Annotated in this window: 113 protein-coding genes, 2 pseudogenes and 3 other annotated features (2 of these 118 cut by a window edge); of the genes and pseudogenes, 30 read left to right on the top strand and 85 right to left on the bottom strand. The window is 41.2% G+C overall.

Translation table 11 applies throughout. From position 1 onward, the window contains the following. The 3 genes from BW986_RS01080 to BW986_RS01070 all read right to left on the bottom strand — a co-directional run. Positions 1-422: the 5' end (the start) of an ATP-binding protein gene (locus BW986_RS01080; protein ID WP_260320503.1), read on the bottom strand. The gene continues 1,168 nt to the left of window position 1, outside the view; 422 of the gene's 1,590 nt are visible here — the first part of the coding sequence; the start codon lies at positions 420-422; its stop codon lies off the left edge, out of view. A gap of 205 nt (positions 423-627) precedes the next feature. Beyond that, positions 628-1,086, bottom strand: coding sequence for a VOC family protein (locus tag BW986_RS01075; protein ID WP_076364335.1), 459 nt, complete (start codon positions 1,084-1,086; stop codon positions 628-630). Between the two features lie 123 nt (positions 1,087-1,209). Next, on the bottom strand, positions 1,210-1,722 hold the full coding sequence (locus tag BW986_RS01070) for a GNAT family N-acetyltransferase (RefSeq protein WP_260320501.1): 513 nt from the start codon (positions 1,720-1,722) through the stop codon (positions 1,210-1,212). Between the two features lie 344 nt (positions 1,723-2,066). On the opposite strand from BW986_RS01070, the gene BW986_RS01065 reads away from it, so the two are divergent. Then, entirely contained in the window at positions 2,067-3,455 is a 1,389-nt protein-coding gene (locus BW986_RS01065; protein WP_076364331.1) for an L-cystine transporter, read from the top strand. A gap of 109 nt (positions 3,456-3,564) precedes the next feature. On the opposite strand, the gene BW986_RS01060 is transcribed toward BW986_RS01065, so the two are convergent. The 3 genes from BW986_RS01060 to BW986_RS01050 all read right to left on the bottom strand — a co-directional run bounded on the left by BW986_RS01060 (position 3,565) and on the right by BW986_RS01050 (position 7,146). Further along, complete coding sequence (locus tag BW986_RS01060) at positions 3,565-4,566, bottom strand: hypothetical protein (protein WP_260320499.1); 1,002 nt, start codon at positions 4,564-4,566, stop codon at positions 3,565-3,567. A gap of 345 nt (positions 4,567-4,911) precedes the next feature. Next, entirely contained in the window at positions 4,912-5,568 is a 657-nt protein-coding gene (locus BW986_RS01055; RefSeq protein WP_076364327.1) for a phosphatase PAP2 family protein, read from the bottom strand. 228 nt (positions 5,569-5,796) lie between these two features. Continuing rightward, complete coding sequence (locus tag BW986_RS01050; protein WP_076364325.1) at positions 5,797-7,146, bottom strand: amino acid permease; 1,350 nt, start codon at positions 7,144-7,146, stop codon at positions 5,797-5,799. A 60-nt stretch (positions 7,147-7,206) separates the two neighbouring features. Further along, positions 7,207-7,444, bottom strand: a binding site (T-box leader). Between the two features lie 258 nt (positions 7,445-7,702). Here BW986_RS01050 and BW986_RS01045 point away from each other — a divergent pair. Continuing rightward, complete coding sequence (locus tag BW986_RS01045; RefSeq protein WP_076364323.1) at positions 7,703-8,113, top strand: HTH domain-containing protein; 411 nt, start codon at positions 7,703-7,705, stop codon at positions 8,111-8,113. Positions 8,114-8,586: 473 nt separating this feature from the next. Here the strand turns inward: BW986_RS01045 and BW986_RS01040 are convergent, their stop codons facing one another. After that, positions 8,587-8,814, bottom strand: a complete 228-nt coding sequence (locus BW986_RS01040; RefSeq protein ID WP_076364321.1) for a hypothetical protein — start codon at positions 8,812-8,814, stop codon at positions 8,587-8,589. A 203-nt stretch (positions 8,815-9,017) separates the two neighbouring features. On the opposite strand from BW986_RS01040, the gene BW986_RS01035 reads away from it, so the two are divergent. Beyond that, entirely contained in the window at positions 9,018-10,181 is a 1,164-nt protein-coding gene (locus BW986_RS01035) for an MFS transporter (RefSeq protein WP_076364319.1), read from the top strand. A gap of 59 nt (positions 10,182-10,240) precedes the next feature. On the opposite strand, the gene BW986_RS01030 is transcribed toward BW986_RS01035, so the two are convergent. The 7 genes from BW986_RS01030 to BW986_RS01000 all read right to left on the bottom strand — a co-directional run bounded on the left by BW986_RS01030 (position 10,241) and on the right by BW986_RS01000 (position 15,346). Next, entirely contained in the window at positions 10,241-10,636 is a 396-nt protein-coding gene (locus BW986_RS01030) for a hypothetical protein (RefSeq protein ID WP_260320492.1), read from the bottom strand. Positions 10,637-10,665: 29 nt separating this feature from the next. Further along, the gene (locus BW986_RS01025) at positions 10,666-11,307 is read right to left on the bottom strand and encodes a response regulator transcription factor (RefSeq protein ID WP_076364317.1); all 642 of its coding nucleotides are present in this window, start codon (positions 11,305-11,307) and stop codon (positions 10,666-10,668) included. Then, positions 11,300-12,346 (bottom strand): sensor histidine kinase, encoded by a 1,047-nt coding sequence (locus BW986_RS01020; protein ID WP_076364315.1) that lies wholly within the window; start codon positions 12,344-12,346, stop codon positions 11,300-11,302. The genes BW986_RS01025 and BW986_RS01020 overlap by 8 nt, the downstream gene beginning before the upstream one ends. Next, positions 12,343-13,089 (bottom strand): cell wall-active antibiotics response protein LiaF, encoded by a 747-nt coding sequence (gene liaF, locus BW986_RS01015; RefSeq protein ID WP_076364313.1) that lies wholly within the window; start codon positions 13,087-13,089, stop codon positions 12,343-12,345. Before liaF ends, BW986_RS01020 begins: the two co-directional genes overlap by 4 nt. A gap of 157 nt (positions 13,090-13,246) precedes the next feature. Continuing rightward, the gene (locus tag BW986_RS01010) at positions 13,247-13,882 is read right to left on the bottom strand and encodes a PspA/IM30 family protein (protein ID WP_076364311.1); all 636 of its coding nucleotides are present in this window, start codon (positions 13,880-13,882) and stop codon (positions 13,247-13,249) included. A 19-nt stretch (positions 13,883-13,901) separates the two neighbouring features. Beyond that, positions 13,902-14,249: a lmo0954 family membrane protein gene (locus BW986_RS01005; protein ID WP_063232490.1), complete on the bottom strand. Its 348-nt coding sequence runs from the start codon at positions 14,247-14,249 to the stop codon at positions 13,902-13,904. A 482-nt stretch (positions 14,250-14,731) separates the two neighbouring features. Next, a complete protein-coding gene (locus tag BW986_RS01000; RefSeq protein ID WP_076364309.1) occupies positions 14,732-15,346 on the bottom strand; it encodes a TetR/AcrR family transcriptional regulator in 615 nt (204 codons plus the stop codon). A 173-nt stretch (positions 15,347-15,519) separates the two neighbouring features. Here BW986_RS01000 and kynU point away from each other — a divergent pair, with 173 nt between their 5' ends. The 5 genes from kynU to BW986_RS00970 all read left to right on the top strand — a co-directional run bounded on the left by kynU (position 15,520) and on the right by BW986_RS00970 (position 20,949). After that, entirely contained in the window at positions 15,520-16,797 is a 1,278-nt protein-coding gene (gene kynU, locus BW986_RS00995) for a kynureninase (RefSeq protein ID WP_076364307.1), read from the top strand. Between the two features lie 87 nt (positions 16,798-16,884). Further along, positions 16,885-18,306 carry an amino acid permease gene (locus tag BW986_RS00990; protein ID WP_076364305.1) on the top strand — a complete coding sequence of 474 codons (1,422 nt, stop codon included), beginning with the start codon at positions 16,885-16,887 and terminating at the stop codon, positions 18,304-18,306. 58 nt (positions 18,307-18,364) lie between these two features. After that, positions 18,365-19,210, top strand: a complete 846-nt coding sequence (gene kynA / locus BW986_RS00985; protein ID WP_141994559.1) for a tryptophan 2,3-dioxygenase — start codon at positions 18,365-18,367, stop codon at positions 19,208-19,210. 40 nt (positions 19,211-19,250) lie between these two features. Continuing rightward, positions 19,251-19,877: an arylformamidase gene (kynB, locus tag BW986_RS00980; RefSeq protein ID WP_076364301.1), complete on the top strand. Its 627-nt coding sequence runs from the start codon at positions 19,251-19,253 to the stop codon at positions 19,875-19,877. Between the two features lie 439 nt (positions 19,878-20,316). Further along, entirely contained in the window at positions 20,317-20,949 is a 633-nt protein-coding gene (locus BW986_RS00970) for a LysE family translocator (protein WP_076364297.1), read from the top strand. 207 nt (positions 20,950-21,156) lie between these two features. Here BW986_RS00970 and BW986_RS00965 read toward each other — a convergent pair whose 3' ends face one another. Next, entirely contained in the window at positions 21,157-22,008 is an 852-nt protein-coding gene (locus BW986_RS00965) for an MBL fold metallo-hydrolase (protein WP_076364295.1), read from the bottom strand. Positions 22,009-22,140: 132 nt separating this feature from the next. After that, positions 22,141-23,568: a phospholipase D-like domain-containing protein gene (locus BW986_RS00960; protein ID WP_076364293.1), complete on the bottom strand. Its 1,428-nt coding sequence runs from the start codon at positions 23,566-23,568 to the stop codon at positions 22,141-22,143. Between the two features lie 227 nt (positions 23,569-23,795). Here BW986_RS00960 and BW986_RS00955 point away from each other — a divergent pair, with 227 nt between their 5' ends. Then, positions 23,796-24,242 carry a hypothetical protein gene (locus BW986_RS00955; RefSeq protein WP_076364291.1) on the top strand — a complete coding sequence of 149 codons (447 nt, stop codon included), beginning with the start codon at positions 23,796-23,798 and terminating at the stop codon, positions 24,240-24,242. 562 nt (positions 24,243-24,804) lie between these two features. Here BW986_RS00955 and BW986_RS00950 read toward each other — a convergent pair. Next, entirely contained in the window at positions 24,805-25,350 is a 546-nt protein-coding gene (locus tag BW986_RS00950) for a peptidoglycan-binding domain-containing protein (protein ID WP_260320484.1), read from the bottom strand. Positions 25,351-25,576: 226 nt separating this feature from the next. After that, positions 25,577-25,783 carry a hypothetical protein gene (locus BW986_RS00945; RefSeq protein WP_076364289.1) on the bottom strand — a complete coding sequence of 69 codons (207 nt, stop codon included), beginning with the start codon at positions 25,781-25,783 and terminating at the stop codon, positions 25,577-25,579. A gap of 147 nt (positions 25,784-25,930) precedes the next feature. Here BW986_RS00945 and BW986_RS00940 point away from each other — a divergent pair, with 147 nt between their 5' ends. Continuing rightward, on the top strand, positions 25,931-26,704 hold the full coding sequence (locus BW986_RS00940; protein ID WP_076364287.1) for an alpha/beta fold hydrolase: 774 nt from the start codon (positions 25,931-25,933) through the stop codon (positions 26,702-26,704). A gap of 36 nt (positions 26,705-26,740) precedes the next feature. Beyond that, positions 26,741-27,364, top strand: coding sequence for a DUF2238 domain-containing protein (locus BW986_RS00935; protein WP_076364285.1), 624 nt, complete (start codon positions 26,741-26,743; stop codon positions 27,362-27,364). 50 nt (positions 27,365-27,414) lie between these two features. Here BW986_RS00935 and BW986_RS29455 read toward each other — a convergent pair whose 3' ends face one another. The 15 genes from BW986_RS29455 to kdgD all read right to left on the bottom strand — a co-directional run bounded on the left by BW986_RS29455 (position 27,415) and on the right by kdgD (position 43,443). Next, a complete protein-coding gene (locus tag BW986_RS29455) occupies positions 27,415-27,564 on the bottom strand; it encodes an FbpB family small basic protein (protein WP_098372439.1) in 150 nt (49 codons plus the stop codon). Continuing rightward, positions 27,557-27,724, bottom strand: a complete 168-nt coding sequence (locus BW986_RS31170; RefSeq protein ID WP_081395464.1) for a Fur-regulated basic protein FbpA — start codon at positions 27,722-27,724, stop codon at positions 27,557-27,559. The genes BW986_RS29455 and BW986_RS31170 overlap by 8 nt, the downstream gene beginning before the upstream one ends. Continuing rightward, positions 27,645-28,256 carry a flavodoxin domain-containing protein gene (locus BW986_RS00925; RefSeq protein WP_076364283.1) on the bottom strand — a complete coding sequence of 204 codons (612 nt, stop codon included), beginning with the start codon at positions 28,254-28,256 and terminating at the stop codon, positions 27,645-27,647. The genes BW986_RS31170 and BW986_RS00925 overlap by 80 nt, the downstream gene beginning before the upstream one ends. Positions 28,257-28,504: 248 nt before the next feature. Further along, positions 28,505-29,107, bottom strand: coding sequence for a nitroreductase family protein (locus BW986_RS00920; protein WP_076364281.1), 603 nt, complete (start codon positions 29,105-29,107; stop codon positions 28,505-28,507). Positions 29,108-29,387: 280 nt separating this feature from the next. Continuing rightward, the gene (locus BW986_RS00910; RefSeq protein WP_076364277.1) at positions 29,388-30,038 is read right to left on the bottom strand and encodes a DsbA family oxidoreductase; all 651 of its coding nucleotides are present in this window, start codon (positions 30,036-30,038) and stop codon (positions 29,388-29,390) included. A gap of 217 nt (positions 30,039-30,255) precedes the next feature. Continuing rightward, a complete protein-coding gene (locus tag BW986_RS00905) occupies positions 30,256-33,294 on the bottom strand; it encodes an efflux RND transporter permease subunit (protein WP_076364275.1) in 3,039 nt (1,012 codons plus the stop codon). 722 nt (positions 33,295-34,016) lie between these two features. Next, entirely contained in the window at positions 34,017-34,715 is a 699-nt protein-coding gene (locus BW986_RS00895; protein WP_076364271.1) for a polysaccharide deacetylase family protein, read from the bottom strand. Between the two features lie 86 nt (positions 34,716-34,801). After that, positions 34,802-35,251: an ASCH domain-containing protein gene (locus BW986_RS00890; protein WP_076364269.1), complete on the bottom strand. Its 450-nt coding sequence runs from the start codon at positions 35,249-35,251 to the stop codon at positions 34,802-34,804. Positions 35,252-35,356: 105 nt separating this feature from the next. Beyond that, on the bottom strand, positions 35,357-35,677 hold the full coding sequence (locus tag BW986_RS00885) for a hypothetical protein (protein ID WP_076364267.1): 321 nt from the start codon (positions 35,675-35,677) through the stop codon (positions 35,357-35,359). Between the two features lie 111 nt (positions 35,678-35,788). Continuing rightward, positions 35,789-36,241, bottom strand: coding sequence for a GNAT family N-acetyltransferase (locus BW986_RS00880; protein ID WP_076364265.1), 453 nt, complete (start codon positions 36,239-36,241; stop codon positions 35,789-35,791). 182 nt (positions 36,242-36,423) lie between these two features. Next, positions 36,424-37,977 (bottom strand): galactarate dehydratase, encoded by a 1,554-nt coding sequence (garD, locus tag BW986_RS00875; RefSeq protein WP_076364263.1) that lies wholly within the window; start codon positions 37,975-37,977, stop codon positions 36,424-36,426. Positions 37,978-38,071: 94 nt separating this feature from the next. After that, a complete protein-coding gene (locus BW986_RS00870) occupies positions 38,072-39,391 on the bottom strand; it encodes an MFS transporter (protein ID WP_179085982.1) in 1,320 nt (439 codons plus the stop codon). A gap of 200 nt (positions 39,392-39,591) precedes the next feature. After that, positions 39,592-40,941, bottom strand: a complete 1,350-nt coding sequence (locus BW986_RS00865) for a glucarate dehydratase family protein (protein ID WP_076364261.1) — start codon at positions 40,939-40,941, stop codon at positions 39,592-39,594. A gap of 88 nt (positions 40,942-41,029) precedes the next feature. Then, complete coding sequence (gucD, locus tag BW986_RS00860; protein WP_076364259.1) at positions 41,030-42,493, bottom strand: alpha-ketoglutaric semialdehyde dehydrogenase GucD; 1,464 nt, start codon at positions 42,491-42,493, stop codon at positions 41,030-41,032. A gap of 17 nt (positions 42,494-42,510) precedes the next feature. Further along, a complete protein-coding gene (gene kdgD, locus BW986_RS00855; RefSeq protein WP_076364257.1) occupies positions 42,511-43,443 on the bottom strand; it encodes a 5-dehydro-4-deoxyglucarate dehydratase in 933 nt (310 codons plus the stop codon). A 321-nt stretch (positions 43,444-43,764) separates the two neighbouring features. On the opposite strand from kdgD, the gene BW986_RS00850 reads away from it, so the two are divergent. The 3 genes from BW986_RS00850 to BW986_RS00840 all read left to right on the top strand — a co-directional run bounded on the left by BW986_RS00850 (position 43,765) and on the right by BW986_RS00840 (position 47,378). After that, complete coding sequence (locus BW986_RS00850; RefSeq protein WP_076364255.1) at positions 43,765-45,126, top strand: MFS transporter; 1,362 nt, start codon at positions 43,765-43,767, stop codon at positions 45,124-45,126. 31 nt (positions 45,127-45,157) lie between these two features. After that, positions 45,158-46,516, top strand: a complete 1,359-nt coding sequence (gene gudD, locus BW986_RS00845; protein WP_076364253.1) for a glucarate dehydratase — start codon at positions 45,158-45,160, stop codon at positions 46,514-46,516. Between the two features lie 160 nt (positions 46,517-46,676). Continuing rightward, a complete protein-coding gene (locus BW986_RS00840) occupies positions 46,677-47,378 on the top strand; it encodes a FadR/GntR family transcriptional regulator (RefSeq protein WP_076364251.1) in 702 nt (233 codons plus the stop codon). Between the two features lie 378 nt (positions 47,379-47,756). Here BW986_RS00840 and BW986_RS00835 read toward each other — a convergent pair whose 3' ends face one another. Next, the gene (locus BW986_RS00835) at positions 47,757-48,515 is read right to left on the bottom strand and encodes an SDR family oxidoreductase (RefSeq protein WP_076364249.1); all 759 of its coding nucleotides are present in this window, start codon (positions 48,513-48,515) and stop codon (positions 47,757-47,759) included. Between the two features lie 190 nt (positions 48,516-48,705). On the opposite strand from BW986_RS00835, the gene BW986_RS00830 reads away from it, so the two are divergent. Continuing rightward, positions 48,706-49,323: a TetR/AcrR family transcriptional regulator gene (locus BW986_RS00830; RefSeq protein WP_076364247.1), complete on the top strand. Its 618-nt coding sequence runs from the start codon at positions 48,706-48,708 to the stop codon at positions 49,321-49,323. 30 nt (positions 49,324-49,353) lie between these two features. Here the strand turns inward: BW986_RS00830 and BW986_RS00825 are convergent, their stop codons facing one another. Beyond that, positions 49,354-50,055 (bottom strand): alpha/beta fold hydrolase, encoded by a 702-nt coding sequence (locus BW986_RS00825; protein ID WP_076364244.1) that lies wholly within the window; start codon positions 50,053-50,055, stop codon positions 49,354-49,356. A 172-nt stretch (positions 50,056-50,227) separates the two neighbouring features. Then, positions 50,228-51,130 carry a LysR family transcriptional regulator gene (locus BW986_RS00820; protein ID WP_076364242.1) on the bottom strand — a complete coding sequence of 301 codons (903 nt, stop codon included), beginning with the start codon at positions 51,128-51,130 and terminating at the stop codon, positions 50,228-50,230. Between the two features lie 121 nt (positions 51,131-51,251). On the opposite strand from BW986_RS00820, the gene BW986_RS00815 reads away from it, so the two are divergent. Further along, positions 51,252-53,255: a YhgE/Pip domain-containing protein gene (locus BW986_RS00815; RefSeq protein WP_076364240.1), complete on the top strand. Its 2,004-nt coding sequence runs from the start codon at positions 51,252-51,254 to the stop codon at positions 53,253-53,255. Positions 53,256-53,631: 376 nt separating this feature from the next. Here BW986_RS00815 and BW986_RS00810 read toward each other — a convergent pair whose 3' ends face one another. After that, positions 53,632-55,137: a DHA2 family efflux MFS transporter permease subunit gene (locus BW986_RS00810; RefSeq protein WP_397221249.1), complete on the bottom strand. Its 1,506-nt coding sequence runs from the start codon at positions 55,135-55,137 to the stop codon at positions 53,632-53,634. A 141-nt stretch (positions 55,138-55,278) separates the two neighbouring features. On the opposite strand from BW986_RS00810, the gene BW986_RS00805 reads away from it, so the two are divergent. Both BW986_RS00805 and BW986_RS00800 read left to right on the top strand, forming a co-directional pair. Further along, on the top strand, positions 55,279-56,235 hold the full coding sequence (locus tag BW986_RS00805; protein ID WP_081395463.1) for a TetR/AcrR family transcriptional regulator: 957 nt from the start codon (positions 55,279-55,281) through the stop codon (positions 56,233-56,235). 147 nt (positions 56,236-56,382) lie between these two features. Then, a complete protein-coding gene (locus BW986_RS00800; RefSeq protein WP_076364236.1) occupies positions 56,383-58,056 on the top strand; it encodes a ribonuclease J in 1,674 nt (557 codons plus the stop codon). A 46-nt stretch (positions 58,057-58,102) separates the two neighbouring features. On the opposite strand, the gene BW986_RS00795 is transcribed toward BW986_RS00800, so the two are convergent. The 3 genes and pseudogenes from BW986_RS00795 to BW986_RS00785 all read right to left on the bottom strand — a co-directional run bounded on the left by BW986_RS00795 (position 58,103) and on the right by BW986_RS00785 (position 61,645). Continuing rightward, positions 58,103-59,440: an amino acid permease gene (locus tag BW986_RS00795; protein WP_076366193.1), complete on the bottom strand. Its 1,338-nt coding sequence runs from the start codon at positions 59,438-59,440 to the stop codon at positions 58,103-58,105. A gap of 189 nt (positions 59,441-59,629) precedes the next feature. Next, positions 59,630-60,262, bottom strand: a pseudogene (locus tag BW986_RS00790) (LysE family transporter). Positions 60,263-60,412: 150 nt separating this feature from the next. Then, positions 60,413-61,645, bottom strand: a complete 1,233-nt coding sequence (locus BW986_RS00785; RefSeq protein WP_076364234.1) for an MFS transporter — start codon at positions 61,643-61,645, stop codon at positions 60,413-60,415. 373 nt (positions 61,646-62,018) lie between these two features. Here BW986_RS00785 and BW986_RS00780 point away from each other — a divergent pair, with 373 nt between their 5' ends. Next, complete coding sequence (locus BW986_RS00780) at positions 62,019-62,645, top strand: LysE family transporter (protein WP_076364232.1); 627 nt, start codon at positions 62,019-62,021, stop codon at positions 62,643-62,645. Between the two features lie 160 nt (positions 62,646-62,805). Here BW986_RS00780 and thrS read toward each other — a convergent pair whose 3' ends face one another. Further along, a complete protein-coding gene (gene thrS / locus BW986_RS00775; RefSeq protein WP_397221246.1) occupies positions 62,806-64,713 on the bottom strand; it encodes a threonine--tRNA ligase in 1,908 nt (635 codons plus the stop codon). 59 nt (positions 64,714-64,772) lie between these two features. After that, positions 64,773-64,993 (bottom strand) — a binding site (T-box leader). Positions 64,994-65,024: 31 nt separating this feature from the next. Beyond that, positions 65,025-65,245 (bottom strand) — a binding site (T-box leader). Between the two features lie 121 nt (positions 65,246-65,366). Between thrS and BW986_RS00770 the strand changes: the two genes are divergently transcribed. Continuing rightward, the gene (locus BW986_RS00770; protein ID WP_076364228.1) at positions 65,367-65,642 is read left to right on the top strand and encodes a hypothetical protein; all 276 of its coding nucleotides are present in this window, start codon (positions 65,367-65,369) and stop codon (positions 65,640-65,642) included. Positions 65,643-65,686: 44 nt separating this feature from the next. Here the strand turns inward: BW986_RS00770 and BW986_RS00765 are convergent, their stop codons facing one another. From BW986_RS00765 to BW986_RS00710, 12 genes are all read right to left on the bottom strand, one after another. Further along, a complete protein-coding gene (locus BW986_RS00765; protein WP_076364226.1) occupies positions 65,687-66,286 on the bottom strand; it encodes a DUF7010 family protein in 600 nt (199 codons plus the stop codon). 309 nt (positions 66,287-66,595) lie between these two features. Further along, positions 66,596-68,059, bottom strand: coding sequence for an amino acid permease (locus tag BW986_RS00760; protein WP_076364224.1), 1,464 nt, complete (start codon positions 68,057-68,059; stop codon positions 66,596-66,598). A 115-nt stretch (positions 68,060-68,174) separates the two neighbouring features. Continuing rightward, positions 68,175-69,500 (bottom strand): peptidase, encoded by a 1,326-nt coding sequence (locus BW986_RS00755; RefSeq protein ID WP_076364222.1) that lies wholly within the window; start codon positions 69,498-69,500, stop codon positions 68,175-68,177. An 11-nt stretch (positions 69,501-69,511) separates the two neighbouring features. Then, a complete protein-coding gene (locus BW986_RS00750; protein ID WP_076364220.1) occupies positions 69,512-70,693 on the bottom strand; it encodes a thiolase family protein in 1,182 nt (393 codons plus the stop codon). 18 nt (positions 70,694-70,711) lie between these two features. Beyond that, positions 70,712-71,374 carry a 3-oxoacid CoA-transferase subunit B gene (locus BW986_RS00745; protein WP_076364218.1) on the bottom strand — a complete coding sequence of 221 codons (663 nt, stop codon included), beginning with the start codon at positions 71,372-71,374 and terminating at the stop codon, positions 70,712-70,714. Beyond that, positions 71,359-72,057 carry a CoA transferase subunit A gene (locus BW986_RS00740; protein ID WP_076364216.1) on the bottom strand — a complete coding sequence of 233 codons (699 nt, stop codon included), beginning with the start codon at positions 72,055-72,057 and terminating at the stop codon, positions 71,359-71,361. Before BW986_RS00740 ends, BW986_RS00745 begins: the two co-directional genes overlap by 16 nt. Positions 72,058-72,067: 10 nt before the next feature. Beyond that, positions 72,068-73,435 (bottom strand): aspartate aminotransferase family protein, encoded by a 1,368-nt coding sequence (locus BW986_RS00735; protein ID WP_076364214.1) that lies wholly within the window; start codon positions 73,433-73,435, stop codon positions 72,068-72,070. 75 nt (positions 73,436-73,510) lie between these two features. Further along, positions 73,511-73,741 carry a ferredoxin gene (locus tag BW986_RS00730; RefSeq protein WP_076364212.1) on the bottom strand — a complete coding sequence of 77 codons (231 nt, stop codon included), beginning with the start codon at positions 73,739-73,741 and terminating at the stop codon, positions 73,511-73,513. Between the two features lie 13 nt (positions 73,742-73,754). Beyond that, a complete protein-coding gene (ablB, locus tag BW986_RS00725; RefSeq protein WP_076364210.1) occupies positions 73,755-74,618 on the bottom strand; it encodes a putative beta-lysine N-acetyltransferase in 864 nt (287 codons plus the stop codon). Positions 74,619-74,683: 65 nt separating this feature from the next. Beyond that, positions 74,684-74,950 (bottom strand): YokU family protein, encoded by a 267-nt coding sequence (locus BW986_RS00720; protein WP_076364208.1) that lies wholly within the window; start codon positions 74,948-74,950, stop codon positions 74,684-74,686. Positions 74,951-74,952: 2 nt separating this feature from the next. Beyond that, positions 74,953-76,389 carry a lysine 2,3-aminomutase gene (gene kamA, locus BW986_RS00715; RefSeq protein WP_076366191.1) on the bottom strand — a complete coding sequence of 479 codons (1,437 nt, stop codon included), beginning with the start codon at positions 76,387-76,389 and terminating at the stop codon, positions 74,953-74,955. A 252-nt stretch (positions 76,390-76,641) separates the two neighbouring features. Next, positions 76,642-78,123, bottom strand: coding sequence for a sigma-54 interaction domain-containing protein (locus BW986_RS00710; RefSeq protein ID WP_260320482.1), 1,482 nt, complete (start codon positions 78,121-78,123; stop codon positions 76,642-76,644). A 171-nt stretch (positions 78,124-78,294) separates the two neighbouring features. On the opposite strand from BW986_RS00710, the gene BW986_RS00705 reads away from it, so the two are divergent. Then, positions 78,295-78,807, top strand: coding sequence for a GNAT family N-acetyltransferase (locus BW986_RS00705; RefSeq protein WP_076366187.1), 513 nt, complete (start codon positions 78,295-78,297; stop codon positions 78,805-78,807). Positions 78,808-78,975: 168 nt separating this feature from the next. Here BW986_RS00705 and BW986_RS00700 read toward each other — a convergent pair whose 3' ends face one another. From BW986_RS00700 to BW986_RS00660, 7 genes are all read right to left on the bottom strand, one after another. Next, a complete protein-coding gene (locus BW986_RS00700; protein ID WP_076364206.1) occupies positions 78,976-79,899 on the bottom strand; it encodes a peptidoglycan-binding protein in 924 nt (307 codons plus the stop codon). 555 nt (positions 79,900-80,454) lie between these two features. Then, the gene (locus BW986_RS00690; RefSeq protein WP_179085981.1) at positions 80,455-81,102 is read right to left on the bottom strand and encodes a 3-oxoacid CoA-transferase subunit B; all 648 of its coding nucleotides are present in this window, start codon (positions 81,100-81,102) and stop codon (positions 80,455-80,457) included. 17 nt (positions 81,103-81,119) lie between these two features. Beyond that, positions 81,120-81,815, bottom strand: a complete 696-nt coding sequence (locus BW986_RS00685) for a CoA transferase subunit A (RefSeq protein WP_034309718.1) — start codon at positions 81,813-81,815, stop codon at positions 81,120-81,122. A gap of 32 nt (positions 81,816-81,847) precedes the next feature. Continuing rightward, positions 81,848-83,233 carry a GntP family permease gene (locus tag BW986_RS00680; protein WP_076364200.1) on the bottom strand — a complete coding sequence of 462 codons (1,386 nt, stop codon included), beginning with the start codon at positions 83,231-83,233 and terminating at the stop codon, positions 81,848-81,850. A gap of 896 nt (positions 83,234-84,129) precedes the next feature. Further along, positions 84,130-85,800 carry a sigma-54 interaction domain-containing protein gene (locus BW986_RS00670; RefSeq protein WP_076364196.1) on the bottom strand — a complete coding sequence of 557 codons (1,671 nt, stop codon included), beginning with the start codon at positions 85,798-85,800 and terminating at the stop codon, positions 84,130-84,132. Between the two features lie 64 nt (positions 85,801-85,864). After that, positions 85,865-87,040: an acetyl-CoA C-acetyltransferase gene (locus BW986_RS00665; protein WP_076364194.1), complete on the bottom strand. Its 1,176-nt coding sequence runs from the start codon at positions 87,038-87,040 to the stop codon at positions 85,865-85,867. After that, entirely contained in the window at positions 87,037-87,984 is a 948-nt protein-coding gene (locus BW986_RS00660) for a 3-hydroxyacyl-CoA dehydrogenase family protein (RefSeq protein WP_076364192.1), read from the bottom strand. The genes BW986_RS00665 and BW986_RS00660 overlap by 4 nt, the downstream gene beginning before the upstream one ends. Positions 87,985-88,241: 257 nt before the next feature. Here BW986_RS00660 and BW986_RS00655 point away from each other — a divergent pair, with 257 nt between their 5' ends. Further along, positions 88,242-89,018 carry a 3-hydroxybutyrate dehydrogenase gene (locus BW986_RS00655; RefSeq protein ID WP_076364190.1) on the top strand — a complete coding sequence of 259 codons (777 nt, stop codon included), beginning with the start codon at positions 88,242-88,244 and terminating at the stop codon, positions 89,016-89,018. A gap of 302 nt (positions 89,019-89,320) precedes the next feature. Continuing rightward, complete coding sequence (mle, locus tag BW986_RS00650; RefSeq protein WP_076364188.1) at positions 89,321-90,163, top strand: CBF family alpha/beta fold macrolide esterase; 843 nt, start codon at positions 89,321-89,323, stop codon at positions 90,161-90,163. A gap of 70 nt (positions 90,164-90,233) precedes the next feature. Here the strand turns inward: mle and BW986_RS31080 are convergent, their stop codons facing one another. After that, complete coding sequence (locus BW986_RS31080; protein WP_076364186.1) at positions 90,234-90,413, bottom strand: YjcZ family sporulation protein; 180 nt, start codon at positions 90,411-90,413, stop codon at positions 90,234-90,236. A gap of 578 nt (positions 90,414-90,991) precedes the next feature. On the opposite strand from BW986_RS31080, the gene BW986_RS00640 reads away from it, so the two are divergent. Next, positions 90,992-91,744 (top strand): hypothetical protein, encoded by a 753-nt coding sequence (locus BW986_RS00640; protein ID WP_142244507.1) that lies wholly within the window; start codon positions 90,992-90,994, stop codon positions 91,742-91,744. A gap of 143 nt (positions 91,745-91,887) precedes the next feature. Continuing rightward, positions 91,888-92,760: a hypothetical protein gene (locus BW986_RS00635; protein ID WP_076364182.1), complete on the top strand. Its 873-nt coding sequence runs from the start codon at positions 91,888-91,890 to the stop codon at positions 92,758-92,760. Between the two features lie 537 nt (positions 92,761-93,297). On the opposite strand, the gene BW986_RS00630 is transcribed toward BW986_RS00635, so the two are convergent. The 3 genes from BW986_RS00630 to BW986_RS00620 form a co-directional block, all read right to left on the bottom strand. Further along, the gene (locus tag BW986_RS00630; RefSeq protein ID WP_076364180.1) at positions 93,298-93,753 is read right to left on the bottom strand and encodes an SRPBCC family protein; all 456 of its coding nucleotides are present in this window, start codon (positions 93,751-93,753) and stop codon (positions 93,298-93,300) included. Positions 93,754-93,902: 149 nt separating this feature from the next. Continuing rightward, complete coding sequence (locus tag BW986_RS00625; protein ID WP_076364178.1) at positions 93,903-94,775, bottom strand: AraC family transcriptional regulator; 873 nt, start codon at positions 94,773-94,775, stop codon at positions 93,903-93,905. 117 nt (positions 94,776-94,892) lie between these two features. Beyond that, positions 94,893-95,339 carry a GNAT family N-acetyltransferase gene (locus BW986_RS00620; protein ID WP_076364176.1) on the bottom strand — a complete coding sequence of 149 codons (447 nt, stop codon included), beginning with the start codon at positions 95,337-95,339 and terminating at the stop codon, positions 94,893-94,895. Positions 95,340-95,593: 254 nt separating this feature from the next. On the opposite strand from BW986_RS00620, the gene BW986_RS00615 reads away from it, so the two are divergent. After that, positions 95,594-95,773 (top strand): small acid-soluble spore protein H, encoded by a 180-nt coding sequence (locus tag BW986_RS00615; protein WP_076364174.1) that lies wholly within the window; start codon positions 95,594-95,596, stop codon positions 95,771-95,773. A gap of 251 nt (positions 95,774-96,024) precedes the next feature. Here the strand turns inward: BW986_RS00615 and BW986_RS00610 are convergent, their stop codons facing one another. From BW986_RS00610 to BW986_RS00565, 10 genes are all read right to left on the bottom strand, one after another. Further along, the gene (locus BW986_RS00610; RefSeq protein ID WP_076364172.1) at positions 96,025-96,549 is read right to left on the bottom strand and encodes a hypothetical protein; all 525 of its coding nucleotides are present in this window, start codon (positions 96,547-96,549) and stop codon (positions 96,025-96,027) included. A gap of 60 nt (positions 96,550-96,609) precedes the next feature. Continuing rightward, positions 96,610-97,239: a type 1 glutamine amidotransferase family protein gene (locus tag BW986_RS00605; RefSeq protein WP_076364170.1), complete on the bottom strand. Its 630-nt coding sequence runs from the start codon at positions 97,237-97,239 to the stop codon at positions 96,610-96,612. Then, positions 97,239-97,853, bottom strand: coding sequence for a phosphate starvation-inducible protein PhoH (locus BW986_RS00600; RefSeq protein WP_076364168.1), 615 nt, complete (start codon positions 97,851-97,853; stop codon positions 97,239-97,241). The genes BW986_RS00605 and BW986_RS00600 overlap by 1 nt, the downstream gene beginning before the upstream one ends. Positions 97,854-97,865: 12 nt before the next feature. Beyond that, the gene (locus BW986_RS00595) at positions 97,866-98,594 is read right to left on the bottom strand and encodes an ABC transporter ATP-binding protein (RefSeq protein ID WP_076364166.1); all 729 of its coding nucleotides are present in this window, start codon (positions 98,592-98,594) and stop codon (positions 97,866-97,868) included. Continuing rightward, positions 98,569-100,083, bottom strand: a complete 1,515-nt coding sequence (locus tag BW986_RS00590) for an ATP-binding cassette domain-containing protein (protein WP_076364165.1) — start codon at positions 100,081-100,083, stop codon at positions 98,569-98,571. Before BW986_RS00590 ends, BW986_RS00595 begins: the two co-directional genes overlap by 26 nt. Next, positions 100,076-101,056 (bottom strand): ABC transporter permease, encoded by a 981-nt coding sequence (locus tag BW986_RS00585; RefSeq protein ID WP_076364163.1) that lies wholly within the window; start codon positions 101,054-101,056, stop codon positions 100,076-100,078. The genes BW986_RS00590 and BW986_RS00585 overlap by 8 nt, the downstream gene beginning before the upstream one ends. Then, positions 101,053-102,639: an ABC transporter substrate-binding protein gene (locus BW986_RS00580; protein WP_081395459.1), complete on the bottom strand. Its 1,587-nt coding sequence runs from the start codon at positions 102,637-102,639 to the stop codon at positions 101,053-101,055. Before BW986_RS00580 ends, BW986_RS00585 begins: the two co-directional genes overlap by 4 nt. Before the next feature lie 325 nt (positions 102,640-102,964). Continuing rightward, positions 102,965-103,477: a DUF3189 family protein gene (locus BW986_RS00575; RefSeq protein ID WP_076366183.1), complete on the bottom strand. Its 513-nt coding sequence runs from the start codon at positions 103,475-103,477 to the stop codon at positions 102,965-102,967. Between the two features lie 233 nt (positions 103,478-103,710). Beyond that, positions 103,711-104,820, bottom strand: a complete 1,110-nt coding sequence (locus BW986_RS00570; protein ID WP_076364161.1) for a D-alanyl-D-alanine carboxypeptidase family protein — start codon at positions 104,818-104,820, stop codon at positions 103,711-103,713. Between the two features lie 424 nt (positions 104,821-105,244). Continuing rightward, complete coding sequence (locus BW986_RS00565; protein ID WP_076364159.1) at positions 105,245-106,216, bottom strand: acyltransferase family protein; 972 nt, start codon at positions 106,214-106,216, stop codon at positions 105,245-105,247. A 385-nt stretch (positions 106,217-106,601) separates the two neighbouring features. Between BW986_RS00565 and BW986_RS00560 the strand changes: the two genes are divergently transcribed. After that, positions 106,602-106,994: a thiol-disulfide oxidoreductase DCC family protein gene (locus BW986_RS00560; RefSeq protein WP_076364157.1), complete on the top strand. Its 393-nt coding sequence runs from the start codon at positions 106,602-106,604 to the stop codon at positions 106,992-106,994. An 82-nt stretch (positions 106,995-107,076) separates the two neighbouring features. Here the strand turns inward: BW986_RS00560 and BW986_RS00555 are convergent, their stop codons facing one another. The 7 genes and pseudogenes from BW986_RS00555 to BW986_RS00525 form a co-directional block, all read right to left on the bottom strand. Continuing rightward, on the bottom strand, positions 107,077-108,423 hold the full coding sequence (locus BW986_RS00555) for a DUF3238 domain-containing protein (protein WP_081395458.1): 1,347 nt from the start codon (positions 108,421-108,423) through the stop codon (positions 107,077-107,079). Between the two features lie 160 nt (positions 108,424-108,583). Further along, positions 108,584-109,030 carry a glucose starvation-inducible protein GsiB gene (gsiB, locus tag BW986_RS00550; RefSeq protein WP_076364152.1) on the bottom strand — a complete coding sequence of 149 codons (447 nt, stop codon included), beginning with the start codon at positions 109,028-109,030 and terminating at the stop codon, positions 108,584-108,586. Positions 109,031-109,204: 174 nt separating this feature from the next. After that, positions 109,205-109,402 (bottom strand): annotated as a pseudogene (locus BW986_RS00545) (KGG domain-containing protein); the annotation flags it as partial. Between the two features lie 155 nt (positions 109,403-109,557). Continuing rightward, entirely contained in the window at positions 109,558-109,713 is a 156-nt protein-coding gene (locus BW986_RS00540; protein ID WP_076364148.1) for a YvrJ family protein, read from the bottom strand. A gap of 51 nt (positions 109,714-109,764) precedes the next feature. Then, positions 109,765-109,983, bottom strand: coding sequence for a DUF2922 domain-containing protein (locus BW986_RS00535; RefSeq protein WP_053536155.1), 219 nt, complete (start codon positions 109,981-109,983; stop codon positions 109,765-109,767). 37 nt (positions 109,984-110,020) lie between these two features. Further along, complete coding sequence (locus tag BW986_RS00530; RefSeq protein ID WP_076364146.1) at positions 110,021-110,239, bottom strand: DUF1659 domain-containing protein; 219 nt, start codon at positions 110,237-110,239, stop codon at positions 110,021-110,023. A gap of 199 nt (positions 110,240-110,438) precedes the next feature. After that, positions 110,439-110,720 (bottom strand): DUF2798 domain-containing protein, encoded by a 282-nt coding sequence (locus tag BW986_RS00525; RefSeq protein WP_076364144.1) that lies wholly within the window; start codon positions 110,718-110,720, stop codon positions 110,439-110,441. 128 nt (positions 110,721-110,848) lie between these two features. On the opposite strand from BW986_RS00525, the gene BW986_RS00520 reads away from it, so the two are divergent. Then, positions 110,849-111,712: a LysR family transcriptional regulator gene (locus BW986_RS00520; RefSeq protein ID WP_076364142.1), complete on the top strand. Its 864-nt coding sequence runs from the start codon at positions 110,849-110,851 to the stop codon at positions 111,710-111,712. Between the two features lie 219 nt (positions 111,713-111,931). After that, positions 111,932-112,579 carry a hypothetical protein gene (locus BW986_RS00515; RefSeq protein WP_076364140.1) on the top strand — a complete coding sequence of 216 codons (648 nt, stop codon included), beginning with the start codon at positions 111,932-111,934 and terminating at the stop codon, positions 112,577-112,579. 44 nt (positions 112,580-112,623) lie between these two features. Here BW986_RS00515 and BW986_RS00510 read toward each other — a convergent pair whose 3' ends face one another. The 4 genes from BW986_RS00510 to BW986_RS00490 form a co-directional block, all read right to left on the bottom strand. Further along, on the bottom strand, positions 112,624-112,923 hold the full coding sequence (locus BW986_RS00510) for a sigma-G-dependent sporulation-specific acid-soluble spore protein CsgA (protein WP_260320481.1): 300 nt from the start codon (positions 112,921-112,923) through the stop codon (positions 112,624-112,626). 71 nt (positions 112,924-112,994) lie between these two features. After that, positions 112,995-113,192 carry a helix-turn-helix transcriptional regulator gene (locus tag BW986_RS00505; RefSeq protein ID WP_076364138.1) on the bottom strand — a complete coding sequence of 66 codons (198 nt, stop codon included), beginning with the start codon at positions 113,190-113,192 and terminating at the stop codon, positions 112,995-112,997. 10 nt (positions 113,193-113,202) lie between these two features. Beyond that, positions 113,203-113,715: a DUF6773 family protein gene (locus BW986_RS00500; RefSeq protein ID WP_081395457.1), complete on the bottom strand. Its 513-nt coding sequence runs from the start codon at positions 113,713-113,715 to the stop codon at positions 113,203-113,205. Positions 113,716-114,185: 470 nt separating this feature from the next. Continuing rightward, a complete protein-coding gene (locus tag BW986_RS00490) occupies positions 114,186-114,755 on the bottom strand; it encodes a dihydrofolate reductase family protein (protein ID WP_076364134.1) in 570 nt (189 codons plus the stop codon). Between the two features lie 195 nt (positions 114,756-114,950). Between BW986_RS00490 and BW986_RS00485 the strand changes: the two genes are divergently transcribed. Beyond that, positions 114,951-115,343 carry the start of an NAD(P)-dependent alcohol dehydrogenase gene (locus BW986_RS00485; protein ID WP_076364132.1) on the top strand. It continues 534 nt past the right edge of the window, so only the first 393 of its 927 coding nucleotides appear in the window; it begins with the start codon at positions 114,951-114,953; its stop codon lies beyond the right edge, outside the window.

Genomic DNA, 115,343 nt, shown 5'->3' with positions numbered 1-115,343 from the left:
TCATTCCAGATAGGCGCCTTAGCTTTAATCGCTGGACCCGAAATCCCATTTCCTTGATAAATAATTGATTTGTGTTCAATAAGTACTGCATCATTACTAGTAGCAGTAGGCTTCCCAATATATTCTGGATTAGGATGGGAGTATCGAAGTCCTTTATGGTTCGCAATGGTTACATAATCGGCACCTGTTGTTTGACGAATCATTTCTGATGCGGGTTGAATCACCTCTGAGGGCCTATTATCGTTAAATGCCCTGATGATCGTTGGATTTTGGGCTGCTAATTTAGCCACCGTCATTGCTTGCTTACCCATCTGGTTTTCGACGATGTCTTCCAGCAGTGTAGAGAATAGAAGGCTCACAAGCAAGGTACTGATAAAAACAACGAATATGATAAGTAATGTCATCTGAGTTAATAAGTTCACTCTAATTTTAAACTCCACATTTATGCCCTTAACCTTTCTGTAATAATTGCTCATACTCGCAGAGTATAAAAATACAATGATGTTTCGTATCACATATGGAATTGAAATAAAAATTCCACATTTTTTAATTCTAAATTTCTATGTAAGAAAACAGTTTATTTATACCATGATTGAGACTAGACGGGAAACGTTTCCTTTACAGTGTTCACTTAGTTAATAGATCTTCCCATTCTTCAAGTGAAAGTTTTTCAGTCATATGCTTATATGCATCGGGGACTTTTATCGAACACATAAGTTCCAGACTATTGCCATCAGGATCACTGAAGTAGACGGAAGCGTTTCCTTGGTTCGGACGCACAAAAGGTTCAATCGATGTCCTTTTTCCAAAAGGGACGACTTCAATTTTTAGGGATTGGAGCCAGGTTAATGCATTTTTCATATTTTCATAGGATACCCGAAATGCGATATGCCTTAGTGAAGGGTGGTATGGAGTTTGATATTCTTTCCCTTCCCATAATCCGACCCAGCTTTTGTTTTCCTCTATCCAAAAGAAGGCAGTCTCTTCATCCCTCCAAGCTAGCTTCAAGCCTATTTTCTTATAAAAATCCATAGAGATGGCCAGGTTCTTTACGGGCAGATGGGCTTCATATAAACCTTCTATCATATTATATTATCCTTTCTCCTTTTAAGTAATGAAATCTTTTGCCGCGAAAATATCTCGGGATTATTTCTTCTTCTCTTAAATCGTTTACAATTTTATGCGGTTTATTAATAGAAGAAAATAGATTTAAAGGTTCCTTATATAATGGTAGAATATTAGCTTTTGACCCGTATCCGCACTAATTTCCTCATTAATCGAAATCCGTTCAAAACCGTTTTTCACTAAAACCTTTTGGGAGGCAAAATTGTCGCTTGTCGTTTTGGCTTGGATTTGAGTCACATTCAATCCCGGCGCCAGATTAACCAAAAGCTTTAAAGCTTCGTTCGCTATCCCCTTTTGCGTAAACGCTTCACCAATTCTGTAACCGACATGAGCCGTACCATTCTTGGGATCGATATCCACAAGGTTAATCCTGCCGACGATTATGCCTGAACGATCCTTAATTAAATAAAATGAGGAGATGGCATCTTCTTGTTCTTTTAATAATTCCTTATGCCTGATCTCTAACGTTCCAAAGCTATAATAATCATCTCCCCTGCCTGGCACCGTTTGCTCGAAAAAACTTCTATTATTGCATTCAAAGGCAAATAACGCTTGTGCATCCTGTTCATTTAGCCTGTGAATGTATATATCCATCATTCCTTCATCCTTTCAAAAAACGCTAAGATATGCGACCTGATATATCATTCAAGAAAACCAAGGGCTTATCCTTCCTGCTAAATATATAACGAATATTTTTTCATTCAAAAGTCTTTAGCAGCAATCAACATCCTTCCCAACAAAACCAGGAATTGCTCACAAAGAATTGGTAGTGGATGATATTGTGACTTCTTTTTCTGTCCATGAATAGAGATATATACATGAATTACTTGAAAAGTCAAAAATAAATTATTTTCTTCTGGTAAAAAATCAACGGATGATGTATCATAGTCATCAGATATTTATTATTCTTATTAGGTTAATCGGAATTAGGAGGAATATATATGATTGGTTATGTGTTTTTAAATCTTGCCATAATGCTCGTTCTTTTAGGCGTTTTATTTTACATGAGTAAGAAGCATGTTTCCTTTACAAAAAGGGTCTTTACTGGACTTGGTTTAGGGATTGTATTCGGGCTTCTATTGCAGTATTTCTTTGAACCCCAGTCTGAAGCGATCATTAAATCTGTCGATTGGTTTAACATTGTAGGTTCCGGCTATGTCAAGTTCCTGCAAATGATCGTCATGCCGCTTGTCTTCATTTCAATCTTATCCGCATTCACAAGATTGAAGCTGACTAGCAATATTGGAAAGATCAGTGTCCTGATCATCGGAATCCTGCTTGGAACGACTGCGATTGCAGCAGCTGTTGGGATCACCTCGGCAACTGTATTCAATTTGGAAGCCGTTCAAATTGAGCAAGGGGAAGCGGAGTTAAGCCGCGGAGATCAAATCTCGGAAACATACGGTACGATTCAGGATAAAACGATGCCGCAGCAGATCCTTGAATTGATTCCGTCCAATCCGTTCCTTGATTTAACGGGAGCACGTCCGACATCAACCATTTCCGTTGTAATTTTTGCTGCATTCCTTGGGATTGCCTATTTAGGAGTCAAGCGCAAGCAGCCTGAACATGCTGAATTTTTTGCTAAAATAGTAGATACATTGCACAGCATCATCATGCGTGTCGTAACATTGATCCTGCGTTTAACGCCATACGGGATCTTGGCGATCATGACGAAGACGGTAGCTACGAGTGATTTGGATGCCATCCTGAAATTGGGGAAATTCGTGGGAGCCTCTTATGTCGCACTGATCGTCATGTTCCTCATCCATTTGCTATTGCTGATGCTTGCAGGATTGAACCCAATCGTATATTTAAGAAAAGCTTTCCCGGTATTATCGTTTGCCTTCACCTCAAGAACAAGTGCAGGAGCTCTTCCATTGAACATCCAAACACAGAAACAACTAGGGGTGTCGGAAGGTATTGCCAACTTTGCCGGATCCTTCGGCTTGTCGATCGGTCAAAACGGCTGTGCCGGAATCTATCCGGCCATGTTAGCGGTCATGATCGCTCCAACGGTTGGAATCAACCCACTGGACCCTTCATTCATCGCCATGTTGATTGCCATCGTGGCCATTAGCTCTTTCGGGGTTGCAGGTGTAGGCGGAGGAGCAACATTCGCTGCCATCCTGGTATTATCTGCAATGAACTTGCCAATCGCCTTGGCCGGACTGTTGATTTCCGTCGAGCCATTGATCGATATGGGAAGAACGGCAGTGAATGTCAGCGGAAGCATGACTTCCGGCATTCTGACCAGTAAAGTGACGGGTGACCTGGATAAGGAACAGTTCAGCGAAGAATCATCTTTGAAAATTGAAGCTGAAATGTAAAAGAAAAAAGCATCGGACTTCCTGTAAAGGGAGGTTCGATGCTTTTTTTCATGGGCTGCCGGTATCAAATATATGTTAGCAGACACACGCCATGCTTTACTTGTACATTTTAAGGAATAAATAGATGCCAGATATTTTCTTGTTTCTTATATTTTCCCTTTATTTCTCCAACACCATCAATTGTAAACGAATCACTGTTTTCAATGGGGCTTTTCCCTAATATCAGATGTAATTTATTTATATATTTAATTCCATTACCAACATGGGCAATAACAGGTTGTTGAAAAAGAAAGTCTTGGTTGTTCATTCTTACTATTATAAAGCTCTTATGTAAAAGTCTATCTTCTAATGGGATGATATTCATCGGGTCAAAGGACTCAGCAGTTATTTTCCCTTCAATATATAGATGAATTCCTGCTTGTTCATTATACTTTTCAAATGCTTTCATTCTCTTTTCCATGGCAAAGTTAACGACTTCCTCTGTTTCAGAACTTACCTTCACATCAGTTATTAAAGCTGCCATATAGTCACCGGTATGCTGTTTTAATAGGTCATATAGTGTTTCTTCTCTATCAAAAAAACTTTCCATCCAGCCTGATGAAAGCTCCTCCAGTAACAAACACATAAACAAACTGGAACTATAACAACTTCTTCTAATACTAGAAGTAGATTCATATTTGTTTATTAATTGTTGTGCATACTTTTTTAAAACTGAATGGTAATCAAGCGGGCTTTTTTCCGAGTAAGCCCTTAATTCGACATACCACGCAGGCCCCTCAATGGTTTCAATCAGTTTTTCATATGTTAGGTACTCTTCAATACTGGCTGCTCTTTTTTCCCTTAGGGCAATGAAAGCATCAAGGTATTGTTTCTTCTTCATTATGTTATTTTCCAACAACGCATGATAAAGATTTGTTCTTTCCTGATTTCGCAATTCCACATTTTCTTTTGACAACGGATATGTAATTCCCATCATTTCATCAGGAAACCGTTTTTCATCTTTAATATGCTGATAGCCGTGAAATAATTCGTGGACCACCATTGAATACAAATCTTCATAATCCTCATACGAATCCATATTAACAATTGCGGTTGGATATTCTTCATACAAAATAATTGTGTCTCCAGTAAACCTTTCATCCCACTTTGAAATATGATATGTACATTGTGGATTGTTACTGAATTTGGGATGATTGAATAGATAAACACTTCTCTTATCATATAAAGCATAAGCAACAAGTTCAAAACCCGGCCAATAATTTTCCAACTTCGCTTTAACCAAGTCTTCAGCCATTCGATTAAGATAATGAGACATTCTTTTCCTCCCTCCATTGTTTCAATTCGATAAAAACATAATATCATATAACATAAATATCCAAATTATTAATAGACAAAAAGCCACTGTAACTTATCAGCTCATGGGAGCTAATATAATTACAGTGGCTTTTTCCTGTGGTCACTTTTTAATTTGCCTCGCTGCGTAATGATTGGCCTGATAAGCCGATAGGGCTTGGAACATATACTGGACAGCTGCATATACCCCGCATGCTAGAAGAATCCCTGCGAGTACATCCAATACAGCATGCTGTTTCGTAAATAGCGTGGAGAGGATAATCAGTGTTCCGAATGCAGTGACACTGGCATACTCCCATTTATGCTTTTCTTTCCGCTTATGGGCGACGATCATCATGATGAATGTAGTAAGTACATGAATGCTGGGAAGACAGTTGACAGGTTGATCATGACTATAAACGATTCTCATTAAATGGGCAAAGATATCGTTCCCCACCACTTCTGGACGGGGGACTGTCGTTTGCCAAAGGCAATAAACAAGAAAACAGAGAAGTTTCCCCGATATCAAACTGCCTAATCCTACGAAATAATGCTTTCGGTCAACAAAACAGTAATAAATCAGCAATCCATAAATATATGGATACCAAAGTAAATAAGGCACGACAAATTCTTTAATAAAGGGAATCTCCCCATCTATTATAGTCGTAACATCGACAGCATGACCTGAAGATTGGTTGATGATTGAATAGATGGAACTAGTAATCACCAAAAGTAATAAATAATATAACGGGTGAAAGGATAAGATGGAATTGTTTTTCATAGCTCGCTCCGGCTTTCAATATATTGGTTTTTTCCAAAGATTATTATACAACATTTTTCACTAGATTCACTCTTTAATTGCTAAAGTTAATGATTCCCATGAACTAGTAAAATGGATATCTCTTACTTTTAACGCGACCAAGAATACATAACGAAAGCCATGGCATGCTACCATGGCTTGAAACTGACACTTATATGCGAGAAGGCAAAAGCGATATTCCCGCTTTCTCTAGATTTTGTTGTGGCGTTTTTTCCATACAAACGTCAAGGAAATGAAGATATAGATGCAAAGTGTAATGATCGTAACGATTATGGATGTCGTGAAAATGATTCCAATCAGGATCGTTATTAAAGCGATGATCGCAGCCCAAGTCGTATACGGGAACCATTTTACCGAATAGGCACTTGTTTTTCCGGACTGTTGTTTACGTGATTTCAAATGGGCGAAAGCAATGATCAACCAGATGAATAATACGGTATATCCCAGCGAACCCATAAGGAAATCGAATGTCTTGCTTCCAGCAAATAAGGAAATCAGTACACCGCCATATAAAGCGGAAGTACACATCAAGATTGCGGGAACAGGTACTTTCTTCTTGGATAAACGGGAAAAGATTTTCGGAATGCGACCATCCACTGCTTGTGTATATAGAACGCGGGATGAACCATACAACCCGGAGTTCATCGATGAAATGATCGCTAATAGAACAACGGCGTTCATAATATGGTCGGCACCAGGAATCCCGATCATTTGAAAGACCATTACAAACGGACTTACCTGCACCCCGTTTACTTCATTCCAAGGAATTAAGCTAACGATGATGAAAAAAGGAATGATATAGAAGGAAATGATCCTGACCAATGTACTGCGAACGGCTTTTGGAACCACTTTTTCAGGATTTTTCGTTTCAGCTAATGTGACCCCGATGATTTCCGTACCGCCATATGAATAGATTACCACCAGCATCGCCGTGATCAAACCTGTCGATCCATTCGGAAAGAACCCGCCATGCTCAGTCAAGTTAGAAAAACCGACGGCTGTATGATCACCAAAAGTAACGAGCAGCAATAATAATCCAGCCATGATGAACACAATGATGACGGTAATTTTAACTAAAGCAAGCCAGTACTCCGTTTCAGCAAAAACCTTTACCGACAGCAAGTTAACCGCAGTAACTAAAACCGAAACAGCTAATGCCAGTATCCAGATTGGATATCCAGGCAGCCAATATTGAAGGAAGATCGCCGCAACCACTGATTCGGCTGCGATATTCAATACCCACATTTTCCAATAAATCCAATCCAGGAAATAGGCAGGATACTTTCCTAGAATCGATTGGACCAAATCCCTGAATGTGCGTGCACCGCTATTGCGGACCGCCATTTCAGCTAAACCTTGCATGATGAATAATAGGATGATGCCTCCTATCAAGTACGCAATGATTACGGAAGGTCCTGCCATATCAATGGCTGAACTGCTTCCTTTAAATAAACCTGCCCCGATGGCACCGCCTAATGCCATCATCGTAATATGCCTTGAAGTCATTGTCCTCTGTAAATTCCGTTTGTCCGTTTCCATATCCTTACCTCCCAAAAAATCAAAAAAAGCATATCGTCTCTTCCTTCATAATCAAATGAAGAAAGAGACGATATGCCTTAAGCTTACCGCGGTACCACTCTTATTGGCTCTTTTCTAGAACCCTGCTTTAAAAACCTTGTAACGAAGGTCAATCGTTAAAACAAAAGAATGGAATCATTCCAATCTTTCACTTTACCACTCCCAGGCAAGTTCAAAGTATCATTGGACTGCGTTGCACCAACCCGCAGCTCTCTTTACCGAATAATGTTCTTTTACTACTCCTGATCATTGCGTTTCAAAAATTAAATTATATCTGAATATTTTTAATAATATCCAATACTATACGGACTCGAATTAAATTTGTCAATAACTTTCTCAGGATAATATTTTCAAAGAAACAAATCATGGGAAATCGCGTTAAGCCAGCACTATGAAATCAGTAAAATACTATTTGGAATAAAGTTGATGCATTACTGGGGAATTGCTTTTTCACGGTTAATGATTCTGTTTCTTAAAAGTATAATAGAGTTAAAAGTGAAAGAGGGGGTTATTTAAGATGATTGGTCATGAACCTAAAGAGTTATTAAGAACTCTTCTAAATGATTATAAAATGCCTGCAGCATCATTAAGTAAAATTACAGGAATATCTGAGCAAGTCATTCTAGATTTTGCAAATGGTGAAAATATTCACTCCACGGTAACTCAAACAGAAATGATGGACCTAATAGATTTAGTGGGCCTATTAGTCATAGGCGTGCCTTCATCCGATGCAAATGAAAGGGTCTCTGCTATAACTCAAGCACTGAACAATGAATTTGGTATACCAGTAGAGACGATTTCCTTATTCTCTAATCTTGAGTGTGAAGATATCGAAGAATTCATGAAAGAAAAGGATTCTCTGTCAATTGAGAAAAGATACAACCTTGCAGTAACCGTCCTTTTTTTGCATTATATCTTTAAAAGATGATTATTTTATTTATGAAACACCTACCCGGGTCTGACTTTAATTTATGCAACGGAGCATTTCCAGGACAAACAAAATGTTTCAGCAACCATGCTTCAGTAACTTCCCTTTTCGGTGTCTGAATATTCACATTAGAATTGGGGTATGATCCTAATATAAACATAAACTAATAAGACCCCATGCTCGATACATGAGGGTGATAACTGCAAGAGTAAGCAACCATTTTTCAGAACGATTTCACCTTGGTCAGAAGAAGAACCACTACTGCCTTGTGGGGATGAGTGGTTCTTTTTCCGTTTCTTGGAGAACGCAGACAGGATTGCCGTAATTAAGCTTAATACCTTCCCTATCTTTAATTAGATGGAAAGGCAAAACCGTGACCTTCTTCCAATCCATCATCCATAATTCCCACTAGAATAACCGAACACTAATTTCCTGTTTACCTTATCAAATTAATCTAATCTAAACGTTTAAAACTATATCCCTAACCATGATGCAGCGACCATCAGGACCCCAACGACAATCACTATAACCGGTCCTACAACAATTAATCCAAATAGCAATGAGACTACTGCGTCCAGGAAGATTCGTAATGGTCCTGCTTTTTCCTTTTTATTTGCTTGATCCTTTAATAAGTCTTCAAGATGACCGACTTTTTGCTTCAATTCCTGCAACTCCTGAATCACTTTTGTGTCTTGATCCATTAAATATCACCCTCTTCAATTAACAATAAGTGTTAATTCTATCATTTACATCCATTTTTAAAAAGTGAAATTTAACCTCGAATCCAACTCTATCTTTCTATTTTCATCCTTAAAATTAAAACTTTTTTTTCAAATTCTGTCATAAATGATACAATAACAAGGTTGAAATCAATCTATAGAACACGTGAGGTATCCTATTTTTTATGAAAGCAATACGATTATTAAAGGGTTTTAACTTTTTATATTTTGGACTGCTTGCCATTTTCATTCCGTTTCTCCCAGTCTATCTGGCTGATCAAGGTTTGCGTCCTGCCCAAATCGGCTTCATCGTCGGTACAGGAGGTTTTGTCACCCTCATCACCCAGCCTTTATGGGGAATGATCAGCGACAAAACAAGGACGATACGAAAAGTCCTGTTGTTACTCATCTTTTTCTCGAGCGTAATCGGTTATTTCCTCTATGATTCAAGCAGTTATCTTCAGCTCATCCTCTTTGCCATGCTGCTATATTTCTTTCTGATGCCGATTGATCCCCTGACGGAAAGCCTTAACTTTACGATGGCAGAGAAATCCGGGATCAGCTACGGCTCGATCCGGACATATGGTGCATTGGGCTATGCGGTCATATCGCTGATCACCGGCTATGTTATGTCATATTTTGGAGCGAACAGCCTGGCCTTCCTTTTTGCGGGCATAGGATTGATCAGTTTCATTATCAGCTGGATGATGCCTGATGCACCCGTATCAGGGAAACCTGTCACCTTTAGCAGCCTTAAGCACTTTTTCGGCAATAAAGAGACGCTTCTCTTTCTGTTATTGGTCTTTATTTGTGCTGTTCCAGCAAGGATGAACGATACTTTCCTTGGAGTGTATATCCGGGAACTTGGAGGAAGTGCCAAGCTTGTAGGCTTGACCTGGTTCTTAGCGGCTGGAAGTGAAATCGTTGTGTTCGCCCTAAGCTTCTGGTGGCTTCGCAAGGGTAAGGAAATTATCATCATTTCGTTTGCAGCAGCGTTTTTCTTTATCCGTTATTTCATCTCTGCGTGGATTACCGATCCACAGCTATTAGCTTATTTGCAAGTCATGCAGCTATTGACTTTCCCGATTTTCTACTCGGCGGCCATCCAATATCTGTATCGGATCGTTCCGGTGGAATGGCGTGCCACAGGCCAGACCGTACTGGCGCTGCTATTCTTCGGGGTTTCGGGAATCATTGCTTCTTATGTAGGCGGAGCCATATATGGGGCTTACGGCGGTAAGACCCTCTACCTGTTCATCTCCTCCATCTCCTTTATAGGAATGGTATTCGCTTTGGTTCTTTATCGGATATACGGCAAGAGGCTCGATACTTCAGAGGAAGCCGTATAATCTAAAAAACTGTATAAAAAAGAGCATGTTTTGATCAAAACATGCTCTTTTTTATACAGTTAGCGAAATAATGGGGCAACCGTTAACATTAGCACAGAGAAGCAAAGCAAGATTGTCGTTGTCCTGTTTGAGAGTTTTACTTGTCCGGCATTTTTATAGAACCCAGAAAATTGAAGGCGATTTTTATAGAGTACATAAAGTAATGGAAAAATTGCCATACCAACAATCCATCCGCCTGCGGTATTCTCTACGGTTATTCCAAAAATCGCATAGATTGAATTAATGATGAACCCCATTATCATACCAATAACAAGAATAATAGTGATTATACGAAATAATTCTAAGATAACTCTTAACATCATTTCACCTGCTTTTTTCCCGTATCCGTAAAAAAAGGCTGCAATCAGCAACCTTGAAAGAACTTTACGGGATGGGTAGTTCCCTAAATATAACAAAATTTCCTCTATTGGTAAATAGGCGCACTCTACTCTTCTTCTGGAACGAGCGAATGTTTAAATGCGTAAATCACTGCTTGCGTGCGGTCCTGTACGGCAAGCTTACTTAATATATTACTGACATGCACTTTAGCTGTTTTCAGGGCTATGTATAGTTCATCGGCAATTTCCTGATTCGTTTTCCCTTGTGTCATCAGCAGCAAAATTTCCATTTCACGGTTTGTCAATTGATCATGAAGCTGGGTGACCTTTGGGCGACGCAACTTCTCCATCATTTTTCCCGTCACTTCAGGTTCAAGTACGCTTTGTCCCTGGAAAGTGGAACGGACGGCTCTCGCAATCTCGCTGGCCTTTGATGTTTTCAACATATAGCTCGTCGCTCCGGCTTCCAATGCCGGGTATACTTTTTCATCATCCAGGAAGCTTGTCACAATGATGATCTTTGCTTCAGGCCATTTTTCGATAATTCGTTTCGTCGCTTCTATGCCGTCCATTTCCGGCATCACCAAATCCATCAAAATGATATCCGGACGCAATTCCAATGCCAGCTCGACAGCTTTCAAGCCATTGTCCGCTTCCCCGATCACTTCGATATCCGACTGTGCGGATAAATAAGCCGATACCCCTATCCTTACCATTTCATGGTCATCGACAAATAATACTTTAATCATCATGATCACCTCCAGCATTTAATAATGGGATTTTCACTTCAAGTTTCGTTCCTTTATTCGGAACGCTTACAAGTTGCATCGTTCCGCCTAATTCAACAGCCCGTTCATGCATGTTTTGCAGACCATATGATCCCGTTTTCGACTCCTCGACGTTAAAACCGATGCCGTCATCCGTTATCCGTAAAATGATCATCCCATCACGAACGATCAATAACACTTCAAGCGAATTCGCTTTTGCATGTCTCAGTGTATTGGAAATCGATTCTTGTAAAATCCGAAACAGATGGTCCTCAATCCCCTTATCCAGAGTGACAGGCTCCATCTTCCAATTTATATCCATCGTCACTTTTTGGGCCAATTCCAAAAGAAGCTCCTTCATTCCTTCATGCAAAGATTTTCCCTTTAATGCAACAGGTCTCAAGTGAAGCAATAACGCCCTCATCTCAAGCTGGGATTGATGGATCATTTCTTCCACTACCTTGAATTGTTTCATTTCCGTTTTTTCCATATCGGATTGTGATTCGGTGATGGCCGACATGAACATCGAAGCTGCAAACAATTGCTGGCTCACCGAATCATGCAGCTCCCGCGCCAAACGGTTTCGTTCCTGGGAAACGATTTCCTGGATCTGTTTCTCCTGATCGATGGCCTTTTCATTCGCCATTTTTTGCGATAATTTTGTCTGCTCATTGATTTGCTTATGAATCAGTTGCATCCGTTCCGCCATTTTAGCCATCTCTTGGACCGGATACGTTTCCTGTTGCGAAGGTAAGCGGCCCTGTTCAAGTAAATGCAGCCCTTCATCCACCCTTTCGAGCTGCCTCTTCCAAAACATTCCCGAAACGACTCCATAAATCAGCCCTACCGTCATGACCAGGCTTGGCAGGAATATGACGAAGGGTAATCCCATGACCATTTTCTCCCACAATAAACTCCAGTCGGATAAAGGAAAGATGATGAAAACCGCCGCCGGCAAGGCAAGGGAAAGAACGAAAGCAACACCAAGGGCGATCAATATCTGCCGTGTCAGTATACTCATATACGCTTCACCTCTAAATCGCCAACTAAGATTGAAGTGATGATATGAACCTTGTGATCCGTTTCATTGAACCCTTCCGTTTGGTAGGAGTAAATTTGATTAAAGACCCTGGATTCAGGCTTATTTTCAAAAATCCGCGCCCTGCCTGCAATGACAGAATGATGGACCCTGATTTCGATGCCATACGGTACAAGCACAGTGATATTGCCAATGATATTCCTGATGGAAATGACAGCGTCGCCTTTCGGTAAAATCGTTTTGCTTAAATCGATAACCGTATCACCGACCCCGCCCTGAACATTCACGGAATTCCATTCATATACATGCTCGGCCGTCTGTTGATGACCAAACAACTTATTTTTAAATAGATAATCGGTTTTCAGCAATCGTTCCTTATTGATCTTTTCTTCGTCCGAATCATCATTGGTTAAAATGGGACTGACCCAATCAGGATTCTTTTTGGACTGATAATATAAAAACAATAAATAAATGAGGATCGCCATTAGGAAAAATTTAAAGACGAACATATTCAAGACATTGATGATAAGGGAAATCAGCCCTATGAAAAATAGGATTTTCCCGATTGTCCGTTTGGTGAATTTCCTGCCTAAATAGATGCATCCTATTGAAAAAGCGAGGGAAAAAAGGAGACCTCCGCCCGTAAATGCAATCTCTAAAAAAATCAGGACGACTCCGATGAGAAGTATCCATCCCATATAGTCCGTCTTCATCTTGTTCAACATCGGTTCGCCTCCCCTGCATATGATCATGATATTCTTAAAAGGCACAGGAACCCGTGCCTTTTAAGAATACCATGAAATTATCATGTTCTGACAGCCTGTTTTCCCCTGCCCCCATTCCAAAAGATCAGGGGATAACAGCGTTGCCTTAAAAAAACCGTTACGCTTCTTTCTGTTCCAATTCTTTTTCAAGCTGAACAATCCTGGCATCGATCGTATGCCGATTATAATCAGTATGGACCTGGTGCTCGATGCGATCGATATAATGCTCCATTTCTTCAAACATCGCTACCGGTTTGGCTTCGGATCTGCCCCCATCCAAAACCCGATTGATCCGGTTGTTTGCCCGGGCAATATTTTCCCTGCCCATCAGCTCCAGACGCTTTAGATGCATATCCTTCAGCTTATGCTTCATTTCTTCATATTTCCGCTCCAGTTCAGCCAACTGAACCTCTGCACTTTTATGCGCCTCCTTCAAACTTAGCGCTCGCTCTTCATAGTGCAGGCTTTCCTTTACAGCAAACTCCATTAAATCCGTTTCTCCCGACTGCTTGGCAATCTCAGCCTGATGCTTACGTTTTTCAGCCAGATTTTGCGCTTGATTATATTCACGCGTAAACTCTTCTTTCAGAAGATATTGACGTTCAAGCAGCTTACCGACCTTTTCTGTCTCCTGCTCACATTGACGCAAATATTGATTTAACATTCCGATTGGATTTTTTTGCTCCTTTTTATCCAACAAGTCGTGAAAATCCGCTGAAATCGTTTGTTTCATTCTTGAAAATAAATTACCCATACCAATTACATCCCTTCTATTAGTTCTTATTCAACTCTTTCCACTCTCTTTCAAAATTTGAGAATGGGTCATTTTCTTTAGATGATGCACTTTCATCATTTTCATTCCATTTTTTATAAACCAGGTAAAGAACATAAGCTGCCACCAGTCCCAATATTGCCGGGATATGGGAAATAGAAACGATCAGCACGATAATGGAGACTGATCCCCACGCAATCTTCGCCCCTGTCGATTCGGACTTCATGAACTGCTTGAATCCAAAGTATAGGATCGCCAAGCAAATCGCCAGGCTGATCAGTGGACCAACGTTCGCCAATAACAGGAAAAGTGCGATCAGTCCTACAATAAATAAACCAAATTTCTTCATTGTTTTCGTCCTCCTTTCTATGTTTATATCTTATCTACTTTTACAAGTTCGTATAATGAGCCTTAGCTATATTTTCTAGTAAGACTTAAGGCGTAGACGCTGTAAGTCCGATGCTAATGAGGGCGCTTTATTAGTGTGTTTGGGCGGTTTACTCGTGAGTTTGGGCAGTTTACTCGTGAATTCTGCGGCTTTACTCGTGAGTTTTGGCGTTTTACTCGTGAGTTTGGCGTTTACTCGTGAGTTCCGCCGTTTCACTCGTGAGTTTGGGCAGTTTACTCGTGAATTTTGCTGCTTTACTCGTGAGTTCTGCGGTTTTACTCGTGAGTTTGGCGTTTACTCGTGAGTTTGGGCAGTTTACTCGTGAATTCCGCCGTTTTACTCGGGAGTTTGGAGTTTTCGTTATAAATGCCTAATGGCTGTAAAATCTTGAATAAAAAAAAATCTTCCGATATAACCGGAAGATTGGTGAGCTGCCATTATCATTACAAATACAAGCCTTCGACGTAAACTGAGGTGATGGTTTGGGCAATTTCTTCGACAGAACTTTGATGTTCGTTTCGGACAATTTCCCATAGATACATTTCATTTGTGAAAAACCACCCTCTTGCCACAAGTTCATGGTTTAGTTCAGCTCTTGCCAGCCCATTTTGCTGTGCATAGGCGACGTCCTTTGAAATGCGCTGAATGAACTTCATGCGGATTGCTTTCCATTTATCTGAAATAATGGTTGAGATCCCAATGGCCTGTTCGAAAACTTGCATCATATTGCGTTCAGCTTCTGCCATTTTCAAAAAAGCATTAGCTTGTCTGTTTATGATATGTTTTGCTTCGTCTTTTGATTTTGGAAAGAAAGAGGTCTCGGCAATTTCATAAAATTGCTCCATTACATTTTCCATTAATACAATTAACAGATCCTCTTTCCCTTTAAAATGAACATATGCCGTTCCGTATCCGATGTTTGCCCTTTTGATCATTTGGGAAATAAGCGCAGCTTGATAACCTTCTTCAAGAAATGTTTCTTTTGCAGCTTCTAATAACTTTTGCCGTGTCATGAGCGAGCGTAAATGCCGTTTATCCCCTACTTTGCCATTCTCCATGCTTATTCCTCCCCTTATCTTCTAGCATAAAGGATTTCCATAAAATAAAAAACATTTGTTGGAAAGATTGATTCAATGTTTATAATTTTCTGATTTAACTTATTGACACCATGTCATATTCTTTGGTACGATTCTCCTAGAATTATTTAGAATACTAATATAGGAGGATGATTATGGTTTCTGAATACACATTGGATCACGCTAAACAAATGGATGAGAAAGATACTCTGAAAGGTTTTCGAGAAGAGTTTTATTTAAAGCCAGATTCCATCTATATGGATGGAAATTCATTGGGACTTCTTTCTAAAAGGGCTGAACGCACTCTTTTGGAATCTTTGGAAGATTGGAAGGAACATGGGATTGATGGATGGACTCAAGGGAATCACCCATGGTTTTTCATGGCTGAGAAATTGGGCGCGAAGATGGCCCCATTGGTCGGAGCTTCTCCCGAGGAAGTTATCGTAACCGGCTCCACAACTGTAAATTTGCATCAGCTTGTTTCCACTTTTTATAAGCCTGAAGGTACGCGCACAAAAATTTTAGCAGATGAATTAACATTTCCGACTGATATTTATGCTCTTCAAAGTCAGCTGCGTACACATGGATACGATCCTGAAACCGATCTCATCCGCGTCAAAAGCTCGGATGGCAGATTCCTTGAAGAGGATGACATCATCGAAGCAATGACCGATGACATCGCTTTGATCATCTTGCCAACAGTCCTGTATCGCAGCGGTCAAATATTGGATATGAAACGTTTAACTGCTGAAGCTCATAAAAGAGGAATAGTAATCGGATTTGACGGATGTCATTCTATCGGTGCGATTCCGCATTCATTCAGCGAATGGGATGTGGATTTTGCGTATTGGTGCAATTATAAACATTTGAATGGCGGCCCTGGCGGTGTTGGCGGTTTATATGTAAATCGAAAACATTTTGGAACGATGCCTGGATTGGCTGGATGGTTCGGCTCCAAAAAAGATAAACAATTCGATATGGAACATACGTTGACACCAGCTGAATCAGCAGGCGCGTATCAAATCGGCACGCCGCATGTGTTAAGTTGTGCACCTTTGATTGGGTCTTTGGACATTTTTATTGAAGCGGGAATCGAGAATATTCGCGAAAAATCCCTGAAAATCAATCAATATTTAATGGATTTAGTAGAATCCGAATTGGCAGACATGGGATTTTACATTGGAACTCCTAGAGTGGACATACGCCGCGGAGGTCATGTAAGTCTCGAGCATAAAGAAGCTGCACGGATATGCAAGGCATTGAAAGAGAACGGTGTCATTCCCGATTTCCGGGCACCTAACATCATTCGTCTCGCTCCGGTTGCACTATATACTTCCTACGCAGAAGTTTGGGAAGTTGTACAAATACTCAAGAAAATCATGTCAGAAAAACAATTTGAAAAATTCAAGAATGAGCGTGAAGTGGTCGCATAATGCAATTCCGCCAGATGGGGCTCATCCCTCAAATGGTTAGTTAATTAGGGCAGGATAAAATCTTTTTAGATAAAAAGGGGATGAACTATGGAGAACAAAAATACTCAATTGAACTTTAAAGATGAGCCAGAAAAAGGATTAAAACGTGAACTGGAAACAAATCAGCTTTCAATGATCGCAATGGGCTGTGCCATCGGGACAGGGCTATTCCTTGGCAGCGGGCTTGCCATTCAAGCGGCAGGGCCAAGTGTATTGCTCAGCTATGCACTCGGGGCGTTCATTGTTTTACTGTTGATGGGCTGTTTAGCCGAAATGACGGTTGCCCATCCCACTTCCGGATCTTTTGGGGCCATTGCTGAAAAGTACATGACTCCGATGGCTGGCTATCTTGTCCGCTATTCTTATTGGATTGCCAATGTTTTGGCTGTTGGGGTTGAGGTAAGTGCAGTCAGCGTGTATATGAAGTATTGGTTTCCGACCGTGCCGGGAATCGTATGGATTTTGGTATTTGCAGGTGCCCTGATTTATGTAAATGCTACTAGCGTGAATACATTCGCTACATTTGAGTATTGGTTCTCCTTCATTAAAATAAGTGCCATTGTTGGTTTCATCCTTCTTGGATCCTATGTACTATTCGGTTCTTCCGATAAGCCACATATAGGACCTGAGAACTTCGTAAATGAAGGCGGTTTTTTCCCATTTGGCGGATGGGGAATGTGGGTAGCGGTATTTATTTCTTTATTCAGCTTTCTTGGAACCGAAATGATAGCGGTTACATCAGGAGAAGCAAAAGATCCGGATGCAGCTGTTCCAAAAGCTTTAAAAGCGACCGTGTTCCGTTTATCCACCTTCTATGTGCTGACAATCGGCATCATGTTGATGATCGTTCCGTGGAAAACGGCTGGGATCGAGGAAAGTCCATTCGTCAAAGTAATGGAAATCTTGAACATTCCTGGTGCATCCGGGATCATGAACTTTATTATTTTAACGGCTGCAGTATCTGCAATGAATGCTCAGCTCTATGCTTCAACACGTATGATGTTTTCATTGGCTCGCGGAAAACATGCACCTAGCTTTTTAGGAAAGTTAAACAAAAGGGGCGTTCCGGGAAAAGCACTTGCTGTCTCTACAACCGGGATTTTCATTGCGGCAGGCGTTCATGCGCTACTTCCAGGTTCATCCTATGCATTCATGATGGGGATCTCCATGTTTGGTGCCATGTTCACATGGCTCATGATCTTCATTTCCCATTTGTTTTTCAGGGTTAAATGGGAGAAAACCGGAGGACGCAAATTACCGGTAAGGATGATCGGTTTTCCTTATTTAACGATACTGGGAGCCGTTCTTCTATTCAGCTTAATGATTACAACATGGTTTACGGATTTCAAGATCATGCTTCAATTCGGGATACCTTGGTTACTATTTTTAGCTGTTGCTTATTTAGTTTCAAAAAGAAGAAATATTAACCATAATGTAATGGAAGAATCCCTGGAAAAGAAGATAGAATAGAATGACGGAATAAATAGTTTTGCATATGGAAAAGTGAGGAGAATGCGGAATGAAGAATATGGATAACAATGAACAAACAATAACTGGTCTAGAGAAAGAAATTCAAACCGATTTTCAAAAATCGATGTCTTACGGAGATTATCTCCACCTTGATAAGATTTTAACTAGTCAACATAGATGTTCCGATCATCATGATGAAATGCTATTCATCATTATCCATCAAGCGAGTGAGCTATGGATGAAGCTCATTTTACATGAGTTGACGGCAGCAACTGAGTCCATCCGCCAAAACAAGTTGGAACCTTCGTTTAAAATGCTGTCACGCGTTTCGAGGATCCAGCAGCAATTGATCCAGTCATGGAATGTCCTTTCAACTTTGACGCCGGCTGAATACATGGAGTTCAGGGATAAACTGGGACAATCTTCCGGATTCCAATCTTATCAGAATCGTTTGATTGAATTTGCATTAGGGAACAAAAATGTCCATACGCTATCAGTCTATCAGCACCAAACAGATTTATACGAGCAAATGCAGCAGGCCCTTCATGAGCCAAGTATTTATGACGCGGCGATCAATGCACTTGTGGCGCGCGGATTACCTATTGATCAAGAAGCCATCAGCAGGGATTGGTCACAAAGATATGAACCAAATGCCAGTGTAGAAGAGGCGTGGCTGACGGTTTACCGCGATGTTGAGCAATATTGGGACTTATATGAGCTGGGCGAGAAGTTAGTGGACATTGGCCATCAACAGCAATTATGGCGTTTTAATCATATGACCACAGTGGAAAGAATTATTGGTAATAAACAAGGTACTGGCGGATCATCAGGTGTAACGTATTTAAAAAGAGCACTTGATCAACACTTCTTCCCGGAACTATGGAGTCTAAGAACGAAGCTATAAGATATTCAAGAAACAGCCAGAAGAGATGGAGGTAAGGTTGATGGGGACATGGATTGATATTTCACAACGTCTGGATGAAAACGTTGCAGTTTGGCCTGGAGATACACCTTTCTCATACAAAGTCAATTGGAGTAAGGAAGAAAGTGGATCTGTCAATGTAGGTCAAATCAATATGAGTATCCACACCGGTACCCATATTGATGCTCCTTTTCATTTTGATGACGATGGAAAAAGAGTGATTGATTTGGATCTCGATTTATATATGGGAAGTGCCCGAGTCATCCATTTACCTAACAAGGCAAGCATCGGTGTCAATGAATTATCCAGTATAGACCTGCAAGGCGTTACCCGTCTGTTAATTCGGACGGATGCTTGGAAGAATCGGAGTGTGTTTCCACAAACGATTCCTCATATCCAACCAGAATTAGCGGCATATCTTTCAGAACACGACGTTCGTCTTATTGGTCTTGATTTACCTTCAGTAGATCCCTTGGATAGTAAAGAACTGTCTGCACATCATGAACTTGCCGGTCATGGAATTCACATTTTGGAAGGTCTTGTACTAGACGGTATAGGACCGGGTAATTATGAGTTGGCTGCCCTCCCTCTTCCATTAGTTGAAGCAGATGGAAGTCCGGTACGTGCTGTGTTGAAAAAGTTACCCTAACATATAACAGTGCTTGTATTAAATTAATAAAAAAACGAGCCAGATCAAAAATGATTTGGCTTGTTTTTTGTTTCATTAAGGCTGTTTTCGCTTACTTTGTTGCTATTTTCCAAGTAAAGCGGTGTGGTTGATTTCCCCTCCAGATGCTCGCTTTCCGCGGGGCGGGCGGTGAGCCTTCTCGGCGTAAACGCCTGTGGGGTCTCACCTGTCCCGCTGCTCCCGCAGGAGTCTCGCACTTCCGCTCCAATCAACCTTAAATCGTTTCGTTTTAAAAACAACAATCTTTACGAAAAGAGCCTTCATTAAACACCGTATTTATAGTCACGCCGCTTTCCTCCATTGTCCTGAAATAATCATGATCATCAATTTTTTTCCCTAAACCAAGTACATCTATGTTATAATTTTCAGAATTCATCACCAAGAGTGGAGGTCTCCGAATATGGAAAACTTTTATTTGTTCATCATCATGTGCATCCTTCTCATCATCTTACCTGGTCCAGATACAGCAATAGCCACAAGGAATACCGTTACCGTGGGAACGTCGGGAGGTTTTAAAACGATGTTCGGCACATGCTGTGCCCTGCTTATTCATACATCAGCTGCCGTGTTCGGACTTTCAGCAATCATTGTGAAATCCGCTTTACTATTTTCCATCTTCAAATATGTCGGTGCCGTTTACTTGGTATATCTAGGCTTCAAGACCCTATGGGGATTAAGGAATAAGCAAGTGGCCGCAGCGGCGGAAACGCCCGTCAAAAGTAAGTACGAAAACCAGTCTTGCTTTAAGCAAGGGTTCCTTACCAACCTGCTGAACCCTAAAGTGGCCGTCTTCTTTTTAACGTTTCTGCCTCAGTTCGTGAATCCAGGGAATGATACGTTTTTACCGTTCCTGATCATGGGCATGACGTATACCGTGTTAACTGCGTTGTGGTTTGTATTTTATATCTATCTGTTGAACCAGATCAGTGCTTTTATGAAAAAGCCTAGAACCCAAGCGATTTTCGAGGGTATAACCGGGACGGTCTTAATTGGTTTCGGGATAAAGCTAGCCCTGGAAAAAGCTCATAATTAATTTGAACTGCACCCTAATCGTTAGACAACATCTAACAATTGGAGGTGCAGTTTTTATATTTTGGTTCTGATACAATAAAACCATAATTTGGTGTTTTTGATGCGAAAAAAAGGAAAATTAAAGGGTATGAGTCCCATAATACCGAACTCATACCCCACCCAAACCTTTATTAAAGTGTTTACCTTGTTGTTTTCTTTAGTCCTTGCATCACTCAACATACCCATTTACGAAAAATCCAACCGTTTCGAGCTCGTCCTCCGTTAAATCCCGCTTTAATTCTTTTACCAATTCCTGCTCCATTAAATCTCGGTTTCCCAGATGCTTGACCACGGTTCTGGCACATTCTTTCATTAGCTTTAACTCCGCCTCCATCTCCTGTCTCGTGCAAGGCCGGGCATGATGGGAGAGTATATATGTTTCGGCATCATAGGCTTCAATTTTCTTAATGAGCAGCGAAGCCTGTTCAGCCGTATAATTCCATTTTTCAGCATAAAGATTGGCATAAAGGGAGTCTCCCAGAAATAATGTTTTTTCTTCTTGTACATAAATGATGCAGGAATCCTTGGCATGGTCGCCGCCAACATGTTCAATGATACAGGTTATATTGCCGAGATCGATCGTCATCGTTTTTTCAAAGATGATATCCGGCAGGGGGAAGGTAATCTCTCTATTCGTCCCATGTTCCAATTTGATTGCATCGGCGCAAAAGGGAATCTCCGTCCCTTCTTCGACCCGTTGATCAAGGGATTGATCTTCCCATGAAAGCTGCTGCATATCTTTAATGTTCGTGTATGTTATTTCCTGACAAATCACCGGAATCTCGATATTCTCCAGCCCGAATACATGGTCCCAGTGTGAATGGGTAAGAACGAGGAAATTCCCGCTTATATCGTTCCGAAGCAATTCTTCCTTAAAGAGCCGTGCATGCCGGACTGAGTTACCGGCATCGATGATGAGCGTTTTCTTATCTCCCGTCACGGCGGCAAGTACCGGGCGATCCGTTTCCTGAACTGCCGGCAGGTAGGCAATATGTTTCGATAGGTGCTGTAATGTTTGCATGTTACTGTTCTCCTTACGATAGTTGTGATTAGCTTGCTCAAGTATAGCAAATTACACATGCATTCATAAGATAATCCCCGCGAAAGGCAAAAAAGACAACAATCAATCAGATTGCTGTCTTTTCGTCATCATTCAAATGAACCTATTCAAATATACCGTAACTTTCGAGAGGGCATTTAAAAAGGTGGCTTTAAAAAATGACTCTTCCTTTTTCTGATCTTCAGGTGGTTCTATATATTTATTATTGTCCGCAACGAGTGTACTATTTGAGATTTTCGACTCGATGGCTCCTGTCAACTGCGCTGCAAATGCTTCACTATCGATGACCACCATCGATTCTGTATTTAAAAAGGCAGATCGAGAATCCAAATTGTAGGAACCCACTGCACTTAATCGTTGATCATAGACAACGGATTTACCATGTAAAGAATAAGGCTTTGAATATTCATAAAGCCTTGCCCCCGTCTCAACGATCCTATCCCTAAGCGCCAAGTATCCGGAAAAAGCGATCACATTCGGGGTGGATGCCGTCGAGTTGGTAAGTATCGTCCAATCAGCCTTTGAATCCATCTGCTTCGGTATATATTCATTCAAGGCATCAGCAGGAACAATATAGGGACTTTGGATAAATACAGATTGTTTGGCATTCGCCGCAATATCCACTAGAGATCTCCACAAAAAAGGGTATTTATTGAAACGTTCGATTGGATTATGAATGAAGGACACTTTTTTAGTAGATGTTGAAGCCTTGCTCCAATCGACGGCCGGATTAACGAAATCGGCTTCAGTTTGCAAAGCTTTCCTGTATTGATTCGCCAATGCATCTCTTTCACGTTTCCCTTTTTCCGTTTGCCTTTTCGAAAGGTCCGAAAAGACATCGCTCGTATATGGATGGGTCCATAATTCATTCAAATAGTCCTTCATTTCAACGATTACACTATCTTTTTCCTCTTTAGCATTGAAAATGAGTACATCCCTGTCATAGACAAAATCCCTCGGCGGCTTGCTTGCTAAATACTTATCGGCGATATTTCTCCCTCCGATGATGCCCAACTTTCCATCTACAGTGATGATCTTGTCATGAAGGCGATTATGCCAGGTCCACGGCTTAAATGGCTTAACTGTTTCGTAATATCTTAATTCAATGTTGTCATGCGAGGCCAATGCATAACGGGCATCGCTTAATTGACCTCTGAGTCCATGAGTTATTCCATCCAGAAGGATTTGGACTTTGACACCCCGGTCAGCCGCTTCGATCAAGGCTCCAAGAAAAAGTTCGGTTGATTTGCCTTTTCCAAAGGAATAGTAGGCGATATCGATTGAATGCTGGGCTTCCTGGATCATACGCATCCGGGCGAGTCCCGACTCATAACCGTCTTCGAGAAGCAGGACACGATCCACGGTGGATTCCTTCTCTCCCATATATTCACTTACCTGTTTAATCGGCCTATTTTCTTCTTTTTCCGCTTTGGGGAAAAGAACCACTGCCGTCACCACTACATAAAGGAAATATAATAGAAGAACGAGCAGAAATCCTTTTATTGCCGTTTTTACAGTCATTGAGCACTCCCCCCCCCCTTCAAGCGATATTTTATTACTATTCGTAATATGCAAAGACTCTATTCAACATCTGCATGCTTGATAAATCTGTCTTGTTAGGGAGCGATGTCACGTACCCATTTTGCTTGATTATGGGTGTAACTTGGTGCACTTTTTTTTCCTTTTAAATGTGACAAAGTGGTGAACATGAAAGCAGTTGCATAATATGATATAGAAGGAGGGATTTCATGCTTAAACAACCTGATAGAATAAGTATCTTCAATTATTGTTTTGCATTAGGGGTATCAGAAGTTTTCTTTTTATCCAGCTTTTATCTTTCCATTCTTGACGTTTCATTATTTGCGATCGCTTTACCATTTTCCGCTTTATTTCTAATGTTCTCCTTGTACCTATTCCTTCGAACGCACAAAGCAGTAAAAACCTTACCCAACCAAGAGGAAAGAAGAAGGGAAATTCATGCATTCTATCATCAATCTTTCGGGATTTTCACGATCATTTTTTTCACTTTACTTTTTGTCGCTTTAGCCTATATTCCCTCGCTGGAAAACGGAGGGCATTTCTATCTACTTTATTGTTTACCGATGGCCTTGCTTTGTATGATCCCGTCGATTGTCTCTTATAAAGGAATGAAATTATTCAAACCGGAAGCCGGCGGGAAATTAACGAAAATCTAATTTGGCACCAAAAGCTTCGTTAATCCAAGAGCTCCCCAAGGAAACTCTTGAAAGTACGTAAAGGAACCAATCGATGCCCTTTCCATGTTTTTTAGTTGAATGTATGGGTAAAATGAGGATATAATAATGATAACTAACATATATAAAAAAAAGACACTGGTTAAACCAGCGTCTTAATGAACAGCAAACTGCATAAAGAGCAGCGGCTTTCTGTGGTAAGTCAGTAGCTACTCAATCATGAAAGTAACCCTTTTCCTACATACATCTGGCCGGATGGTATGGAGGGGGTTACTTTTTTAATGTAACCGCGATTATTGCGACGATTAAAGAAGCGAATGAAATCATTAGCATCAGTCCGTCCATAATAGAAATCACCAGCGCGACACCCCCTTTCTGAAAAGGAGTGACCGCTGCCCACTATACCAAATTGCTGTCCATTTACTATTATATCTATATTTACTTTTATAGCCAAAAATAGGTGTATTTAGTCTTCTTATTATTTCATGCCTTACATAAAAAAAATCCCACATAAAGTGAGAACATTCTTTGCATGTATATCCTTTTATTGTTCCACTACACGGCCATCTTTATAAATGTGGAACCACCCAATCGTTCCTGTGCCGCCTTGATCGATCCAATCTTTATTAGCTGCTTTATAGTTGTAATAGGATTTTCCTTTGCCATCTTTCAGCAATCTGCCATCACCGCTGAATACGATCTTGTTACCCAGTTTCTTCTTCCCTAACGCGACCGCTTCTTTCTCCGTGAACTGTCTTCTTTCCACCTTATTTTCATCTAAAGCCGCCCATGTCAGCGGTCCGACGATACCATCTGAAGCTAAGTTATGATCCACTTGAAACTCCCTTACCACATTTTGTGTTTGCGTACCGAAAATCCCATCAACGCCTACATTATATTTAACATCTTTAAGGCTTTGCTGTAAGTCTCTTACATAACTCGAACGTGAGCCTTTCCTGAGGGTCGGGCGCGTTTCCGCCTTCTTTTCGATTTTCTCCTTTGAAGCTGCGTGGGTAATTGAAGGTCCCGCTCCTAGTGGGGCCAACATCAGGGCAACTGTTGGAATAATGACCATTAATTTTTTCTTCAATACATATAACCTCCATTCATATGATCACTCCTGCAGGTTTCTGACACTTCCCTTGGAGCCCATTCATTATAACGTATGGAGTTATTTTATTGGTGTTTTATTACTTAAATTATAAAAAATGGTAAATACGATTCATGGTGTGTATGAAGCTAATATGATGGAGGTCCCTTTTCTTGACTAAAACAAAATAATCCCCTAAAAGGGAGATTACTCTGTTTTAGTGATCTTATGGCTGTTGTTGATTCTGCCCTTGCATCCCAGTTCCCATGCCCATCAGGTTAGTGGCAAGCGGAACCATATTTTTCATTTTTCCGCCATTTCCACTCAACATTTGATAAGTAGCGATACCTACTCCGACCGAAGCGACAACTGGCAAAATTTTATTCATGTTTGCCTTCATTAACATCACCTTATTATATATATTTTTGTTCATTTCCTGAACTCTTATATCTTGTTCAAAAAAAACCAAAAAATTCAAGATGTTTGTTACCGAAACAATTCGTAATAAAAATACGTTTTAAAGGGAAAATTCTTTCAGGAGGGATATTATGCAAGTACTCTTCGAATGAGGTGAATATTCATGCCAATGTTAGATGTGGACGGTATTAGCTTGTATTATTCCGTTAAGGGAAAAGGGGTTCCTATTGTCTTTATTCATCCTCCAGTACTGACAAGTGTTAATTTCCAATACCAAATGGAAGAATTATCGAAAGAGTTCAAAGTTATCACATTCGATATTAGGGGTCACGGAAGAAGTCAGTATTCAAGACTGCCAGTAACTTATCCCCTGATTATAGAAGATATCAAACATCTGTTGAATCATTTGGAAATTAAAAAAGCTATCATATGTGGTTACTCGACCGGCGGCTCCATCGTATTGGAATATTTGCTGACTTGTAGCGATAGTGCTCTAGGAGGCATTGTAATAGGTGGAATGTCAGAAGTGAGGGATAAATATTTAAAGCAAAAGATTTCTTTAGGAATTTCACTTGCAAATAAAGACGCAGTTCCAATTCTTGCGCTTTCCATTTCATGGAGCAATTCAAATACAGGAAAGTTGTTCAACGAAATGTTTAATGACGCCCTAAAGGGAGATGCCCGAAATATCGAGCAGTATTACCATTATAGTTTGCATTATAACTGTACACACCAGCTAGAGAAAATCACCCTGCCCATTTTACTGATCTATGGTAAAAAAGATAAACCATTGCATCATTACGCTAATTTATTGCATGAAAAATTGCCAAGTACGGAATTAAAATTCATTGAACATGCCAAGCATCAGATCCCTACAAAAGCGGCTAATGGTTTAAATGTAAGCATTAAGCGTTTTATCCATACACGAACTGTTTGATTCGATCAACTGATAAATTTAATGGAGTGAAAAAAATTGGGAAGAGATAAAAGCATACTGATTCATTTATTATTTCTATTGCTAGTCACTGCCGTTTTTATTTGGTCGGTCATTAAGCCTGAAGGATACTTGATATGGACAATGGAAGCACTTCCTGCCGTCGTGTTTCTGATTTATTTACTTGCTACTTATAATAAATTCCGCCTCACTACATTATCCTATTTCGTTATTGCCGTCCTTTCAATCACCATGTTCATCGGTGCCCATTATACGTACTCAAAAGTCCCACTATTTAATTGGCTAAAAGACCATTACGATCTAAACCGGAACCACTATGATCGGTTTGGGCATTTCCTGAAAGGTTTATTTGCGATTGTGATTAGAGAAATAATAATACGTAAAACCCCTCTAAAAAAAGGATCGTGGTTATTTGCTGTTACATTAAGTTTTGCGCTTGCCATTGGAGCCTTATATGAAATCATCGAATGGATAGCTGCCATCGTTTCAAAAGGCGGAAAAGCTTCAAAAGAATTTTTAGGAACACAAGGTGATATTTGGGACGCACAATGGGATATGTCGTTAACATTGATCGGCTCCATCATTGTCTTGTTCACCTTGTCCAAACTTCATGACAAGCTGTTACGAAAAGTGAAAAATTGAGTAGAAAAAACCGAAATCAAAAGATAGATTTCGGTTTTATTATTGTTCAATCATGATTGTACTTGCTTACTTCCCTTTTTTTCATTGATGGCTTTTTGGTCGATTTTTGTATAGATGCGTTCCACTTCCATTTTGTCATGCAACAGAAGTTCGCGGTTTTCTTTTAGCAGTTCAGTATAAGATTTCCTTCTCCTAGACATTTTTTAATTCACCTCTCAAGTGATTGAATTCCTTTTGTAAAACAACTATCGGAAGCTCATATAGTTGTTTATTATATTTTTTAAAAATCCCTAATTTCAGAAGTTCTTGTATAAGTTCCTCTTTTTTTGCTTCTCCCTTTGCACTTAATTGGGTAATCATCAAGGACCCTCCTTAACAAAAATGCTGACTTTTGGTATTTTGGGCTGCCTAGCATCCGATCCCACATGAAGAATCTCCACTTCTTCCTATTGCTTCCCCATATAAGGGCATGCTCTGCAAAGTCTTCACATTTCCTTAATTGTTCGTATGTACTGCTATCCTGGTGTATTTTCAATACTCGATCATATACATCAAATCCAACTTGCTTCATTTTATCGGAAAGAGTATCTATCGCGGCGCAAGGTTTCGAATGGGTCAAGTCGCCGGCACCAAAGAATGCGACTTTCACTCCAGCAAAGTCCACCTGGTCCATTTCTTCATAAAACTCGTGTGCTTCATACGGTAAATCTTCAAGATTCCATGTATATAAACCAATAAAGGCCAAATCAAAATCCTTTAAAGCATCAACTTCAACAGTATCCAATCTTTCCATATATACTTCACAGCCGACAGCCTTCATTCTATTCTTTATGTTTATAGCCATATTCTCGGTATTACCGGATAAACTGACATAACCAATGAATACCTTCATCTATATCACTTCCTAATTGAGAATTACTTTCATTACACATATCACTATAAATGAAAATGATTCTCATTGTCAATTATTTACCTCCACTATTATATTCAGGATGAATATCGGCAACGCATATTTTCGCTTCACCTTCCCTGTATCTGTAATGCTTCTGGAACGTTTCTTCAAATAAAAAGAGCACGTTTTACTCATTAAGAGTAAACGCGCTCTTGGTTAATCTAGTATCCCAACCCTAAAATTTTGAATTAATAAAATTTCACAATATCCTCGAAAGGCAGGAGCATTTTTTCTCCTGGTTGTTCATTCGGCTCACCAAATGGCATTTGAGCTATCAGCGACCATTTCCCTGGAAGATCCCAGGTCTTCATCACTTCTTCATCTATGATGGGATTATAATGTTGTAAAGATGCCCCTATACCTTCCGCTGATAAAGTCATCCATACTGCATACTGAAGCATAGCATTTCCTTGATGGGACCAATATGGAAACTGTTCTTTATAGGAGGGTGCTTTTTCTTGCATTTGTTCTATTGTTTCTTGATTTTCAAAGAATAGAAGGGTACCCACTCCATCACGAAATCCTTGTAATCGTTCTACTGTTGCCGCAAAGCTCTCTTCCGGAACTCGGGAACGAAGTGTTTCTTTTACAATATCCCAGAACTTTTCATGCTCGTCATCCATCACTACTACCACTCGTCCACTTTGCATATTAAATGAAGTTGGTGCATGTAAAGCCGTTTTCAATACTTCAATCATTCTTTCTTTCGTAATATTTTCGTTCTTTTTCACCTTACGGATGGAACGGCGATTGATAATTGCTTCTTTTAAATTTGTTGTAGTTGCTGACATTTTGACTCCTCCAAATTATGATGTTTTTAATTTTTGGCTGTTTTCGCTTACTTTGTTGCTATTTTCCAAGTAAAGCGGTGTGGTTGATTTCCCCTCCAGATGCTCGCTTTCCGCGGGGCGGGCGGTGAGCCTCCTCGGCGTAAACGCCTGTGGGGTCTCACCTGTCCCGCTGCTCCCGCAGGAGTCTCGCACTTGCGCTCCAATCAACCTTAAATCGTTTCGTTTTAAAAACAACAATCTTTACGAAAAGAGCCTAATTTTTTTAATCCTCAGAAGGTTTTTAGCAATTCCCCTTGCCATCACATTGCAAGCCCTCAAGTTCATTCCGTTTATTTTTTGCCTCTTCCTTCTCAATGACTTGCGCTAACCTTTCTTTGCTGGCTAGTCCTTGAATAACTTCATCACCAATAATAAACGTCGGGACAGCCCTGATATCCGCTTCTTCATAAGCATGTTTCAGTGCTTCTTGGTGCACTTCCCGATACTTTCGTGACACTAATGCTTCTCTAAAAGCATCTATAGGAAGTTCAACTTCACCCGCTAATTTTGTCAATACTTCAATATCTTCAATATTTTGTTCCTCTTGAAAAAACGCTGTAAATACTCTGTTGTGGAACTCTTTCCCTTTTCCGTGCTCCTTTGCAAAATGGCAGCCTTCGAACGCCAAATGTGTATATGGATGCGGGGAGACACGGGGTAAACGCATATCCACTCCCAGTTTTTTCGCAGCAGGCAGAATGTAGGAATCCCATGAATTCAACTTATCGGGTTCATTCCATGGATCAATTTTGGAATATGGACTCGGTCGCAATTCAAATGGCATCCATTCCACTTCTACATCCTTTTCCTTTACGATTTCGTCCAAAGGACCTTTACCTAAAAAACAAAATGGACATATAAAATCAGAATACGCTTTAATTTTCACTGTCATTATATATTCCCTCACTTTTCATCATTGGCTAAACTTGTAATCGAACCAGTTACAACACAAACTAAAAAAAATATAACATTGTCACTAGCTGTAATCATTTTAGTTACAGGTCAAAAGAAAGTCAACCATTATTTTAAAAAAACTAAAGAACATGTACCATTTTACAGAAAAAAAAGTTTGTAAAGAAAGCGTTGCTTTCTCTACAAACTTTTTATTATTACATCTCGATTTGTTCGTTTACGGGTTCCCTCTTTTTCTTTCTCTGTTTTTTCGATTTTTTATAGTACAGCAATTCGTATATACATGGAATGACGATAAGTGTGAGCAGGGTAGACACGGCTAACCCGCCAATGACAACGATCGCTAAACTTTGTGAAACCAAGCTTCCTGTTTCGGCCTTTTTATATAATAGGGGCAGCATGGCACAAATCGTGGCTACAGCCGTCATTATGATCGGACGGAATCTTGTAGCTGTCGCTTCGACGATCGCATCACGGATAATCATTTTTTCTTCATTTTGTTTGACTCGATCCAGAAGCACAATCGCGTTTGTCACAACAATTCCAATTAACATAAGAGCACCCAGCAGTGCTGTAATATCGACTGGAATTCGACTGATAACCAATCCTAATACCGCTCCAATGGCAGCGAATGGCAAGGAAAATAGAATGGCGATCGGCGCTTTGATCGATTTGAATGTTATAACCATGATTAAAAAGACAATGCCGATCGATATTAACATCGTAAGGAACAAATCGGAAAAATCGTCTGTTTGCTGAGCACTGGCTCCCCCGACTAGAATATCTACATCATTCGGAATATCAAGTCCTTTGTTCTTCTCTTTATCTCCAAATATCTCAAGATTTATTTTGCTTGCAATTTCGGAAAGCTTAGTCGGATCGACCGTTGCCGTCAATTGAAGATACGTTTCCCCATCTTTATGGAACTGCGTTGTTGCACTCTCTTCGCTCTTTAAAGAAGCGACCTTTGACACAGGGGCTAGACCGCCATCTGTCATGATCGGAATGCTTTTTAAATCCTCTGGTTTTTTAGGATCTAAGATTGGTTCAAGGACGACAGGTGTCTGTTTATCCTGTAAAGTGATATTGCCGATAGGCGTTTTATTAAGCATGATACCTAATTGTTGACCGATTTGTTCTGTATTGCCTTTAGCCGGATCTACCTTGAATGAATAAATGGTTTTCTTTTCGTCTTGGTTCGTTGTTACTTCTTCAATTCCTTTAATATCCTGTATGCTTTCTTTGACCTTATTGGCCGTCAGTTCCAAATCTTCAACATTACTGCCGATCACATCTATCGTAATGTTCGTCTTTGATGCCCCCATCATAAATGAAGAGGCTTGGGCCGTAAGCTTCGCATCAGGATAGTTTTCTTGTTCCTTTTCCATCTTCTTTAGGATCGTATCTACATTTGCTTTATCCTTCACCAGGAGGCCGAAAATCGCTTCTGTAGGTGATGCGACTTCACCATATTGCGCCATCTCGGCAGAGTTTCCTAATTGCATGAAGATATTATCCACTTCACTCATATCCTGCATCGTTTCTTCGAGTTCAATCGCCTTTTCCTTCACTTTTTCATAGGGCTGATCATTTGGATAAGTTAATGTCACGGAAACATAGTCTGCTGAAGAATTATCAATCGCCCCTTTTGGCATGGCAAAATATGTACCAATGGAACCGACAAACAACAGCATGGCAATAATCAAGACAACCCACTTATGGTTTAGTGACCAAGTAACCAGCTTGGTAAAACGCTTGGCCGGGCGATGTTTTGGCAGCTCCGTCCTTTTCAGCAATCCTGCACTCATTAACGGAACAACTGTTAATGCCACGATTAAAGAGGCCAGCAAAGAATAAGTGACAGTCAAAGCGAAAGGAAGAAGAAACTCTTGTAGCCCTCCATTCAATAAAGCAACCGGCAAGAAAACGGCTACAGTCGTAAGGGTTGAAGCTGTTATCGCCACTCCCACTTCTTTAGTTGCACCCATCACCAATTCCATTGAAATCTTCTCCTGCTGCATTTTCCGGAAAATATTTTCAATAACAACAATGCTATCGTCCACCAAGCGCCCGATCGCTACAGCGACACCGCCCAGCGTCAAAATATTCAGCGTCACTCCCGACAATGACAGCAAAAATAACGTAAAGCCAAGAGATAGCGGTATGGATACAATTGTAATGAATGTGGATCGTACATTCCGTAAAAAGACCATGATTACTATCGTGGCGAATAGCGCACCTAGCAGAACTTCCTTTACCATCGTCTGAACGGAAGTCTCCACCATATCAGCTGTAGATAAATAAATGGTCGATTTTTGGTCACTATACTTTTCATTAATTTCCTTAGCTACTTTTTCAACCTCTTTACTGATTGTGACGGCATTTGATTGACTGTCCTTGATAATGCTTAAATCAATGCTTTCCTCCCCGTTAAAACGGCTGATGAGGTTGCCATCCTTCGTTTCTTCAACTTTTGCTATCTCTCCAAGTGTGACATTTGGAGTGACCTTTAACGCTTTTAATTTTTCAATACTTGTTAAATCCCCGATAACCTTGATGTTACTTGCCTTCCCATCAATCACTTTTTCACCTACGGCCAAAGCTGCATTCTGACCGTTAAGGACGCTCATGACATCTTGAATGGAGACTTTCTTTTTAGCCAATTCCTCATTATCCACCTTGACTGAAAGAACGGATTGGGAAACTCCAAATGTCTGTACATCCGAAACCCCTTTAATATCTTTATACAGAGGCTCTAATTCTTTCTTGGTAAAGTCTATATTTTCAGCTGTTAATCCATCCTTAAAAGTAACGGAAACAAATGAAATGGGAATCATTGATGTATTTAACTGTGTAACAGTAGGCTTTGCCATGCTTTGTGGCAATGCTACACTGCCTAAAGCCTCTTGAACATCAAGTTTCGCTTGTTTCATATCCGATCCGGCTTCAAAGAATAGATCTACTTTTGAAAATCCATCTCCCGTGGTGGAGTATATTGAACTCTTTCCCTTAACTCCAGTGACTGCCCTTTCAATCGGATCTGTAACTTGCGCTTCCATCGTTTTCGAATCGGTGCCCTGCCCCATTGTGATAATCGTAACTTGTGGATTATCAGCAGCTGGTAAAAATTCCATCGGCAGTTTAAAATAACTGACAACTCCTATCAACAAAATAAAAATAGTTACCAATGATACGGCAGCCTTGTTCTTAAATGACCACTTAGTAAAAAACTCCACGTACTAATCACCCCTGAATATAATTTAAAAGAAAATAATTCCATTTCAAATCTTACCATATATTACTAATCTTGGAGTGTTAATTTTTTATTGATTTTTATTTTTTTTTATGTCTCTCGATGTAGAGAACTTTTTTCCACATAAAAAAGGCTGCCGCAGCAGCACCCAGTTTTTAGACAAAAGGAGTTCTATCTGAATTTTAAAACTACGAACTCCTGCGGGAAAAGCGTGGCCAGGGGAGACCCCGCTGGCGCGAAGCGTCGAGGGCGGACCGCCCACGGTAAGCGAGTGCCCTACGTTCCAATCAACGTTCAAATAGCACAACCTAAAAAAATGCAAACAAACTCGATCATTTATATCTCTTGAAAAAAAGCATAGCGATAGCCAAAACCATTACACCGATAAGCAATAACGGGCCGATGCCCGAGCTATACACGAAGTATACCTTGATGTGGCGAAAAATGAGCACGACAAGAAATAGGAATAACAGGAAACTCAAAAGGATGATCAGAGCGGTATTTTTATTCCGATACAAGTAACCAGCCCCATTTTGATAGCTTTATTTACACTTAGGAAAAATTCATGCGAATGCATGCCCTTAAAACGGATTCCGTTAAGAAACAATATGCAGACCACGTTTTGTACTATTCTGTATATCAATTAAAAAAGGGCTGCCGCAGCAACCCTTTTCTTCGAAAATCGTACATACGGTATAAATGAAACTACAATTCTTGAAGTTCATTGACCGTTACAAATGTATACCCTTCGTTCGTTAACTCTTGTAAGATCCCTTCAATCGCTTGAAGTTCTTTACCCGTATCATCATACATTGGATGCATCAGGATGATCGAACCTGGTTTTATATTTTCCTTCACATACTTCATTTTGTCAGAAGCGGAAGTGTAATAGCTATCTGGTTCCAGATTCCAGGTAATGGTCTCTCTATCATTTTCATTTAAATAATAAGGCAGACCCATGATTTTTTTCCCATTGGGTGGCCGGACGTCAATTTCACCCTTATATCCGGAGTCCTGAATTAATTTATCCGTTTTCTCGATTTCCGCCTTGATAAAAGAAGGCGATTTAAAAACCATTCGCTTGTGGGAATACGTGTGATTCCCAATCTGATGTCCTGCTTCCGCTATTTTTCCAGCTTCCTCTGGGTATTTTTCGATTTCGTTACCAATCAGGAAGAAAGTAGCTTTTACATCGTATTTTTCCAATAACGGAAGGATCTGATTCACATTCTTCGATGGGCCATCATCAAATGTCAAAGCGACCACTTTTTCATTCGTCTCGACATTATCCGTCAGTCCTCCGAATACCTGATATGTTCTCGAATTCATTAATTTATACGTACCAAGCAATAGCAGGAAAACAACCACGATTCCCAATCCAATGAATGTCAGTTTCTTTTTCATGCAAATACCTATCTTTCTATAAGTTTTTTAATCCAATGACCTATTATAGCAAATCACTGAACGAAAACACTTATTGTTCCCTTCTGTCACTTTACATGTATCAATTCAAAACGCTCACACACAAGCAGCATATCTTCTTTAAAGGTGTGGCCGATTTTGCCCAATTCTTCTTTCAGCCATTTTTCATGAGCATCCCACCAGTATGTATAGGTTCGATCACCCTCCCCTTCTGCAATCGCAAACTCTTCACTCACTTCATTCATGGGCAATACTTCGACTTTCACTGTTTGGATGATGGCTAAGGGCTCATCCTCACTACTTAAAATAATGCTGTAATCACCTACGGATGGTAATGGTTCATGTTCCTCTTCATAAAAAACATAACCAGAGCACGTAGCCGTTTTTATCCCATCCATCACTAATTGAGCCAACTGATCGGGATCAGCCCCGAATTGCCATGCACTGACTGCCTGGGGTTTTTCTTCATCTTTCCCCTGCCAAAATTGATTCCAATATAATTCCGCTTTGACATTCATTCTATGATTCTCCATTCTGTTTTTAGCTGTCCGTGATGCATCACGAAAGGTCCATTTGGTTTCAATCTATCTCTACGCCTTTTATCTTCCAATCATATCCAAATACTAATTTATTCTACTGGGCAATTCTATTTCACCAGTTAACAACAAGGTGATGACGATAACCCCAAATATAAAGAATGACGAGGAAAAAACCAAAGAAATGATAGAAATCACTTTTTTCTCCGTTTTCTTCAAAATTCCTATGACGGAGAGGACGATGCCTGCAATCGTAAGGAAAAAAGTTATATAATCACCCGTCATGCTCCCGATATTTGCCATTCTAATAGGTGTAATAAAAACAGTAAAAAAGCAAATGATTCCAATGATGAATGAAGTGAAACTAATTACACCGTACCTCTTCTGAATACATGCTTCGTTTTCCATCGAGCACACCCTTTCATCAGATCCTGCACATCTTAATATCTCAAACATAATTTTAACATATAATACCAGACGAATTGTTGTGCATAGAAAAAGGGGTCAAAAGACGGTGAATCAAAGCTTCATTTTCATCCCTTCATGAGTGGCTTTAAATCCTAAACGTTCATAAAATCGCAGTGTTTCTTCCCGCTTTTTATCGGTCGTCAGCTGAATGATATGGCAGCCACGCTTCCTGGCACGGTCAATCGCATATTGAATCAACTTGCTTCCAATGCCTTTCCCCCGTTCTGAAGATGCCGTCCGAACCCCTTCGATCGTTGCTCTCCAACCGCCTTGATGGGTAATATATGGAGTGAAAGTGATCTGCTGCACCCCAACGATTTCCTCACCAAGACATGCTACGATCAATTCATTATTGTCATCTGCATCAATGGATGCAAATGCTTTTAGATAGCTTTCAGGAAGGGGATTTTCATAGCGTTCCCTTTCCCTCCCCAATACATCATCCGCCAGCATCCGCACTATTTCACTTAAGTCTTTTACTGTTGCATTCCTGAATGTGACCAAGATATCCCTCCTGTACAGTATTGCCCTTTTTTCGTCATGATGGAAAACCGATCGTCCATTAATAATTTCAACTAAAAGTTAGGCTGTCCTCTTTTCTGGAGGAAAAATAATGACAGTTTTATAATTGGGCCAACAAAAAAAGGATCCCTTTTAAAAGGAAGTCCTTCTTAAGTAAATCATTATTAGGTAATTGGCGCAGGATTGAACAGGACCAAATCATTATGCAGTCCCCAATGCTCTGCCCAGGTTTTCTTTTTACCGCTGGCCACTTCCAAAATGAGGTGAAATATTTCCCATCCGACATCCTCTATGGTTGCTTCACCTGTAGCGATAGTTCCTGCATTTATATCAATCAGATCTTTCCATTGCTCGGTCAATGTATTTCGTGTAGATACTTTGATGACGGAAGCCATTGCCAGATTATAAGGTGTGCCTCTTCCAGTTGTAAAAACTTGAAGGTGCATGCCGGAAGCGAGCTGCAGCGTTCCGCAAACGAAGTCACTAGCTGGTGTAGCTGCAAAAATCAGCCCTTTTTCCGTTGCTTTTTCACCTGGGGCCAGTACGCCTGAAATGGGGCTGCCTCCGGATTTGGCAATGGAGCCTAATGATTTTTCCACTACATTGGCCAATCCGCCTTTTTTGTTTCCTGGCGACGGATTGGCACTTCGATCGGCGTCACCTAAAGCAAGGTAGTTATCATACCAATCCATTTCCTTTATTAAAGCTCTCCCCACTTCTTCATTCACTGCACGGGGCGTCAATAGATGAATCGCGTCCCGCACTTCTGTGACCTCAGAAAATAGAACGGTTGCCCCTGCCCTAACTAACAGATCTGTAGCATATCCTACTGCAGGGTTAGCTGTCACACCGGAAAATGCATCACTTCCTCCGCACTGCGTGCCGATGACTAATTCGGAAACCGGAAACGTCTCCCGCTGCCTGCGGTTCAACTTGATTAAACGTTCCTCGGCCATTTCCATAATGGATTGGACCATTCCCGCAAATCCCTGCTGATCCTGAAGGGAAATGATATCTGAATCGTCCCCGCTTGGATTTATTCTCATTGGAGACAGTTTTTCACACCCCAATCCGACTACCAACGCTTCCCCCCCGAAATTCGGGTGTTTCGCAAGGTTCTGTATTGTGCGAATAGGAATAACCGCTTCCGGTGCATTGATTGCAACTCCGCACCCATAGTTGTGATTTATGGCGACAACATCATCAACATTGTGATACTTCGGGAGAAGCTCTTTTTTTATCCGGTTCACGACGAAATCCAGCACGCCTACTACACATTGAACGCTTGTTGTAATGCCTAATATATTCTTGGTTCCAACACTGCCATCTTCATTGCGGAACCCTTGAAATGTATATCCTTCAAGCGGGGGTAAAGCTTCGGGTATATCATTCGCTACCGGCAATTCCTTTAAATCCGGAGAAGCCGGAAGCATCACCAGTGACTCGTCAATCCAACAGCCCTTACTGATTGATTCAGCCGCATGACCGATAACTTCCCCATAGCGGATGATGGCTTCATTCTCGTCTATATCCATCAAAGCCACTTTGTGTCCTTGTGGTACTCTTTCTTTCAATTCAAGCCCACAAGGGAAAACGGTTCCTTGATCCAAGCCCCCCGTATTAACCACGATGGCGACATTGTCCGACCTATTTACCTTAATATAAAGCGGTACCTCCGTCAGTTGCGTTTTCGTATCCACTTTACCAACCCTTTCCATATAATAAAGCTAGCATGCTTGTCTGTTATGGATATACATGTTGCTTTTTAAATAAGAATCTTCATTTTTCAAAAGTTCGTTTTCTTTACTTCTGTTAATTTTTATCTATCAATACGATTCTTTCAGGTTTATTTACTATGAAAATGTAGGATAGAGCTCCTATGAACAATACACTGGCAACAAAGATCAGGGCACCGCTAAAGGAATTTGTTTTGGCTAAAATAAAGCCGATGACAAGTGGTGTTACAATACCTGCGATATTCCCAATGGTATTAAAAATACCGCCAGTTAAACCAATAAGTTCTTTTGGTGCCATATCACCGACAAGGGACCATGTAAGACCTGCTAAACCTTTTGCGAAAAAGGCAATGGACATGATTAGGATAAGAAGAAAAATATTTGAAGTGAAGTTAGCCAATACGATCGTGCTGGATAAAAGAAACCCAGTGATGATCGGTGTTTTACGTGCAACAGCGAGCGATTTTCCTTTTTTCAATAATTTGTCGGAAATGATACCGCCAACGATACCTCCAAAAAATGCTCCTATATAAGGTACCGATGCTGCAAATCCTGTTTGAATTAGAGATAAACCCTTCTCCGTTACGAGATATGTAGGGAACCACGTTAAGAAAAACCAAACAATTGTATTCAACGCATACTGACCAATATAAATTCCGACCATTTGTCTGTTTGACAACAAAAGACGGATATCAGACCAGTTCACTTTTCTTTTTTCTTCTTTGTTTGCTAACCCTCCACCAGAATTAATATAATCGATTTCTGCTTGATTTACACGTGGATGGTTGTATGGTTCACGTACAAATGCAAACCATAAAATGGCTACAAAGATACCTGCTCCTCCTGCAACAAAGAAAACATCGTGCCAGCCAAACTCTTGTAATATCCATGCCATGACTGGCGTGAAAAGTGCCAATCCAAAATATTGTGCGGAGTTATAAATCGATACCGCCCGTCCGCGTTCATGTTGTGGAAACCACATCGTCGTCAATCTGCTATTCCCTGGAAAAGATGGAGCTTCAGTAATCCCAACCAAGAATCTTAAAATGAATAATCCAAGTAAGGTGCTGATAAATCCTTGAAAAAAGGTGAATATGGACCATAATAATAATGCAACACCATAAACTTTACGTGCTCCAAATCGATCCAGTAACCAACCTCCTGGAATGTTAAATGCAGTATATGCCCAGTTAAAGGCCGAAAAAGCAACACCTAATTTCACTGCATCGAAGGCAAGGTCTTCTTTCATTACTGGAGCAGCTATACCCAAAGCAGAACGGTCAATATAATTAATGACGGTCACGATAAATAACATGGCAAGTATCGTAAAACGCACATTGGTTTTTTTAGGAGATTCAATCTCATTGCTGATGCGTTGAGCACCGCTACTGTTCATAAGCTCCCTCCTTTTATTCTTAATTTTTAGATAAATGCGCTTTCAGTTTAATGCCTTTAGAATTGTAATAAAGTAAGGGCTTACAATTCATGTATTTTTAGCAACTACCATGAGTAGAATGCTAATATTTTCATCTTTAATAGATTGAGATATTCATTCTTTTACTCATGGTAATTACCCATACATTTAAATCGAAAAGTTTATCTCACCATACATGGTTTTTTAGAGTTATATTTCCACTCTTTAATCAGATACTGCATGGAAGTTGAATCATCACGATCATGATATGGCAGACTACGATATAATTCATTTGCTTTCATCACTTTATCCATATTTATTTCTACACCTAAACCAGGTTTATCAGGCAGTTTAATCATTCCATCTTTAATTTGTAAAGAATCATCACATAATTCTTGGCCATCTTGCCAAATATAGTGTGTATCGATTGGTGAAATATTTCCTGGCGCAGCAGCTGCTACTTGTGTAAATGCCGCCAATGTAATATCAAAGTGGTTATTGGAATGCGACCCCCATGTTAAGCCCCAATCATTTAATACATGCGCCATACGAATACTGCCATTCAATGTCCAGAAATGCGGGTCAGCCAACACAATATCGACTGCTCTAAGTGCTGCTGCATGATGGAATTGACGCCAATTTGTCGCAATCATATTTGTAGCAACAGGCAGACCGGTTGCAATCTTGAATTCAGCCATTATTTCACGGCTGGAGAATCCCGCTTCAGGACCACACGGATCTTCAATATAGGCAAGTATATCTCCTTTACCTTTGCAAAGCTTAATGGCTTCTTCCAGTGACCAAGCACCATTTGGATCAAGATTAATTCTTGAATCAGGGAATGCTTCATGTAAAGCTTGAATCGCTTCCATTTCTTCTTCTCCACGAAGCACTCCACCCTTTAATTTGAAACTCTTGAATCCATAACGATCTTCAGCTGCTTTTGCTTGAGCGACAATTCCTTCAGCTGTTAACGTTTCAATTCGTCTAACGCGGTCCCAATCATCCTTAAAATGTGTTTCACGTAAATAATCAAGATTGAGTTTTTCCATATCCGCGATATAGAATAAATAGCCTAAGAAAGGAACTTCTGTACGTTGAATACCTCCATCGCCAAGTAGCGCTGCAATTGGTTTATTAACAAATTTACCAAGCAAGTCCATCATGGCGCATTCAACAGCAGCTTCCGCTTGCACAACAAATTTTAAATTGGCTAAATTCAATCCTTGTAACCCTTCACCAGAGTCACCTTTTATATTCAAACCACCTTTACGTATTGCAGTAATACAACCTCTATAATCGGCAATCTCTTGTCCTACCACAAATGGACGATAACTTTCTATCATTCTGGTAATATCATCGCCGCCATGAATCTCACCGATACCCGTATTCCCCGTTTCATCTTCTAAAATAACAATATTACGAGTGAAATAAGGAGCATGACAGCCACTTAGTGTGAGCAGGGCACTATCATGGCCTGCTACTGGAATAACCTTCATATCTGTAATAATTGGCGATCCCTGCGATTTCATTATTTAACTTCCTTCCAGATTTATTAACTTCATAAGTTCTATCATCATTAATTCGAAAGCGTTATCCATTGATCGCATTCACGTTATATTATTTTACAAACACCGTTTTAATGGATGTAAAAAACTCTTTTGCGGCTTCTCCTTGTTCCCTGGAGTGGGAGCTGGAGTTTTTCATGCCGCCAAATGGCGCCTGCAATTCAACGCCTGCGCTCTCAGCATTGACCCTGATCAATCCGGCTTCCATATCGTTAACAAATGATAGCAAATGTTGGATATTGGCAGTGAAAATCGAAGCACTAAGGCCATATTCGACGCTGTTCGCAAGTTGCAGGGCTTCTTCGACAGAATCAGCTTTCAATAAAGCAATCACCGGGCCAAAAATTTCTTCCTGTACAATTGCCATATCTGACGTGCAGTTATCAAAAATCGTAGGCTCTACATAAAAGCCATTAGCCTGAGTGCCTTCTTCAGCACGCTTTCCGCCAGTTAGAAGTGTAGCGCCTTCTTCGACTCCTTTTTCGATATAGGAAAGAACCGTATTTAATTGATTTTCACTGGCGCATGGCCCCATCCATGTCCCGCTGTCCAATCCATCCCCGATGGAAATGCCTTTCGTTTCTTTCACCAGCAGCTGCTTGAACTCTTCATAAACTTCAGCTGCAACGATGACGCGGCTTGTCGCGGTACATTTTTGCCCCGTCGAGCGAAACGCGCCTGTAATGACTGCTTCTACAGCCAGATTTAGATCCGCATCCGCTGCAACGATTACCGGGTTTTTCCCGCCCATTTCAAGCTGGTATTTCGCTCCGCGTGCTAACGCCGCTTGTCCAATCCTTTTTCCAACCCCGTTTGAGCCGGTAAAGGTAATGCCGTTTATATCTTCGTGATCGGCGATGCCCTGCCCGATGACACTGCCCGGCCCTGTGACCATATTGATAACACCCGCCGGTAAACCTGCTTCTTCAAAACACTCCATGATCTTCGCACAGGTGATGGCCGTCTCGGTGGCTGGCTTCACCACAATCGTATTCCCATAAACGAGTGCAGGAGCCATCTTCCAGATCGGGATGGCAATCGGGAAATTCCAAGGTGTAATGACGCCTACTACACCAAGCGGGACGCGCGTCGTGAACATAAGCGCTGAACTGTCGGTCGATGGAATGACATCCCCCACTTTACGCATTCCTTCTCCTGCATAGTATTTCAGGATTGCAATACCGCGTGCCGTTTCCCCTTTTGTTTCTGCAAAGGTCTTACCCATTTCCCGTGTTGCACATTCTGCGATTTCATCAATCCGCTTTTCAAGAATATGCGCCACTTTATATAGATACTCCCCGCGCTCTGAACCAGCTAGTTTGCGCCATTTGTCTTTCGCCTTTTTCGCCGCTTCCACAGCCAGGTTCAAATCTTCCTTGGCAGATTTCTGTACATATCCGACAATTGCCTGATTATCTGCCGGGTTTAAACTTTTTTCAACTTCATTTGAAATGGAAGCAACCCATTCACCGTTAATATAGTTAAGATACGTTTTTGTTTGAACTGTAGTTATCATATATAATCCCGCCCTTATTAGATTGATTGAATTGGTGTTTCTTTTGGAAAACGATCTAAAGCATTCTCTAATATCGTTTGCATTTCTGCATAATGTTCTTTTTCCACTGGAAGAATTGGTAATCTGACTGTTTGCCCAACCGGCATTCCCATGATCTCCATTCCTGCTTTAATGAGAGAAACGGCATACCCTTTTCGCTGACGGCGAATATTGTTGATTGGCATGATGACCTGTTGGTAAATTTCTTTGACCGTTTCTTGATCTCCGCTCAAAATGCCATTATAGAATTTCCGTGAGATGTGCGGGATGTAATTGGATATCGCGGATGAGTAAGAGTCAAAGCCAAGTGGAACGTAGGCCGACATGGTAACTTCCGCAAGCGGCATTCCGTTCAGCCAGCCGAAACGCTTTCCGAACGTTTGTGTAAGGAGTCCATTCAACTCCATATTGCCTAGACCGTCTTTGACGCCGACCACCTGCGGGACCTCAGCAAGCGCTTCCAAAGTTGAAATTGAAAGTGAAACATTATCACGCTGATATACGATGGAATTTAAGTCCGTACTCTCTGCGATAGCTTTGAAATAAGCCGCCAGACCTGCCTGTTCTCCAGTAACAAGATATGGAGGTAATATTAAATATCCGTCTGCCCCTCTATCCGCTGATATTCTGGCAAGTTCCAGGGAAGTTTGAATATTCCCGCCTACCCCTGTGTATACAGGGACTTTACCAGCTGTAACGGATACTGCTACCTCTACCATCGCTTCATATTCCTCTTTACTTAACGATGGATATTCCGCTGCTGCGCATGCTACGAAAATAGCCTCGAGTCCCTCATCCAGTAAAAATTGGATATTTTGGGCTAGTGCTTGTTCATCCAGCTTGTTACTCGTTGTAAATGGTGCTACGGGAAATCCGAGAATCCCTTTAGGCGCCTTGCGAATTTTATTCATTTTCTATTCCTCCTTGTGTATTATTGTTTTATTGTAAGACAAATATACCGTCTGGTCAATCGTATTTTTTTTATTTTCTGAAAAATCGAGCATCACCTCATCCCACAATAATTTCGCTTCTAATATATACAAAAAAACACGATAATTAAGGTGCTAAACATGAAAAACGATTTATGAAAAAAGCCATTGACAAACAATTTTATTTGTCTTACCATTGGACAAAACTAAATATTAAGAATTTTCACGAAGGGAGAAGCGGCCAACATTGTAAGCGGTATCAACTAAAAAAATATAATTAAATACGTTTAAGGAAGTGAGTATATGAACGCTGAAGAAAAAGTTTTTCAAGCATCTCCTAAACTGCCAAATGCCCAGAAAAAAACACGGACACGATGGTTCATTGTCTTCATGCTCTTTTTGGTTACCGCCCTGAATTATGCAGATCGTGCGACGCTATCAATAGCAGGTACGGACATGTCTGGTCAGCTTGGTCTCGATTCAGTCATGATGGGCTATGTTTTCTCCGCTTTTGCATGGTCTTACGTAGCTGGACAAATTCCGGGTGGATGGCTTTTGGACCGTTTTGGCTCAAAAAAAGTTTACTTTTGGAGTATCACGCTATGGTCTACCTTTACACTTTTACAAGGATTTCTCGGTTTTTTCGGTTCTGCCGGAACGGCTGTCATGGTATTATTCGGACTGCGTTTTTTAGTTGGATTGGCAGAAGCCCCTTCCTTTCCGGCCAACAGCCGCATCGTTGCTACCTGGTTCCCAAGCCATGAACGCGGAACCGCGGCTGCCACTTTCAATTCAGCCCAGTATTTTGCAACCGTTCTCTTTGCACCGATCATGGGCTACATTACGTATAAATTTGGTTGGGAATACGTCTTCTTCTTTATGGGCGCTTTAGGTATCATCGTTGCTTTCTTCTGGCTGAAAACGATATATGGCCCAAAGGAACATCCGCGCATCAACAAAGCTGAGCTTGAATATATCGAAGCAGGCGGCGCTTTGATCAATATGGATCAAACCTCTAAAAATAAGGAAGAAAAGAAAGGCGTCAACTGGAATCATATTAAGCAGCTTTTATCAAACCGCATGCTGTTAGGTGTTTATCTCGGACAATATTGCATTACGACGTTAACGTACTTTTTCCTTACATGGTTTCCTGTGTACCTTGTACAAGAAAGAGGCATGACCATTCTTGAAGTTGGACTCGTCGCTTCCCTTCCGGCCATTTGTGGATTTTTTGGCGGCATTCTCGGAGGGACATTCTCGGATTTCTTGCTACGGAAGGGATTCTCATTGACTGTCGCCCGAAAATTGCCAATTGTAGTTGGGATGCTTCTATCGATGAGCTTAGTAGCTGCAAACTATGTAGATACGGAATGGGTGGTCATTTTCGTTATGGCCCTAGCGTTTTTCGGTAAAGGATTTGGGGCACTCGGCTGGGCGGTAGTGGCCGATACCTCACCAAAGGAAATGTCCGGTGTCAGTGGCGGGCTTTTCAACACATTCGGTAACATTGCAGGCATTACAACACCAATCATCATCGGATACATCATTGCCACGACAGGATCATTTAATGGGGCGCTAGTCTTCGTATGTGCCAATGCTCTTGTCGCGATTTGCAGCTATTTATTCCTTGTTGGTGAAATTAAACGTGTAGAGTTAAAATCATAGTTAACCAAATATTCTGGTAGGGGGAAGAATCATGAACAATCAATTGCTTAAGGATAATGTAAAAATCGACACACCGGTAATTTCAGAAATGAGCGTCATCCCAGTTGCAGGCCATGACGGCATGCTGCTGAACTTGAGTGGTGCCCATGCTCCTTATTTCACCCGGAACATTGTCATTTTGAAAGATAATGCGGGTAATACTGGTGTAGGTGAAGTTCCTGGAGGCGAAAAAATTCGCCAAACACTCGAAGATGCTAAACAATTGGTTGTCGGCCAGTCCATTGGGACATACAACAACATTCTGAATACCATCCGTAAGCAGTTTGCGGACCGGGATGCAGGAGGCCGCGGCCTTCAGACGTTCGATCTCCGTATAGCCATCCATGCCGTAACGGCATTGGAAGCGGCACTTCTGGATTTAGTCGGCCAATATTTAGGTGTTCCAGTTGCAGCCCTTCTCGGCGAAGGACAGCAGCGTGATAAGGTGGAAATGCTGGGCTACTTATTTTATGTAGGTGACCGCAATAAAACGGATCTTGGTTATTTAAGCGAGCCTGAAGCGGCAGATGACTGGATTCGCCTTCGTCATGAGGAAGCGCTCACACCTGAATCGATTGTCCGCTTGGCAGAAGCCGCCCACTCTCGCTATGGATTCAATGATTTTAAACTGAAAGGCGGGGTTTTGCGCGGGGAAGAAGAAATCGAAGCGGTGACGGCACTTGCGGAACGCTTCCCTGAAGCCAGGATCACCCTTGATCCAAATGGCGGCTGGCTGCTTAAGGATGCGATTGAACTTTGCCGGGATCAACATCATGTTTTAGCCTATGCGGAAGATCCATGCGGAGCGGAAAATGGTTTTTCCGCCCGGGAAATCATGACGGAATTCAGGCGCGCAACGGGCCTTCCGACCGCTACTAATATGATTGCAACGGACTGGAGGCAAATGGGGCACTCCATTCAACTTCAATCCGTGGACATCCCACTTGCCGATCCGCATTTTTGGACGATGCAAGGCTCCGTCCGTGTCGCTCAAATGTGCAATGACTGGGGATTGACATGGGGATCACATTCGAATAATCACTTTGACATTTCACTTGCCATGTTTACACACGTTGCTGCAGCCGCACCAGGAAAAATCACTGCGATCGATACCCACTGGATTTGGCAGGATGGGCAGCGTTTGACGAAAGAACCTTTTAAAATTGTCGGCGGAATGGTCGATGTCCCTTCCAAACCAGGACTCGGAATTGAAGTGGATATGGAACAAATCGAGAAGGCACATCAGCTTTATAAACAAAAAGGACTTGGTGCCCGTGATGATTCAATGGCGATGCAATACCTGATTTCCGGATGGGAGTTCAATCCAAAATCACCTTGCCTTGTCAGATGATCTTTTCCAACAATGCGTGCGTCTCTCTCTTTAGAGCGGCGCATTTTACTTTTTTTGGGCATAGATCTTCTCTCCCTCACATGCAAATAAGTGTATTATATTATATAATTAGTCTTACAGTATGAATACATATAGGATTTAACAGAAAAGGGGTTACACAATGGAAGAATCGTCAAAGAAATTAGGCGTACAATCGGTACATCGCAACACTCTTTCACAACAAGTCGTGGATCAAATCGTGCACCTGCTCGTCAGCGGACAAATGAAAGCGGGCGACAAATTGCCTCCTGAAATGGAACTTATGAAAGAACTTGAAGTAAGCCGGCCTGTTTTACGGGAGGCGCTCAGTGCACTTGATACACTAGGTGTCATTACACGAAAAACGCGTGAAGGAACCTTTTTTAACGATAAAATCGGTACACATCCATTCTCTGTCATGCTGGCGCTGGCTACGAATAATTTACCAGCGATCATCGAAGCGCGAATGGCATTGGAGTTGGGATTGGTAACAATGGCTGCCGAGAAGATCACAGACGAACAACTGGAGAAACTGCAAGTTACGATTGACACGATTGCCAATAGTGAAGACAACGATTATGGAGAGGCCGATAAAGAATTCCACAAGATCATTGCTTTAAGTGCGAACAATCCCATTATCGAAGGCATGATCGATTCCTTATTGATTACCCATAATAAAATAAATAGCCTGATACAATTCAGGGAACGGGAACTGACTGTAAAGTATCATAAAGCCATATATGCGGCTCTTGCAGCACATGATCCACACGAAGCATTCAGCCAAATGTACAAGCACCTTGATTACGTACGTCAGAAAGTCCTTCAATATTCTCACGCAAATTAATATTTCGTTTGTGTGGAAGGTGAAAGTAATCGCAGCAAACTAATGGATCACTCAATGATCCAATTTCATAGGGAAAGTGGATTTTTTTGGGACCTATAATGCTTCCAAGATTTCAGAGTTCAACTTATCTTTTAAATCCAATTGATAGCATATTCTTTTTGAAAAAAACTGGATAGTAGTTGAACTATCCAGCCCTCACTTATCCACTTTCGATTGAAATGAAAATGTTCCCCGCTGAAGGCGAAACCTTCCCCTTGCAAATTGTTGGCTAACCACAATCCCCATCAATGCTCCACTCAAAAAAAATGCATCCCTGCTTGTTAGCAGGAATGCATGTGTCAGTCCCAAGTTCTTGACCTTCCTCTTTTTAATTTACGCTTAATACGCACTCCAACCAGCATCTGCCGTGATGACAGTGCCATTAACAAAACTGGAATCGTCTGAAGCAAGGAACAAAGCCACTTTAGCGATTTCCTCAGGTTTGCCATTGCGTGGATTGATGGCCATACCCAATTGTTGGCGGGAGAAGCCAAACTCATTGATATTCGTCATGCTGGAACCGATATTGGTTTCAACTCCGCCTGGTGCTATTGCATTGCAGCGAATCCCTTTATTGGCATACATGAAGCCCGTGTTTTTTGTGAACCCAACCACTGCGTGCTTAGAGGCAGTGTATGCTGCGCCTGCTCGGGCACCGTACAAACCGCCAGCAGAAGCAATATTGATGATGACCCCTTTTTGTTTCTCTAAAAAGATCGGCAGTACCTTTCTAGTCGAACGCATGACGCTTGTCGTGTTAATAGCAAAAATCCGATCCCATCTAGAATCTTCTATGTCTCCAGCAGGTTCCATGCCATCCATGATACCCGCGTTATTCACTAAAATATCCACCGTGCCATACGTATTTACCGTGGTATCGATCAAATGTTGAATATCTTCCTCCACTGCTACGTTCGTTTTAATGGCAAAGGCCATTCCGCCATTCGCTTTTATTTCTTCTACCGTCTCGTTCGCGCCATCGAGATTCAAATCCGATACGACGACTTTAGCCCCTTCTCTAGCATAATCTATAGCAATTTGTTTCCCCATGCCAGATGCTGCGCCTGTCACTACTGCAACTTTGTCTTGTAATTTCATTTGAACTCCCCCATTCACTCTATTGAAGTGATACTTATTGTACAGATGTTCATTTACTAACTTCCTTTATAGTATAATTAGTTTCAATAGGCTTATACAATCAGCAAATGATGATCTCGATGTTGAACAATGAACAGAAAGTGTTCATTATGTTCATTAAAAGTACAATAACGAACAAAGGGTGAAGAAAATGTCCAATAATAATACTGGGATTGATAGGAGGATCAGGAAATCCAAACTGGCTTTGAAAGAATCTCTCATATCATTAATGCAACACAAGGATTTCAGGGATATATCGATTACTGACATTGTAGAACGCGCCGACCTTAATCGGGGTACATTTTACAAACACTATCAGTACAAAGAGGAACTGCTTGAAGAGGTCATGGAGGATGTAATTGCCGATTTGATCATATCTTACCGGGAACCTTATAAAAACGTTGAAACTTTCACCATCAATGAACTAACGGCTTCTGTGATCAAAATATTTGAACATGTAGCTAACTATGCAAACATTTATACCCTCATCCTAAAGTCGAATGCATGGCCTAAATTACTGGAAAGGATTTGTAATGAATTAAAGAAACTTCCATTGGAAGACCTGGAAGATTACCGGCCGAATCCTAAGATCAATACAGAACTTGCCTCCAGTTATCAGGCATATGCGATCTTAGGCATGATCATCGAATGGGTCAACACCGGTTTTAAATACAGCGCTGACTATATGGCGGAACAGTTACTGGAAATCATTAATAATAAATCGGTAAATGCCGTCTATAAAATAAACCATACATTTAAGCAGAAATAAGAGGGCTGCATCGGCAACCCTCCAATCTCATTAAAGCGCCTGCCCTTTGGAAAGAAACCTTGTTACGGCAGCCAGGAAAGCTGATAAATTATCTTCATGCACAAAGTGTCCTGCATCCTCTATCGTCACCAATTCGCAATTCGGAATAAGCTCGGAAACTTCCTGCAATATATTTTGGGGTATTTGGCTCGACCCGCCCCCTATAACAAGCGTCGGCATCATAATATCGGTAAGACGTGCCCACCATTCGGGATTGGGTTCATTAAGCTGCTGTATTATCGAAGGCACAACCTGCCAATCAAACGTCAGAGGGACAGAAGGTTGGGAAGGAACCTCAATTGGTTCATCCGAGAAAGGTGGAGGCGTATCTTCGACAATCAACCTATCTATCCTCGAAGGAAAAGTTTGCGAGAAAAGATAGGAAACTGTTCCCCCCATGGAATGCCCTATTAGCGAAAATCTTCCCAAATTCAGCGCATCCGCAAAATGAAGCAAATCATCGCGCATCAATTCGAATGTGTATGTATTGGTTCTCTCACTCCCACCGTGTCCCCGTTGATCTAAAGCTAATACACGATAATTTTCTCCTAATGCGGCAGCCACTTGATCCCATGACTCTGCACTTTTACCCATCGCGTGCAGAACAACAAGCGGTGGTGCAGAAACATCCCCGCTCTCCCGGTATTGAAACGTGTGTCCATTCAATTCAATTTGATTAACCCGTATTTCCATCTCCATTCATCTCCCAGGATCGGAATTGGTCAAACCCGATCTATTTAAGAAAACCTCCTAAAATACTATGTTCACGATAATTAAATTATACTTTTTATGCCTTGACCCATTAATTCTCCCTAACAGCGATTCATTCCTGTCTTAATTCCGATTATTTTGACCTTTACCATATTTATTCATCCTTTGGTCTGGCGGAGTTGGCGGCAGCGAAGTAATCCATGACAAATAACCTAAATTGCTTGGCTACTGGGGTGAAGTAGCGTTTTTCTGACCAGCCGAGCCCTATTGTTCTTTGACAAGCAGGTTCGGTTATCCGGATTTTATGGGATAATGACCCGGTTTGATGGAGCCATGTCAATTCGGATACGAAGGCGACTCCCAGCCCTTTCCTGACAAGGTCCGAGATGACAGCAGGTTCATCTCCTTCAAATGCAATGTGCTGGACGAATCCCGCCTCGAGGCAAAATTGGTCGGTGAGGCTGCGGAACCCGAAGCCTGTGTTCATACTGATGAATGGTTCATCTTTCACTTCTTGAAGTGTAATGCTTTCCCTGCCTGCCAACCGGTGATTGGGAGGCACGATCAAGTATATTTCTTCGGTGATCAGCGGTTCCCACTTTAAGTCCGGGCCTTCAATCGGAACAGATGAAATGCAATAATCAATTTCTCCTTCTATTAGAAGCTGCTTCATGGATGATATGGATTTTAGGAATTGTTGAAAACGGACATCCGGGTATTGAGATAAAAATGTACCCAATAAATCAGGCAGGACCCTGGGAATGGTAACGGCCAAGGTGATGTTCTTTTGGTCTTGATCTGTTAATTCCACTATTTCGCGCCTCCCTTCATTCAGTTCCGCAAAAGCGCGTTCAACACGGTTCAAGAAAATTCGTCCTGCTGCATTGAGCTTGATTTTCCGGTGTTCCCTATCGAACAGTGCGACTCCCAAATCCCCTTCAAGCCGGGATATGGTTTTACTGAGGGATGGCTGAGCAATCTGAAGTTGTTCCGCAGCCTTCGTCATATGTTCCAGCCGTGCTACGGTTTGAAAGTACTGGAGCTGTAATATTTCCATTTTCCCACTCTTTTCACATAGATTTAAAGCTATTATTACATAATCAATTATGTATTATACAGTATCTAAAAAAGCCATTATGATGAAATAATCTCTTAGTCAGAAAGGGCAGGCTCAAATAATGAAAGGTTTACAACTTGTATTTCAAGATATAAAAGCGATGTGGAAACATAAACACGGGAGAATCGCCTTGCTTTTCCTTTTGGTCGTTCCATTGATTTACTCAGGTTTCTTCTTGGCAGGATATTGGAACCCTTATGGAAAGTTGGATCAGCTCCCTGTGGCAGTGGTCAATCTAGATGATGGTTCAAAAATGGACGATAAGCCAGTCGAGGCTGGAGAGGATTTCGTTGAACAATTGAAAAAGCAGAAAGAATTGGATTTTCACTTTGTCACGGCAAAGGAGGCAAATACGGGTCTTAAGGAAGGTACCTATTATATGGTTGTCACGATTCCGGAAGATTTTTCGCAAAATGTCACGACTTTAATGGATAAAAAACCGGAAACGGCTAAACTTTTGTATACTGTCAATCCAGGTAAGAACTTCGTTGCCTCACAGATCAGCTCTACTGCTGTTGAAAAGATGACTGCAAAAATCAACGCAAGCATCACGAAAGTCTATTCTGAAGGCATCCTTTCGAAATTCCAGGACGTTTCTAACGGCTTGGCGGATGCCGGGGCTGGAGCGGAAACGCTTCATCAAGGAACGGCGGATGCGAAAAGCGGAAGTGAGAAATTGAATGATGGCATTCAGGATTTGAATGATGGCGCCCAGAAGCTGCAAACAGGAAGCACCAAACTCTTGGATGGACAAGAAGCCTTAGCGGCTGGTGCGAAAGGATTAACATCAGGTTCCCAGACCTTGCATTCCGGCATGAAGCATCTATCTGATGCACATGACTCATTGGAAAATGGGATGAATGAAGTAAGTAAGGGTGTTGAGAACTGGTCAGCCGGAAATGCAAAATTGATGCAGGGGCAAGAACAGGCTGCCGATACAGCGAATACTCTAAAAAAACAATTGGATGCCTATATGAAAAGTCATCCTGATGCGATAATGGATCAAGACTTCAAACAAATCGTTGCCCTTTCAGAAGGTTTATCCAAAGCAGCCGCCACTTTACATGCCGGTCAAAAGCAATTGGGCGAAGGTGCTGTCAAAGTGGCTGATGGACAAGCAGCCATTCAAACCGGGATGAATGCTTTTGGGGATAAAATGGCACAAGCTACCTCGGGTGCCAAGCAATTAAACGATGGTTCTGTAGAATTGGCGAATGGATTATTTAAATGGAAAAATGGTTTCTCCACTTTACATGACGGAATCGATTCGCTAGCCGGCGGAAGCAGCAGGCTAGCCAGTGGATCGACGGAACTTCAAGACGGACTGGCTTCACTGGAAACGGGTTCAAGCAAATTATCCACCAAGCTTAATGAAGCTGCCGATAAAACGGCCAGCCTTCAGTACGACGATTCGACAACTTCGATGTTCTCTGAACCCGTCCAATTGGTCCAATCCAATTTATCTGAAGTACCTAACTACGGAACCGGGATTGCTCCTTATTTTCTGTCGTTGGCCTTTTATGTAGGCGGCATCATGGCTTCCAATATCTTGCCGCTTGGCCGCAGGCAGAATCTTAAGGTTACTGGAACCGTTCATTTCACGAATAAATTAATGCTCGTATATGTAATCGGCTTGGTTCAGGCACTTCTAGTGGATACAGTCGTCCTTCTCGGATTCCATTTACACGTGGCCAGTGTCCCTGTATTCATTCTATCAAGCATCATCGTTTCATTTACCTTCATGACATTCATTCTTATGTTGGTGACCGTATTCGGAGTGGTGGGCAAATTCGCAGCCGTGACTCTTCTCGTGTTCCAATTGGCGACCTGCGGCGGAACATTCCCAGGCGAACTGGGCATGTCATTATTGACGAAAATCGGTCAATTTTTACCTATGGCCCACTCATTAAAGGAACTTCAAGAGGTCATCTCATTAGGCGGCTGGGAAAACTTGCGAACGCAGATTTGGATCTTACTTGCCTATCTCGTTTCTGCAGCGATCATTGCCTGGATAGCCAGTCATATCCAGCATGCAAAAGTAACTTCAGAGGAAGTGACATCTTGATGTAAAAAAGCGCAGTGCAAATGGCACTGCGCTTTTTTATATGGCTGTTTTCGCATACTTTGTTGCTATTTACCAAGTAAAGCGGTGTGGTTGATTTCCTCTCCAGATGCTTTCCGCGGGGCGGGCGGTGAGCCTCCTCGGCGTAAACGCCTGTGGGGTCTCACCTGTCCCGCTGCTCCCGCAGGAGTCTCGCACTTGCGCTCCAATCAACCTTAAATCGTTTCGTTTTAAAAACAACAATCTTTACGAAAAGAGCCTTTTATATACAAGTGAAATTACATGGGTGAAACATACTGATTAAGTCGACTGAACTTAAAAGAAAAAGCCCTATGCTGCCTGAACGGTTCAGGTGGCATAGGGCCTTTTATTGTTTCATTTAAGCGGTTTGATCTTTTTTCACAGCTGGTTTTTCTTCAGCCGGCCAAGCACGCTTAATGAATAATGCCAGAATCAGCGCCACACCGGCAATGAAGGTGGATACAAAGAAGGAGAAGTTAATTCCATCCAGCATTGCCTGCATCCCGATTTGGGCTTTCATTTGGCCCATCATCTCAGCGGTGGGCTGGCTTGTTAATTTGCTCATCGCTTTCGTCATTAAATCTTCGGCAGTAGAAGCTGCACGGTTAGACATGACCGTAACCAGCAATGCCGTACCGATCGCACCGGAAATTTGGTTCAGTGTGTTATTCATGGCTGTACCGTGCGGGTTCATGCGGGCTGGCAGCGAGTTCAAACCATTTGTCATGATCGGCATCATGGACATTGACATCCCGAAGGAACGAACGGAAAACAGGATTACAATTTCTGTATACGTAGTTTCCATTGATAATTTACTTAGCAAATACGTAGTTACCACGGTGATAAGCAAACCGATTGAAGCAAGGATGCGGGCACCGAACTTATCGAAAAGCTTACCGGTAACCGGTGACATGAGGGCCATTAATAACGCACCTGGAAGCATCAGTAATCCAGAATCGAATGGTGAAATGCCACGTACTGTTTGTGTGTACATCGGAATTAAGATCATCCCCGAGAACATCGCCATGTTCAGTACGATTGAGATCGTTGCGGATAAAGCGAACATCGGGTGCTTGAAAATCTTGAACTCAAGCATTGGTGTTTCCATTTTAAGCTGGCGGGAAATGAAAAAGATCAGGGAAATGGCACCGACAATCAGTGTTCCATATACCCAAGGGCTATCCCAGCCTTTGCTGCCTGCCGAACTGAATCCGTAAAGCAAACCGCCGAAGCCTAAGCTTGAAAGGATGACCGATATTTTATCAATTGAGATATCGACTTTTTCCTTGTGGTCTTTAAGTTTAAAGAAGCCGAAAATAAGCACTATTAAGGCTAGCGGAGTAATGAAATGGAATAGCATTCTCCAATCATAATGTTCGATGATCCAGCCTGAAAGCGTCGGCCCGATTGCAGGGGCAAACATCATGACCAAACCGAATAGTCCCATTGCCGAGCCCCGTTTTTCAACAGGGAAAGAAGTTAAAAGTACGTTCATTAATAATGGCATCATGATTGCCGAACCGGCAGCCTGAACCATACGTGCGCTCAATAATAACGGGAATACATGCGCTACACCTGCAACGATCGTCCCGATTGAGAATAGGAGCATGGCTGTCAGGAACAGATTACGCACCGAATATTTTCTTATTAAGAAGGCTGTTGTCGGAATCATGATTCCGTTCACGAGCATGTAGCCCGTTGTCAGCCATTGGACTGTGGAAGTCTCGATTCCCAGGTCTATTTGGATTGATGGCAGTGCAATATTTAAAAGGGTTGAATTCAGTATCGATATGAACGCCCCGACCATCAGTATGGCCAAAATGCCATACGAACCCTTTTTCTCATTTGTTTGTGCAGTACTCACTTTTTATCTATTCCTCCATTCAAACTGTTGGTTCATTTTATTATACGAGCGGTATATTCCAATCTCACAAAATCAATAATATACCCCTAGTTCATTTTTTGCAATAAAAATTTACTGGTTTAAATAAGGGTTTGTGCTGTGATGAAAAATAGAGTACGATTACTTTTATACAAGCAGTATAATGAAAATAAGGTGATAATGATGAATAATCGAAGGCAGAATGTCATTGATACGGCTCATAAGCTGTTTATTGACAAGGGCTACCAAGCCACGTCCATCCAGGACATTCTAGATGGCAGCGGTATATCAAAAGGTACATTCTATAATTATTTCCCTTCGAAGGGTGAATTATTTATAGCCATTTTCCGTTCCTTCTATACAAAGATTCGCCATGACAGGGAAAAACTGTTGATTGGTCAAGATTCAGCCGATATTGAAATTTTCATCCGGCAGCTCGATTTGCAGATGATGGTGAACAAGCAAAGCAAATTGCTTATCCTGATCGAAGAAGTCCGTGTTTCCAACGATGAAGAATTAAAACAATTCATCAATAAGACGGTATTATTGAACTTACGCTGGATGTATAGCCGTTTTATCGATATATTCGGAGAAAGCAAAAAACCCTATCTTTTGGATAGCGTCATCATCTTTCATTCGATGATGACCCACATGAATCACTTTAGCTATCGTGCTAATCCCGCCGGTACACCGGACATACAAATTATCCACTATTGCATGAACCGCATTGTCCATTTAGTCAATGAGGTGGCTGAAAGCGGGGAACAGATCATTGATCCGGAACTAATGGATAAGTGGTTTCCAAACTTTACAAATCATCTTGATTCTTGCCATAATGATTTGCTTCATTCCACCACGGAATTGAAAAAAGCGATAAACAAAGCTTTGCCTTGCGATGAAGATCGAACAAGAGCCATTGAATTGATCGACTTTATCCAAGATGAGCTGATGCAGTCCGACAAGCCGCGAAAATTCTTGATAGAAAGTTTGCTGCACACTTTGAAGACTGGATATGCATCACAGGTCCAAGCATATATTGAGACTTTTGAAGAAAGTATCAATTCTTGCTTGAGCCGATGAAGATTGGAGATGCACACACCTGCCGAAAACGGCAGGTGTTTTTTTTATGGCTTTTTGAATTTGCCCTGTTTTAAAAAAAAGAGTTGGTTTTATAAAAGGGTCCTAAGGAAACACTATCCTTATCATCATAAAGGGAGGTCTATCTACTTGAGTTTGAAAGAGAATGCTTTGTCCATACTGGCTCTGGGCGGAGTGAATGAAATCGGTAAAAACATGTATGTGGTTCAATATTCCAACGATATCGTCATTATTGATTGTGGTGCAAAGTTTCCTGATGAAAGTTTATTAGGAGTCGATTTGATCATTCCCGATATTTCCTTTCTTCAGGAGAATAAGGAGAAGATCCGCGCTTTAATTGTGACTCATGGGCATGAAGATCATATTGGCGGGATCCCTTATTTCTTGAAAAAGTTGAATGTCCCCATTTATGCCACACGTTTAACACTTGGTTTGATTGAATTGAAGTTAAAAGAACATAACCTATTGGCTGATACGGAATTAATCCAGATCGATTCTGATTCAAGGTTGGAATTTGGGGAGATGGTTCTGGACTTTTTCAAAACGAATCACAGTATACCCGATTGCCTTGGAGTCACCATGCATACGCCAGAAGGCACGGTCGTTCATACAGGGGACTTTAAGTTTGACTTGACACCCATGAATGATCAGTACCCCGATATTCATAAAATGGCCAAAATCGGGAGTGAAGGTGTACTGGTTTTATTATCTGAAAGCACAAACGCTGAACGTCCCGGCTCAAGCCCCTCCGAGCATCTGGTTGGCAGCCATATTGAAGAAGCCTTCATGCAGGCAAAACAGAAAGTCATCCTTTCGACCTTCGCTTCAAATGTCAATCGCGTTCAACAAGTTGTGAACGCTGCACAGAAGACAAACCGGAAACTCGCCCTGATTGGACGAAGCATGGTGAACGTCGTAAACGTTGCCATTGAACGCGGCTACCTCGATGTTCCTGATGGGATGCTTATCCAACCACAAGAAGTCGATAGTTATGCTCCTGAAAGGGTCGCGGTTTTATGTACAGGAAGTCAGGGAGAGCCGTTTGCTGCCCTTTCCCGCCTTTCCAGTTCGAATTATCGGGATATGAGTATCTTGCCTGATGATACTGTGATTCTTGCCTCCACTCCAATACCCGGAAATGAACGGGATGTTTCACGGATCATCGACAACCTATTTCAGCTTGGTGCCAAAGTCATTTACGGTTCTGGGACTGTAACGGGCATGCATGTTTCCGGACATGCCTATCAGGAAGAATTAAAGCTCATGCTTACCTTGATGAAACCTAAGTATTTCATACCGATTCACGGTGAGTATCGGATGTTGCACCAGCATCGATTGTTAGCCGAGTCTGTCGGAGTGGAGAAGGACCATACTTTCATCATCAATAATGGTGATGTTGTGGATATTGAAAACTCCGTTGCCCGTCAAACAAGAAAGGTGGCTGCCGGCAATACCTTTGTTGACGGTGTTGGCGTTGGGGATGTTGGAGAAATCGTTCTGCGGGACCGTAAGCAGCTTTCCGAAGATGGAATGCTCGTGATCGTCATAACACTAAGCAAGACGGAAAGAAAAATAGTATCAGGACCCGATACCATTTCCCGTGGATTTGTATATGTTCAAAATTCCGAGGACCTCCTTAAAAACGTGAATCGCCTTGTCACGAAAACGGTCAACGACTTACAAAGTGAAAAAATATACCGGTGGAACATCATTAAACAAACCATTAAGAAGGAACTGGGGCAATATCTCTTTAATCAAACAAAGAAAAAACCAATGATCCTTCCGATCATCATTGAGGTTTAGCGCCCAATCGAAAGGAACTCGATTTCGTATAGACGAGTTCCTTTTTTCAATCAAGCCCTGATTTACTCGCTTTTGCGGCCATCGCCTTGTTCTTATTCCAAACCTTGAACTTCATGAAAACGGCGGCAAGACCGATGATCACGATGAATAAAAGGCTGATGAAAAACCCTGGACGTATCTCTTTTTCAAGCAGGGTGCCACTTACGGCGGCCAAAATTAAAAGAAGTCCGAAAACGGCCGTAATCTTACTCCAAATCTTATTTTCCAAGATTTTGAATGAAGAGAGAATGATGAATGCCCAGTTGTACAAAAGTAATATTCCAGCGGATGTTGTAATGTATTCATAAATCTCGCCTGGCAGGAGCAAGGCAGTGATGATTGATCCTAAAAGTCCCAAGGTTCCAAGACCGAGTGAGGGCAGTGGAAGGTCCTTGAATTTCTTGATCTTTTGCATAAATAATGCGGGTGCATTCCCATCATCGGAGAGCGTTACCAATAGATTGGTTACCCCAAATAGTGAAGCGGTCATCGTCGAGAAACCGGCAATGATGATCGCACCATTAAAAACGTGCGGGAAAAATGCCAGGTGATAACTGTCCAATGCCGAAACGAATGGGCTTTCTTTTTCACTGAATGCTCCTAATGAAATCATGGTCACGGCTAACCCCAATGAAACCACATATATGATGGTAAGAACCAAGAGCATGATCGTCCCTGCCTTTGGCGCATCTTCCTTTTTCTTAAGCTGCATCGCCATCAGTCCAATGACCTCGATGCCTCCAAACGCATAAAAGGCATAGATAAGGGATGTCCAAAACCCTTTTAGTCCTTTTGGAAATAATTCATTGAACTTATTCGGAAATGAGGGCGGTTTCCCTCCATCAAGTCCAAACCAGCCGAAAACTGCACATATTGCAATAATGATGAACATTACGATCGCTGCCGTCTTAATTATCGCAAGTATATTTTCCACTCTGTCGAACCCTTTTGTTCCCAGTAATACCACCACGATCGAAACAATGGCAAAACCGGATGCAAATAGCCACAGCGGGACCTTCGGAAACCAAAATTGAGATAATAGCGAAAGCGCAGTAAGCTGGCTTCCCATGATCAATATATTGGAGGACCAATAATTCCAGCCACAGCTAAAGCCAGCCCATCTTCCAAATGCTTTATTGGCATAATAACAAAAAGATCCCTCTTGAGGATCGGCAGCCGTCATTTTAGCAAGCAGATTATAAACGATATAAGTACCTAGGGCAGCCAATACAAATGAAAATACAATGGATGGTCCCGTCGTTTTAATCCCTATGGTCGAACCGAGGAAATACCCTGTCCCGATCGTACAGCCAACACCGACCAATGATAACTGCCACCATTTCATATCGCCTTGTTGTTCACCAGATGCTTTGGAATTTTGGGCAACCTTTCCTTTCGCTGAACTGCAATTGGCTTTTGTTGTCATAACATTACCCCCTTCCATCATTCATAGTGTTGATAATGCCACAATGAATTATGCAAGGAAGAAGTTTTCAAATACCCTGCCCTATGTATTAACCTGAAGCATTCTGCTTTATGATATGATGGCGGAAATGCCTTGATATGCAAAATAAACACCAAAGCCGACCATGATAATCCAGAGATGATCGAAATGGCCATTAAGCTTCTTTCATTTAAAAACCTGCGAAATCCATTCGTTAATGCCGCTACAAAAAAATCCCAACAGGTAAGACCAAGAAAAATCATCCCGCTATAAATGAAAAGTTGGGATGTCCCATAGGTTGAAGCCGTTTTAGCTAAAACAGACCCATATATCCCCAACCAGAATAAAATGGATAATGGACTGGTCACTGACATGATGAATCCGGTCAAAAAACAGGAAATTAAAGAATCTTTATTCCTGTATTGATTTAATAGTATCGTATTAACTCGTAAAACACTTTCGACCCCAGAATAAATAAGCACAAATCCGCCAAAAAGCCATAGAAAGATCTGACGATCGGAATTTCTAAAAACCGTACCATACCCACATACACTAAAATCATGAACAAGGCATCTGCAATCATCGACCCTGCCCCAACGATCCAGGCATGCCAAAATCCGTTCTTGATTCCTTTATCGATACGAGCGGAATTGACCGGACCGATCGGTGCTCTGCAAGGGTTAGTCCTAAGAAAAAGTAACTCAGCAGTAAATGTACACTCAAAAAGCATCACTCCTTCGAGCCAGTTCATGACTTGTACATTCTATGTGACACCCCCGCCTTTAACCTCATGAAAAAAAAATTTTGCGAGTTACAAAACAAAAAAAGCCGTGGGAAAGCCCGGCTTTTTCGGGAAATTTCTATTGAAGCCTATTAGGCAGCAGCTTCTTTTTTGTCTGAACTAATGAATTTCAAAACAATCAAGACGATGCCTATGCCTATGATCCCTGTAATGATATAGCTCAAATTGAGATGATTTTTCATGACAAGGGACATGACCGGAGGGCCTGCCGCAACTCCGATGAACCTGGATGACATGTAGAAGGAGGTTATCGTTCCCCGCTGTTCCTTTTTTATATTTTGAGTGATGATTGCGTCAAGTGTCGGCAATAACGCACCAATTGCTATGCCCACCAAACTTGTTACGAGTAATAAAAGGAAAACTTTGTTTTTTGTAAAGCCGACAAATACAAGGCTGATTGAAAGGACAATTATACTGATCATGATGATCTTTTTCATGATTGGCAATTCACCCTTGATTTTTTTCCCGGCAACATAGGAAGACACACAAAGAAAAAATAGCGGGATCGCTATCACTAAACCTTTTTTGATTCCATGCAAATCATGGATTTTTTCCAGATTATCAGACAAAAAGAAAAGAACACCGAACAAAACCAACATGACAAATACACCAATCAGGAAAACTGTATATAACCATTTTCCTTCCTGCCTGAATATTTTTTTCGTATCATGCCAAAATTCTTTGAATTTCTTCGGATCATCCTTTTCCTTTGGTACCTTTATAAAGAAAAAGACCAAGACAATAGATATTAAACTGAAGAATGAAATCGAGAAGAATGGTAAAAACCAGATAAATGCAGCAAACAGGGAACCCAATATTGGACTAAGCACTTTCCCAAATGTATTCGAGGTTTCAATGATACCCAGACAAGAACTCGTTTTTTCATCATCATCCTTGTATAAATCCCCCACCAGAGGCAAAATGATGGGCGAGGCTCCAGAAGCCCCAATCCCCTGCAATACCCTACCGATGATGATCCATGTATAGGGATCTTCCAATTTCCATGATGCATACCCTGCGACCAAGCCACCAATGAGGGCGAGGATCAGACTTGGCAGGATCACCATCTTCCGTCCGAATCGATCTGATAAATAACCTGCTATGGGAATTAAAAAAATGGATGCAACGGAATAGCTTGTTATCACCATGCTGGATTGAAATGAAGAGATTCCCACCTTATCCTCGAAAATGGGCAAAACCGGGATAAGCATTGAATTTCCAAGGGTCATTACCAATGGAATCGATGCCATACTGATCAGGCACCACACGCTTACATCTTTATTTTGCTTCTCATGACCTTCCATACTTACACTCCTCATCCATTATAAAAGCAACTAATTGCATAAAAGGTAACCATTTGTGAAACCAAATGTTTTGCATCATTTTTTAGATGTCTTAAATTATTATGTTATAGCATTGAAAGATTTATTCAGTTGCGCTTCACCCAAAAATTACCCCTTTTGACCTTTAAAACAACTAAACCCATTCTGTGTAAGAATGAGTTTCCCGCTTTCGTTTTCATAAAGGAAAAATATCCTTCTCTTTTTATCAATTGTTACGGCTAGGAGCCCAACCGGACCATGATTCCACTCAAAAAAGGACTAAAAAGGTGGTACAAGTCCAATTGTTTGAATACATTCAAATAAGCGAAGTTGTATTAAACGATGAGGTGATGAATTGGGTGTTTTTTTCAGCTATGTATTATTAGGTTTATCACTGGCGGCTCCTATCGGTCCCATAAACGCTGCTCAATTGGACAAAGGTATCAAGAAGGGTTTTTGGCATGCCTGGATTTTTGGCTGGGGTGCCATTTTAGCGGATTTTGTTTTTATAGCCCTCGTCTTTTTCGGTGTCGTCCACTTTTTGGACAACTCCTTCATGAAAACATTTTTATGGCTTTTTGGATTTTTCGTCCTGACCTATACCGGGATCGAAAGTCTGCTAAGCGCGGGTAAGATTGAAGTGAATGCACGAAATGCGAAAGATTCCCTGTTTTCTTCATTCCTGACAGGATTCATCATGTCCCTTTCGAACCCTTTATCCATTTTGTTCTGGCTGGGGATTTATGGATCCATTCTCGCAAACTCCGCTTCAAAATATGATATGGATCATTTACTTATATACAGTTCAGGAATCCTTATCGGCCTCATAATCTGGGATTTCGCAATGGCCCTCATCGCCAGCACCTTCAGACTCCTTTTATCCAAACCCATTCTAATGGGCATCTCCATCATTTCGGGTATATCCCTTATAGGGATTGGCATTTACTTTGCCATCCAAGCAGCCAAAGTTTTATTTACATAAGCATTACTCGTGAGATCGTATTAAATGGATAATCCCTGCTGTCGGCCGGGTATGGATTTGTAGATAAAACAAGACAGCCGGTTTATTCGGCTGTCTTGTTTTATCCAACCCTAATCCAATGCGCATTTACTCGTGAGTTCCGGATTAGGCTGCTTTTTTGTTAGATGCTGCGTTCTTTTATTTGCTGGGCCATTTTCTTGATGAACGTTTCTATTGCAACATTTTCAACTTCTTGTTCCCCGTATTTCCGGACATTCACTTCATTTTCTTTCTCTTCTTTATCTCCAAGGACCAGCATATATGGGATTTTCCCCATCTGTGCTTCCCTGACTTTATACCCCAGCTTTTCATTCCGATCATCGATTTTCACTCTTATGCCTTGATTCTTCAGTTCTTTTTGAACCTTTAAACAATAATTTAAATGAACTTGAGAGACAGGGATGATCTGTGCTTGCACCGGTGCGAGCCATACCGGAAAAGCACCGGCAAAGTGTTCAATCAGGATTCCGAAAAAACGATCGATCGATCCAAAAATGGCACGATGAATGACGACCGGACGAACCTTTTCATTATTTTCATCGATGTAAGTCAGATCAAATTTGTCGGGCATTTGAAAATCAAGTTGGATTGTTGCACATTGGTGGCTTCGTTTTAATGCATCTTTAATATGAAAATCAATTTTCGGTCCATAAAATGCCCCGTCCCCTTCATTTACTTGATAATGTATCCCGATGCTTTCCAGAACATTTTTCAAGGCTGTTTCAGAAGCTTCCCAAAGGGAATCATCACCCATTGAATCCTCTGGACGCGTCGAGAGTTCCACGGAATACTCGAATCCAAAAGTACGATACACCTTATCAATCAGATGAAACACTTGTTTAATTTCACTTTCGATTTGATCCTGCCGAACATAAATGTGGGCATCATCCTGACAAAATGTACGGACACGCAGCATCCCGTTCAATGCACCGCTATATTCATGACGGTGGACTTGACCGAATTCGGCCATCCGGATGGGTAAATCCCTGTAAGAATAAAGACTGTTTTTGAAAATAAGCATATGCCCCGGACAGTTCATTGGCTTCATAGCAAATTTTGTTTGGTCCACCTCAGTGAAGTACATATTCTCATGGTAATGATCCCAGTGACCCGATTGTTCCCATAACCGCTGGTTCATCATGAAAGGAGTCCGAACCTCGTCGTAATCAGCTTCAGTCTGAAGCTCCCGCGAGAACTTCTCCAATTCATTTCTAACGATTTGCCCTTTCGGTAAATAAAATGGCATTCCAGGGGCTTCCTCCGAAAACATGAATAACTCCAGCTGCTTCCCTAATTTACGGTGATCGCGTTTGGCCGCTTCTTCCAGGAATTCAAAGTGTTCCTGTAGATCCTTTTTCTTTTGGAAAGCCACGCCATACACCCTTTGAAGAACTTCATTTTGATTGTCTCCCCGCCAATAGGCACCAGATACACGAGTCAATTTGAATGATTTTACAAATGATGTGGATGGAAGGTGCGGCCCTCTGCAAAGGTCGACGAATTCCCCCTGTTTATAGAGCGTTAATTTTTCTCCATTAGGGATATTCTTTGCTATATCCAACTTGAATGACTCCCCTCTGCCCTCGAATAACTTCACAGCTTCTTCATAAGTCACTTCGCTCCTTTCGATTTCCAGATTTTCACTTATGATATGTTCCATCTCTTTTTCAATGGCTTGTAGGTCTTCTGAGCTCAAAGGATGGTCTAACTTAAAATCATAGTAAAAACCATTTTCCACGACTGGCCCCATTCCTAATTCCACATTCCGGTATAATCTTTTCACAGCCTGCGCCAAAACATGCGCCGCTGTATGTCGTAATACTTGTAATCCTTCATCCGAATCCAGAGTCAAGATCGACAATTCGGCATCCTCATTAAGCTTGTGACTTAGATCAACCAGTTGCTTATCCAGTTTGCCTGCCACTGCCTTTTTCCTTAAACTTGAGCTGATGGACCCTGCCACACTTTCCACTGTCATCCCTTGCGGATATTCCTTTTGCTGCCCATCCGGGAATTGAACTTTAATCATTTTTTCCCCCATCACATAACACCCCTTTTTTAGTAATAAAAAAACGCACCCATCCCTATATAAGGGACGAGTGCGTTTACCCGTGGTTCCACCCAATTTCCCATAAGCAAAAACACTCATGGCTCTGGAGCTTGTAACGCAGCTTAGACGATATCAGTTACTCTTGTTCACCGATATAGCTCAAAGGCGGTAAATCAGTTTCCTAAGCCAGGAAGTTCGCAGCTACCCTTCCCTCTCTGAAGACCGTAAAAATGATTCATGTCCTTATCATGGCAATATTTTTATATATAAAAAAACGCACCCATCCCTATATAAGGGACGAGTGCGTTTACCCGTGATTCCACCCAATTTCCCATAAGCAAAAACACTCATGGCTCTGGAGCTTGTAACGCAGCTTAGACGATATCAGTTACTCTTGTTCACCGATATAGCTCAAAGGCGGTAAATCAGTTTCCTAAGCCAGGAAGTTCGCAGCTACCCTTCCCTCTCTGAAGACCGTAAAAATGATTCATGTCCTTATCAATGCTTCTAAAATGTAAATGGATTTTTATATTGTTATACATATTACAATATATTCCCATAAGTGACAACCTCAATTTTTTTAATTTCATTATAAACACCAAATTGGTATAATTAGTAAAAAAGGAGTCTCTATGAAAAGTTTAAGCAATTGGTCGATCGTATTTGCAGTGATTGGTATACTATCTTTTTGCTATTCCTTTGCTTTACCAAAAGTCTCCGAGCTGCTTATGATTTCAGGATTCGGTGCGTTAGTTATTGGTATGTTATGCAGTTTCGGGGCCATATTTAAAAATGAAAAAGGAAAGTCGAAATTCTTGGCTGTTGCTGCATTCTTTCTTTTAAGTTTCATTCTCGTTTGGAATGAACCATTTCAAATTGTCAGGCTCTTGACCTGGATGAAAAATTAATCAAAATGAAAACCCGTTCGCCATGACGGGTTTTTCATTTTGATTCAATCTTCAACGGCTATCGTTCGATTTGACTTCTTTAATCTAAGCCATAGCGAAAGTCCAGTGGACCAAAGAATTAGCGCGCATCCAAAGCCGAGCAATGATAACGGTGCAAGGATTTGATGTTCCCAAAACATGACAGTGTCTGGCACAATAAGCAATGTGATAAGCGCCAATAAACAGAGAAGCACTCCTGTTGCATAGTACACCTTGATTTGGAAAAGTGACGCCAAAGGTAAAAAATGAATCCCTACAATAATGGCGATGACTCCTGGTATAAGATCAGTCTGATTGATCAAGTTACAGATGATAATGGCAATCCCAATCAGCAACCCTTCGGCAATGAAGACCATATTAAACAAAAATCCGATACGCTTCAGACGCCTAGCCCCATCTTCTGAAACTTGATTGGACATTTTTTGTGATGCATGAATTAATGAAATGCCTTCAATAACCATTATGATTCCTACGAATATGGCTGCGAGTTCCACGTAGGGAAACCCCCACCCCTGCAATCCCATTATACCGGTACTTGCCCACAGTGTACCGAAGACCGCCATGAAAATGACTCCAATTCCAGAACCGCGATAAGCCTCTTTCATCTCAGATTCCTTTCATCCACAGAATTAAAAGTACATAGATTAATAGTATTGCACACCTTCCCCAAATATTCAGTTATAAAAAATGATTTATTGAAAAAATTACCATGATGCGGATTTTAATAGATAATTGCCGTTTTCGTCGATATAATCCTATTTTCGGAGATATATTCCGTTTTTCGGAGATATATTCCGTTTTTTGTGAGATATATTCTTATTTTCGTCGATATAACTGGATTTTCGTCCGATATCGTCTAATTAGTGTCCATAAAAAAACCTGGGTCCCCAAAGGGATCTCAGGTTTTTATCTATTCATGCCACATCCGATTTATCAAATTGACAATCTTTCAATGATATTAATTTGGTCTTGTGATAAATCTTGTATCCTAACCAGATCGCCAGGAATATCGGTAATCCGATATAGGAGACGGCGACGCCATACCAGTCGATGCTGCCGCTTAGGAATGCTTGATAGTTCTGCCCTGCTATGACACCCATGCAAAGGACGAATGAAAGAATCGGGCCTAGTGGAAACCATTTTGCTTTATATTTCAATTCGTTCAGGTCACCACCCTGTGCAATATAGGCACGTCTAAAGCGATAATGGCTGATTGCTATTCCAATCCAGGCGATGAAGCCGGTTAGCCCCGATGCATTCAATAACCATGTAAATACATGGTCCCCAAAAATGGATGTCAAGAAAGCGAGCCCGCCAATTAATGTCGTTAAGATCAAAGCATTCATCGGGATTCCCCTGCGATTGACTTTGGCGAGGAATTGGGGAGCTTGTTTATCTTTCGCCATCGACCATAACATCCGCGTTGAAGCGTATAGTCCCGAGTTCCCGGCGGATAGTAAGGAAGTCAACACGACCGCATTCATGACGGATGCCGCGAATGCAAATCCTGCACGTTCAAACACAAGTGTGAAAGGGCTTACAGAAATGTTTTCGACATCCCCGTTCAGTAAACTTGGACTCGTGTACGGTATTAAGAGGCCGAGTATCAGGATGGCCCCGATGTAAAATAATAGGATGCGCCAAAATACTTGGCGGATCGCATTCGGAACATTTTTTTCGGGATTCTCACTTTCCCCGGCAGCAATACCAACCAGTTCCGTGCCTTGAAAAGAAAATCCCGCGATTAGAAAGATAGAGATGATCGATAAAAATCCTCCCTTGAATGGTGCCTCATCCATGGTGAAGTTTTCAAATCCGATCACCTTTCCACCAAAAATCCCCAATATGGTCAATAAACCAACAATGATGAAGCCAATGATGGCGATGACTTTTATTAAGGCAAACCAATATTCAGATTCACCATAGCTTTTAATGGAAAGGGCGTTGAGGGTGAAGACGATCCCAAGGAATAATGCACTCCATATAAGGCTGGGTACATCAGGGAGCCAGAATTTCATGATGATGGCAGCTGCAGCTACTTCCACGGCAAGGGTGACTGCCCAGTTAAACCAATAATTCCAGCCAAGTGCAAAGCCGAATGCGGGATCAACAAAGCGTGTGGCGTAGGTGGAAAATGATCCCGACACAGGCATATATGTCGCCATTTCCCCTAAGCTCGTCATAAGGAAATAAACCATGATTCCAATGCAGGCATAGGCAGCAAGGGCACCGCCTGGCCCCGCGCTCTGGATGGTTGCCCCGCTTGCCAGGAATAATCCGGTTCCTATTGAACCGCCAATGGCAATCATGGTCATATGCCTTGCTTTCAGTTTCCTTTTAACTGTCGGTTCTTGATTATCAATGAGATTCATGTCCATATGGTTCCTACCTCATTTTCTTTTAAAGTTAAAAGTTCAAGAAATAAAAGAGTTTTTAACAACCGCTTTGTGAAAGTCTTAATAGTTCGCTTCACTTGCTGGGATACTATCCAGTTTAATTGCCATTGCCTGGTATCGTCTCCTTATTCCCGTCCTTGTTGACCCCATCTTGCTCAGGCTCCATTCCACACCATTGAATTAATGTAAGGGCAATGATTTCGGCTGTTGAGAACACGTTGTCGAGCAGGATGTATTCATTTGGATAGTGTGCAACCTCGGTCACTCCTGGCCCGAAAACGATTGCAGGCGTTTCACCGACATGTGTCAGCAATCCCCCATCCGTTCCCCAAGGGGAGGCTTCAATGACAGGGTCCTGTCCGGCAACTTGCCGATATTGATGAATAAGCGCATTCATCAGTTCATGCTCTACATCAATTGCTCCTGGAACCCAGCGTGCCCCGAACCATTCCAATACGGGCGGGTTTTCCTTGAACCATTGGTCCACTTCCCCAAGCTGCAATAACCAGGCGGCCATTTCGTCTTTCGCCTGCTCCATCGTTTCCTCCGGCGCAACGCCCATCCTTCCTTCGACTTTCACAAGGTCGGGAACGGATGACGGCCAATTACCGCCTTCAATGACACCTAGATTGATCGGAATCGGAATAGGCGTGTTCTGATAAAGCGGATCACTGATTCGTGCATTTCGCTTTTCTTCCAAGTCACGAATATGATTGATGACGGTCATGCTTTTTTCAATCGCACTAACGCCTTCATACCTTGTTCCGCCATGGGCTGACCGTCCTTTAACATGGATTCGGAACCACATCGAACCCTGCTGTTTCGGAAAGATCCTCATGTTCGTCGGTTCAGGGATCAGGGCGGCATCAGCTTTATATCCCCTCAGGACGGCCGCCAATGTTCCAGCCCCGCCGCTTTCTTCTTCAATTACACTTTGAAAAATGACATCTCCCTTCAATTGGATGCCATTTTCCTTCAATGCCTGCATCGCAAGGATCAGCGATACATTTCCACCCTTCATATCGGTTACTCCGCGTCCAAACATCCTTCCATTCTTAATGGCTCCACTATATGGGTCGTCATCCCACTGATCGCGGTCCCCATCCGGAACCACATCGATGTGTCCATTCAAAATGATGGAGCGTCCGCCTCCAGTCCCTTTCATGATACCTACCACATTGGGGCTGTTGGAAAATTCACTGCGTGGAGAATAGAAATAAGAATGTTTTTTCAGCTCGCCGCCGTCGGGTTCCCAACTATCGATCTGCAAACCCATTTCCTTCAGCTTTTGGGCGACGATGGCCTGTGCCCCTGCTTCATTTCCTTGCGTACTCGGGGCTTGTACCATTTTTTGCAATAAGTTTGTTCCTTCTTCCCGATGATCCTCTATCCATTGGTTTATCCGTTTTTTTATATCCGGCACATTTATCCTCCTTAAATACACATATTCTCATAGATTACTGAAAGTCCCATTCCACCTGCCATACACAACGTTACCATTCCGTACTTAACTTGTGAACGCAACATTTCATGCATCAGTGTGACTGTCAATTTTGCACCTGTTGCTCCTACAGGGTGACCAAGTGCAATTGCCCCTCCATTGACATTGACAATATCCGGATTCAAATCTAACTCCTTGATCACTGCAAGTGCTTGGGCAGCAAAGGCTTCATTAAGTTCAATCAGTCCGATATCCTCTAACGATAGACCTGCTTTTTCCAATGCCTTTCGAGTAGCTGGTACTGGTCCAATCCCCATAACTCCAGGTTCAACTCCTGCACTGGCAAAAGCCTTTATTTTCAATAGCGGTTTTAATCCCTTTTCTTCAGCTTGCTGCTTGGACATTAATAGTACAGCTGCAGCCCCATCATTCATAGGACAGGCATTTCCTGCCGTAATGGTTCCTTCATTTTTGAATACTGCTTGAAGACTGCCTAGTTGATCTAAATGAATGTCCTCGCGTACCCCTTCGTCATGGTTGAAGATTTGAAGTCCTTTTCGATCCTTGATTTTAAGCGAAATAATTTCTCTATTAAAGCGACCCTCTTCTATAGCTTTCCAAGCCTTCTTGTGGCTTAGATAAGCAAATTGATCCTGTTCTTCACGACGGATACCGTATTTTTCAGCCAAGCGCTCGGCAGTTATTCCCATATGCTCATTTCCCAAGGAACATATTAATCCATCTGCCAGCAGAGCATCCTCCATCGTTACGTTTCCAAATTTACCGCCCCATCTATTTTTCACGATATAAGGCACATTGCTCATGCTCTCCACTCCGCCGGCAATGATTACGTCTTCTTGACCAGCAGCGATAGTTAAAGCGGCGTTGGTAATGGCCTTTAAACCTGATCCACATGCTTTGATTACAACGTGGCCTGGGACACTGTGTGGGAAACAAGCCATCTGCGACGAAATTCGGGCCGAGTTAAGTCCGCCTCCGTGGACATAGCCGTGTCCGAAAATCACTTCATTGACCTTTTCTTTACCCAACCCAGAATTATCCATTAAACCTTCCAATACTTGACGGCCCAATTCGGTAGCTTTAACATTCCGTAGTGATTTGCCAAAGGATCCAACTGCAGTTCGCGCTCCAGCAACGATGACAACCTCATTCATGCTTTTTCCTCCTCTTACCTATTCAATGGTGTTAACAGCAGCATGGATTTTCAATGTCGCCTCTGTATTCCTTATCACATCATCCACGGTATATGGCGCCATGACTTCCTTCAGCACCAATCCCGCTTCTGTAACTTCCATGACAGCCATATCGGTAATGATTAAATCCACACTCTGCCTTGCCGTCAATGGAAGCGTACATGACTTCAATATCTTCGATTCACCCTGCTTATTCACGTGATTCATCAGGACGATCACCTTTTTGGCCTTCTGGGCAAGCTCCATTGCCCCGCCCATACCCGGCACCCGCTTTCCTGGGACGATCCAATTCGCCAAATCCCCTTTTTCACTGACTTCCAGGGCTCCAAGGATGGTGATGTCAATGTATCCTTTCCTGATCATCCCAAAGGCGGTTGCACTGTCAAAATAGGAAGCTCCCATTACAGTGGTGATCGGGAACCCTCCCGCATTACAAAGAGCAGGGTCCTCTTGCCCGGGATCAGGACTTGGCCCTGTACCGAGAACTCCGTTTTCCGCATGGAACAGCACATGGATATCTTGAGGTATATGGTCGGCCACCAAGGTAGGGATGCCGATGCCTAAATTGACGATCAATCCGTCATGGATTTCCTTGGCGGCGCGTTTCGCAATCCGATTTCGTACATCTACTGCCATGCCCATTTCCAATTCACCCCTTTTGTCGGAATCACCATATCTACATAAATGCCTGGTGTGGCAATACATTCCGGATCCAATTCGCCTACAGGAACGATTTCCTCCACTTCCGCAATCGTGAAGGTTCCAGCCATCGCTACCAGCGGATTGAAGTTACATGCAGTCTTGTCGTACACTAAATTCCCCAGCGAATCTGCCTTTTTGGCATGGACGATGCTGACCTCAGCCGTCAAAGCGGTTTCCACCAAATATTCTTTTCCTTCTATCACCATCTTGTCCTTGCCCTCTTCGGCTATCGTACCAATCCCGACATCGACAAAAATCCCGCCTAAGCCTACACCGCCAGCACGAATCCGTTCGGCTAATGTCCCTTGCGGTGAAAATTCCACTTGCAGCTTTCCTTCCGTCATGAGCCTGCCGGCATTAGGATTGGAACCGATATGCGAGGCGATTACTTTCTTTGCCCTTTCAGCAGTCACAAGGCGGCCAATGCCGATGTCAGGGAATCCAGTATCATTGCCAATCAAGGTCAATTCCTTGACGCCCTTGGCAAGGATACCCTGTATGAGTGTCGGAGGAGTCCCCACCCCGCCAAATCCGCCGTACATGAGTGTGCATCCATCGGAAATATGCTCCAATGCTTCTTCCATGGTCACAATTTTGTTTTTCTTCGTAATGGCCTGCTTCATAGCGTTCCTCCTAAATAGCCTGCATGTCCTCAATCAAACCTTCCGTATGCAATTCTTGCTGCAATTCTTCAAGGGAAGCTTCCAGTATCTTGACGAGGGTATCGATTTCTTCATTAGTAATGATTAATGGCGGAGATATGATGACCGCGTCGCCAGCGATTCCTTCAATCGCACCTGCAGCAGGATAAATCAACAACCCCTTGGCAAAAGCCTTATTGACAAGCCTTGTAGTCAGGCCGATTTGCAAGTCGAATGGCTTTTTTGAAATCCGATTGGAAACAAACTCAAGCCCAAGTAGCAGCCCTTTCCCTCTTACATCACCAATGATGTCGAATTTCTCAGCCAATCCTTCCAGCCTCTCAAACAGATATTGACCTTTCTCTTCCGCTGCCTGAACCAGTCCATTTCGCTCAATGTAAGAAAGCACTTCCAATGAAACGGCTGCAGATAGTGGGTTTGCACTATATGTGTGTCCAGCCATGATTGATTTCGAACCTTTTAAAATGGGCTCCATGACACGGTCAGTAATCATCGTGGCTGCGATTGGAGTATAGCCGGCACTCATTCCTTTACCCAATGCGATGATATCCGGGGTGACTCCCCAGTGTTCCATTGCGAACATTTTTCCTGTCCGGCCGATGCCAGTCATTACTTCATCGGCGATAAAGAGAATGTCATAGGTTTCGCAGATTTCCTTAATCCTTTGATAGTAGCCATCCGGCGGTGTTACAGCACCAGCCGATGCCCCGATTATCGGTTCTGCGATGAAGGCTGCAATATTTTCGGAGCCGACCCTTTGAATAGCTGTCTCCAGTTCATCTGCACACTTAAGCTTGCATCCGGAGGTTTCATTATTATGAGGACAGCGATAGCAGTAGGGAGCAGATATGCTAGGAAAATCCTCCAATAGCGGCACAAAACGTTTTCTTCTTGGTACATGGCCTGACATCGATAAAGCGCCCATCGTGATCCCGTGATAACTCGTCCACCGGGATATGATGCGATTTTTTCGCTCAAACCCTTTTTCTTGCCAATGTTGTATCGCGATCTTCATTGCCGTTTCGGTCGCTTCCGATCCACTATTCACAAAAAACGACCAATTCAAATCCCCTGGAGCCAACTCACTTAGCTTTTTTGCCAATGCCTCTGCGGCTCCACTCGTAAAATGAGACCTATATGCAAAAGAAACTTTGCGGGCCTGCTCGGTCATTGCCTCGACAACATCCAATACACCATGACCTATACTTGCTGTGACAGCACCTGATGAGCCGTCTATATACTGTTTTCCATCTGTATCATAAAGATAAATTCCATTCCCATGAGAGATAGTGGGATAGTGATGATCCAAAGTAGGCTTAATCAAATGATTCCGTTCCATTTCATCTCTCCTTTTAACGTTTGTACGCACTGCTCATTATCTATTAATCAATTAAGTTCTTAAAAGAAACCGATTCTACCAACTAAAAGGTTCATCCTGAATCAGGATGGATTCGGTAGGGCAGCCTTCCATAGCATCTTGCATGTCATCATGCAGGATCTCAGGAACTTCGGCAATCCCCTGATTATCGTCCAAGATGACGAAAGCGATCCCTTGATCGTCATAGTCATAAATCTCGGGACCTGTTGCACCGCATGCCCCGCACGCAATACAGGTTTCTTTATCAACCCATGTGTATTTAGCCATAGAAACAATCCTCCTACTTGACGGATAAATCTTTACCCCATATATTCATGTCCTCATACTTATCCCAAATATTGCAATTCTTCGTTAATCTGCCTCCATATTCATATCCCAGCTGATGAAAGACTGCGTTCATGCCCATTGACAATGATCGCGCTAATGAATAAGAGCAATAAATGTTTTTCCTGAACAATTCTTGTTCCAATGCGGAGATAAGCACCTTCATGAAACCATGCTTTCGATGTTGGGGAATCGTTGCACAGTCCGTTAATTCAGCATTGTGATACATCTCATTCACTTCAGCGGATGCAGCACTCACGATTGTTACTCCATATTCGATAACACTAAAGATCGTGCCTTCCTCCATCACTTTCTTGATATATCGCTCATCATTCATCGGTGTAGGATAGGTTTCAAAAATGGCACCATATAACTTCGCCAGCTCTTCTGCATCTTCAACCGTAGCAAACCGGAGGATATAACCCTCAGGTACTTGCTGAGATTCCAACACCCTAGGAATCCTGCTTACATCTTGGATGACTTTATCTTCCTTGACCCAAAAGTCGCTCGTTCGCCTTTCATCCGTTAAATAGAATGCCATGCAATAGGCATCATTCCCTTTAAAATACTTGCTCAATATGCCTTCCAGCATGAATCCTTGACCCAATGCCGCTGATAAATCTTCATTTCTGGCTTTAAGTATCACTTTAGTGAAGCCCTGCTCCTTTGCGATGGCAAGGGCCCGATCGATCGCTTTTTTGATATTTCCCCGATAATCATCCATGCGTAAGCGCTGATTGGCATGATCATGATAGAGTTCCATCGTATAACAATCCCCAGTCTCCACTTGGGTGAAAAAAGGCAGCTTTTGAACAGGCATTACGTACCCCCCTTATTTAAAGAATTCGGGAGAAGAGATGCATATCATCCGCTTCTCCCGGCATTCTATTTCCAATTGAATAGTTTTTTGATAGGTGCCTGAAGAAGCTGGTCATACGTAAACTCATCAGGATATTCACTCACATCATATATAGATAAGGCTTCATCCACCTTTTGATTCATCGAATCGGACACATAGATTCCACACTCAGGACAGTTCACGGCTGGAACTTGAAGGACTTTTATTGAGCGTTTCCCGTCAGGCATGATCCAGTAACAATCCTTCACTTCACTTTCTTCCACGTTCGGGGCGTTGCACCACAAGCAATCCATCTTCATTCCTCCTTGCCTTCAGATTTAACCGAGCCACTAACGGCCATGGCTTTCTTTTTTTCTTGGGCTAGCCTTAATTTTTCCTTCATTTCATCCCGTTTATCACGGCGATCCTTCAAGGAAGCATGTTCATCAGTGCTTTCATACGCTTTTCTCTTGTCAAGACGACGAAGGCCCTCTGGCACCAAATTGAATTTCTCGTCCGTCATGAGAGCTGAAATCCCGACGGCTTCTTTCCTATCTGCAGTGCCATACACTTCATCAAAGTAAGCATCCGCACTGCCGGCAACATAATTCTTTGGCTCCGGATAGCTTGTGATAACTCCTTCAAAGTTCCGTAAAACGACTTTATCCGGACTTTGCGAAAGAAGGTAATTCGGAGTCAGGGCAATCTTTCCGCCTCCGCCAGGAGCATCCACCACAAAGGTCGGCACTGCATATCCTGATGTATGGCCGCGCAGCGCTTCAATGATTTCCAGTCCTTTTGAAACCGGCGCCCGGAAATGGCCAATCCCTTCAGATAGATCACATTGATAAATGTAATAAGGTCTTACCCTTGCTTTTACACAGTCATGCATAAGCTTTTTCATGATATGTACACTATCGTTGATTCCAGCCAGGATGACTGCCTGATTACCAAGCGGCACGCCTGCCATCGACAGCATATCACATGCTTTTTTCGCTTCATCCGTCAGTTCAAGTGAATGATTGAAATGCGTATTCAGCCAAACCGGATGATATTTTTTCAGAATATTACATAAATTCTCTGTAATCCTCTGCGGGAAAACGACCGGTGCACGTGTGCCGATCCGAATGATTTCCACATGCGGGATGGCACGTAAGTTACTCAATACATATTCAAGGATCTTATCATTGATCAACAGGCCGTCCCCACCAGAGATCAGCACGTCCCTCACTTCCGGAGTGTTCCGGATATATTCAATCGCCCCGTCAAGCTGCTTCTTGGGAACACCCATGCCAACCTGACCTGAAAAACGGCGTCGTGTACAATATCTGCAGTACATGGAGCATTGGTTCGTTACAAGGAATAGAACGCGATCCGGGTAACGATGAGTCAATCCTGGAACAGGGGAGTCCTCATCCTCATGCAGCGGATCCTCCAAATCATATCTAGTCTTGTTCATTTCTGCCGAAAGCGGTACCGACTGTAAACGAATCGGACAGCGAGGATCATCGGGATTCATCAAAGAAGCATAATAAGGCGTAATGTTCAACGGAATCGTTTGAGTCGAAATCCGGACTCCTTCCTCTTCTTCAGGTGTCAGGTTAACGACCTTTTTCAGATCATCCAGTGTTTTAATCGTGTTTGTCAATTGCCAGAGCCAATCATTCCACTGCTCTTCCGTTACATCCTTCCACAGTTCGATATCATTATAATGCCTGCGTCCACCTAGGTATTCTTTATGTTTTACATCCATTCCCATCAAATTCATTAATAATGCCCCCTTTATTATAAGAACTTATATATATACTCTCGCAAGAATGATGCCAACATGAATAACAAGGAAAACATAAGCAAAAGGAGGAAAACCGAGCTTAAAATCGCAAGAAATTTTTCAATATGCATAATTTTTTGCAGCCAGATTCTTTGCGCCAAGCAAAAAATCAAAAAAGAGGGTCTCTTTACAAAAGAGCCCTCTTCAAGTTACAACATGATCAAGAACCTGCATTCACTTTGATTCCTTCGATCCTGCCGTATATACTTTTTCAATGCCGTACTTGTTTAACTTATATTGCAGTCCCTGTCTTTTAATATTGAGGGCTTCTGCCGTTTTGCTGATATTCCCGTTATATTTCTCGAACATATTGATGATCATTTCCCTTTCCATTTCTTCAAGAACGACAGGTAAATCAATCTTGTTTTTCAATGAGGAAGGATGGCTCTGCGCATTTGCTGCAGCATAATTTCCTGAAGGGAAAAGATAAGCTGGAAGATGGTGTTCATCAATCATATCTTCCCCTGCGTCCATGACGTTAAAGGTCAACTCGATGGCATGTCCCAGTTCACGAATGTTCCCTGGCCATTGATATTGAAGAAGCCGCTGCATCGCCTTTTGACTGATTCCCCGCACTTCGGTAAAAAAAGATTTGTTGAACTTTTGAATAAAGTGATTAGCGATTTCCGGAATATCCGTTTTACGCTCCAAAAGAGAAGGCATTTGGATCGTCACGACATTCAGGCGGAAAAATAAATCCGAGCGGATGATTCCCCGCTCCAACGCCTCTTCTGGAGATATGTTCATCGCAGCGATGATCTTCACATTAACCTTCTGCTCCTTCGAACCGCCAACACGGCGCACCTCACCTTCCTGAAGCACTCGCAGCAATTTTGCCTGCAGACCGAGGTCGAGGCTATTCAGCTCATCAAGGAAAAGAGTTCCGCCATTTGCCTGTTCAAAAATGCCCATGCGATCCATCGCTCCGGTAAAAGCCCCTTTCGTCGTGCCGAACAGCAGCCCCTCCATCAATTCCTTTGGAACAGCTGCACAGTTCTGTGCGATGAAGGGCTGATTTCGCTGAGCACTTACATTATGTATACTTTGAGCGACCAGTTCCTTCCCTGTCCCGGTTGGCCCATAAATCATGACTGGGGAATGTGTACGGGCCGCTTTTTTCGCCAATGAAATCGCTTGCTGAAAAGCAGGACTATTACCAATCAAATCGCTAAAATGATAGGTCGCCGTCCCTTCAGAGAACTTACTTTTCTTATGTGTCTCGGCCAGCTGGGAACGCAAATCGACAATTTGGTCGTACATATTCATGACCTTCGTAATATCCTTTGCGATTTCCACTGCCCCAATAATTTCACCATCCTCATACAAAGGATACGTACTATTGATCGACGTTATTTTTTTCTCCTTTAAATTGACATATGTTTGAATGGACTCAATCGTTTCATTGCCTCTTTCCAATGCTACATGCAGCGTACTGGATTCATCAGTCAATGAAGGATAAAGCTGAAAAATATTCTCCCCCAGCACCTGTTCACGATCAAGCCCGTCGATATGTGCCATCATTTCATTGTAAAAAACCGTATCCCCATCTTTATTCACAATATGGACACCCACATTGATCACATTCAATATCCATTCAAATTGAGTGGAAAACTGATTTACAGAAGATTTCATTTCTTCATCTCCGTTCTCTGCCATTTGATAGAATCACCTGTAAATTATAGCATTTAATGGGAAACATTCATCTCTTTATTCTTATTAAAATCAAACTTCAACACAAGAGCAATAGAATAATAAGATCAATTGAAGGAATCTCGCATTAAGCCAAGAAGATTATAAAAGAAAATATAAAATTTAGGGGTGATTCGGATTTCAGAACGAAGCAAAGAAACGAAAATAGAAATTAAACCGTGGGAAGATAAAGACCTGGAATTACTATTTCAACTAAATGCCCCAGAAATGATGGAACATCTTGGCGGACCAGAAAATAATGAACAAATCCTGAAACGCCATCAACGGTATCTGCAGATTGGGGAGAAGGGATGCATATTTAGCATCAACTCGTTTCCAGAGGCAGAGGCAGCCGGTTCCGTTGGCTACTGGCAAAAAGTGTGGAATGATGAATTTGTGTATGAAATCGGTTGGAGCGTCCTCCCTTCCTTTCAAGGAAGAGGAATCGCATCTCATGCCGTGAAGGCACTGATAGAGAAAATCAAAGCCGAACGAAAATACAAATTCATTCATGCATTCCCTTCAATCAATAATCCTGCATCAAACGCAATTTGCCGCAAGCTCAAATTCAACCTCATCTCCGAATGTGAATTCGAATACCCGCCAGGGAGCTTCATGCTTTGCAATGATTGGTGCTTGGAACTTGAATGAATTCTTTAGATGAATAGCGGATTTGTGGAGGCAGGATTATTCCTCGGAAAGTCGAATTATGACGGGTTTAGGTGAATTATTTCCCGGGAAAGTCGAATTATTCCCGGGGGCGGACGGCTTGCATCCTATCCGCCATCATTTTTCATTCACATTAGATGTTCAGTGTTCTTATACTCTATCAAGCAATTCATTCCATGTTTCTTGACCTGCAAGCTTATCAGAGGAAATCTTGCTTGCCTTTTGGTATTGAAATAATGCCGCTTCGGTTTTTCCCCCGAATTCTCCGTCAAGGGACCCGGGATTAAATCCTTCCATATATAGCGCTGCTTGCAGGATCCATGTGATATTGCCAGCAGCTCCTTTTTTTAAGGTGACGGTTGCTGTCTTGGTTTTAGGTCCCCATTTTCCATCGACAATTAGTTTTTTATTGTATTGCTTATTCAGCTCCGTTTGTAAACCTTTGATTAGGGCCGATCGAGTTTTTGGACCATAAAACCCATCAGCCTCAATATTCGTTATATATCGGCTATTTAACGTTTTTTGTATCGAAATTATATGACCATCTCCTTTGCCGGTCTTCGGCACTTCCATTTTTTCTAGTTTGAAGGTAAGGTGAGGTTCTTTTCCTGCTTGTAACTGTGTAAAAGATAACCCGCCTGTCATCTCCAAGTGGGGATAATCCTTGAATGAACTCCAATCCCCGCCCCATTTAAATCCTAACCCCTTACCTATAGCAGCCACGCGCTGCCACTTTGAATCAACTGTCCATATCGCCATCTTGCCATCATCACTCACAATGAAGAAATCAATGGCCAGTCCATAATTATGATAAGATTGCCCTGGTTTAGCGTTCGTCACAATATGTTTAGCTAGATTGCTATAGTTTTTTCCATTGTAGCTGTAAACTCGTCCTTGACCATAAAGCGCAGCTTGTTCTTCCAAAGAGCGATGGCCTGCACTTATCTGTACAGTGATTCTTTCAGTATAAGCACATTCCACCATTTCCAATGCTGATGCCTTCACCACAGGATTCATCCCTTTGCCCATCTTTTTCAATGATCGATCCAATAATGTTCGTAATGCTACCGTCAATGTAATCCCTCCTTTTAAATTCCCATCAGGCTTTATATAAGCCTTTTTAATGGAAAAGTAGCATGATTGGAAAAGTTTGTTCTCATTTATTAGAGAATGGAAGTAATATGTTATTTAACAAACGTTCCAGCTGATTTCAGAAATCCGCTCCCTTTCCGCCGACTGCCTGCCAAGCCTCCTCGACGCAAGCGTCTGTGGGGTCTCGGCTAGCCAGTTTTTCGGCAGGAGTGTCGCAAATTTCTTCAATCCATTAAGGATTACAGTAAAAAACATAAAAGATAATCTAGTCTTGAACATCATTCAGGATGAGCCGACTGCCTGCCAAGCCTCATCAAAGCAAGCGTCTGTGGTCTAGCCAGATATTCGGCGGGAGTGTCGCGAATTTCCAGATTTTTTTTGAATATATCATCCATCCAAGATTGATAAATGAGGGTGAAAAAGCCTGTTGTTCCTTCATAGAAAGGGAATTTACCCAAAAAAATTAGACTACTTCCTTTCGCAAACTGGCGAACGGAAGTAGTCTATTAATGAATTATTTTATTAATCTCTTTGAACTTACGCCCTAATTTCAATAGAGGGGCTTATTGTAAAGTCAGCCTCTGTTTTACTTTTCACTTCATCAAGTGTTATGCCATTTTGCAATTCAATCAATTCCATGCCAGCTTCTGTAAATTGAAAAACAGCCAGTTCGGTAATCAGGCAATGGACGACCTTTTCCCCCGTCAATGGCAATGTACAGCTCTTTTTCACTTTGGATTCCCCATGCTTGTTCACATGGTCCATAATGACAACAATTCGTTTTGCGCCTTGGACGAGATCCATCGCCCCTCCCATTCCTTTTACCATCTTCCCTGGAATCATCCAGTTTGCCAAGTCCCCATTCTCGGAAACTTCCATCCCGCCTAAAATGGCCAGGTCGATGTGGCCGCCGCGAATCATCGCGAATGATTCAGCGCTATCAAAAAATGATGCCCCTGATTTTGCCGTTACTGTTTCTTTTCCTGCATTAATCAAATCCGGATCGACTTCATCCTTTTTTGGATACGGCCCGATTCCCAGTAAGCCATTTTCCGATTGAAGCATGACATTAAAGTCATTTGGAATCATGTTGGCAATCAAGGTCGGCATTCCAATCCCTAAATTTACACACATACCATCTTGGATTTCTTTAACGGCCCGTTCTAAAATTAGTTGTCTAGTCATTCGAATACTCCTCCTTTTTATGCGTTAGCAGTTGTAAGTCTTTCAATTCGTTTTTCATAGTCATTTCCTACAAGCACTTTCTGTACATAAACCCCTGAAGTATGAATTTCATCTGGATCGAGTTCTCCTGTGCCCACGAGCTCCTCCACTTCGACAAGCGTGACTTTCCCTGCTGTGGCAACTACAGGGTTAAAATTCCTTGCCGTTTTCCGATATACAAGATTACCGAAATGATCTGCTTTCCAGGCTTTTACAAAGGCAAAATCTCCGACTATTCCTTTTTCCATAATGTATGTGCGGCCATCAAACTCTTTATGTTCTTTACCTTTCGCGACTTCCGTCCCTACTCCTGTAGCTGTATAAAAGGCAGGAATTCCCGCTCCGCCCGCTCTTAAACGCTCGGCCAGCGTTCCTTGGGGAACTAGTTCGACCTCCAGCTCGCCACTTAAAAATTGCTGTTCGAATAACTTATTTTCCCCCACATAAGAAGCGATCATTTTTTTGATTTGCTTATTTTCAAGCAAAAGACCTAGACCCCAATCGTCGACTCCACAATTGTTGCTGACAATCGTCAAATCCTTTACACCTTTGTTACGCAAAGCAATGATCAGTTTTTCTGGTATTCCGCTTAATCCGAATCCGCCAACGATAATGGTTGCTCCATCCTCGATTTGTTGAATAGCGCTATCAAAAGATGTTAATAATTTACTCATTTTCCATCATCTCCATTCTTAATACTATTCTATTAAATAAACAGTGAAGTTGCAAAAGCTATGATGAACACGGTCACTGTTTTCAAAACCGTAATCGCAAAGATATCCTTGTAAGATTGACGATGTGTCAGTCCAGTAATGGCAAGCAAGGTGATGACGGCACCATTATGCGGCAGCGTATCCATTCCGCCAGATGCCATGGATGCAATTCGATGAAGCATTTCCGGGGTGATTCCGACACTTTGGGCCACCTGCAAATAGTGACTTCCCATTACTTCTAACGCAATCGAAAGTCCACCAGATGCGGATCCGGTAATCCCTGCCAGCACATTGACGGCGATAGCTTCGGATACGAGTGGATTGCCGCTTGCATCGAACACCCAGTTTTGAATGACCGAGAATCCAGGCAGCGTTTTCACCACATTTCCAAAACCAACTTCAGATGCAGTATTGAATATGGCAAGCAATGATCCCATTGCCGCAGCTGTTAATCCACTTGCCAATTTGACCTTGATACGACCAACATTCAGCAGCATCGCTGCAATAATACCGATTGTCAATGCAACAATCAAAGACCAAGATGAAGTGACTGTGCTTACATCGGCAATGTTGAAAGTTTCCTTCAACATCGATGCATCATACCAGTGCTTAACCGAAATGGCACTCCGGCTTAAAGCAAAATTAAACGCTACGACAAGGATGAGCGGTACGATGGACAGCCAAAAGTTAGGCAGGTTTTGCTGTTCTGCACTTTCTGGTTCATTAATATGTCCTTCCCCGTAGCCTTCACCATTTGCCAACGCTTGTTTACGGCGACGCTCTAACCAGAGCATTCCTCCAGTGAATACCATGATCGCGCCAATAATCCCCATTATTGGAGCTGCATAGGTATCTGTTCCGAAATAATTCGTTGGAATGATATTCTGAATCTGAGGTGTTCCAGGAAGGGCATCCATCGTATAAGTGAAGGCGCCTAATGCTATCGTTCCTGGCAATAATCTTTTTGGAATGTCTGCTTCTTTAAAAATTGCCGCTGCAAATGGATAAACGGCGAATGCCACTACAAACAATGAAACCCCGCCATATGTCAGCGCCGAACACGCCAGCACCACGGCAAGAATAGCTTGCTTTGAGCCTAGTGACTTTACGATGGTCTTGGCAATGGATGCTGCTGCACCGCTCATTTCCATGACTTTTCCAAATACGGCCCCTAATAAGAATATCGGAAAAAACGCTTTAATATAGTTAGCCGCAAATGTCATATATGTCTCTGTATAACTCGGCAGCAAATGTCCACCGGATAAAATGACCGCCAATAAAGTAACGATTGGCGCTATGATAATGACCGGATAGCCCCGGTAGGCTAAAAAGATTAAAAGTCCCAGCGCCACAACGATGGCTAAAATTTGAATCACCAACTCAATTCCCCCTTTTCTCCCCTTGCCCCAAAGTAATTTTGGAAGCCCTTAAGCAGAACTAGTAATCTCCTAAATTCCATATTTTCAATTTTTCCGCTTTTGCCATCCAGGCCTACCTTCCCCAAGTCAGGCTGAATGATCTTCCTAAGTGGTTTCCATTTTTTTGAGAACGCTTTCAACAATCTGCTGAATCACGAAATCCCCTTTCATTTTACGTGGAAACACAATATAAAATGACAGATAGGCCATTCACTAAAGTAATTATGCAATTATTGTGCCAACTTAAGTACAATGAAAAATCACATCTTTTAAAGCTTTTTCCAACATTTTATTTCCCTTTTTATAAATATAATCCCTTAAAACTGTCAAGGTTTCAGTACACATAAGTATAAACTTCAAAAAAGTGTAAGCCTTTTCTTACACCATTTATATTTCCTTTCATTTTTTGTACGGATTTTCTAACACACTCAAATATGTGCTGGGGAAAAATTTCTTAAGAGGTAGTTAATAAGTATAAAAAAAGTGCCCTTGGGCTAAAGGGCACTTCAGACTGTAGACATACTCAATGAAAATCGAGTTGGTCTATAGTTTTTTTACGGTTTGTACAATTTGATCGTTGATTTCCTCTCCAGGCACTCGCTTTCCGCGGGCGGTCCGGGAGCCTCCTCGGCGCTTTTGCGCCTGTGGGGTCTCCCCTGGACTCGCTTTTCCCGCAGGAGTCTCGCACACCAGCTCCAATCAACTTTTTTTAAAACTTTAGATTTAACCTCTGTTCCTACATTTTTTTAGGTCTTTATACTTTGAACGTTGCGTTTACTCCGGGCACTCGCTTTCCGTTCCAATCTACTATTTTAAAAATTTAGAAAGTACCCTTCGCAAAAGGACAATTTCTTCAGTCATAAACCATATTTATTCATTTTTTCATACAGTGTTGTTCGGCTCACTCCGAGTCTCTTTGCCGTTTCCGATTTATTACCAGAAGTCATTTCCAAACATGAAACGATTGCAGCCCGTTCGGTTTCGTCCATTACTTCAGCTAAAGTGCGGATCGATATGGATTCTTTATGACCCGTTATTTCTTTAGGGAGATGCTTGGAACGTATCATCTCCCCTTCTTCAACAATATTCATTGCTCGTTCAATGATATTCTCCAACTCACGGATATTACCTGGCCATTTATAAAGTCGCAACAGCCGTAAAGCTTGTTCACTCATCCCCGTTACGCTTTTTTTCATGAGGTTCTGGTACTTTTCAACAAAATGATTTACCAGTATTTCAATGTCCTCCGGTCGCTCTCTTAAGGAAGGAACTTGGATTTGCAAGACCTTCAATCGGTAATACATATCAAGTCGGAATTCCCCTTTCGAGACCATTTCCTCCAGATTACGGTTCGTTGCAGCGATTACCCGTACATCAATCGGAATGCTTCCCGTCGAACCGACCCTCTCGATCTCTTTTTCTTGTAAAACACGGAGCAGCTTAACCTGCATATGCAGTGGCAGCTCACCGATTTCATCGAGAAAAATCGTTCCGCCTTCAGCCGCTTCGAACTTACCTGCTTTTCCGCCTTTTTTTGCACCAGTGAAAGAACCCTCTTCATAGCCAAATAGCTCTGACTCCAGCAGCTCTGCCGGGATGGCGGCACAGTTCACTTTGACAAAGACACCCATGGCCCTTCTGCTTTCATTATGAATGGAATGGGCAAACAGCTCCTTACCTGTTCCGCTTTCGCCCAAAATCAACACATTCGAGTCACTTTTAGCGGCAATTTTAGCTTGACCTTTTACTTCCATGAAAGCAGGACTTCTTCCCATCAAATGATCAAACGTATATGAGGCTTTATTTCTCTCGCGAAAATCGCCTTTGTACTTTTTCAGCTCTACTTCAAGTGAATTTATCCGCTTGGAAAGAGCGGTAAATTGCCCGACATTCTTAAAAAGAATCTTACCGACCGCCCCTATTAATTTTCCTTGCTTCCTTATCGGGGAGCGGGTCGCAATTATATAATTATCTTTAATTTTTTGTAATTCAGCGACTTCTTGCTTGCCAGTTTTGGCGACCACATGCATACGGGTATTTTCAATGACCTCGGTTACATGTTTCCCAATGGAGCTTTCCTGATCGACGCCAAGAAAATCCGCATAAGCGTGGCTCAGCATTTGGACATACCCTTCCGTATCGACCATCACCAAGCCGTCATAGGCAAATTCGATAATATCCTTAAACAGAAGTTCTTCATGATTATCGATATTAAGAAAATCACTTTTATTATTTGTAAATAACAGGAGATAAATCTGATACTCCTCATCACCCAATTGAATGATGGCTTTTCTGATAATTCCATTATTATCATTCAAACGGATCGGAGTATTTACTGCTGGTACAAGATTTTTTTCAATAATCAAATTTATTTGCAGATCAAATTCATTCTCAGCAAAAGCCTCGGATAATACGCGATTGCAGAGAACGATTTCTGTTTCGTTTTTCGTTACCAAAACACCAAAAGGCAATTCTTCCAATATCGCTTTCACTAATTCCAATTGAATAGTTTCATTATCGCTGGCCATTCCTATTCTCCTTAACCCGTCTGAAGTTTCCTCCATTATATCATAGGAAAATGTGACCAAGTCATTACCGTTCCACAATCAGCGCAGTTCCCTGTCCGCCACCGATACATAATGTGGCAAGGCCGGTTTTTGCATCTTTACGCTTCATTTCATACAATAAAGTCACTAAGATGCGGGCACCGGAAGCACCTACCGGATGACCCAGAGCTATCGCACCGCCATTTACATTCACTTTCTCCGGATTCAGTTCAAGGTCTTTAAGCACGGCGAGTGATTGTGCCGCAAAGGCTTCATTCACTTCCATCAAATCAAGATCATCTATTGTCAATCCCGCTTTTTCCAAAGCCTTCCTTGTCGCTGGCACAGGACCGTATCCCATTATTTTCGGATCAAGCGCAGCGTTTGCATATGACTTAATTGTCGCTAATGCTTCCAGTCCCAGCTCGTCCGCTTTTTCTTTAGACATCAGGACTAACATCGCACCCCCATCATTGATTCCGGATGCATTTCCTGCCGTAACCGTTCCATTTTCCTTAAAAGCAGGACGCAGCTTCGCTAGCTGGTCGATCGTCAGCCCATGACGCGGGTGTTCATCTTGGTCCACCAAGATCGTCTTTCCTCTGCGTTTATATTCAACAGGTACGATTTCATCTGCAAATCGTCCTTCAAGCTGTGCCTTCTCAGCCTTCAGTTGGCTCTCTAAAGCAAATTCATCCTGCATTTCACGGCTGATTTCCCACTGCTCGGCGATATTCTCCGCAGTCACGCCCATATGATATTGATTAAAAACATCCGTTAAGGCGTCATATGTCATGGAATCGACTGCTTCGGCATTCCCCATTTTCTGTCCAAAACGATAATTTGGAAGTAAATATGGAGCATTGCTCATGCTTTCAATCCCCCCGGCAAGAATCACATCAGCATCACCAAGGGCAATGAATTGCGCTCCCATTATTACCGTACGGAGGCCAGATCCGCAAAGTTTATTAATGGCCATGGCCGGCGTCGTTTCCGGAATCCCTGCATGAATCGCAACCTGACGTGCCACATTTTGCCCTAATCCAGCAGATAGAATATTCCCTACCAATACCTCATCGATCATGTCAGCCGAGATATTTGCCCGCTTAATCGCTTCCTTGGCGGCCACAACTCCCAAGTCAACCGCCGACACATTGGCAAGACTGCCTCCAAACGCACCAACTGGTGTTCTTGCTGCCCCTACAATCACTACTTCTCTCATAATACTTCCTCCTTCTCCATTTTTAATTTTCCCAGTTTAATAAAATTACGGTCCCTCTCATTGATTTTCTGAGAAACGGCAGATCCTTCATACGTAAAAATCCCTTCTCCCGACTTCGTCCCAAGTTTTCCTTTAGCCACCAAATCACGAATCAAATCAGGGGCCTCCTTACCTTGATCCAATACCGGTGCAACATTATCAAAAACGCGCTGCCATGTATCCAGTCCGCCAAAATCAGCTATCTCGATCGGTCCAGTAAATGCCCAGCGAAAACCAGGTCCAGCCGTAATCGCCGTATCGATATCCTTAGCATCGGCAACGCCCTCTTTCAATAGATAAAAGGCTTCCCGCATCAAGGCAGTCTGGAGACGATTGGCGATGAATCCTGCTATCTCTTTTTTCAAGAGAATCGGAGACTTGCCGATTTTACGCATTAAATCCATTGTTGCCTTAACGATTTCGGGCTTTGTTTCGTCATGCTGAACAATTTCAACCAACGGAACCAAATGGCCAGGATTAAAGAAATGCGTGATGACCATTCTGTCCGCAAACGAGGCCTTCTCCATCAATTGAGAAATCGGAAAGGTCGATGTATTTGAAGCAACAATGGCATCCGTTTTGATCATTTCCTCCATTTGCTGATATAGATTCAACTTCAGCTCGATGACTTCCGGAATCGCCTCAATGATAAAGTCAGCATCCCTTACAGCCTCTTCCAAATCTGCGCTATACGTAATATTCGCTAAAGCATCTTGCTTTTCCTGATCAGTCAAGGCCCCTTCCTCAATGAGCAGTGATAGATTCTCAGAAATTCGATTTTGGGCATGGTGCAGCAACTCTTCCTTTATATCGTTAATGGTGACGAAATACCCGCTAACTGCAAAAGACTGAGCGATCCCGCTCCCCATTACGCCTGAACCGATAATGGCTATTTTTTTAATCATCCAGCTTCCCCTTTCCGTTTCCATTACCTTTATTTACTCATCTTTTTATCTATGCAATATTTATGCCAAAGATAGGGTGGAAATAAAATTCTTTTTTTATCTTGAAAATCATGATAGACTCTTACTCATTAACCTAAACCATATTTTTATAACCTTCCCTTTATATTTCCAATGGAGTTTACCTTGTGAAATATTCCCTATGTACGACATAAAATGACAGACCTGGACCATTACATTTTTTATTGGAGGAATGTAATATGGTTAAAGATAAAGTGGCGATCATTACCGGATCCGCTAGAGGAATCGGTTTTGAGATTGGAAAGATATTCGCTGAAAATGGCGCAAAGGTCGTTTTGTCCGACCTTGATCAAAACACAGTGGAAAAAGCTGCATTGGACCTAAGGAATAAAGGCTTGGAAGTTATCGGCTTAAAAGCGGACGTAACAAGTGAAGAGGATATCATCCAACTAATCAAACAAGCTAAAGACAAATACGGACGAATAGATATTTTCATCAATAACGCCGGCCTTCAGCATGTTGCTCCAATCGAGGAGTTTCCAACTGAAAAATTCGAGCTGATGATCAAAATCATGCTGACCGCGCCATTCATTTCAATCAAGAATGTTTTGCCGATCATGAAAGAACAAGGCTTCGGCAGAATCATCAATATCTCTTCCATTAACGGCCTGATTGGATTTGCCAACAAAGCAGCGTACAATAGTGCCAAACACGGTGTAATCGGATTAACGAAAGTCGCCGCCTTGGAAAGCGCCTCTTTTGGCATTACCGTCAATGCCCTTTGTCCAGGATACGTAGATACACCACTCGTCCGCGGACAACTGGAGGATCTGGCGAAAACAAGAAAAGTGCCTCTAGAAAGCGTTTTGGAAGAGGTCATCTATCCACTTGTCCCACAAAACCGCTTACTCGATGTAAGTGAAATTGCCGACTACGCCATTTTCCTCGCTAGCGACAAAGCACGGGGCATCACAGGCCAGGCAGTCGTGTTAGATGGCGGATATACAGCTCAATAAATGAAAAATGCATCTGTAATAAACCCCGGATAAATGACACCAAAAAAGGTGCTCTGTATTCGGGGTTTTTCTGTCTTCATGGAATTGTGGAAAAATTTGGTGGTGCAAAGAGCTCGCTCATGTTACAGTAATATAGGGATCTTTCCCATTTTACAAATAAAAAGGAGGCCTCGTCATGATTATTAAGTGGGTTAGACTGCGATAATTAAAAGCGCAGGCCAATCATCATGCTCCGGAAAGAATTTATTGATCTGCGCCATGGTAACGGCTATTAGATAATAATTAATACGGAGGTAAAAAACATGAGTGAACAGATACTGAAAATAAATAAAGTGGATATATGTACAGAAAGTTTTGGAAACCCAAAGGACCCTGCTGTGCTTTTGATCATGGGAGCGATGTCTTCATTAGACTGGTGGGATGATGACTTCTGTCTCCGCCTCGCTGATTCGGGGAGATTTGTCATTCGGTACGATCATCGGGATCTGGGACGATCGGTCAGTTATGAACCCGGTACCTCCAACTATACAATAACGGACATGGCTGACGACGCCGCGGGAGTCTTGGACGCTTATTCCATAGAACACGCTTCTATCGTTGGAATGTCCCTAGGCGGTTTGATCGGCCAGATTCTTGCATTAAAATATCCGGAACGCGTAACTACGCTTACGCTAATTGCATCAAGTGTGTTCGGGACTGTAATGGAAAAACTGCCTCCAATGGACCAAAGCATATTGGATTATCATGCAAAGAGCGCTTCCATGGATTGGTCAAATCGGGAGGCGGTCATCGCTTATCTTGCGGATGGGTGGAAAACTTTAGCCGGTTCCAAACCTTATGAGCAGGAAAGAATGTATAAACTGGCAAAAAGAGAGGCGGACCGCGCCAAACAGCTGCCGAGCAGATTTAATCATGCCTTGCTTGCTGGCGGAGACGAATATTATGATAGAATGGGTGAGATATCCGTACCCGTCCTCATTATTCATGGCACAGAAGATCCAGCCTTGCCGTACGAGCACGGGCTTGCTCTTGCAAAAGCCATTCCTCATGCAGAATTAGTGACTCTTGATGGATCAGGACATGAGATTCATAGTGAAGATTGGGATAAAATTATCGATTCAGCCATTAAGCTTACTTCGCGATAAATTAGTACGAGAATAAATTAGTCATAAGAGAAGCCGACCAATAAAGGTCGGCTTTTTTTTATTACTACTTTTAGCAGAAACCGCCATATCCTTGTACGGGGCTGCAATCTCCGCCACCGCCGCCGAAACAAGCCGCTCCAACGATGATTAAGAGTATAAACAAAACGACTATAAAAGCGAAGCCGCCACCAAATCCACCAATATCATTACAACTACTTGATTCATGACCACAATTTGACAATAGAAACATCTCCTTATTCGTTTTAGGAGGAAGAAATTAAATGGGTTAATTCAACTTATGTTGTAATTAGGATAATGACACAAAAATCTCCGGAAACTTTTTATCACCACCCTCACGACCTGAAATAAACAGGTTAACAGCTACATTATTAATAGTTAAGGTTGAAGTTCCCTCTATACCCCTCATAGATAAACGAAACTTCGTTTAGACGCCTTAAAAAGAGCGTAGGACTTCTTGTTCACTTTCCGAAAAGTCGAGCAAAGGAGCCCTTTTTGCGTTTATCAGTATTTTCGTAGGCACCGTTTTTCTATGTTTATCTTTTTGCCTCCCTTTTGGATTCATCCATTTCTTTACCTCGTCCCATACTTCCTCAAAAGCTACATTATGAACCTATAAATATTTACGGTTTGTCCAGAAAAATAAGTAACATGTCCAAGCAATTGCCTTAATTTATTAATACTATATTTTGTAACTACTACGAAAATACTTTTGGCAGTGCTTTAGTACGGTTCGATACTACACTCCATTTTATTTTCGAAAAAAAAAGAGTTACAAGAAAGGATTGTGATTTTGTGGGAAATTTTGGTATGAATAATCCGATGCACAGCAACTGGGGTTCTGCATGTTCCGACAGCGACTGGGGTTTTGGTAGTGATTCAAGATTCGGTGATGATCGTCATTCAAAATCTAAAAAGTCATGTAAGGTTTGTAAGTCTGACGACGTTTCTACTTGCAATTGTAATTTTAGAGCTCCAGCTCGCCAACTTGCTGCACCATTAAACAGCGACTGTGTCCTAGTTAATTCAGTTGTAGGCTCAAAAGCGGTACAAAAGGTTGCAGAAGCAACACTTCCTTTTACCGCGTTTACTCCAGCTATACCAGCTGGATCCACTATTGTTTCGGTATCTGTAGTACCGAATGTAGCTGGTGTTACACGTAACACGACAATCATAAGGGACAAAGTCGTTAACATCGGGCTTATTCCTGTAACTATTACGGTAACATTTATGGCTCCAGGATCAACAGTTACTGCAACAGCGACACTTACAACGAGTTTACCATTCCAGGAGCACACAGATTTTCCAGGTGCATGCCCTGAGGATACAGTAATAGAACCCCCATTAGTATTAGAAGGGATCTTTGCTCAACCAGGCGTTCCAGTCATCGGCACAACGGGCCTTGTTACTACCAATGCCATTTTAGTCAAGATTGTACTACGCACTACAATTACAGTTGTTCGACCAGTTATTGTAGATAAACACGGTGGTATTTGCGACGTAAATGAACGTCGTTGTGAAACTACAACTACCCCAACAACTAATACTCTTCCTGCTCCGTAAATGACTGTGTTGAGTAGTTTTTAATCTTGACTAGCAAAGCCCTCTCTAAATCGAGAAGGCTTTGCCTTTATTTATTTATAGGGTAGAAAGGAGTGACATTTCTATGTCTTATCACGAGGATTATTGTAAGAAACATCACTGCGATGAGGACCATCATCACGATTGGTGGAAGAAAAAATGCTGCGATGAGGTCCATCACCACGATTGGTGGAAGAAAGAATGCTGCGATGAGGACCATCACCACGATTGGTGGAAGAAAAAACACTGCGATAATGAACATCACGATTGCTGGAAGAAGAAAAAACACTGCGATAATGAACATCATGATTGTTGCAAGAAGAAAAAACACTGCGATAATGAACATCATGATTGTTGCAAGAAGAAAAAACACTGCGATAACGAACATCATGATTGTTGCAAGAAGAAAAAACACTGCGATAATGAACATCATGATTGTTGCAAGAAGAAAAAACACTGCGATAATGAACATCATGATTGTTGCAAGAAGAAAAAACACTGCGATAATGAACATCATGATTGTTGCAAGAAGAAAAAACACTGCGATAACGAACATCATGATTGTTGCAAGAAGAAAAAACACTGCGATAATGAACATCATGATTGTTGGAAAAAGAAAAAATGCTGCGATGAGGACCATCACCACGATTGTTGGAAGAAGAAACGCTGCGATGATGAACATCATGATTGTTGGAAAAAGAAAAAATGCTGCGATGAGGACCATCACCACGATTGTTGGAAAAAGAAAAAACACTGCGATAATGAACATCATGATTGTTGGAAAAAGAAAAAATGCTGCGATGAGGACCAACACCACGATTGTTGGAAGAAGAAACGCTGCGATGATGAATGTTATGGTAATTGGTAGTTTGTTAAATGGAAAGTACTTTGATGACGTACTTGATCAAAGTACTTTTTTTAGTTCCCAAAAGATGAGTTATTCAACTTCACAAATGCATCTGAAAACAAATACATATCCTTCGTCAATCTCATTCTAATTGTCTCAAGCAAGTTGTTCACGCCCATCTTAAGACTTCAACTACCCTGCCCCTTCAGTCTTCAAGAGAATCAACAATACCCTTTACGAGAGTGATTTTAAAAAAAGTGAAAATTTCACATATTCCCACTGGAACATTTGTTCTATTTATGTTATTCTTATAAAAACAAATAAAAAGATCAAATCGCTGCAGAAGATTTGACCGTAATTATAATTAAAGGTCGGTTGTATCCGCGGGCCTTACACGGTTGTACCGCTGAGCCGAGCCATTTGCTAACGTTCAGGGTGCCGGTGATAAAGACAGCTCCGAACTTCAACTAAAGCACCCGTTCGTTCATTAATAACCAGTAATGTATAACAATTACAGCTATTAATCAATCATTACTCCCCATCCATCTTTTTACCCGCCATAAGGTTTACTTAGTCCATTAAGTCGTTTTTGCACATCAATAATTTTTGTAATTTAAAAGCATTTATCTCTTCTGCAACAAAATAAAGACAGCAGCCCCTGATATTTAAAATAAAGCATTAGACAAGGTTAGTGCACATTCTCGGCAATCTTTTTCAGTGCCTTTGCACGAGAAATGATAAATTCTCTCATATACTTCTCTAAAAACAACTTATCAGCTAAAACTCCAATTGGACCGAACGGTGACTTATATTGAAATTCATCTATCATTATGGTTCCGCCTGATTCTTCCATAAACTGATGTGTGTGCACGAAGGAATGGAAGGCTCCCTTCACCATAATATCCACAAACTTATTTGGCTTTTCCATTAATGTCACTTGGGCTTTCAGCCTTTGTTTAATACCAAAGTGAATGGCTTCCCATGTTACAGTATCACCCTCCTCTAATAACCCTTCTGTCACACCATCAACAGCAACTTCCATCGTTTTCGCTGTCGTTTTGGTATGGATATCCACGTTCCTTGCAAGGTCAAAACATAATTCAACTGGTGCTTTAATAAATTGTTGATGTTCAATAATAGGCATTTCCCAATCTCCTTATACAAGCACTTTTCCCCATCATTATAGCTGGTAATAGCAAATAATACCTAGCCCATATTCCATTATCCTGCCCTGCTTGTTACATAAGAAAAAGCTGCCTTAAGCAGCTTTTCGAATAAATCTTTCGTCCATCCTCACTTTTTCAAAACAGGGATCCATATTTCACTTCTAAATGTTGGTGAGGTTATATCTTTATTTTCGTTCCAAAGGATTTCCGGTCCTTCCCTTTGTTCATAGTTAGAGGATGGAAACCATTCGGAATAAATACGCCCCCATACATTTTGCAGTGTTTCAGGAAAGGGACCTACCGCTTCGAATACTGCCCATGTAGATGCATCAACTTCAAGCTGTGTTAAGTTATCTGGACATTCCCTCGTTGTCGCTGCACCGATATAATGATCAAGCTCCCCTTTTTCCTCCATTCGGCCTTCGGAAAAATTCGCAGATGCACTAAGCAGCCCCAATGGCTCGACATTCGATAAGTTTTTAAGTTCATTTATCGTTTTCTCGTCTAAACTTTTCCACATAGATGCAATCTCTGGATTAACCCCGTTAAAAATGATTGGTACTCTTTTTTTAATTCCAATAATGTGAAATGCCTCTTTTTCTTCAATTCGATAGTTCATTTCACTGCCTCCTTTAATGGATAATTGGAAGGACATCGGTGGATAGGCTTTAAGTGAATGGCCATTACTTCTCGCTTCTGATGGTGTGATGCCATGCAAATGCTGAAACGCTCTTGCAAAAGAATCAGGTGAGCTGTATCCGTACTTTATCGCTACATCAATGACCTTTATTTTGTTATCTCTTAGTTCAAACGCCGCAAGTGTAAGTCGTCTTCGGCGGATATATTCGGATAGTGAAATACCTGCAAGGAAGGAAAACATCCTTTTAAAATGATATTCCGAGCAATAAGCTATCCTCGCAACTTCTTTAAAGTCAATTTCGTTCGTAAGATTTTCCTCAATGAAGTTAATGGCACCATTCATATTTTTTAGCAAATCCATTCAATGACCTCCTTATATCAAAAGAATAGCAGGACTTGAAACGAATCATCCGACATTCTGTGCACGATTATGCAGGGTCAAATCCCTTTCGCACCCGTTAATGAAATAAACTTATTGTTAAATCGGAGATTTACGGACTTTTTGCATAAATAGCTCTGGATTATCGATCTGATTAAAACCGTATTTTTTATATAATGAATGTGCATCATTAGTAGCTAACATAAACCTGCGAACCCCTTCCAGCTCGGAATGGTTGGTGATAACATCCATTAACCATTTTGATAATCCTAATTTACGATAGTCAGGCAATATAAACACGTCGCAAAGGTATGCATGTGTTGCTAAATCTGTTATTACCCTTGCAAATCCAACTTGTTCACTACCCTCATTACCTACTTCACCTTTATAAACCCCAAAACATAAGGTCGTATTTTCAATTGACTTCATTACTGTTTCCTTTGTTATTCCCTTTGACCAGTAAGCTTCTTGATTCAAAAAATTATGTATTAAATCTACATCTAAATACTTTTTATCAGTAGAAATCGAAAATCCTTTAATGTTCATTTTTACATCCCTCCAAAACTTTTTTAATTTTCTGTAATTATATCAAATAACAGATTTTAATCTTTTGAACTAGCTTGCCACGTTAGTCTAAATGATTATAAGCTGCCTTAAATATAACTCGTCCTTCAGTTGACGTACCAGTTAGTTAAGTAAGGGTGTAAGGGATTCTTGGAAGAATTTTGATTACAACAAGTATATCTAAGTAATTCGGAACAAATATTATACATGTTGCAAATTCAAAGGAGGTGGCTAAAATGAACGCACAACGAGCAGAAGAAATTGCTTCTTCACCAAATATGGTTAATGTAACCTATAATGAGGAAAGTATCTACATTGAGCATGTGGATGAACAAAATGGAATAGCTACAATCCATCCCCTTGATGATCCAAATAAAAAACAAAGTGTTTCTGTAACCAGCTTAAAAGAACAGTAATTTCCTCGATTCAATAATAAACCTCCACTTTCGGGTGGCGGTTTATTGTTCGATTAAGTTCAATCTCCATCTTATTTAACAATCTATCCCCTTGTTGAACGATCCTGCCCAGTAAGTTCCAAAGAAAAGGAGCTTCTGGGAATGAAGTAAAGCTCCTGTTGTTGGTTTAAAAGGTAAAAAAACAAGCGAATTCACGAAATTCGCTTGCCTTTTGATTGTAAGGTATGTGTAATTTACTGACTTTTTAAATACTATTTTAAGCGATTAATGATTAGTAAATCTTCAACCTTCATTTCGTATGCACGATTACCAAGCTCTTGTTTTAAACGTTCATTATCTTCATACTCTTCTGGAGTGAAGTCATTTTCACGGCCTTTTTTCAAGTAATCATAGAAAATTGGCGGTAAGAAGTCTTCTTTTAATAACACTTCTACTGATTCGCCATTTTCTTTTGTGAATACATAGGCATAACCTGTTGGGCGGTATGGGTCATATTGTGCTTTTGGATAGTTTGCATCAACAGTATATACCCCACGAGTTTTTGCACGTGTGACAAATTCAAATACATCTCGGAATCCTGGGCCACCATGACCGGAAAGAATCGAAAGATCTTTGCGGTCTGGAATTTCATCGCCGTATAATGCTTCAAATGCTGCTTCAACTACACGGAAACCTACGCCTAGTGCCATATATGCTGCGTAGCCATGGTATTTTTTAATGTCGTCGAAAGAAATCTCAATTAGATCATCACGATCATAAATTTTAATTGTTCTCATTTTTTTCTCCTAATTGTGTTATTTAATCCTATTTATTAGTGAAGTAGTTTTATTAACGTTCTAACAATGCTCCAGAATTTTCTTTGTAATATCCCCTTTACTGATCCATTGGAACATACCATCTAAAAAGCGTTCTGTCGCTGGCATGAAATATGAACCAAAGTGATAGTCCGGGTCTAATGTTGTAATGATCCAAGTACCTTTTGTTGATTGCTCATCAATGTATAACACGGATCCCCCATCTATTGTTGAAACAAGTGTTGTTGCATGAGCTGGAGGCCAAAATACACCATGCTGGTGCCATGTGCAATCTTCTAGCGTTATATATTCAAAGAATGGTTGTTCCGCATTTTGAACACGTAATCCACTATCTGCATTTTCTTCAATCCACCACCAGAAATTCGTTGTGCGCTCCTCCCAATTCTGGTTCGGGAGCCATTCCCAAGGCTGTGGTCCAAAGGCTATAACCGTTTTCCCTTCATCAGCAAAGTCACGAATTTTTTTCGCATTTTGAAGTAATAAGTTCGAGTTTAACTGTGAGGGAACAATTAGTACATCATACGGTGATAAGTCTGTCTCGGCAAACTCAGGGAAGTAAATTAGTTTGTCAATAAATTGCGCATATTTCGGCTCATGGAATGTACGATAGTGTGGTGCATGCCCACTATAAATAACTGCAATTTTTCTCATTATACTTCCTCCTGTGCAACTTCTTGCTCAAGTAGTGCCAACATTTGAGTTCTAATTTTACCTGTTGTTTTCCTATCGCTCTTATAACCTAATAAGCTACGTCCAGAGTGAACAATGACCGTACCATTTGTTGTATGACGATCTATGTACGTAATGACCTTTCCGTCTGTAAACGTTAAACAAACCTCCGCGTCTTTTGGAGCTCGGTAATAGCCGCGTGCAAAGAATCCTGCAACGCCTTTGTTATATACCATATCTTCCACTTCCACACCCTCAAATAGTGGTGCACCAGGAACTGGTTGTACGTAATAATCTTTAAAACTATTAATTTTCGTTGGCATCATTAATGAACAGCCCGGCAACCAATTGCGGAATAAGTGTCCACAAAAAACAACTACTTTTCCATTATTCAAGAATTCAGAAATAACCTCCTTGTGATTTAATAAGTATTCTTGATCAACAAATTCCGTGATATATAAAACGTTATACGGAGATAAATCCGTCGTCCCTAGCTCATATTCATCAATTACGGTTGTGTTCAATGAATTATCCGCCGGTTCTTTTACGCTAAATGCATGAGACGGGTTCAATTCCAAAATGTTTAAATTACTCATTCATTCTTCCTCCTAAACTATAGATTTCTTTCTTTTTTCGAAATACAGACATGCTTCCAGAAGATTTTTTGTGTAAGGGTGCTGAGGATTTTTTAATACCTCTACAGCCGTTCCACTTTCAACAATGCTTCCCTTCTCCAACACTAAAACTCGGTCTGCTACATCTTCAATGGCTTGAATACGATGCGTAATGTATAAAACACTCATATGGTAAGAGCTTTGAAATTTTTTTAGCAATTCAATTATCGTTCTTTCTGTTTGTGGATCTAACGCAGATGTTATTTCATCGGCAATTAATAGGCGCGGGTTACATAGTAATGCGCGAATGATGGCCATACGCTGCTTTTGTCCGCCAGAGCATTGGCTCGGCATATTTTTCAGAAGCTCCAGTGGCAATCCTGCATGGTTCATCATCGAAGTAATTTTCTTTAATGCTGATTTCTTTGAATACTTTTGTAGTAAAAGCGGCTCCATTAAGCTTTGTTCCATTGACCAAAATGGGTTGAAGGAGCGGTCTGGATTTTGATAAACATATTGTGTGAAGTTACTCGAGTCTTCTGCCCAGCACATCTCGCCTTGACACGGTTCATTTAATCCAATTAACAGCTCAGCAATCGTGGACTTGCCAGAACCCGACTCACCAAGTAAACAAATAAATTCTTCTCTTCCTACACAAAAATTCACATCTTCCAACACAACATTATTTCCGAACTTTTTACATAAATTGCGAACCTCGAGCATTGAATAATACCTCCTCTTCCACATGCCCATCAACGATTGATAGCGTACGATCTGAAATGGCATAGGCTACGTCCATATCATGCGTTATAAATAATAAGCTAATATTGTAGGCTCTCACTTTTTCCTCTAGCAAAAGAACTATTTCTTTCTTTAAAATCGGATCAAGTGCACTCGTACATTCATCCGCAATAATAAATTTCGGCTTATTGGCGAAAGCTAATGCAATTAACGCCCGACTTAGCATCCCGCCCGAACATTCATGCGGATACTTTTCTAAAATATTTTTAGGCAGAGATACTTCTTCCACAGCTGTAACTGACTGCTCCATCGTTATCCCAATTTCCAAGAACTGATCCTTCAGTTTCAATAATGGGTTAAATGCTGAACGGGCATCTTGATAAATATAGGCACACGTTTTCCAGTAACAATCATTGGCAAAGCGTGGATTTCTAACGGATTGTCCATCATATTGGATATCTCCTGACCATGCATCAGTTGGTAATAATCCGTACATCGCCCGAGCTAAAGTCGTCTTGCCTGAACCTGAAGGACCAATCAGGCTCACAATTTCCCCGCTTTTAATTTGGAACGAAACATCCGATACAACCTTTTTCTTTTCAAAGGCAATATTGACATGATAGGCGGCTAAATCATCTACCTCATTCTGAATCGTATCAATTGTTACCTTTTTCAGTTTTGAAGGTTTCTTCGTTTTTTCCTCAAGTAAAAACGCTAAGCTCATTGTTAAAATTGTAAGGAATAGCACTGGGGGGATAACAATCCAAGTCCAGCTTGAATTCAAGAAAATGGATGGCTGTGAAAATGCTTCATTTAACATGCTTCCCCATGAAATAAAATTCGGGTCACCAAGTCCTAAAAATGCCAGGCCCGCTTCCGTCAATATCGCTGACTTACATGTTAAGATAAATTTTGTCTTCACTATTGGTCGTAAGTGTGGCAATATGTGTGCACGTAAGATATATAAGGAATTACCGCCGAATAATTGGGAAGCTTTCACGAATTCCCGTTCCTTCAATGTAAGGACAGCCGACCGCACTATCCGCATATACGAAGGCCATGACAGCAAGCTTAATATAATGACAAGCTGTGCCATACCACCACCAGTGAACGACATGATGATTAAGATCAATAGCAAATTAGGCAGTACTAATAAAACGTTCGCAACGCCATTAATGACTTTATCCAATATAGGAAAATACCCTGCTAATAAACCTAGTACTACAACTAAAATTGTCGAGCAGGCAGCAATGCATAACCCAATTAAAATACTAGTGCGTGTCCCATAGATTAATTGACTTAAAATATCCTGTCCTAATCTATTCGTTCCAAGCCAGTGATTGGCGGATGGGCTTAAAAAGGAAGCGGCATCATATGAAAAGGGATCAAACGGAACAAAAAATGGACCAATAAAAGCTACTATAAATAACATACCAATTACTATAATCGGCAGCTTATAGACCTTATTCATTTTTATTTCCTCCCTTAACACGCGGGTCTAGCTTCGGATATAGGAAATCTGCTAAAGCATTGAAAAACAGGATGATTGCTGAAAATACAAAAAACAGTCCATGCATTAACGGATAGTCCCTTGATAACACTGCCTCTTTTAACAGCTTTCCTATCCCGGGGTAAGAAAACAATGTTTCTACAAAAATAGCGCCAGTAAATAGTGTACCTATACGAATCATCATTAATGTAAAAATCGGCAGTAGTGCATTTTTTAAAATATGGCGATACACTAAGCGATTTCGTTTAATACCTTTCATTTTCGCAAATTCAATAAATGGTGAAGAAATTACTTGAATCGTTTCATTTCTTACTAACAAGTATGTACTTGAAATACTTACAATCGTTAATGTGATAATCGGTAGCGCAGCATGCTGAGCGTAGTCGGCAATGACCGTCCACCATGAATCCGAGCTTAAAAATGGTTCACTTGCACCGCTCATGGGCAGAAAACCCAAATAAACAGCGAATACTAATAATAAAATCATTCCCATTAAAAATTCAGGCAATGCCCCGACTGCCATCATGGTTAGCATAAAGCGCCGATCACCACGTTTAAAATGGAACCAGCCCGACCATAAACCAAAAAGTATTCCGATGATTAATGAAAGACTTGTTGAAATCCCTACAATCCATAACGTGTACGGTAAATGATTTAATACTATATCAGTAACTGGCTCCTTATAAGAAAAAGAATAGCCGAAATCCATATGCAGGAGACCTCCTAGATAATCGATAAATTGATCACCTAATGAAGCATCGAGGTTGTAATATTCAACCATGGAAGCCCTTTGTGCTTCGGTTAGCATCGGCCCACTATCCTGGCCATCCAAATACTCAATCGGCCCCCCCGGCATAAGTCGGGGGAGAAAGAAATTGAGTAATAATAATATGACAAATACTGATCCGTATAGCGTCAATATTTTTTTAATCATTTGTAATCCACAAATACTGCTTTGTTATCAGTTAATGGAATACCATCCGCAATACCGCCACGGGTATTGAACCAGCCAGCAAATACGCTTGAATCATACACGTAGTAGAATGGACGGTGGTATAACACAAGTGTTGGTAATTCTTCTGCTAAAATATCTTGCATTTCATCAACTGTAGCTTTACGCTCTGCTTCATTTCCTTGTTTCAATTGAAGACTTGCAAGCTCTTGGAACTCTTCGTTATCGAATACGCCTTTACCAGCTAGAGAGTTACTGGCTTGACCGCTAAACCATAAACGTAAGAAGTCTGGGTCACCGCTTAAACCGATATGCCCTGTAATTGTCATATCATATTTCCCTTCAGCCATGGCCGTTGAGAATGTTGCTGAGTCGACTGTTTGAATATCAAGATCAACCCCAACATCAGCAAGCATTGATTTCATTAATTCAGCTTCTTGAGAAGTTGAAGAAACTAGTACGCTTAAATCTAAATCTTCACGGACACCTGCATCATTTTTCTTGTATCCGAGCTTATCCAGGATGGCATTTGCTTGTTCAACATTGTAATCATATTGTTTCACGTCTTCTTTATACCAAGTTGAATCTGGCGGGATAACACCTGCACTACCAACCATTACTTTTGAGTTACCAGTTAATTTTTCAGCAATTGAAGCACGATTTAATGCATAAGCAATCGCTTGACGCAGATTTTTATCACGTAATTGTTCGTTTTCTAAGTTGAAAACGATACGAACGGCGCTACCAGTAGGTTCGCTTTTCAGAACGTCATAGCCTAATTTTTCAAGCTGTTGCACTTCTGTATAGTTAAATGTCATACCGCCATCGATTTCTTTGTTTTGTAAAGATAACATACGGTTTTCAGTTGCTAAATATTGAACTTCATCCACTGTCACGTCACCTTTAAAGTAGTCTTCGTTTTTCGCAAATTTATAATTACCTGTTGCTGAATCATAGCTATCAAGTGTAAATGGACCTGAGCCAATTAAAGCTTCATCCTCTTGATACTCTAATGGTTGTTCAACTTTTGACCAGATATGTTCTGGAATGATCGGTAACTTACCAGCAATTTCAGAAATGAACGGAACATACGGCTCTGCTAGAGTAATTTTCACTTCATGGTCAGAAATTTTTTCTGCTGAGGCGACTTTTGTCATATCTGCATTCCATTGAAAAGTATTTTCTTTAAAATAGTTATAGGAGAATACTACATCATCAGCTGTTAATGATTCTCCGTCATGGAATGTTACATCTTTTTCTAATGTAAATGTATATTCCAAATTATCTTCTGATACTTCCCAAGATGATGCTAACCAAGGAATAACCCCAGTATCATCCTTCCAAGTTAACGTATCAAATAAAAATGAGTTACGTAAAAATCCACCCGGACCATTTGTATCAAATGTAAACGGTGATGGGAAACCACTGTTTTGCCACCCGATTTTCACAATTTTCTTACCATCTGATTCAGGTTTTGAAGTACTTGAAGATGATGACTCATTTGATTGTGAGCATCCAGTTACAATTAAAAGTACAGCAACGAATAAAAATAATATTTTCCTCAAAATGATAACTCCCCTTTTCACCCCTATTGAGATTGATAATTATTATCAACTAGGCACGAAACTAATTCTAATTCAAATAAATTTTATTTTCAAGTATTTAAATAAATTAAATAAAGGTTAAAAGTTCCAAATATAGGATAGAAAGTCAAAGTAATAAAACGGTTGTTACTATTCAAACCAAAAGAGGAAGAATCAGGTTTTTGGCATTTACAACGTTAGTACAGAAATCCTTGTTATGCACCATCCAGAAACATAACAAAAAAGCCAACATCAATTGTTGACTTAATATATATCGACATTTAAGTTTATTAAAATTTATATAGGATTACTTATATACCTCATTTTCCAATATAATTACTTTTTCCCCATTCGCTGCTTTCCCGATTTGTTTCGTATTTTCAACCAGCCGAAAAATATTATCACAGCATTGTTTGGCACCTATAAGCAATAATGGTACACCTATAAAATCAATTTTTAGTGCTCTTGATAAATATCCCCCTATAGACATGGCAATAGGTACGGTTGGGGATGTATTGGAGAATACTATTACTTCGTTAAAATGAAATTTCTCTTCTAGTAGTAAAGTCAATTCTTTTAATGATGGAACCACAAGTTTTTCTCTTTTATGTCCAATTGTATAAACTGAGTTGCCATCTTCATCGATCCCGCGAAAAATTAGCTTTCCAGCATCTTCTTTCGTTAATTTATTAAAATATTTTACATGTAATATTTCTTCCGACGTTAATTTTCTTTCCGATTGTGGTAATTGTTTTAAATGATATGCGGCAGCCAACGACGTGGTATGTGTACCCCCATAATCATTATAGATATACATCATGAAATCATCCCTAATAGTTTTATTTAACACTATTATGGTCATATACTCCATTTCCAATTCGGTTACGGTACTTTTATAAGAATATTCCTGTCCTGTTATCATCATAAAAAAGAGTACACTTATCACATGAATGATAAGTGCACTCTCTTATTATTTATATTAATTATAAGCTGGGTATGTATAGACAGCAACGCCTCTGATAGCCAGTCAGTGAGTTTCTTTAGTAACGAGTTCTAAAATCCTCCCAATCCTAGAAATGGGACAGAAAATTTTATTGGCTTATCATTGATTGTTTCTTTTTTAATCGGGGCAGGCAATACTGTGTTCCTGACATCAGCGACCTTTTTAAGGTCAAAGGATTCTATTGCTTCCCCTTCTTGGTTCATGATTGAAAGAATTCCATCATTACTCGTTTTAAGACTAGGTTGATCACTGATTAAATGAGTATAGTATAAGTCTTCGTTCAGCGTGTAGGAATTAGAATAGTCCGCTGAAAAAAGTTTGCTTTTTTTATCAATTTTGCCTGATTTAAAGTTGTTAAAGCCATAGTTGAATAAAAGCTCAGTATCAGAGTAGGCAACCTTGTCCGAAGGAGCTTTCAGAGTGACGGCAATCAAGTCCTGTTCTCCCCTAGTGGCAGTAGAAATCAGGGTGTAACCGGATTTACTGACGAAACCGGTTTTCCCGCCGGTTATTCCCTGATAGGGGAGTTCGCCCTTTAACATTTTATGATGGGTAACTAGAGTTGTGTCCCATGTTTCCACTTCCCATGGTAACGCCTTCTTCCCAAAGTACTCACGGAACGTTTCATTTTTCATTGCATATTGGGTAATTTTCGCAAGGTCACTGGCTGTCGTTACATGGTCTTTGTCAAATAATCCATGGGGATTAGTAAAATGAGTATCGGTGACGTTCACTTCTTTTCTTAAAAACTCATTCAAATCTTCCATGAACAGTTTTTCACTGCCAGACATATGCTCGGCAATTGCGATGGCTGCATCATTTCCGGAGTTGATCAGCATTCCTGCAATTAATTTGGAAAGCTCTATTTCCTCCCCAGGTTCAATAAATACCGAAGACCCGTCTGCCTCCGCTGCTTTTTTGCTTATCGTCACCAGTTCATTCTGATCCCCGTGTTCTATAGCATATATAGCAGTGGCAACTTTCGTTAGACTGGCTGGATACATCCTTTTATTCATATTTTTTTCGTATAATACATTCCCGCTTTTCGCATCAATAATGATCCCTGCTTCACTATTGAGAGGTAAGTCAGATTCTGCACTTACAGTCGTAGAGGCGAAGGGGATTAAAGCCAAGATGAAGATGAAGAAAAACTTTCTCATATGCCTCTCCTTTAATGATAGTAAAATCTTATATAGTCATAATAAAATAAATCTGAAAGTTAAAAGATGTTTTATTGAAAGTGAAATACAAAAGTAATTACCCTTTAATAATTTTGGAAACATTTCGGTTAATGACCTTCATTTTCTTTCCTGAAATAACTTTTTAAGGGGTATTGCCCTTTTAGTGGGAGGATCCATTCAAACAAAAAAGATTCCCCTTTTAAATTGTAAATCACCAAAATGGAGCCCTCCTGCATGACAATATCTTTTCATGAAAAAACCCTTCAAACTGAAGGGCTAGGTGCTTGATCATTACATTACTAATATGAAATATAATTTTTTGGACAGTTTCCTTCAGATTCTGATTCATCTAGTTTAAACCAGCCTTATTAAACCTATCCTCAATTACATGATTAAAATTCTGTTATGTTTTCATTTTCATTCCTAATAACATACATTCCACTTTTACAATCGGTTTTCTTGATAATATAAATATAATCGTTACAGATATGACTAATAAAACATAATATTGGCCGCTTTCTTTGATCCAATCATAAATAAATGAGTTATAAACATATTCCAGGATAAACATATGAAAAAGATAAATAACTAATGTAATCGATCCAATTTCAGTAAAAAATGTATGCTTTCTAGGAACAATACAAAGAAAACAATAAGTTGCCGCTCCCATGATTAAATAAACGATCAACTTATATATAAAACCGAGGGCAATGGGACCTTCCATTAATTCCTTATAACCTAAACGGCCATAAAACCATTCCCTCCAAGTAATTTCACCATAGAAATAAATGCCGGCAAAGATTAACCCTAGTAGTCCCCAGCCAATTAGGGCATTACTTTTCTTTTTAACCCATTCAAAATGATCTTTTTCTAAAAAATGTCCAATTAAAAAGAAAGGAAAGAAAAAGAACGTTCTCGACAAACTTAACCATTCATTTACTTCACCGATGTAACCGATTATTAGAGATACAATTATCGAAAAAACGATTCCATATTTCCTGGAAGTAAATATTGACAATAATATATTCCAACAGAATAAGCTTATTAAGAACCATAATGCCCATCTTGGAGTCAATATTGTGAATTCAATCGGTTCATCAAATAACTTCTGATAATAGAAGGTATAAATCACCTGGAATATTACATAGGGAATTACGATTTTCTTTATTAGCACCCAGAGGTCCTTTTTACTTTTTATCTTTCTTGAAAAATAGCCGGATACTAAAATAAAAGCTGGCATATGGAATGAAAAAACAAACAAATAGATAGTTAAAATCCATTCGTTTTCTTCTACCATTCGAGCTAATGTATGTCCCAAAACCACTAGTACGATTAAAACAGCTTTCGCATTATCAAAATAAGGATCACGTTTCATTAAATCTTACCTCCTCTAAAGAAACTGCTCGTTATATCTCCTAATCCTTAATTATTGTTTGAATGAAAAAACCGGCTTTCCTCTAAAAAAGGATTGCCGGCTTTTTTACTAAAGGAAATTCATTGGAGTATCTACCATACCATAGCTTGTTTACAGGATAGTTAATGGAAAATAACAGTTTGATAACAGAAACTTAAACAAGGGGGCCAACCGCCAATTGCGGCCTTCTTATGGCACACACACCCATTTAGTGACTTGCCGGAACGAACAATCACTTCCAAAATTTCGAAACTCCAAGCAGTTCCATACGTTTTCGCCTTACCAGAACGGGTAGTGTATTATAGAAGCATGAGTATGATAACGTCTCTCTATAGGAGGAATGTTCATGAATCCCGTCATTTTATTTGATGGTGAATGCAACTTTTGCGATTCGAGTGTCCAGTTCATCATAAAGCGGGACCCGCAGGGGCTTTTTCATTACGCTTCGCTTCAAAGTGACGCGGGCCAAGAGTTGCTGAAGAAGTATGATGTACCTGCAGATATAGATAGCATGGTGCTGATCGAAAGGGATAAGGCCTACTATAAATCGTCTGCAGCCTTGAGGATTTGCCGCCGCTTGCAAGGGGCGTGGAAATTGCTTTACGGTTTCATCATCGTTCCAAGCCTCATCCGGAACTTCGTTTATGATTTCATTGCCAGGAACCGTTACAAATGGTTCGGAAAGAAAGAGGAAAGCTGTATGCTGCCGTCGCCAAGTGTTCGAAAGCGATTTTTATAAAAAAGGCCTCATCAACAAGCAAAAAGGACTTCAAGTATTCGAGGTCCTTTTTGTTTTTTGTTTTAGAATGCTTTTCGTCCTTTCATTGTGTAAATGTGGAGTATCTCCATAAATGATTGGCCGTTGGATGTGCCATCATTTCGAGACCTTTGTTTTCCGCTAGGTGCAGGGGTTCCCAGTTTTGTTCATCTGCCTCCTTTAGGTAGACTTCATGATGCGGTGCCTGATCATGATACCCGGCTATATTGATTTCGCCATTTCGGTAAAAGGTCCCGATCACTTTATAATCCACGGCAGGAGAAATGATGATTGGGTTGCCTACAGAGTGTGTCAGCTGAATCGTTGTTTTCTCATGATTGGATAATACATGCTTCACCACAATGTCTTCATCCGAGGCCACTCCTTCTTCGAGGAAATCCCCATCATGATTGTAGGCCTCACTTTTTCCGACTGCTTTGGTAAGTTCAATCTCGGCTTCACTTTCCTTTTCGTGAATGTACACATCGACTCTAGTCCTGAATCGGGATGATTCAGGATCAAACCCGCGGTTGTCTCCTTTAAAATAGGGAACCTTTGAGGCAAGATTGGGGTTTTTCAGCCACTCTTCAGGTAGAAAGGTGGAATAGCGCAGCTGCAAATTTCTTTTCTTTTTACCTTCCACATCGTTTTCAACCGGCTGCAAAAGCTGTTTTACAGGTCCTATCTTTTTTGTATTCGTTATTTCCTCGATCGCTGCCTGTGCTTGGGATGAACCTTTTTTTACGGCTCCGACAATACTCGCAACAAGGGATTTCACGGCATAGGACTCCTGCTCTGAACGTGGAAGGGGCCGCTTGGCTTTAATGGTATATGTGTATTCATGATCCTCTCTAATACCCCGATCACTGAAGGAACATCCACCCACTTTCCCAATATCCACGCCGTTTCGGTAAACCCGATACTCTTTTATTCCTTTAATGGGCTCCCATTCCAGGCTGGCTTGGCCTTTTGCGACAATCGTGGTGAATACCAAATCCAAAAGGATATTATCCTCTTTTTTATTCTCGGCGGTCGTTGATGTCTGTATTTTCATCCTGTTCACTGCCTGTTCTTTTTCATTCAGGCTATCTATCGTGTACGTATAGATGGTTCCTGGAGTCAGTCCCCGATCTGCCATCCTTGGCTCCGGGCCGCTGTAAATCAGCTCTTGCCCCCTGAATACCCGATAGAAACCACCTTCATCAGGCCACATAAGCTTAATGGTATCTTCTTTCCGTTCGATCTTACACATCAATGAAGCCGTGTTGAATACCGCTTGATGCGTCCTCTTATTGGAAATGAGATAAGCGATGCCCGCAAGACCAAGAGCAAGCAATGAATGCCGTGCAGTGAATGTAACTCCGCCTACTTTTAAACGGGGAAATGAATAATGGACGATCAACTTCTTCATCACCTCTTTCTTTTCTAGGTGTTATTTCTTTACCCACTTTAATTTCCAAGCACTCTTTGTAATGTGCTGAGAAGGTTATTTCCATTGGGATGGCATAAAAAAACCGAGGGAATGTTAACTTCCCTCGGCCGGTCATTTATGAGTTTTCCTGGATTATATTTTAACGGCGGCTTTTTTCCCCGCCTTTGCGTCCTGCTTCTTCACGGCTCATTTTTCCATCATCGGAACCATCTCGTTGATTGGCCCGTGCCTCTCCGCCTTTTTCGCCGATTTCCTGATAGAATTCCTTATCATGATTTTCGGATGTCGCTTCTCCGCCTTTTTGGCCAATCTTCTGATAGAATTCCTTATCATGATTTTCGGATGTTGCTTCTCCACCTTTTTGGCCAATCTCTTGATAGAATTCCTTACCATGATTTTCGGATGTAGCTTCTCCGCCTTTTTGACCAATCTCTTGATAGAATTCCTTATCATGATTTTCGGATGTCGCTTCTCCGCCTTTTTGGCCAATCTCTTGATAGAATTCCTTATCATGATTTTTCGCTGTTGTTTCTCCACCCTTACGGCCTGCTTCTTCACGACTCATTTTATCATTGTTGTTAGTCATTAAAAATTCCTCCTTATTATTTGGATTTTCATTGAACTAGCTACATATGTCATGTACCCGCTTGAACAGCTGTAAAACTAGAATCAGCTAAATGCTTCAGGTCTTTATTTAGCGGCGACTTTTCCCCGCCATTAAGTCCTGTTTCTTCCTTCTCATTTTTCAATCATCGGACCCATCACGTTGATCGGCTCGAGTCTCTCCGCCTTTTTTGCCAATTTCCTGATAGAATTCCTTATCATGATTTTCGGAAGTGGCCTCTCCGCCTTTTTTACCAATCTCTTGGAAAAATTCCTTATCATGATTTTTTGCTGTCGTTTCCCCGCCTTTGCGGCCAGCTTCTTCCCTGCTCATTTTTTCATTGTTGTTAGTCATTAAAACTCCTCCTTATTGTTTGGATTTTTGATGAACTAGCTACAGTTCTATGTATACCCGATAGTTTTGATATAAAACTAGAATCTATTAAAACTTTACCATTTAAAAGGAAAAGCATCATGAATGATATCACTCATGATGCTCCCCGCTTATCCTTAACCTGACTTGGGAATCCCTTCTCGCAGGCGATCTGGCAGCTCTACAATGGTTTCATTCAAAGTATCCAATTTCTTTTCAATCCTATGAAGCAAATAAAGGGTAACAATGATCGGGAACCCAATATCACTGACAAATGGCAGGATTTGATCCACTTTTATTCACCTCAATTCAAGTTTGCCCGACATTGATGACTCTCCCGTTCGTCAGATAAGTTCCACTTCCTCGACATTCCGCTCGACAAGGCGTGCCGCTTTCAAATCGACGAAATCCCCGGAAGATGTAACGAACACGTTCCCCGCAATGATTTTTTCCATTGCCAGTTTAACCGTATTTACCTCGACCGGCTCCTTCGGATTATCAACGGAAATCGTCGCTGACTTTCCTTCCTCCGTAACGAAAATCAATTCCAATACTTTAGCCATTTCAAATCACCTCCCCTTCGTACGACATCAAAACCGTTTAGCCAATCAATGAATACGTATCCACCCGGGTCACTTCACCCATTGGATGATTCTGCACACTTGCGATTGAACCAGCCGCCGAAAACAACTGTTCCGCTGTCGCCTCGACCTTGATGTTCGAAAATGCCCTCCGCTTGAAAACGAGAGCCCCTTTTTCATTTAACCCCGTCTCAAAATCGATCCGCAACGTACTTGATACTGGAATCTGACTTGCCATATCACTCACCCCCTTTCACACTCTATATAAACTTTTATGGGATGAAAGTAGCATGGCCTTAATATTTTTCAGGGGAAACGCATAAAAAGCTCCCCATCATTTGGGCAGCTCTATAAATCCATATTTTTCACTATTTTTCAGGAAATCCCTTAAAACAATATCCACATTTTTTACTGGAATTCCAATTCTTTACTGGCCATTATCCATTGTCTTCTTCTCTTTCTAAGAAATCTTTCTCGATTATTGGCGGTTTTTCTACAAAATTAATTCTTCTCATTATTTGTTGTATTACTCTCGGAAAAAAGTAAGCTCCAAAGAAAGCACAGATAAAAGCCTGTGACCAAGTTTTCATCCATGTAGATAAGAATATATGATCATAACCACTATTTATTGAGACTAATATAAATGAAATAAAAAAGGACATACTAAAAGCCATAAAAAAGGCATAAATAATATTTCGGTATTTAACGTTAATACTCATTATTTTTCTACTTCAACTCCTGACCCAATAATTCTTCACAACTATATTTTATTTCTTCCATTTACATTAGTAAAACCAATTTTTATAATAGTTCTATTACAATTACTAATGCAAAGGGGTTAGTGGGGTTGAATTCGTATTATGCTTTTATCAAAACCGTAGAAACAGGCAGTTTCACAAAAGCTGCCGAAGAACTTGGCTATACTCAGTCCGCCATTAGCCAAATGGTGCATTCATTAGAGGAAGAACTTTCCACCACTCTTATTTTACGTTCTCGAAAGGGCATTACGCTGACACCAGATGGCGAGGAATTTTTGCCATTTATCAGGAAGATTTGTAATTCACATAGGGAACTGACTGAAAAGCACAAAGAGATGGAGGGACTGCAAAGCGGCCTTATTCGAATTGGCACCTTTTCCAGTGTTACATGTCATTGGATACCGGGAATGATCAAAGATTTTAAGGAACTTTACCCAACTGTCCATTTCGAATTACATCAAGGAAATTATACGGAAATCTCAAATTGGATTAAAGAAGGAAGCGTGGACTTTGGCTTTGTGAATTCAAATGTTTCGGATCTAACTACGATACCCCTGCAGGAAGATGAAATGCTGGCTGTACTGCCAGTGAATCATCCTTTAGCATCCTCCACAAAAGTATCATTGAAAGATTTGCTAAAAGATCCTTATATCCTGTTGGATGAGGGAGTTATAAATGAACCATTAATAGGCTTTAAACAGGATAATTTTGAACCTGATACCCAATACCGAGTATTTGATCCCTATGCGATTATGTCGATGATTGAACAAGAGCTTGGCATTTCGATTTTACCGAAACTTCTCTTAAATAAATGTCCCTATAATATTGTGACGAAAACTATCTCTCCCTCCATTATTCGGACAATTACTTTGGCATACAAGGATAAAAGGGTATTGCCAATAGCAAGCAGGTATTTTATTGACTTCATTATTGAAAGGTATAGGGAAGATTAAAGTAGCCAATTCGTTGCTGCAGCAATTCCTGAGCCTAAAAGCCGACCGGAGTTTGTTTCATAAATCCAAATACTTTTTTGCTATTCAGCTTATTTTCCCGTTAAATTACTTTTTTATAACTGACATTTTTGATGCGAAGATAAATGGCATTTGGCTTTAAATGGCACGTCATGTTCGTCTTTTCTGGGAAATAATAATCACGAAAGGATGTGGATGTTGATGTCATTAGAATGGTTTGACAGAGTTAGCGGGGAATTGCAGGATCACCTTGTATCAATTTGTGAAAAATACGACCGTAATGGCAGTATGATCGTGGAGCGCGGGTCGAAGCATCCACGGATCGAGTTTTATACAGAGCTGGATGACAATGAGAGGGATTATTTTTCCACGCTGTTTTTTGATCCGTATAATGAAGAATTTTATATGGAATCGTTCGAGCCGGATTTAGGGCAGATCAGCAAGGTCATCCTTACAGACATTGAAGATATCGTCGATGCTGTCCACGAGAGCTTCCATAACTATTTGGAAGAGGATGATGCCGATTACGAATATGCTATGGATATGGATGATGAAAATGATGATTTATATGATCCAGACGGCGAAGATTCCGATATATACGAAATAGATGTAGATTGGGAAACGCCTGAAGTGACCGCCTATATCCAGGATAATGAAGTGGAGGTCACGTATCAATTCGGTATCGTTCAGGAAACAGGTGATGGTGTGCTAAAACGGATCAATCGGATTCGGACAGCGGATGATGACCTGATAAAGGATGAAACGAACTTCATTTTCAGCAAGGAAGAAGCAAGCACGATCATCGCCATGATAGCCAGTCACATGGATTCACTTAGTGAAATGGAATAAAAAACAACAAAACCTTGTCCATGATCATCATGGACAAGGTTTTATCATATAAGAATCAGTTCATATACCTCTGATAATTGCGTGACCCGTTCCGTATCACTCGCTTCCTTCGCATGCTTGATTTCCTGAGGAAGAATATGGTTAAGGAGTCTGGCTTCTTTACCGGATAGCTTATTGACGAGTTCTTCTTCAGAATGAAAATGTCCGCTTTTGATTTTATTATAAATTTCCTGTGCTTCAGGATATTGGTCCGTATAGTTAGATATTATCTCACGTAAGTAACCAATCGTACGATCCATCAAACCATCCCTCTCGAATGTTAGATTTTTGCTTACACGCTCCATCTATACCTTCCCCCATTTTTTGATGATAAATTCCTGAAAAAAAAGATATCCAAGTCAATGGATATCCCTAATCAGTCTTTCTCCCAAAACAAATCATCCAATGTTCGCGATAATGCTTTACAAATACCGACACACAAACTTAATGAGGGATTATACTTTCCGGATTCAATTAATCCTATCGTTTGCCTGGAAACACCGACAATCTTGGCCAGTTCATCTTGTGACAAGTCCTTTTCTACTCTCGCAAGCTTCAGTTTTATATTTTTCAAGGGAAGCCACCTACAATTTCTTATTATCTTCGCTATTTTTCATTCCGATTTTCTTCGCCAGCAAGTATATACCACCAAAAAACAAAAGTAAAATCGGCAAATAGATCATAACGGATACAAACGATACCATTACAAAATACCATACGCCCTGTGAACTGCCATCCGCATAGGATACAGCACTATTCACCCCCATGAATATAGCGATGATCAGTGCTAAAGCAACCGAACCAAGAATCGTCTTCCTGCTCATCGGTGTTTTGCTGGTGCGGTCATGCATTTCCACTTCATCCCAGAAAACACCCAAGAAAATGGAACGAGCCAAGTAGTACAGCCCTCCTGCAACGATTATCACGAATTCCAGATATAGCTCCCCGCTGCCTGCACCATATTTATATAGTTTGAAAAGTGCACTCACCAGGCAAATGGCCAAAATGACGTGATACATTTCTTTATAAATTTTATTTCTTACATGCTCAACTCGCTCATCCGTGATCTTTTTCGTTCGTTTAAATAAATCCATCATCGATCGACCTCCATTTAATTCCATTACTTACTCCTATTATATGATTTATTTAACTTTTTGCAACATATATATTACATTTTATAATTTATAAATTGCAATATGCATAAAAAAAGGTATCCACATATCAAGTGTGAATACCTTTTTATGGCTTTACTCGTGAGTTTTGGGGATTTACTCGTGAATTTATCATTGTTACTCTTTTTATCTAAGGCTGTTTTCGCATACTTTGTTGCTATTTACCAAGTAAAGCGGTGTGGTTGATTTCCCCTCCAGATGCTCGCTTTCCGCGGGGCGGGCGGTGAGCCTCCTCGGCGTAAACGCCTGTGGGGTCTCACCTGTCCCGCTGCTCCCGCAGGAGTCTCGCACTTCCGCTCCAATCAACCTTAAATCGTTTCGTTTTAAAAACAATCTTTACGAAAAGAGCCTTATCTAATTATGAATTTTTCACAAAAAAATTTTGATCATTTCAATTACCCTTCATTAAGATGATAGCAAAGTTGAACAACGCCAGAGGAAAATCTTTTTGTATCAGCCAGTTTTAAATTCAATCTCTCCTTCATGTCAATAAACAAAGGTTTCCCTTCCCCTAAAACAACAGGGTGAACAGATAACCTAAATTCATCAACCAGCCCAAATCTTATAAAAGTTGTAATAAGACTTGCCCCGCCATAAAGCCAGATGTCTTTACCAGGCTTTTTCTTTAATTTATTTACTTCTTCAACAATATTATCATTTATGATTGTTACTTTATCATCAGTGCTTTTTTTTGTTTTGGAAAACATGAATTTTTCTTTGCCATGAACTAATTTCCACATTTCTTTTTCAGAATCAGATACCTCATTTTCCGGAGTATACTGTCCCCAAAAATCATAGCTTTTTCTCCCATAAAAAATGGTATCAATTTGATTTAAGAAATCCGTGAACCCCATTTCGGGATCCATAATGCACCAGTCAATTTCGCCTTTCGGCCCTTCAATAAAGCCATCTAAAGTAACTGCTAAATCTAAAATTATTCTTCTCGGTCTTTCGTTAATTGTCATACTTTCATCTCCTTTTGTCTTATAGAATGTCCCCTAAGGATTCGACCGCTCAGCGAGACACTTGCCCCTGACCGATGCCGGACAAATACCTGCTGCTTTTAAGCATTCATTCTTCCTTTTCGCTTATATGTAGTTTTATATTACAGCTTCTATCATAGTATTAAAAGATTGTATCAAAAACGAAGGAGACACGCGATGAAAGCAATGGTATGCACCAAATACGGTTCACCCGATGTACTGGAACTCAAAGAGGTAGCAAAACCAATACCCAAGGATAACGAAGTTTTGGTAAAGGTTCATGCGGCAACAGTGGCTTCAGGGGACATAAGAGTCCGGAGCTTCAAGAGCCCCTTCTTATTATGGCTACCGATGCGGATCTTCCTGGGTCTTAGAAAACCGCGAAAACCAATACTTGGAGTGGAACTGGCCGGAGAAATAGAGGAAACGGGCAGGAGTGTGACAAAATTCAAAATAGGCGACCCGATTTTTGCCATGACTGGAATGAATTTCGGGGCTCATGCCGAATACACCTGCTTACCTGAAGACGGGCCAATCGCAATGAAGCCTGCCAACGTTACCTATGAGGAG

The organism is Peribacillus simplex, assembly GCF_900156045.1.
GTDB lineage: Bacteria > Bacillota > Bacilli > Bacillales > DSM-1321 > Peribacillus > Peribacillus simplex_D.
Note: the sequence above shows the minus strand (reverse complement) of the source record. Positions and strands in the feature narration are given on the sequence as shown.

What these genes read in the sequence shown, in the direction of transcription:
- BW986_RS01075 (WP_076364335.1), bottom strand. Translation starts at nt 1,086, where the DNA reads ATGATAGAAGGTTTATATGAAGCCCATCTGCCCGTAAAGAACCTGGCC.
- BW986_RS01070 (WP_260320501.1), bottom strand. Translation starts at nt 1,722, where the DNA reads ATGATGGATATATACATTCACAGGCTAAATGAACAGGATGCACAAGCG.
- BW986_RS01065 (WP_076364331.1), top strand. Translation starts at nt 2,067, where the DNA reads ATGATTGGTTATGTGTTTTTAAATCTTGCCATAATGCTCGTTCTTTTA.
- BW986_RS01055 (WP_076364327.1), bottom strand. Translation starts at nt 5,568, where the DNA reads ATGAAAAACAATTCCATCTTATCCTTTCACCCGTTATATTATTTATTA.
- BW986_RS01050 (WP_076364325.1), bottom strand. Translation starts at nt 7,146, where the DNA reads ATGGAAACGGACAAACGGAATTTACAGAGGACAATGACTTCAAGGCAT.
- BW986_RS01045 (WP_076364323.1), top strand. Translation starts at nt 7,703, where the DNA reads ATGATTGGTCATGAACCTAAAGAGTTATTAAGAACTCTTCTAAATGAT.
- BW986_RS01040 (WP_076364321.1), bottom strand. Translation starts at nt 8,814, where the DNA reads ATGGATCAAGACACAAAAGTGATTCAGGAGTTGCAGGAATTGAAGCAA.
- BW986_RS01035 (WP_076364319.1), top strand. Translation starts at nt 9,018, where the DNA reads ATGAAAGCAATACGATTATTAAAGGGTTTTAACTTTTTATATTTTGGA.
- BW986_RS01025 (WP_076364317.1), bottom strand. Translation starts at nt 11,307, where the DNA reads ATGATTAAAGTATTATTTGTCGATGACCATGAAATGGTAAGGATAGGG.
- BW986_RS01020 (WP_076364315.1), bottom strand. Translation starts at nt 12,346, where the DNA reads ATGAGTATACTGACACGGCAGATATTGATCGCCCTTGGTGTTGCTTTC.
- liaF (WP_076364313.1), bottom strand. Translation starts at nt 13,089, where the DNA reads ATGTTGAACAAGATGAAGACGGACTATATGGGATGGATACTTCTCATC.
- BW986_RS01010 (WP_076364311.1), bottom strand. Translation starts at nt 13,882, where the DNA reads ATGGGTAATTTATTTTCAAGAATGAAACAAACGATTTCAGCGGATTTT.
- BW986_RS01005 (WP_063232490.1), bottom strand. Translation starts at nt 14,249, where the DNA reads ATGAAGAAATTTGGTTTATTTATTGTAGGACTGATCGCACTTTTCCTG.
- BW986_RS01000 (WP_076364309.1), bottom strand. Translation starts at nt 15,346, where the DNA reads ATGGAGAATGGCAAAGTAGGGGATAAACGGCATTTACGCTCGCTCATG.
- kynU (WP_076364307.1), top strand. Translation starts at nt 15,520, where the DNA reads ATGGTTTCTGAATACACATTGGATCACGCTAAACAAATGGATGAGAAA.
- BW986_RS00990 (WP_076364305.1), top strand. Translation starts at nt 16,885, where the DNA reads ATGGAGAACAAAAATACTCAATTGAACTTTAAAGATGAGCCAGAAAAA.
- kynA (WP_141994559.1), top strand. Translation starts at nt 18,365, where the DNA reads ATGGATAACAATGAACAAACAATAACTGGTCTAGAGAAAGAAATTCAA.
- kynB (WP_076364301.1), top strand. Translation starts at nt 19,251, where the DNA reads ATGGGGACATGGATTGATATTTCACAACGTCTGGATGAAAACGTTGCA.
- BW986_RS00970 (WP_076364297.1), top strand. Translation starts at nt 20,317, where the DNA reads ATGGAAAACTTTTATTTGTTCATCATCATGTGCATCCTTCTCATCATC.
- BW986_RS00965 (WP_076364295.1), bottom strand. Translation starts at nt 22,008, where the DNA reads ATGCAAACATTACAGCACCTATCGAAACATATTGCCTACCTGCCGGCA.
- BW986_RS00960 (WP_076364293.1), bottom strand. Translation starts at nt 23,568, where the DNA reads ATGACTGTAAAAACGGCAATAAAAGGATTTCTGCTCGTTCTTCTATTA.
- BW986_RS00955 (WP_076364291.1), top strand. Translation starts at nt 23,796, where the DNA reads ATGCTTAAACAACCTGATAGAATAAGTATCTTCAATTATTGTTTTGCA.
- BW986_RS00945 (WP_076364289.1), bottom strand. Translation starts at nt 25,783, where the DNA reads ATGAACAAAAATATATATAATAAGGTGATGTTAATGAAGGCAAACATG.
- BW986_RS00940 (WP_076364287.1), top strand. Translation starts at nt 25,931, where the DNA reads ATGCCAATGTTAGATGTGGACGGTATTAGCTTGTATTATTCCGTTAAG.
- BW986_RS29455 (WP_098372439.1), bottom strand. Translation starts at nt 27,564, where the DNA reads ATGTCTAGGAGAAGGAAATCTTATACTGAACTGCTAAAAGAAAACCGC.
- BW986_RS31170 (WP_081395464.1), bottom strand. Translation starts at nt 27,724, where the DNA reads ATGATTACCCAATTAAGTGCAAAGGGAGAAGCAAAAAAAGAGGAACTT.
- BW986_RS00925 (WP_076364283.1), bottom strand. Translation starts at nt 28,256, where the DNA reads ATGAAGGTATTCATTGGTTATGTCAGTTTATCCGGTAATACCGAGAAT.
- BW986_RS00920 (WP_076364281.1), bottom strand. Translation starts at nt 29,107, where the DNA reads ATGTCAGCAACTACAACAAATTTAAAAGAAGCAATTATCAATCGCCGT.
- BW986_RS00910 (WP_076364277.1), bottom strand. Translation starts at nt 30,038, where the DNA reads ATGACAGTGAAAATTAAAGCGTATTCTGATTTTATATGTCCATTTTGT.
- BW986_RS00895 (WP_076364271.1), bottom strand. Translation starts at nt 34,715, where the DNA reads ATGAAAAAGAAACTGACATTCATTGGATTGGGAATCGTGGTTGTTTTC.
- BW986_RS00890 (WP_076364269.1), bottom strand. Translation starts at nt 35,251, where the DNA reads ATGAATGTCAAAGCGGAATTATATTGGAATCAATTTTGGCAGGGGAAA.
- BW986_RS00885 (WP_076364267.1), bottom strand. Translation starts at nt 35,677, where the DNA reads ATGGAAAACGAAGCATGTATTCAGAAGAGGTACGGTGTAATTAGTTTC.
- garD (WP_076364263.1), bottom strand. Translation starts at nt 37,977, where the DNA reads ATGGAAAGGGTTGGTAAAGTGGATACGAAAACGCAACTGACGGAGGTA.
- BW986_RS00870 (WP_179085982.1), bottom strand. Translation starts at nt 39,391, where the DNA reads ATGAACAGTAGCGGTGCTCAACGCATCAGCAATGAGATTGAATCTCCT.
- BW986_RS00865 (WP_076364261.1), bottom strand. Translation starts at nt 40,941, where the DNA reads ATGAAATCGCAGGGATCGCCAATTATTACAGATATGAAGGTTATTCCA.
- gucD (WP_076364259.1), bottom strand. Translation starts at nt 42,493, where the DNA reads ATGATAACTACAGTTCAAACAAAAACGTATCTTAACTATATTAACGGT.
- kdgD (WP_076364257.1), bottom strand. Translation starts at nt 43,443, where the DNA reads ATGAATAAAATTCGCAAGGCGCCTAAAGGGATTCTCGGATTTCCCGTA.
- BW986_RS00850 (WP_076364255.1), top strand. Translation starts at nt 43,765, where the DNA reads ATGAACGCTGAAGAAAAAGTTTTTCAAGCATCTCCTAAACTGCCAAAT.
- gudD (WP_076364253.1), top strand. Translation starts at nt 45,158, where the DNA reads ATGAACAATCAATTGCTTAAGGATAATGTAAAAATCGACACACCGGTA.
- BW986_RS00840 (WP_076364251.1), top strand. Translation starts at nt 46,677, where the DNA reads ATGGAAGAATCGTCAAAGAAATTAGGCGTACAATCGGTACATCGCAAC.
- BW986_RS00835 (WP_076364249.1), bottom strand. Translation starts at nt 48,515, where the DNA reads ATGAAATTACAAGACAAAGTTGCAGTAGTGACAGGCGCAGCATCTGGC.
- BW986_RS00830 (WP_076364247.1), top strand. Translation starts at nt 48,706, where the DNA reads ATGTCCAATAATAATACTGGGATTGATAGGAGGATCAGGAAATCCAAA.
- BW986_RS00825 (WP_076364244.1), bottom strand. Translation starts at nt 50,055, where the DNA reads ATGGAAATACGGGTTAATCAAATTGAATTGAATGGACACACGTTTCAA.
- BW986_RS00820 (WP_076364242.1), bottom strand. Translation starts at nt 51,130, where the DNA reads ATGGAAATATTACAGCTCCAGTACTTTCAAACCGTAGCACGGCTGGAA.
- BW986_RS00815 (WP_076364240.1), top strand. Translation starts at nt 51,252, where the DNA reads ATGAAAGGTTTACAACTTGTATTTCAAGATATAAAAGCGATGTGGAAA.
- BW986_RS00805 (WP_081395463.1), top strand. Translation starts at nt 55,279, where the DNA reads ATGAAAAATAGAGTACGATTACTTTTATACAAGCAGTATAATGAAAAT.
- BW986_RS00795 (WP_076366193.1), bottom strand. Translation starts at nt 59,440, where the DNA reads ATGAAATGGTGGCAGTTATCATTGGTCGGTGTTGGCTGTACGATCGGG.
- BW986_RS00785 (WP_076364234.1), bottom strand. Translation starts at nt 61,645, where the DNA reads ATGGAAGGTCATGAGAAGCAAAATAAAGATGTAAGCGTGTGGTGCCTG.
- thrS (WP_397221246.1), bottom strand. Translation starts at nt 64,713, where the DNA reads ATGATTAAAGTTCAATTCCCGGATGGGCAGCAAAAGGAATATCCGCAA.
- BW986_RS00770 (WP_076364228.1), top strand. Translation starts at nt 65,367, where the DNA reads ATGAAAAGTTTAAGCAATTGGTCGATCGTATTTGCAGTGATTGGTATA.
- BW986_RS00765 (WP_076364226.1), bottom strand. Translation starts at nt 66,286, where the DNA reads ATGAAAGAGGCTTATCGCGGTTCTGGAATTGGAGTCATTTTCATGGCG.
- BW986_RS00760 (WP_076364224.1), bottom strand. Translation starts at nt 68,059, where the DNA reads ATGGACATGAATCTCATTGATAATCAAGAACCGACAGTTAAAAGGAAA.
- BW986_RS00750 (WP_076364220.1), bottom strand. Translation starts at nt 70,693, where the DNA reads ATGAATGAGGTTGTCATCGTTGCTGGAGCGCGAACTGCAGTTGGATCC.
- BW986_RS00745 (WP_076364218.1), bottom strand. Translation starts at nt 71,374, where the DNA reads ATGGGCATGGCAGTAGATGTACGAAATCGGATTGCGAAACGCGCCGCC.
- BW986_RS00740 (WP_076364216.1), bottom strand. Translation starts at nt 72,057, where the DNA reads ATGAAGCAGGCCATTACGAAGAAAAACAAAATTGTGACCATGGAAGAA.
- BW986_RS00735 (WP_076364214.1), bottom strand. Translation starts at nt 73,435, where the DNA reads ATGGAACGGAATCATTTGATTAAGCCTACTTTGGATCATCACTATCCC.
- BW986_RS00730 (WP_076364212.1), bottom strand. Translation starts at nt 73,741, where the DNA reads ATGGCTAAATACACATGGGTTGATAAAGAAACCTGTATTGCGTGCGGG.
- ablB (WP_076364210.1), bottom strand. Translation starts at nt 74,618, where the DNA reads ATGCCTGTTCAAAAGCTGCCTTTTTTCACCCAAGTGGAGACTGGGGAT.
- BW986_RS00720 (WP_076364208.1), bottom strand. Translation starts at nt 74,950, where the DNA reads ATGGATTGCTTGTGGTGCAACGCCCCGAACGTGGAAGAAAGTGAAGTG.
- kamA (WP_076366191.1), bottom strand. Translation starts at nt 76,389, where the DNA reads ATGGATGTAAAACATAAAGAATACCTAGGTGGACGCAGGCATTATAAT.
- BW986_RS00710 (WP_260320482.1), bottom strand. Translation starts at nt 78,123, where the DNA reads ATGGCAGAGAACGGAGATGAAGAAATGAAATCTTCTGTAAATCAGTTT.
- BW986_RS00690 (WP_179085981.1), bottom strand. Translation starts at nt 81,102, where the DNA reads ATGACTAGACAACTAATTTTAGAACGGGCCGTTAAAGAAATCCAAGAT.
- BW986_RS00685 (WP_034309718.1), bottom strand. Translation starts at nt 81,815, where the DNA reads ATGAGTAAATTATTAACATCTTTTGATAGCGCTATTCAACAAATCGAG.
- BW986_RS00670 (WP_076364196.1), bottom strand. Translation starts at nt 85,800, where the DNA reads ATGGCCAGCGATAATGAAACTATTCAATTGGAATTAGTGAAAGCGATA.
- BW986_RS00665 (WP_076364194.1), bottom strand. Translation starts at nt 87,040, where the DNA reads ATGAGAGAAGTAGTGATTGTAGGGGCAGCAAGAACACCAGTTGGTGCG.
- BW986_RS00660 (WP_076364192.1), bottom strand. Translation starts at nt 87,984, where the DNA reads ATGATTAAAAAAATAGCCATTATCGGTTCAGGCGTAATGGGGAGCGGG.
- BW986_RS00655 (WP_076364190.1), top strand. Translation starts at nt 88,242, where the DNA reads ATGGTTAAAGATAAAGTGGCGATCATTACCGGATCCGCTAGAGGAATC.
- mle (WP_076364188.1), top strand. Translation starts at nt 89,321, where the DNA reads ATGAGTGAACAGATACTGAAAATAAATAAAGTGGATATATGTACAGAA.
- BW986_RS31080 (WP_076364186.1), bottom strand. Translation starts at nt 90,413, where the DNA reads ATGTTTCTATTGTCAAATTGTGGTCATGAATCAAGTAGTTGTAATGAT.
- BW986_RS00640 (WP_142244507.1), top strand. Translation starts at nt 90,992, where the DNA reads ATGAATAATCCGATGCACAGCAACTGGGGTTCTGCATGTTCCGACAGC.
- BW986_RS00635 (WP_076364182.1), top strand. Translation starts at nt 91,888, where the DNA reads ATGAGGACCATCATCACGATTGGTGGAAGAAAAAATGCTGCGATGAGG.
- BW986_RS00630 (WP_076364180.1), bottom strand. Translation starts at nt 93,753, where the DNA reads ATGCCTATTATTGAACATCAACAATTTATTAAAGCACCAGTTGAATTA.
- BW986_RS00625 (WP_076364178.1), bottom strand. Translation starts at nt 94,775, where the DNA reads ATGGATTTGCTAAAAAATATGAATGGTGCCATTAACTTCATTGAGGAA.
- BW986_RS00620 (WP_076364176.1), bottom strand. Translation starts at nt 95,339, where the DNA reads ATGAACATTAAAGGATTTTCGATTTCTACTGATAAAAAGTATTTAGAT.
- BW986_RS00615 (WP_076364174.1), top strand. Translation starts at nt 95,594, where the DNA reads ATGAACGCACAACGAGCAGAAGAAATTGCTTCTTCACCAAATATGGTT.
- BW986_RS00610 (WP_076364172.1), bottom strand. Translation starts at nt 96,549, where the DNA reads ATGAGAACAATTAAAATTTATGATCGTGATGATCTAATTGAGATTTCT.
- BW986_RS00605 (WP_076364170.1), bottom strand. Translation starts at nt 97,239, where the DNA reads ATGAGAAAAATTGCAGTTATTTATAGTGGGCATGCACCACACTATCGT.
- BW986_RS00600 (WP_076364168.1), bottom strand. Translation starts at nt 97,853, where the DNA reads ATGAGTAATTTAAACATTTTGGAATTGAACCCGTCTCATGCATTTAGC.
- BW986_RS00595 (WP_076364166.1), bottom strand. Translation starts at nt 98,594, where the DNA reads ATGCTCGAGGTTCGCAATTTATGTAAAAAGTTCGGAAATAATGTTGTG.
- BW986_RS00590 (WP_076364165.1), bottom strand. Translation starts at nt 100,083, where the DNA reads ATGAATAAGGTCTATAAGCTGCCGATTATAGTAATTGGTATGTTATTT.
- BW986_RS00585 (WP_076364163.1), bottom strand. Translation starts at nt 101,056, where the DNA reads ATGATTAAAAAAATATTGACGCTATACGGATCAGTATTTGTCATATTA.
- BW986_RS00575 (WP_076366183.1), bottom strand. Translation starts at nt 103,477, where the DNA reads ATGATGTATATCTATAATGATTATGGGGGTACACATACCACGTCGTTG.
- BW986_RS00570 (WP_076364161.1), bottom strand. Translation starts at nt 104,820, where the DNA reads ATGAGAAAGTTTTTCTTCATCTTCATCTTGGCTTTAATCCCCTTCGCC.
- BW986_RS00565 (WP_076364159.1), bottom strand. Translation starts at nt 106,216, where the DNA reads ATGAAACGTGATCCTTATTTTGATAATGCGAAAGCTGTTTTAATCGTA.
- BW986_RS00560 (WP_076364157.1), top strand. Translation starts at nt 106,602, where the DNA reads ATGAATCCCGTCATTTTATTTGATGGTGAATGCAACTTTTGCGATTCG.
- BW986_RS00555 (WP_081395458.1), bottom strand. Translation starts at nt 108,423, where the DNA reads ATGAAGAAGTTGATCGTCCATTATTCATTTCCCCGTTTAAAAGTAGGC.
- gsiB (WP_076364152.1), bottom strand. Translation starts at nt 109,030, where the DNA reads ATGACTAACAACAATGATAAAATGAGTCGTGAAGAAGCAGGCCGTAAG.
- BW986_RS00535 (WP_053536155.1), bottom strand. Translation starts at nt 109,983, where the DNA reads ATGGCTAAAGTATTGGAATTGATTTTCGTTACGGAGGAAGGAAAGTCA.
- BW986_RS00530 (WP_076364146.1), bottom strand. Translation starts at nt 110,239, where the DNA reads ATGGCAAGTCAGATTCCAGTATCAAGTACGTTGCGGATCGATTTTGAG.
- BW986_RS00525 (WP_076364144.1), bottom strand. Translation starts at nt 110,720, where the DNA reads ATGAGTATTAACGTTAAATACCGAAATATTATTTATGCCTTTTTTATG.
- BW986_RS00515 (WP_076364140.1), top strand. Translation starts at nt 111,932, where the DNA reads ATGTCATTAGAATGGTTTGACAGAGTTAGCGGGGAATTGCAGGATCAC.
- BW986_RS00510 (WP_260320481.1), bottom strand. Translation starts at nt 112,923, where the DNA reads ATGGAGCGTGTAAGCAAAAATCTAACATTCGAGAGGGATGGTTTGATG.
- BW986_RS00500 (WP_081395457.1), bottom strand. Translation starts at nt 113,715, where the DNA reads ATGATGGATTTATTTAAACGAACGAAAAAGATCACGGATGAGCGAGTT.
- BW986_RS00490 (WP_076364134.1), bottom strand. Translation starts at nt 114,755, where the DNA reads ATGACAATTAACGAAAGACCGAGAAGAATAATTTTAGATTTAGCAGTT.